At 61.5% G+C, this 113,139-nt stretch carries 114 protein-coding genes and 5 tRNA genes (1 of these 119 only partly in view); 40 read left to right on the plus strand and 79 right to left on the minus strand.

What is annotated here, in order from left to right; translation table 11 throughout:
* Positions 1-187: 187 nt before the first annotated feature.
* Positions 188-1,816, plus strand: a complete 1,629-nt coding sequence (locus J2858_RS00005) for a recombinase family protein (RefSeq protein ID WP_210102730.1) — start codon at positions 188-190, stop codon at positions 1,814-1,816.
* On the opposite strand, the gene J2858_RS00010 is transcribed toward J2858_RS00005, so the two are convergent.
* A tRNA-Leu gene (locus J2858_RS00010) sits at positions 1,785-1,869 on the minus strand. The two genes, J2858_RS00005 and J2858_RS00010, sit on opposite strands and share 32 nt — an antisense overlap.
* Before the next feature lie 239 nt (positions 1,870-2,108).
* Between J2858_RS00010 and J2858_RS00015 the strand changes: the two genes are divergently transcribed.
* Together J2858_RS00015 and J2858_RS00020 are read left to right on the plus strand one after the other, a co-directional pair.
* On the plus strand, positions 2,109-2,384 hold the full coding sequence (locus J2858_RS00015) for a hypothetical protein (RefSeq protein WP_210102731.1): 276 nt from the start codon (positions 2,109-2,111) through the stop codon (positions 2,382-2,384).
* Positions 2,385-2,446: 62 nt separating this feature from the next.
* Positions 2,447-2,929, plus strand: a complete 483-nt coding sequence (locus tag J2858_RS00020) for a response regulator (RefSeq protein WP_210102732.1) — start codon at positions 2,447-2,449, stop codon at positions 2,927-2,929.
* A 93-nt stretch (positions 2,930-3,022) separates the two neighbouring features.
* On the opposite strand, the gene wrbA is transcribed toward J2858_RS00020, so the two are convergent.
* Positions 3,023-3,622 carry an NAD(P)H:quinone oxidoreductase gene (gene wrbA, locus J2858_RS00025; RefSeq protein ID WP_210102733.1) on the minus strand — a complete coding sequence of 200 codons (600 nt, stop codon included), beginning with the start codon at positions 3,620-3,622 and terminating at the stop codon, positions 3,023-3,025.
* Positions 3,623-3,898: 276 nt separating this feature from the next.
* Between wrbA and J2858_RS00030 the strand changes: the two genes are divergently transcribed.
* From J2858_RS00030 to J2858_RS00055, 6 genes are all read left to right on the plus strand, one after another.
* Complete coding sequence (locus tag J2858_RS00030; protein ID WP_210102734.1) at positions 3,899-4,669, plus strand: competence/damage-inducible protein A; 771 nt, start codon at positions 3,899-3,901, stop codon at positions 4,667-4,669.
* Positions 4,670-4,820: 151 nt separating this feature from the next.
* Positions 4,821-5,663: a universal stress protein gene (locus J2858_RS00035; protein ID WP_210102735.1), complete on the plus strand. Its 843-nt coding sequence runs from the start codon at positions 4,821-4,823 to the stop codon at positions 5,661-5,663.
* 141 nt (positions 5,664-5,804) lie between these two features.
* A complete protein-coding gene (gene gpt / locus J2858_RS00040; protein WP_210102736.1) occupies positions 5,805-6,302 on the plus strand; it encodes a xanthine phosphoribosyltransferase in 498 nt (165 codons plus the stop codon).
* A gap of 280 nt (positions 6,303-6,582) precedes the next feature.
* Positions 6,583-8,367, plus strand: coding sequence for a methyl-accepting chemotaxis protein (locus J2858_RS00045; RefSeq protein WP_210102737.1), 1,785 nt, complete (start codon positions 6,583-6,585; stop codon positions 8,365-8,367).
* Between the two features lie 84 nt (positions 8,368-8,451).
* The gene (locus tag J2858_RS00050) at positions 8,452-9,030 is read left to right on the plus strand and encodes a hypothetical protein (RefSeq protein ID WP_210102738.1); all 579 of its coding nucleotides are present in this window, start codon (positions 8,452-8,454) and stop codon (positions 9,028-9,030) included.
* A gap of 330 nt (positions 9,031-9,360) precedes the next feature.
* The gene (locus J2858_RS00055; RefSeq protein WP_210102739.1) at positions 9,361-10,035 is read left to right on the plus strand and encodes a spermidine synthase; all 675 of its coding nucleotides are present in this window, start codon (positions 9,361-9,363) and stop codon (positions 10,033-10,035) included.
* A 74-nt stretch (positions 10,036-10,109) separates the two neighbouring features.
* Here the strand turns inward: J2858_RS00055 and J2858_RS00060 are convergent, their stop codons facing one another.
* A complete protein-coding gene (locus tag J2858_RS00060; RefSeq protein ID WP_210102740.1) occupies positions 10,110-12,017 on the minus strand; it encodes a methyl-accepting chemotaxis protein in 1,908 nt (635 codons plus the stop codon).
* A 679-nt stretch (positions 12,018-12,696) separates the two neighbouring features.
* Between J2858_RS00060 and J2858_RS00065 the strand changes: the two genes are divergently transcribed.
* On the plus strand, positions 12,697-16,512 hold the full coding sequence (locus J2858_RS00065; protein ID WP_210102741.1) for a vitamin B12-dependent ribonucleotide reductase: 3,816 nt from the start codon (positions 12,697-12,699) through the stop codon (positions 16,510-16,512).
* A gap of 828 nt (positions 16,513-17,340) precedes the next feature.
* Here the strand turns inward: J2858_RS00065 and J2858_RS00070 are convergent.
* The 4 genes from J2858_RS00070 to J2858_RS24060 form a co-directional block, all read right to left on the minus strand.
* A complete protein-coding gene (locus tag J2858_RS00070) occupies positions 17,341-18,153 on the minus strand; it encodes an SDR family oxidoreductase (protein ID WP_210102742.1) in 813 nt (270 codons plus the stop codon).
* A gap of 107 nt (positions 18,154-18,260) precedes the next feature.
* A complete protein-coding gene (ftsZ, locus tag J2858_RS00075; protein WP_210102743.1) occupies positions 18,261-19,226 on the minus strand; it encodes a cell division protein FtsZ in 966 nt (321 codons plus the stop codon).
* A gap of 334 nt (positions 19,227-19,560) precedes the next feature.
* The gene (locus J2858_RS00080) at positions 19,561-20,202 is read right to left on the minus strand and encodes an outer membrane protein (RefSeq protein ID WP_210102744.1); all 642 of its coding nucleotides are present in this window, start codon (positions 20,200-20,202) and stop codon (positions 19,561-19,563) included.
* 224 nt (positions 20,203-20,426) lie between these two features.
* Positions 20,427-21,350, minus strand: coding sequence for a c-type cytochrome (locus J2858_RS24060; RefSeq protein WP_245365496.1), 924 nt, complete (start codon positions 21,348-21,350; stop codon positions 20,427-20,429).
* Between the two features lie 275 nt (positions 21,351-21,625).
* On the opposite strand from J2858_RS24060, the gene J2858_RS00090 reads away from it, so the two are divergent.
* Entirely contained in the window at positions 21,626-21,946 is a 321-nt protein-coding gene (locus J2858_RS00090; protein ID WP_210102745.1) for a DUF1883 domain-containing protein, read from the plus strand.
* Positions 21,947-21,965: 19 nt separating this feature from the next.
* On the opposite strand, the gene J2858_RS00095 is transcribed toward J2858_RS00090, so the two are convergent.
* Together J2858_RS00095 and J2858_RS00100 are read right to left on the minus strand one after the other, a co-directional pair.
* The gene (locus J2858_RS00095) at positions 21,966-23,282 is read right to left on the minus strand and encodes a replication-associated recombination protein A (protein ID WP_210102746.1); all 1,317 of its coding nucleotides are present in this window, start codon (positions 23,280-23,282) and stop codon (positions 21,966-21,968) included.
* Positions 23,279-24,679, minus strand: a complete 1,401-nt coding sequence (locus J2858_RS00100) for a DegQ family serine endoprotease (protein ID WP_210102747.1) — start codon at positions 24,677-24,679, stop codon at positions 23,279-23,281. The genes J2858_RS00095 and J2858_RS00100 overlap by 4 nt, the downstream gene beginning before the upstream one ends.
* A gap of 286 nt (positions 24,680-24,965) precedes the next feature.
* On the opposite strand from J2858_RS00100, the gene J2858_RS00105 reads away from it, so the two are divergent.
* Positions 24,966-25,334 carry a lysozyme inhibitor LprI family protein gene (locus J2858_RS00105; RefSeq protein ID WP_432443218.1) on the plus strand — a complete coding sequence of 123 codons (369 nt, stop codon included), beginning with the start codon at positions 24,966-24,968 and terminating at the stop codon, positions 25,332-25,334.
* A gap of 20 nt (positions 25,335-25,354) precedes the next feature.
* On the opposite strand, the gene J2858_RS00110 is transcribed toward J2858_RS00105, so the two are convergent.
* On the minus strand, positions 25,355-25,807 hold the full coding sequence (locus J2858_RS00110; protein WP_210102748.1) for a DMT family transporter: 453 nt from the start codon (positions 25,805-25,807) through the stop codon (positions 25,355-25,357).
* Positions 25,804-26,238, minus strand: a complete 435-nt coding sequence (locus J2858_RS00115) for a DMT family transporter (protein WP_210102749.1) — start codon at positions 26,236-26,238, stop codon at positions 25,804-25,806. Before J2858_RS00115 ends, J2858_RS00110 begins: the two co-directional genes overlap by 4 nt.
* A gap of 91 nt (positions 26,239-26,329) precedes the next feature.
* On the opposite strand from J2858_RS00115, the gene J2858_RS00120 reads away from it, so the two are divergent.
* Entirely contained in the window at positions 26,330-27,280 is a 951-nt protein-coding gene (locus J2858_RS00120) for a LysR family transcriptional regulator (RefSeq protein ID WP_210102750.1), read from the plus strand.
* Between the two features lie 70 nt (positions 27,281-27,350).
* Here J2858_RS00120 and ilvD read toward each other — a convergent pair whose 3' ends face one another.
* Complete coding sequence (gene ilvD / locus J2858_RS00125) at positions 27,351-29,186, minus strand: dihydroxy-acid dehydratase (RefSeq protein WP_210102751.1); 1,836 nt, start codon at positions 29,184-29,186, stop codon at positions 27,351-27,353.
* Between the two features lie 258 nt (positions 29,187-29,444).
* On the opposite strand from ilvD, the gene msrP reads away from it, so the two are divergent.
* From msrP to J2858_RS00140, 3 genes are all read left to right on the plus strand, one after another.
* Entirely contained in the window at positions 29,445-30,392 is a 948-nt protein-coding gene (msrP, locus tag J2858_RS00130) for a protein-methionine-sulfoxide reductase catalytic subunit MsrP (RefSeq protein WP_210102752.1), read from the plus strand.
* Between the two features lie 2 nt (positions 30,393-30,394).
* The gene (msrQ, locus tag J2858_RS00135; protein WP_210102753.1) at positions 30,395-31,027 is read left to right on the plus strand and encodes a protein-methionine-sulfoxide reductase heme-binding subunit MsrQ; all 633 of its coding nucleotides are present in this window, start codon (positions 30,395-30,397) and stop codon (positions 31,025-31,027) included.
* A gap of 142 nt (positions 31,028-31,169) precedes the next feature.
* Positions 31,170-31,571: a YciI family protein gene (locus J2858_RS00140; protein ID WP_210102754.1), complete on the plus strand. Its 402-nt coding sequence runs from the start codon at positions 31,170-31,172 to the stop codon at positions 31,569-31,571.
* A gap of 167 nt (positions 31,572-31,738) precedes the next feature.
* On the opposite strand, the gene rplQ is transcribed toward J2858_RS00140, so the two are convergent.
* The 31 genes from rplQ to rpsL form a co-directional block, all read right to left on the minus strand.
* Positions 31,739-32,164 (minus strand): 50S ribosomal protein L17, encoded by a 426-nt coding sequence (gene rplQ / locus J2858_RS00145; protein ID WP_137131939.1) that lies wholly within the window; start codon positions 32,162-32,164, stop codon positions 31,739-31,741.
* A 101-nt stretch (positions 32,165-32,265) separates the two neighbouring features.
* Positions 32,266-33,276: a DNA-directed RNA polymerase subunit alpha gene (locus tag J2858_RS00150; RefSeq protein WP_210102755.1), complete on the minus strand. Its 1,011-nt coding sequence runs from the start codon at positions 33,274-33,276 to the stop codon at positions 32,266-32,268.
* A 179-nt stretch (positions 33,277-33,455) separates the two neighbouring features.
* Complete coding sequence (gene rpsK, locus J2858_RS00155; protein ID WP_015915761.1) at positions 33,456-33,845, minus strand: 30S ribosomal protein S11; 390 nt, start codon at positions 33,843-33,845, stop codon at positions 33,456-33,458.
* 130 nt (positions 33,846-33,975) lie between these two features.
* Positions 33,976-34,344, minus strand: coding sequence for a 30S ribosomal protein S13 (gene rpsM / locus J2858_RS00160; RefSeq protein WP_210102756.1), 369 nt, complete (start codon positions 34,342-34,344; stop codon positions 33,976-33,978).
* A 240-nt stretch (positions 34,345-34,584) separates the two neighbouring features.
* Entirely contained in the window at positions 34,585-35,235 is a 651-nt protein-coding gene (locus tag J2858_RS00165; RefSeq protein ID WP_210102757.1) for an adenylate kinase, read from the minus strand.
* Positions 35,232-36,572 (minus strand): preprotein translocase subunit SecY, encoded by a 1,341-nt coding sequence (secY, locus tag J2858_RS00170; protein ID WP_210102758.1) that lies wholly within the window; start codon positions 36,570-36,572, stop codon positions 35,232-35,234. Before secY ends, J2858_RS00165 begins: the two co-directional genes overlap by 4 nt.
* A gap of 233 nt (positions 36,573-36,805) precedes the next feature.
* Positions 36,806-37,279, minus strand: coding sequence for a 50S ribosomal protein L15 (gene rplO / locus J2858_RS00175; protein WP_210102759.1), 474 nt, complete (start codon positions 37,277-37,279; stop codon positions 36,806-36,808).
* Between the two features lie 16 nt (positions 37,280-37,295).
* Positions 37,296-37,490: a 50S ribosomal protein L30 gene (rpmD, locus tag J2858_RS00180; protein WP_210102760.1), complete on the minus strand. Its 195-nt coding sequence runs from the start codon at positions 37,488-37,490 to the stop codon at positions 37,296-37,298.
* 11 nt (positions 37,491-37,501) lie between these two features.
* Positions 37,502-38,071 carry a 30S ribosomal protein S5 gene (rpsE, locus tag J2858_RS00185; RefSeq protein WP_210102761.1) on the minus strand — a complete coding sequence of 190 codons (570 nt, stop codon included), beginning with the start codon at positions 38,069-38,071 and terminating at the stop codon, positions 37,502-37,504.
* A gap of 153 nt (positions 38,072-38,224) precedes the next feature.
* Positions 38,225-38,587 carry a 50S ribosomal protein L18 gene (gene rplR, locus J2858_RS00190; RefSeq protein ID WP_210102762.1) on the minus strand — a complete coding sequence of 121 codons (363 nt, stop codon included), beginning with the start codon at positions 38,585-38,587 and terminating at the stop codon, positions 38,225-38,227.
* A gap of 12 nt (positions 38,588-38,599) precedes the next feature.
* Positions 38,600-39,133, minus strand: coding sequence for a 50S ribosomal protein L6 (gene rplF / locus J2858_RS00195; RefSeq protein WP_210102763.1), 534 nt, complete (start codon positions 39,131-39,133; stop codon positions 38,600-38,602).
* Between the two features lie 41 nt (positions 39,134-39,174).
* Positions 39,175-39,573 carry a 30S ribosomal protein S8 gene (rpsH, locus tag J2858_RS00200; protein WP_210102764.1) on the minus strand — a complete coding sequence of 133 codons (399 nt, stop codon included), beginning with the start codon at positions 39,571-39,573 and terminating at the stop codon, positions 39,175-39,177.
* A 12-nt stretch (positions 39,574-39,585) separates the two neighbouring features.
* On the minus strand, positions 39,586-39,891 hold the full coding sequence (rpsN, locus tag J2858_RS00205) for a 30S ribosomal protein S14 (protein WP_210102765.1): 306 nt from the start codon (positions 39,889-39,891) through the stop codon (positions 39,586-39,588).
* A gap of 32 nt (positions 39,892-39,923) precedes the next feature.
* Complete coding sequence (gene rplE, locus J2858_RS00210) at positions 39,924-40,481, minus strand: 50S ribosomal protein L5 (RefSeq protein ID WP_210102766.1); 558 nt, start codon at positions 40,479-40,481, stop codon at positions 39,924-39,926.
* The gene (gene rplX / locus J2858_RS00215; protein WP_210102767.1) at positions 40,474-40,782 is read right to left on the minus strand and encodes a 50S ribosomal protein L24; all 309 of its coding nucleotides are present in this window, start codon (positions 40,780-40,782) and stop codon (positions 40,474-40,476) included. Before rplX ends, rplE begins: the two co-directional genes overlap by 8 nt.
* Before the next feature lie 14 nt (positions 40,783-40,796).
* Positions 40,797-41,165 carry a 50S ribosomal protein L14 gene (rplN, locus tag J2858_RS00220; protein ID WP_007770138.1) on the minus strand — a complete coding sequence of 123 codons (369 nt, stop codon included), beginning with the start codon at positions 41,163-41,165 and terminating at the stop codon, positions 40,797-40,799.
* A 234-nt stretch (positions 41,166-41,399) separates the two neighbouring features.
* Positions 41,400-41,636, minus strand: coding sequence for a 30S ribosomal protein S17 (gene rpsQ / locus J2858_RS00225; RefSeq protein ID WP_210102768.1), 237 nt, complete (start codon positions 41,634-41,636; stop codon positions 41,400-41,402).
* A gap of 12 nt (positions 41,637-41,648) precedes the next feature.
* Positions 41,649-41,849 carry a 50S ribosomal protein L29 gene (gene rpmC, locus J2858_RS00230; protein ID WP_016553554.1) on the minus strand — a complete coding sequence of 67 codons (201 nt, stop codon included), beginning with the start codon at positions 41,847-41,849 and terminating at the stop codon, positions 41,649-41,651.
* A gap of 12 nt (positions 41,850-41,861) precedes the next feature.
* Positions 41,862-42,275, minus strand: coding sequence for a 50S ribosomal protein L16 (rplP, locus tag J2858_RS00235; RefSeq protein ID WP_210102769.1), 414 nt, complete (start codon positions 42,273-42,275; stop codon positions 41,862-41,864).
* Between the two features lie 38 nt (positions 42,276-42,313).
* Positions 42,314-43,036, minus strand: coding sequence for a 30S ribosomal protein S3 (gene rpsC, locus J2858_RS00240; RefSeq protein WP_210102770.1), 723 nt, complete (start codon positions 43,034-43,036; stop codon positions 42,314-42,316).
* Positions 43,036-43,425: a 50S ribosomal protein L22 gene (gene rplV, locus J2858_RS00245; RefSeq protein WP_210102771.1), complete on the minus strand. Its 390-nt coding sequence runs from the start codon at positions 43,423-43,425 to the stop codon at positions 43,036-43,038. Before rplV ends, rpsC begins: the two co-directional genes overlap by 1 nt.
* Positions 43,426-43,427: 2 nt before the next feature.
* A complete protein-coding gene (rpsS, locus tag J2858_RS00250) occupies positions 43,428-43,706 on the minus strand; it encodes a 30S ribosomal protein S19 (RefSeq protein ID WP_028735901.1) in 279 nt (92 codons plus the stop codon).
* A 15-nt stretch (positions 43,707-43,721) separates the two neighbouring features.
* Positions 43,722-44,558 carry a 50S ribosomal protein L2 gene (rplB, locus tag J2858_RS00255; RefSeq protein ID WP_210102772.1) on the minus strand — a complete coding sequence of 279 codons (837 nt, stop codon included), beginning with the start codon at positions 44,556-44,558 and terminating at the stop codon, positions 43,722-43,724.
* Positions 44,559-44,575: 17 nt separating this feature from the next.
* Positions 44,576-44,869, minus strand: coding sequence for a 50S ribosomal protein L23 (locus J2858_RS00260; RefSeq protein WP_137131958.1), 294 nt, complete (start codon positions 44,867-44,869; stop codon positions 44,576-44,578).
* On the minus strand, positions 44,866-45,486 hold the full coding sequence (rplD, locus tag J2858_RS00265; protein ID WP_210102773.1) for a 50S ribosomal protein L4: 621 nt from the start codon (positions 45,484-45,486) through the stop codon (positions 44,866-44,868). Before rplD ends, J2858_RS00260 begins: the two co-directional genes overlap by 4 nt.
* A gap of 13 nt (positions 45,487-45,499) precedes the next feature.
* Positions 45,500-46,141, minus strand: a complete 642-nt coding sequence (gene rplC, locus J2858_RS00270; protein WP_210102774.1) for a 50S ribosomal protein L3 — start codon at positions 46,139-46,141, stop codon at positions 45,500-45,502.
* Between the two features lie 37 nt (positions 46,142-46,178).
* A complete protein-coding gene (rpsJ, locus tag J2858_RS00275; RefSeq protein WP_003547547.1) occupies positions 46,179-46,487 on the minus strand; it encodes a 30S ribosomal protein S10 in 309 nt (102 codons plus the stop codon).
* 330 nt (positions 46,488-46,817) lie between these two features.
* Positions 46,818-47,993 (minus strand): elongation factor Tu, encoded by a 1,176-nt coding sequence (gene tuf, locus J2858_RS00280; RefSeq protein ID WP_210102775.1) that lies wholly within the window; start codon positions 47,991-47,993, stop codon positions 46,818-46,820.
* A gap of 72 nt (positions 47,994-48,065) precedes the next feature.
* Complete coding sequence (gene fusA, locus J2858_RS00285) at positions 48,066-50,165, minus strand: elongation factor G (RefSeq protein WP_210102776.1); 2,100 nt, start codon at positions 50,163-50,165, stop codon at positions 48,066-48,068.
* A gap of 33 nt (positions 50,166-50,198) precedes the next feature.
* Entirely contained in the window at positions 50,199-50,669 is a 471-nt protein-coding gene (gene rpsG, locus J2858_RS00290) for a 30S ribosomal protein S7 (protein WP_210102777.1), read from the minus strand.
* 73 nt (positions 50,670-50,742) lie between these two features.
* A complete protein-coding gene (gene rpsL, locus J2858_RS00295; protein ID WP_003507760.1) occupies positions 50,743-51,114 on the minus strand; it encodes a 30S ribosomal protein S12 in 372 nt (123 codons plus the stop codon).
* A gap of 489 nt (positions 51,115-51,603) precedes the next feature.
* Between rpsL and J2858_RS00300 the strand changes: the two genes are divergently transcribed.
* On the plus strand, positions 51,604-51,897 hold the full coding sequence (locus tag J2858_RS00300) for a transcriptional regulator (RefSeq protein WP_210102778.1): 294 nt from the start codon (positions 51,604-51,606) through the stop codon (positions 51,895-51,897).
* A gap of 147 nt (positions 51,898-52,044) precedes the next feature.
* Here J2858_RS00300 and rpoC read toward each other — a convergent pair whose 3' ends face one another.
* The 12 genes from rpoC to J2858_RS00360 all read right to left on the minus strand — a co-directional run bounded on the left by rpoC (position 52,045) and on the right by J2858_RS00360 (position 66,506).
* The gene (gene rpoC, locus J2858_RS00305) at positions 52,045-56,256 is read right to left on the minus strand and encodes a DNA-directed RNA polymerase subunit beta' (protein WP_210102779.1); all 4,212 of its coding nucleotides are present in this window, start codon (positions 56,254-56,256) and stop codon (positions 52,045-52,047) included.
* A gap of 184 nt (positions 56,257-56,440) precedes the next feature.
* A complete protein-coding gene (gene rpoB, locus J2858_RS00310; RefSeq protein ID WP_210102780.1) occupies positions 56,441-60,580 on the minus strand; it encodes a DNA-directed RNA polymerase subunit beta in 4,140 nt (1,379 codons plus the stop codon).
* 255 nt (positions 60,581-60,835) lie between these two features.
* Positions 60,836-61,210 carry a 50S ribosomal protein L7/L12 gene (rplL, locus tag J2858_RS00315; RefSeq protein WP_210102781.1) on the minus strand — a complete coding sequence of 125 codons (375 nt, stop codon included), beginning with the start codon at positions 61,208-61,210 and terminating at the stop codon, positions 60,836-60,838.
* A 69-nt stretch (positions 61,211-61,279) separates the two neighbouring features.
* Positions 61,280-61,798, minus strand: a complete 519-nt coding sequence (gene rplJ, locus J2858_RS00320; protein WP_006728784.1) for a 50S ribosomal protein L10 — start codon at positions 61,796-61,798, stop codon at positions 61,280-61,282.
* A gap of 341 nt (positions 61,799-62,139) precedes the next feature.
* Positions 62,140-62,835: a 50S ribosomal protein L1 gene (gene rplA, locus J2858_RS00325; RefSeq protein WP_210102782.1), complete on the minus strand. Its 696-nt coding sequence runs from the start codon at positions 62,833-62,835 to the stop codon at positions 62,140-62,142.
* Positions 62,836-62,837: 2 nt separating this feature from the next.
* A complete protein-coding gene (gene rplK / locus J2858_RS00330; protein WP_210102783.1) occupies positions 62,838-63,269 on the minus strand; it encodes a 50S ribosomal protein L11 in 432 nt (143 codons plus the stop codon).
* A 148-nt stretch (positions 63,270-63,417) separates the two neighbouring features.
* Entirely contained in the window at positions 63,418-63,948 is a 531-nt protein-coding gene (gene nusG, locus J2858_RS00335) for a transcription termination/antitermination protein NusG (protein WP_210102784.1), read from the minus strand.
* A 16-nt stretch (positions 63,949-63,964) separates the two neighbouring features.
* Positions 63,965-64,165, minus strand: coding sequence for a preprotein translocase subunit SecE (gene secE / locus J2858_RS00340; RefSeq protein WP_210104061.1), 201 nt, complete (start codon positions 64,163-64,165; stop codon positions 63,965-63,967).
* Between the two features lie 194 nt (positions 64,166-64,359).
* Positions 64,360-64,435, minus strand: a tRNA-Trp gene (locus J2858_RS00345).
* 541 nt (positions 64,436-64,976) lie between these two features.
* Positions 64,977-66,152: an elongation factor Tu gene (gene tuf / locus J2858_RS00350; RefSeq protein ID WP_210102775.1), complete on the minus strand. Its 1,176-nt coding sequence runs from the start codon at positions 66,150-66,152 to the stop codon at positions 64,977-64,979.
* A gap of 167 nt (positions 66,153-66,319) precedes the next feature.
* Positions 66,320-66,393: transfer RNA gene (locus J2858_RS00355), tRNA-Gly, on the minus strand.
* 28 nt (positions 66,394-66,421) lie between these two features.
* Positions 66,422-66,506: transfer RNA gene (locus J2858_RS00360), tRNA-Tyr, on the minus strand.
* A 205-nt stretch (positions 66,507-66,711) separates the two neighbouring features.
* On the opposite strand from J2858_RS00360, the gene rlmB reads away from it, so the two are divergent.
* The gene (rlmB, locus tag J2858_RS00365; RefSeq protein WP_210102785.1) at positions 66,712-67,596 is read left to right on the plus strand and encodes a 23S rRNA (guanosine(2251)-2'-O)-methyltransferase RlmB; all 885 of its coding nucleotides are present in this window, start codon (positions 66,712-66,714) and stop codon (positions 67,594-67,596) included.
* A gap of 28 nt (positions 67,597-67,624) precedes the next feature.
* Here the strand turns inward: rlmB and J2858_RS00370 are convergent, their stop codons facing one another.
* The 5 genes from J2858_RS00370 to J2858_RS00390 all read right to left on the minus strand — a co-directional run bounded on the left by J2858_RS00370 (position 67,625) and on the right by J2858_RS00390 (position 72,510).
* Positions 67,625-68,056 (minus strand): response regulator, encoded by a 432-nt coding sequence (locus J2858_RS00370; RefSeq protein WP_281067707.1) that lies wholly within the window; start codon positions 68,054-68,056, stop codon positions 67,625-67,627.
* Positions 68,057-68,112: 56 nt separating this feature from the next.
* Positions 68,113-69,174, minus strand: coding sequence for an HD-GYP domain-containing protein (locus tag J2858_RS00375; RefSeq protein ID WP_210102787.1), 1,062 nt, complete (start codon positions 69,172-69,174; stop codon positions 68,113-68,115).
* A gap of 13 nt (positions 69,175-69,187) precedes the next feature.
* A complete protein-coding gene (locus J2858_RS00380; RefSeq protein ID WP_210102788.1) occupies positions 69,188-71,482 on the minus strand; it encodes an ATP-binding protein in 2,295 nt (764 codons plus the stop codon).
* Positions 71,482-71,988 carry a molybdopterin-dependent oxidoreductase gene (locus J2858_RS00385; protein ID WP_210102789.1) on the minus strand — a complete coding sequence of 169 codons (507 nt, stop codon included), beginning with the start codon at positions 71,986-71,988 and terminating at the stop codon, positions 71,482-71,484. The genes J2858_RS00380 and J2858_RS00385 overlap by 1 nt, the downstream gene beginning before the upstream one ends.
* 69 nt (positions 71,989-72,057) lie before the next feature.
* Entirely contained in the window at positions 72,058-72,510 is a 453-nt protein-coding gene (locus tag J2858_RS00390) for a chemotaxis protein CheW (protein ID WP_210102790.1), read from the minus strand.
* A gap of 431 nt (positions 72,511-72,941) precedes the next feature.
* Here J2858_RS00390 and J2858_RS00395 point away from each other — a divergent pair.
* Together J2858_RS00395 and J2858_RS00400 are read left to right on the plus strand one after the other, a co-directional pair.
* A tRNA-Thr gene (locus J2858_RS00395) sits at positions 72,942-73,017 on the plus strand.
* Between the two features lie 151 nt (positions 73,018-73,168).
* Complete coding sequence (locus J2858_RS00400) at positions 73,169-73,942, plus strand: NAD kinase (protein WP_210102791.1); 774 nt, start codon at positions 73,169-73,171, stop codon at positions 73,940-73,942.
* 75 nt (positions 73,943-74,017) lie between these two features.
* On the opposite strand, the gene prfB is transcribed toward J2858_RS00400, so the two are convergent.
* The 3 genes from prfB to J2858_RS00415 form a co-directional block, all read right to left on the minus strand.
* Positions 74,018-75,149 (minus strand): peptide chain release factor 2 gene (gene prfB / locus J2858_RS00405; protein WP_210102792.1). Its coding sequence is split into 2 segments (ribosomal slippage): positions 74,018-75,079 and positions 75,081-75,149, totalling 1,131 coding nucleotides; the frame shifts between segments, so codons are not numbered across the junction.
* Between the two features lie 112 nt (positions 75,150-75,261).
* The gene (locus J2858_RS00410; RefSeq protein ID WP_210102793.1) at positions 75,262-77,715 is read right to left on the minus strand and encodes a penicillin-binding protein 1A; all 2,454 of its coding nucleotides are present in this window, start codon (positions 77,713-77,715) and stop codon (positions 75,262-75,264) included.
* A 270-nt stretch (positions 77,716-77,985) separates the two neighbouring features.
* Positions 77,986-79,176: an N-acetylmuramoyl-L-alanine amidase gene (locus tag J2858_RS00415; protein ID WP_245365569.1), complete on the minus strand. Its 1,191-nt coding sequence runs from the start codon at positions 79,174-79,176 to the stop codon at positions 77,986-77,988.
* An 862-nt stretch (positions 79,177-80,038) separates the two neighbouring features.
* Here J2858_RS00415 and J2858_RS00420 point away from each other — a divergent pair.
* The 6 genes from J2858_RS00420 (at position 80,039) to aat (ending at position 87,146) form a co-directional block, all read left to right on the plus strand.
* Positions 80,039-83,071 carry an Rne/Rng family ribonuclease gene (locus J2858_RS00420; protein ID WP_210102795.1) on the plus strand — a complete coding sequence of 1,011 codons (3,033 nt, stop codon included), beginning with the start codon at positions 80,039-80,041 and terminating at the stop codon, positions 83,069-83,071.
* A gap of 279 nt (positions 83,072-83,350) precedes the next feature.
* On the plus strand, positions 83,351-84,115 hold the full coding sequence (locus tag J2858_RS00425; RefSeq protein WP_210102796.1) for a DsbA family protein: 765 nt from the start codon (positions 83,351-83,353) through the stop codon (positions 84,113-84,115).
* Positions 84,116-84,238: 123 nt separating this feature from the next.
* Positions 84,239-84,676 (plus strand): type II 3-dehydroquinate dehydratase, encoded by a 438-nt coding sequence (gene aroQ, locus J2858_RS00430; RefSeq protein ID WP_210102797.1) that lies wholly within the window; start codon positions 84,239-84,241, stop codon positions 84,674-84,676.
* Between the two features lie 25 nt (positions 84,677-84,701).
* Positions 84,702-85,166 (plus strand): acetyl-CoA carboxylase biotin carboxyl carrier protein, encoded by a 465-nt coding sequence (accB, locus tag J2858_RS00435; RefSeq protein ID WP_210102798.1) that lies wholly within the window; start codon positions 84,702-84,704, stop codon positions 85,164-85,166.
* A 9-nt stretch (positions 85,167-85,175) separates the two neighbouring features.
* Positions 85,176-86,525: an acetyl-CoA carboxylase biotin carboxylase subunit gene (accC, locus tag J2858_RS00440; protein WP_210102799.1), complete on the plus strand. Its 1,350-nt coding sequence runs from the start codon at positions 85,176-85,178 to the stop codon at positions 86,523-86,525.
* Positions 86,526-86,528: 3 nt separating this feature from the next.
* On the plus strand, positions 86,529-87,146 hold the full coding sequence (gene aat / locus J2858_RS00445; protein WP_210102800.1) for a leucyl/phenylalanyl-tRNA--protein transferase: 618 nt from the start codon (positions 86,529-86,531) through the stop codon (positions 87,144-87,146).
* Positions 87,147-87,176: 30 nt separating this feature from the next.
* Here aat and J2858_RS00450 read toward each other — a convergent pair whose 3' ends face one another.
* The 7 genes from J2858_RS00450 to J2858_RS00480 form a co-directional block, all read right to left on the minus strand.
* A complete protein-coding gene (locus J2858_RS00450) occupies positions 87,177-87,416 on the minus strand; it encodes a hypothetical protein (protein ID WP_210102801.1) in 240 nt (79 codons plus the stop codon).
* 83 nt (positions 87,417-87,499) lie between these two features.
* Complete coding sequence (locus J2858_RS00455; RefSeq protein WP_377296044.1) at positions 87,500-87,937, minus strand: DUF2155 domain-containing protein; 438 nt, start codon at positions 87,935-87,937, stop codon at positions 87,500-87,502.
* An 85-nt stretch (positions 87,938-88,022) separates the two neighbouring features.
* The gene (locus J2858_RS00460; protein WP_210102803.1) at positions 88,023-88,421 is read right to left on the minus strand and encodes an NADH:ubiquinone oxidoreductase subunit NDUFA12; all 399 of its coding nucleotides are present in this window, start codon (positions 88,419-88,421) and stop codon (positions 88,023-88,025) included.
* 101 nt (positions 88,422-88,522) lie between these two features.
* Positions 88,523-88,990, minus strand: a complete 468-nt coding sequence (locus J2858_RS00465; protein ID WP_210102804.1) for a GNAT family N-acetyltransferase — start codon at positions 88,988-88,990, stop codon at positions 88,523-88,525.
* 111 nt (positions 88,991-89,101) lie between these two features.
* Entirely contained in the window at positions 89,102-89,602 is a 501-nt protein-coding gene (locus tag J2858_RS00470; protein ID WP_210104062.1) for a GNAT family N-acetyltransferase, read from the minus strand.
* Between the two features lie 86 nt (positions 89,603-89,688).
* Complete coding sequence (gene gatB, locus J2858_RS00475; RefSeq protein ID WP_210102805.1) at positions 89,689-91,191, minus strand: Asp-tRNA(Asn)/Glu-tRNA(Gln) amidotransferase subunit GatB; 1,503 nt, start codon at positions 91,189-91,191, stop codon at positions 89,689-89,691.
* Positions 91,192-91,341: 150 nt separating this feature from the next.
* The gene (locus tag J2858_RS00480) at positions 91,342-91,851 is read right to left on the minus strand and encodes a GNAT family N-acetyltransferase (RefSeq protein WP_210102806.1); all 510 of its coding nucleotides are present in this window, start codon (positions 91,849-91,851) and stop codon (positions 91,342-91,344) included.
* Between the two features lie 272 nt (positions 91,852-92,123).
* On the opposite strand from J2858_RS00480, the gene J2858_RS00485 reads away from it, so the two are divergent.
* The 3 genes from J2858_RS00485 to J2858_RS00495 all read left to right on the plus strand — a co-directional run bounded on the left by J2858_RS00485 (position 92,124) and on the right by J2858_RS00495 (position 92,974).
* Positions 92,124-92,381, plus strand: a complete 258-nt coding sequence (locus tag J2858_RS00485; protein WP_210102807.1) for a YjhX family toxin — start codon at positions 92,124-92,126, stop codon at positions 92,379-92,381.
* A gap of 175 nt (positions 92,382-92,556) precedes the next feature.
* On the plus strand, positions 92,557-92,772 hold the full coding sequence (locus J2858_RS24065) for a BrnT family toxin (protein WP_348635428.1): 216 nt from the start codon (positions 92,557-92,559) through the stop codon (positions 92,770-92,772).
* On the plus strand, positions 92,723-92,974 hold the full coding sequence (locus tag J2858_RS00495; RefSeq protein ID WP_210102808.1) for a BrnA antitoxin family protein: 252 nt from the start codon (positions 92,723-92,725) through the stop codon (positions 92,972-92,974). The genes J2858_RS24065 and J2858_RS00495 overlap by 50 nt, the downstream gene beginning before the upstream one ends.
* 45 nt (positions 92,975-93,019) lie before the next feature.
* On the opposite strand, the gene J2858_RS00500 is transcribed toward J2858_RS00495, so the two are convergent.
* The 4 genes from J2858_RS00500 to J2858_RS00515 form a co-directional block, all read right to left on the minus strand.
* Positions 93,020-93,511 carry a GNAT family N-acetyltransferase gene (locus tag J2858_RS00500; RefSeq protein ID WP_348635429.1) on the minus strand — a complete coding sequence of 164 codons (492 nt, stop codon included), beginning with the start codon at positions 93,509-93,511 and terminating at the stop codon, positions 93,020-93,022.
* Entirely contained in the window at positions 93,505-94,986 is a 1,482-nt protein-coding gene (gene gatA / locus J2858_RS00505; protein ID WP_210102809.1) for an Asp-tRNA(Asn)/Glu-tRNA(Gln) amidotransferase subunit GatA, read from the minus strand. Before gatA ends, J2858_RS00500 begins: the two co-directional genes overlap by 7 nt.
* 61 nt (positions 94,987-95,047) lie before the next feature.
* Complete coding sequence (gene gatC / locus J2858_RS00510) at positions 95,048-95,335, minus strand: Asp-tRNA(Asn)/Glu-tRNA(Gln) amidotransferase subunit GatC (protein ID WP_210102810.1); 288 nt, start codon at positions 95,333-95,335, stop codon at positions 95,048-95,050.
* A 165-nt stretch (positions 95,336-95,500) separates the two neighbouring features.
* A complete protein-coding gene (locus J2858_RS00515) occupies positions 95,501-96,205 on the minus strand; it encodes a metal-dependent hydrolase (protein ID WP_210102811.1) in 705 nt (234 codons plus the stop codon).
* A 188-nt stretch (positions 96,206-96,393) separates the two neighbouring features.
* Here J2858_RS00515 and ruvX point away from each other — a divergent pair, with 188 nt between their 5' ends.
* Positions 96,394-96,879 carry a Holliday junction resolvase RuvX gene (gene ruvX / locus J2858_RS00520; RefSeq protein ID WP_210102812.1) on the plus strand — a complete coding sequence of 162 codons (486 nt, stop codon included), beginning with the start codon at positions 96,394-96,396 and terminating at the stop codon, positions 96,877-96,879.
* Here ruvX and J2858_RS00525 read toward each other — a convergent pair.
* From J2858_RS00525 to J2858_RS00535, 3 genes are all read right to left on the minus strand, one after another.
* On the minus strand, positions 96,825-97,148 hold the full coding sequence (locus J2858_RS00525; protein WP_210102813.1) for a DUF6105 family protein: 324 nt from the start codon (positions 97,146-97,148) through the stop codon (positions 96,825-96,827). The two genes, ruvX and J2858_RS00525, sit on opposite strands and share 55 nt — an antisense overlap.
* A complete protein-coding gene (locus tag J2858_RS00530) occupies positions 97,145-97,330 on the minus strand; it encodes a hypothetical protein (RefSeq protein WP_210104175.1) in 186 nt (61 codons plus the stop codon). Before J2858_RS00530 ends, J2858_RS00525 begins: the two co-directional genes overlap by 4 nt.
* 144 nt (positions 97,331-97,474) lie before the next feature.
* Positions 97,475-99,127, minus strand: a complete 1,653-nt coding sequence (locus tag J2858_RS00535) for an acyl-CoA dehydrogenase family protein (protein ID WP_210102814.1) — start codon at positions 99,125-99,127, stop codon at positions 97,475-97,477.
* A gap of 124 nt (positions 99,128-99,251) precedes the next feature.
* Here J2858_RS00535 and J2858_RS00540 point away from each other — a divergent pair, with 124 nt between their 5' ends.
* Genes J2858_RS00540 through dprA form a run of 4 tightly spaced genes read left to right on the plus strand, consistent with a single transcriptional unit; the run spans position 99,252 to position 103,296 of the window.
* A complete protein-coding gene (locus J2858_RS00540; protein WP_210102815.1) occupies positions 99,252-100,208 on the plus strand; it encodes an aspartate carbamoyltransferase catalytic subunit in 957 nt (318 codons plus the stop codon).
* Positions 100,205-101,497, plus strand: a complete 1,293-nt coding sequence (locus J2858_RS00545) for a dihydroorotase (protein ID WP_210102816.1) — start codon at positions 100,205-100,207, stop codon at positions 101,495-101,497. The genes J2858_RS00540 and J2858_RS00545 overlap by 4 nt, the downstream gene beginning before the upstream one ends.
* A gap of 11 nt (positions 101,498-101,508) precedes the next feature.
* Positions 101,509-102,138 (plus strand): glycerol-3-phosphate 1-O-acyltransferase PlsY, encoded by a 630-nt coding sequence (gene plsY, locus J2858_RS00550; protein ID WP_245365500.1) that lies wholly within the window; start codon positions 101,509-101,511, stop codon positions 102,136-102,138.
* Positions 102,139-102,144: 6 nt separating this feature from the next.
* The gene (gene dprA / locus J2858_RS00555; protein ID WP_210102817.1) at positions 102,145-103,296 is read left to right on the plus strand and encodes a DNA-processing protein DprA; all 1,152 of its coding nucleotides are present in this window, start codon (positions 102,145-102,147) and stop codon (positions 103,294-103,296) included.
* Here dprA and J2858_RS00560 read toward each other — a convergent pair.
* Positions 103,276-103,479 carry a hypothetical protein gene (locus tag J2858_RS00560; RefSeq protein WP_210102818.1) on the minus strand — a complete coding sequence of 68 codons (204 nt, stop codon included), beginning with the start codon at positions 103,477-103,479 and terminating at the stop codon, positions 103,276-103,278. The genes dprA and J2858_RS00560 overlap by 21 nt on opposite strands.
* A gap of 245 nt (positions 103,480-103,724) precedes the next feature.
* Between J2858_RS00560 and topA the strand changes: the two genes are divergently transcribed.
* The 6 genes from topA to rpmG all read left to right on the plus strand — a co-directional run bounded on the left by topA (position 103,725) and on the right by rpmG (position 111,538).
* Positions 103,725-106,430 (plus strand): type I DNA topoisomerase, encoded by a 2,706-nt coding sequence (gene topA / locus J2858_RS00565; protein WP_210102819.1) that lies wholly within the window; start codon positions 103,725-103,727, stop codon positions 106,428-106,430.
* Entirely contained in the window at positions 106,427-108,790 is a 2,364-nt protein-coding gene (rnr, locus tag J2858_RS00570) for a ribonuclease R (protein WP_348635430.1), read from the plus strand. The genes topA and rnr overlap by 4 nt, the downstream gene beginning before the upstream one ends.
* A gap of 107 nt (positions 108,791-108,897) precedes the next feature.
* Positions 108,898-109,368, plus strand: a complete 471-nt coding sequence (locus J2858_RS00575) for a DUF983 domain-containing protein (protein WP_210102820.1) — start codon at positions 108,898-108,900, stop codon at positions 109,366-109,368.
* Positions 109,365-110,060: an NUDIX hydrolase gene (locus J2858_RS00580; protein ID WP_210102821.1), complete on the plus strand. Its 696-nt coding sequence runs from the start codon at positions 109,365-109,367 to the stop codon at positions 110,058-110,060. Before J2858_RS00575 ends, J2858_RS00580 begins: the two co-directional genes overlap by 4 nt.
* A 32-nt stretch (positions 110,061-110,092) precedes the next feature.
* Positions 110,093-111,277 carry an MFS transporter gene (locus J2858_RS00585; RefSeq protein WP_210102822.1) on the plus strand — a complete coding sequence of 395 codons (1,185 nt, stop codon included), beginning with the start codon at positions 110,093-110,095 and terminating at the stop codon, positions 111,275-111,277.
* Positions 111,278-111,370: 93 nt separating this feature from the next.
* On the plus strand, positions 111,371-111,538 hold the full coding sequence (gene rpmG, locus J2858_RS00590) for a 50S ribosomal protein L33 (RefSeq protein WP_015915679.1): 168 nt from the start codon (positions 111,371-111,373) through the stop codon (positions 111,536-111,538).
* A gap of 1,000 nt (positions 111,539-112,538) precedes the next feature.
* Here rpmG and J2858_RS00595 read toward each other — a convergent pair.
* On the minus strand, positions 112,539-113,139 hold the 3' end of the coding sequence (locus J2858_RS00595) for a PleD family two-component system response regulator (protein ID WP_210102823.1). It continues 767 nt past the right edge of the window; only the last 601 of its 1,368 coding nucleotides appear in the window; the start codon falls outside the window, past its right edge; the stop codon is at positions 112,539-112,541.

Genomic DNA, 113,139 nt, shown 5'->3' on the forward strand with positions numbered 1-113,139 from the left:
TCGCGGACTTCAGGTGAAAACTTGTTCGTTGTCTTGCTCATATCGGCTCCACTTTCTCAGAAGTTGGAGCCTCCGGCAAACCCGGCGCGGTTCAGCTTTGTAGATCGCGCATTTGGCGTCGATTCCGTCCAGCAAGCGATGGATGCCCGCCCGATCAATACACCACAGCCACCGCGAGCGCCTTCTATTGGCGGTCGCCGACGACGTTCCGCAAAAAGACCGCGGAGACGCCCACTCCACACCGAACAACGAAAGCATCAAGCAAACGGAGAGCAAGGTAATGTCGGACCTAATTATCGTAGGCTACGGCCGGGTTTCAGGGAAGAAGCAGCTCAAGGAGGGGGACGGTCTCGGGTCGCAAGAAGCCCGAATAAAGGATTACGCGCGAAATCGCGGGTATCCCTCGCTGTCTGCCATGTTCGTGGATGACCGAACCGGGAGCACAGAACACCGCCCAGGTTTCGCGGACATGCTCAAGTTTTTGATTAAAAATCGTCGAGCTAGATGTGTGGTGATCATTGACGATATCACACGCTTGGCCCGCAGCGTTATCGTCCACCACAAACTTCGGGCTGCTATTGCAGCAACCGGAGCAAGACTTGAGTGTCCCTCCTTTGAGTTTGGTGAGAGTTCCGACGACATTCTCGTCGAGAATCTTCTTGCCAGCGTGTCTCAACACCAACGGCAGAAGAACGGCGAACAGGTACGGAATCGCATGAGAGGACGCTTGTTGAACGGCTACTGGTGCTTCTCCAAACCGCCCGGATACGAATACGCAAGAGTTGCAGGACAAAAAGTTCTGGTCCCCCGAGAGCCGGTCGCGTCGATTGCGACTGAAGCGCTCGAAGGATTTGCCAGCGGTCGATTTCAGACTAAGGCCGAGGTGCAGCGCTTTCTGGAAAACAGTCCGGGATATCCAAAGCAGCCCGATGGCACGGTGAAGGTTGATAGAGTGACCGAACTGCTAACTTCGCTGCTGTATGCAGGCTACATCGAGTATCTGCCGTGGGACGTTTCGATCAGGCGAGGACACCACCAAGCCCTGATCACCTTTGAAACTTATCAACGAATCCAAGAACGTTTAAGGGGAGCTGCTAAAACGCCGGGTCGCTCTGACTTGAGCGAGCATTTTCCGCTTCGTCAAGCCGTTCAATGCGCCCACTGCAATCGGCTTCTCGGAGGGGCTTATTCGGTTGGACGAAGCGCCGAGTATCCTTATTATTTTTGTCTCAACAAGAAATGCATCCGCTATAGGAAATCCTTTGGTCGTGACGAGATGCACAATCAATTTGAGGCGTTGCTCAAGAAGTTGACGCCCTCCGCCGAGATCATCGAAATCGCTACTGCAGTTTTTCGCAACACGTGGGAGAAGCGATCAGCCGGAGCAGCAGAGCGAACCGCGCTTCTTCGTCGCGAGCTGGCTACTACTGACAATTCAATCGGACGCCTGATTGATCTCATTACAGGTGCTGCCAATGCCGAGTTGATTGCGACCTATGAGGCGCGGCTCGTTGATCTTCAGAGGCAGAAGACTGCGCTTGCTGAAAAGATCGAAATTGGGGCGAAAACGATGCCGGATTTCGACGCGACCTTACGAACCGCCATCACGTTTCTTTCAAGCCCTTGGAAACTATGGGAAACTGGCAAGACCGAGGATCGAAGAGCTGTGCGGAAATTGGTATTCACTGAGAATCTTCAGTATGCACCTGAAGTGGGCTTTCGAACCGCCGAAACCACCTTACCATTCAGGGTGTTAGAAGGTCTCCAGGTGGATAATGTTGAAATGGTGCGGACGGCGGGGATCGAACCCGCATGACCAAGGCCGAGGGATTTTAAGTCCCTTGCGTCTACCAGTTTCGCCACGTCCGCATGCGAAGCCTTCTTCGAGGGCTTGCGACAAAAATGCAAGGGCATGTTTGGGCGGATTCGGTCTGCCCTTGCAAGAAGAAGACGACATATCATGTCACAATTGTTCCGGCTGCCTACGCCTGCAATGATCGGGCCTGCCGGCGCCCTTGACCCGCCATCGCCGGGATAAGCTCGGACGGCCACGGAACTTGCGCTTGCAGCCGGCAGTTGGACGCGCATCAGCAACAGGAATGCACCTGATGAAAATTTCCACCCTTGTCGTTTTTGGCGCCCTTGCCCTTTCGGCCTGCAGCACGGTCACCGATGGGCCGGGCTACGATCCCATCCCCGGCAGCATCACCTATACCGGGCAGCCGCGCACAAAGCTCACCAAGTCACCGATCGGCAGCACCTTCGCGCATGAATTTCCCGCCAATGGCGGGCAGTATGTCGAGACCTACCAGATCCAGCCGGATCGCAGCCTGAAGATCGTTCGGCGCATTTTCCAGCCCGATATCCTGAATTTCAACGATTAGTCGGCGACGGGCGGCCGAGCCCGCGGCGAACGGGACCGGAGCCGCAAAGCCACGGACGCCGGATGGCACGTGCCCCTTGCATCCGGCGCCTGCGGCCCTATGTCGTCACCGCATCGAAAGGAATTCTCGTGAAATATCGCTTTCTCATCGTCGAAGACGGCCTGCTGATTGCCATGGATCTGGAAGAAGCCATCGAGCGCAGCGGACATGAGGTGGTGGGCATTGCACCGGACATGAAGGTGGCGCTGAACTATGCCAAGGATGCCGATATCGCCTTTGTCGATGTGCGCCTGGCCGATGGCGAGACGGGTCCGCAACTGGCGCGCATTCTTGTCGAGCGCGGCATTCTTGTGGTCTTCGTCACCGGCAATCCGATGCTGGTGGAAGGTCGCGACGCCGGCGCGCTCGGCGTCATCGCCAAGCCGCTGACGCATCAGGCAGCGCTCGACGTCATCCAGTTTGCCGTCGACTGGAAAAACGGCGTCACCCGCAATCCGCCGGGACGCCTTCGCCTGTTCAAGCCGCTTGCCACTCCCGGAAACTGACTTTCGAAAAGGGCGTCAGGCCATTGAAAGTATGCGAAAAAGGCGCGGAAATGACCGCGCCTTTCCTGTGCGTGTGCTAAAAAAACGATCCGCTCAGCCGGCGAGCTTGTTGGCGATCTTGGCCACGTGGGCACCCTGGAAGCGGGCACCTTCCAGCTCGATTGCCGAAGGCTGGCGCGAACCGTCGCCATTGGTGATGGTGGAGGCGCCGTAAGGCGAACCGCCCTTGACTTCTTCCGTGCCCATCTGGCCCTGGAACGAATAGGGAAGACCGGCCACGACCATGCCGTGGTGCAGGAAGGTCGGAATGAAGGACAGGATGGTCGATTCCTGGCCGCCGTGCTGGGTGGCGGTCGAGGTGAAGACGGATCCGACCTTGCCGATCAGCTTGCCGGTAAACCACTGGCCACCGGTCTGGTCCCAGAAATTGCGCATCTGCGAGGCAACCGTACCGAAGCGCGTGCCGGCACCGACGATGATCGCGTCATAGGCTTCCAGATCAGCGGGCGTGGCAATCGCGGCCGGCTGGTCGAGCTTGTAGTGCGCGGCCTTGGCTACCTCTTCCGGCACCAGTTCCGGCACGCGCAGCACGGTCACGTCCGCGCCTTCGGACTTGGCGCCTTCGGCCACAGCGTAAGCCATGGTTTCGATATGCCCATAGGTGGAATGATAAAGTACGAGTACCTTTGCCATGTCGTTTTCTCCCTTCGTTGACAACGCCGGACTGGCGTTCGTGTTGGTGAGGAGATTACCCGCAATGGGGCTGGAATCTACCCCTAATCGAAGCACGCACTGTTCACCTATTGAAAACGACCACAACAGTTCGGTCACATTTCCGCAACAAATCGGCCGGATGTCCTTGGCTGCCACGTGGGCTCGCGCGCTGAATATGTCTTCATCTGCCGGCGCGTTTGGCCTAGGAAGAACAGACATGCCTTGCTTGATCATTCCCGCACCATGAGGACTGCCATGACGTCTCGGATCGTAACCGCTGCCATGCTCGCCATCGGCGATGAACTTCTGTCGGGCCGGACGAAGGACAAGAACATCGGCCATCTGGCCGACCTTTTCCTGCTGTCGGGGATAGACCTGAAGGAAGTCCGCATTGTCGCGGATGAGGAAGAGGCAATCGTCGAGGCGCTGAATGCGCTGAGCCGCCGCTACACCTACGTCTTCACCTCCGGCGGCATCGGCCCGACGCATGATGACATCACCGCCGATGCGGTCTCGAAGGCGTTCGGCCTGCCCTGCGAGCATGATGCGGCAGCCATGCAATTGCTGGCAGCCATGTACGAGCGGCGCGGCATGGAGTTTACCGACGCCCGAAAGCGGATGGCCCGCATGCCAAGGGGTGCCCGCCACATCGCCAACCCGGTTTCCACGGCACCGGGCTTCATTGTCGAGAATGTCTATGTGATGGCCGGCGTGCCGCAGGTCTTCCAGGCCATGGTCGACAATATCCTGCCGGAGCTCGAAACGGGGGCAAAGATGCTCACCCGCTCGCTTGCCTGTCCCTATGGCGAAGGCGATATCGGCACGCTGCTGGGCGCCATCCAGAAGGCCCATCCGGATACCAGCATCGGCTCCTACCCGAAATATGACGGCCAGCGCTTCTCCACCGAACTGGTGGTGCGCGCTCGCGACGCGGCAGCGCTTGACGCAGCGTCAGAGGCGATCAGCGCCATGATCCGCGATCTCGATACCGCGCGCGCCGCTGGCAATCCCGGCCCTGAAGCCTGAAGCGGAAAGGCGAGTTCGATCCCCCACATCCTCAGGTGACTCAGCGTGAGGCTGATGGAACACGCCAGCGCTTGACCCAGCGCAAGGCGCGTCCCATCTCCAAGGGCATGGTGGAAAAACAATCCGCCATGAGCGCAAAGGAGATATCGCCATGGGTTACAAGACCATCCTCGCCGTCCTCGACAGCCCGAAGAACACCGGGCCCATTTCCGAGTTCGCGATCGACCTGGCGCGCCAGTTTTCCGCGCATGTCGTGGGTCTTCGAGCCGAAATCCTGCCGACGGTGCCGGTGATTGCGCCGATGGAAATTCCTGACCCGACAGCCATGGAAATGCTGCAGCAGGCGGCGGAAGTGGAGACGGGCAAGATTGCCGCGGCGTTTCGCGAAAAGGCGGAGCACGAGGGCATATCCTTCGAATGGCGCTCCTTTGTCTCCTCGGCCGGCTACAGTTCCGAAAGCGTTCTGGAATGCGCGCGCGCCAGCGATCTGATCCTTGCGGCGCAGACCGACCCGGCCTTGAGCAATGACAACAGCGCGGATCTCGAAACGCTGCTGTTTGAAAGCGGCCGCCCGGTGCTGCTGGTGCCCTATATCCTTTCGGCTCCCAAGCCCGTTCGCCGCGTGCTCATCGGCTGGAATGGCTCGAAAGAGGCGGCCCGCGCCGCCTTTGACGCGCTGCCCTTCCTCACCCGGGCCGAAAGCGTCGAAATTCTCTCCATCGATCCGCCCGGCATGCCCCGCCAGGCGCCGGACCTTGCCGGTGCCGATCTGGCCGCAGCGCTTGCCCGCCACGGCGTCAACGTCACGCTGACCACGCTGGAAAAGGGCGAGCTTTCGGTGGAAGCCGTCATCGAGAACCGGCTCTCCGATAACAGCATCGATCTTCTGGTGATGGGGGGCTATGGTCATTCGCGCTGGTGGGAAATGCTGTTTGGCGGCGTCACCCGCAATGTCTTGAACAGCATGACGGCGCTGACGCTTCTGTCGCGTTGATCCGGCTTGCGCGCAGACGCGATTTACAGCTAATAGCAACGGCCAACGGGACGAGGACGACACGCCTTGGTCCCGCGGGCTGCTCCGGCGTCACGGCCAGCCCTGGACCTTTCTTCAAGCGCCGTTGCGGAGCCACCCCGAATGTCCCTACCCGATAAAGCCTTTCCCGTCTCCTGGGATCAGTTCCACCGCGATGCCCGTGCCCTTGCCTGGCGACTGGCAGGCCTTGGCCAGGAGTTTCGCGCCATTGTCTGCATCACCCGTGGCGGCCTCGTGCCGGCGGCCATCATCTCGCGCGAACTGAACATCCGCCTCATCGAAACCGTCTGCATCGCCTCCTACCACGACTATGTGAACCAGGGCGAAATGAACGTGCTGAAGGGTATTGCCGCCGACCTGACGACCGATGGCGGCCGCGACGTTCTGGTGGTGGATGACCTCACCGACACCGGCAAGACAGCATCGGAAGTGCGCGCCATGATGCCGCAAGCCCATTTCGCCTGCGTCTACGCCAAGCCGAAGGGCGTTCCGACAGTCGATACCTTCGTGACCGAGGTCTCGCAGGACACCTGGATCTACTTTCCCTGGGACATGGGCTTCACCTATCAGGAGCCGATCGCCAAGGGCACCAAGGGCTGAGCCCCCATCCAGCAGACAGGAGCGATTCGCACGGCTGCGGATCGCTCGGCCGCCTCTCTTTCTGAGGTGATACTAACTTTCATTTTTCTTCATAGGCTTAGCCGCTTCCTTTTGGGCGGACGTACGCCAAGGTTTAAGCCTTCCTTCACGTTCCTGCCCCATATTTTGGGCGTGTTCTCGTATCTGCGCGATACAACGCTGGTCATGATCGATCGAGCTTTTGAGCACACGGTGCGTTGCCAATGTTCCGGTTTTGCCGGCCACGACGCAGAGACGCCAGATGCAGCGATCGCCGAAATCTCTGACCCTGACGGCCAAACTGGCCGCCATCATTGTCGCCATCAACCTCGCAGGCATGCTGGGCCTCTCCTTCTACACCTGGCGCAGCGAAAGCGCGTCGATGCTGGAAGATGCCACGGAGAGTTGGAGCAAGGACAGCGCCCAGTTCGCAAGCCTTGCCGCTGGTGGCGTGAAATGGGGCAAGGCCGAGGCCGTGGCAGAAACCTATGCGCTCTACCGCGACGATGCCAATCTCAATCTGGTCCAGTTCGCGGCCTACGGCGCGGATCTGAAACCGGTCAACAGCTGGAGCCGATCCGGTCCGCAGAACCTGCCGACAGACGCTGACCTTGCCAAGGCAGCAGGTACCCGGCCGGAAAAGCCGCGCGTGGACATGAGCGCAGTCGGCAACGGCTATGTCACCGTGGTTGCGCCGCTTCCGCTCGACAAGGGCGGCAAGGTGAGTGGCTATGTCGTGACCACCTGGTCGGCTGAGAGCATTCTGGCAGAAGCGGCGCATAAGACATTGCTGGCGCTCTCCCTGCAGTTTGCCATCATTGCCATCGCCATTGCCGTCTTCATCCTCACCATGGGCCGCATCATCGGCCAGCCGCTGAAGGCCTTGAGCGGCCGCATCACCGGGCTTCAGGCCGGTGATCTCGAGACGCCCGTCCCCTACCGCGACCGGGGCGACGAAATCGGCTTTCTCGCCCGCGCTCTGGAAGGATTTCGCAACGATGCCGTGGCCACGCTCGAGCAGCGCCGGCTTGCCGAGGAACAGCAGCGAACGCTGAATGAAGAGCGCCTGCGCAATGCGGCGCAGACCCAGGCAACGGCTGCCACGCAGAACCACGTGATGCAGACGCTGGGCCTGGCGCTGGAGCGGGTGGCAAAGGGCAATCTCGACACGCGCCTCGACAATCTGGGACCGGAATTCGACAAGTTGCGGCTTGATTTCAACGCCATGGTGGCCTCGATCACCCGTGCCGTCGGCGACATCAAGACGGCCTCCTTTGCAGTGGAAACCGGCGCCAGTGGACTGGCAGGCCAGGCCGAACAGCTGGCGCAACGCACCGAGCGGCAGGCCGCCGCGCTTGAAGAAACCGCGGCCGCCCTTGGCCAGGTCACCAGCACCGTGCGCACGTCCTCGCACAATGCCGAAACCACCGGCGCGATGATTGCCGAAGCGAAGGCCGAGGCGCAGCATTCGGCCCACGTGGTGCGCAATGCGATCGGCGCCATGGACCGCATTCAACAGTCCTCCTCGCAGATCGGCCAGATCATTTCGGTGATCGACGAGATCGCCTTCCAGACCAACCTTCTGGCTCTCAATGCCGGGGTGGAAGCGGCGCGTGCCGGTGAAGCCGGCAAGGGCTTTGCCGTCGTTGCCCAGGAGGTGCGCGAACTCGCCCAGCGCTCGGCCAATGCCGCCAAGCAGATCAAGACGCTGATCGACGTTTCCAATTCTGAGGTCTCCGGCGGTGTCGAGCTCGTCAACCAGACGGGCGATGCACTCCTCAAGATCGAATCGCATATCGCCCGCATCAACGACGGCATTCTGGTCCTGGTCGATGCGTATCGCCAGCAGGCATCGGGCCTCCAGGAAATCAACGGCGCCCTCAACAACATGGACCAGACGACGCAGCAGAACGCAGCCATGGTGGAAGAAACCAGTGCTGCCTGCCACGAACTTCTGTCGCAGAGCCAGCTGATGCAGGACGCGGCAAACCGCTTCCAGCTGAGCCCCGGCGCCCCGTCCGCACACGCCGTGCGCCACGTTGCCTGAAACCATTCTTCCGCTTCGCAAGCAGCCCGGCACGCGACACGCGGGCTGCCCTTCAAAACCTCAACCGCAATAGAGGACCACCTGATGAGACGCACAGTCACAAGCCTTGCAGCCCTTGCCCTCCTTGCCTTCGGCGCTCAGCCGCTCCTGGCTGAAGATGCCCATGTCGCCCCGGTGACCGCCTTCTTGAAGACGGGGGTCAGCCCCTGGGTCAACGATCCCATCATCATCTCCGCGATCAAGGCACAGAACGCCCAGCATGCCGGCCTGACGGAAGCCGATATCATCAAGCTCGACAAGAAGTGGCGCGCCGAGGTGGAGGCTTCCGACAAGCCGCTGATCTCTGCGACACTCGGCAATGCCGTCTCCACCTTCCTGAAGAGCAAGCAGGCCGCCTCCAAGGGCGCAATCTCCGAAGTCTTCGTCATGGACAACAAGGGCCTGAATGTCGGCCAGAGCGATATCACCTCCGACTACTGGCAGGGTGACGAGGCAAAATTCCAGAAAAGCTTCGGCGTCGGCAAGGGCGCCATCTTCGTTGATGGCATCGAAAAGGACGAATCGACCCAGGCGCTGCAGTCGCAGGCCTCCATGACCATCATGGACGAAACCGGCACTCCGATCGGCGCCATCACGGTCGGCGTCAACATGGACGCCCTCTGATACGCAAGCCGGCAGGATCTCAATCGCGGCCGCCCTCCGGGGCGGCCTTTCTATTGAATTGATTACAGGACGTCGACGACGCTCACGCACACCGCGACGGTGCCTGGCTGTCCTCTTGACGCTTTCCTCACCGATGCCAGGCTCGATATACCCCTCCTCCAACCTGGCTTCCATCGACGACAGACACCTCTGCGCCACAGGCGGACTTGTCCTTACCCCTGCCCCATGCGATGAGGCGGCCTCATCGGTTCCCGTTGCTGATCACCGCCGGGGCCGGCAGAGACCAAGCGTCGGCCAGTGCCGGCCATGCACAGAAGGCGTCCCGGATCCATGCTTCCCTGGATACAGATCGACGAGGCAGACATTCCCGGCGATGGTGGCACGTTGCGGCTCAAGCAGCGCGGCAGCGAATTCTCCATCATGCTCGGTGCCAACGAGCTGATGAATAGTCGCCTCAGCGGATCGGAGGAGGCGCTCGCGGTCCTGTCTCAGGAAAAGATCGCCGGTCGAAAAAAGCCGCATATGCTGATCGGCGGCCTCGGCATGGGCTTTACCTTGCGCGCGGCGCTTGCCGTTCTGCCGCCGGACGCGAAGATCACCGTCGCGGAACTGGTGCCGGCCGTCGTTGCCTGGGCACGCGGCCCCATGGCAGAGGTGTTCAAGGGATGCCTCGACGATCCACGCGTCACCATCCACGAAGGCGATGTCGGTGGCCTGATCGCCGCCTCCCCGGCCACGTTCGACGCCATCCTGCTCGACGTCGACAACGGTCCCGACGGGCTGACGCGCCCCTCCAACGACCGGCTCTACGATCATGAGGGCCTGCGCGCGACGCGCGCGGCGCTCTGCCCCGGCGGCGTCTTGTCCGTCTGGTCCTCCGGCCCGGATGCCGCCTTCACGCGCCGCCTCAAGGACAGCGGATTTTTGGCCGAGGCAAAAACGGTGCGCGCCAGTACCAAACGCAGCGGCGCCCGCCATGTGATCTGGCTTGCCGTGAAGCGCTAGCGCATCCGACGCTCAAACGAAAAAGGCGCCGCATTGCTGCAGCGCCCCTGTTGCGTATGCGGTGCCTGTGAGGCTCAGGCAGCGCTGCGATAACCGTGGCTGGTGCCGCCATGGCCGTCCAGGCGGAACTTGGACAGGATCGCCGTCAGCTGGCGGCTTTCGGCGGCCAGCACCTGGCTTGCGGCGGTGGTTTCTTCCACCATGGCCGCATTCTGCTGCGTCATCTGGTCCATGTGGTTGACGGAGGTGTTGATCTCGCCGAGCGCTGCGGATTGTTCGCCGGCCGCCCGCGCAATCATCGCGACATGCTCGTTGACGCGGTTGACCTGCTCCTCGATTTCCTTCAGCGCCTCGCCGGTGGACAGAACCAGCGTCACGCCGCCCTTCACCTCGTCGGCCGATGCATTGATCAGCGTCTTGATTTCCTTGGCGGCGTTGGCCGAACGCTGCGCCAGTTCACGCACTTCCTGGGCAACCACCGCAAAACCGCGCCCCGCCTCGCCGGCACGCGCTGCCTCGACGCCGGCATTCAGCGCCAGGAGGTTGGTCTGGAAGGCAATCTCGTCGATGACGGAGATGATCTGGCTGATCTTCTGCGAGGACTGCTCGATGCGGCCCATGGCATCGATCGCGTCGCGCACGATGCCGCCCGAGCGGCCGGCGCTCACCTTGGTTTCCGAAACCATGCGGGTCGCCTCATTGGCGCGATCCGTGGAGGTGCGCACCGTCGTGGTGATTTCCTCAAGCGCTGCCGCCGTCTCTTCGAGCGAGGCAGCCTGCTGCTCGGTGCGGCGGGCAAGCTGGTTGGAAGCGGTCGACAGTTCTCCGGAATTGTCGGTGATGGTGCTGGCAGCGCTGCGCACGTTTTCCATCGTCGCCCGCAGCGTCGCCATGGTCGCGTTGACGTTTTCCTTCAGTTCGGCGAAGGCGCCCTGGAACTGGCCGCGCATGTCCTGCGTCAGATCCTGCTCGGCAAGGGCTGCAATCACGCGGCGCACTTCGGTGACGCCCTGATCGACATTTTCCACCAGTTCGTTGACGCTTGCGGCAAAGCGCTGCAGATCGGCATCGTCGTAAGACTTGGTGATGCGCTGGCTGAAATCCCCGGCCGCGGCCGAGGCCACGATACCGCTGATCGAAACCTGCAGATCCTTGCTCTGACGGTTGAGCGCGGCTTCCTGCGCTTCCATGGCACGCATCTGGATCTCGTTGGCACGAAACACTTCAAGGGCCCGCGCCATCTCGCCGATTTCGTCGAGGCGGTCGGTATCGGTGACCGGCTGGTCGGTGTTGCCCTTGGCCATGTTGCTCATGACCTGCGTCATCCGCCGGATCGGGCCGGCGATATCACGCCGCGCGATGATGAGGCTGAGGGCCACGCCGAGCGCGATGCAGACGGCGGCCGTGATGGCGAGGATCAGCACGGTCGTCTGGGAATCTTCAATGGCACGGCTGCGCGACTGCGACAGCGTGTTGGCGGAATAGGTGCTGTAGACCTTGACGGTCGCCGTCACGGCCTTCTGGCCGTCCAGCGCCTTGGCAAGCGCTGCGGCCATCACCTTGGGATCCTTGCCCGCATCGGTCCCGGCCACCTTCACCATCTCGCGGATGCTATCGAAATAGGCGCCAAGGCTCGCGCGGATATCGGCCAGCTGCTTCTGCTCGTTGGCATCGGCGGTGGCTGCGATCTTCGGAAGACGCTCCAGCATTTCCTTGGAGCGCTTTTCCGTTTCTGCGGCAAAGTCGGCTGATTTTTCCGGCGCCAGCGCCAGCTGATAGGTCATGCGGCTGATGGCGATGATATCGACGCGCAGATCCATCGCCTCGCGGGCAACCTCCTCGCGCTGGCCTGTGTCTTTGAGCGAGGAGCCAAGCAGGAAAAGGCCTTGCGTGCCGACGCCGGCAATGGCCGCGGCCGCAACGCCCATCAACACCACGACAAGGCCGATCTTCTTCAGGATGGACAGGTTCTTGATTTTCACGAGACGCATCTCCGGGCAGGGCAACAACATCAACTGTCCACGCGGGATCACGCAGACTGAGTATCTGCCGAAATCCTAAACTTCGAATATTAAATTTTTGCGCTGCAAACAGTGTGGATTATGGCACCCTCATGCGTAGATTTTGACGCCCTCAACACCGGTGACGGTCGTGTATGCGCAGCGACCCGCGCAGCTTCGACGTAAGGCCTCCTTACTCAAGCCGTTGAGTTTCCTTGGGGATTTTTTTCTCCCCGTTTTCCACAGCTTACAAACACAATATCTTGTGGTTAAAAAACGGTTGCAAACTACGCCTTGACGAATCTATCGGTTCGGCCGAGATTGAATTCCATGTTGCGGCGGCGACTGGACCGGAGCACGAGGCCGGTTCTCCAAGCGCAAAATCACCCCATCCGTCTGCAGGCGGCTTGCCATGAAGGCACGCACGCGGGGCGGTATTCGCGTGCCTTTTGCGCCACCGTCACGACAAAATTGGGCTGGTGGAAAACTGTCGTTTATACTATATTTAGTGTTTACAGCCACAGTGACCACCATATATCAGGTCACCACTCCAAGGATGGCTTGCCGCATTCGCATGACGGGCAACGGCCGCCGGTTGAAACGCAACCGCCGCGGATGAGATTTTCTGCGCCTTTCATGGCGCATAGCGAGGACGAAAAAGATGCGCATAGAACGTCGTTTCACCAAGCCGGGTCAGGGTGCCTACGCCGATATCGCCTTCCGCAAGGGGGTCAGCGAAATCCGCAATCCCGATGGCTCGATCGTCTTCCGGCTGGCCGATATCGATGTTCCCGCGCAGTTTTCGCAGGTCGCCACCGACGTGCTGGCGCAGAAGTATTTCCGCAAGGCCGGCGTGCCGAAGTTCTTGAAGAAGGTCGAGGAAAACGATGTTCCCTCGTTCCTCTGGCGCTCCGTGGCCGATGAAAAGAAGCTGAAGGATCTGCCGGAAGCCGAGCGCTACGGATCGGAAACCGATGCGCGCCAGGTGTTTTCGCGTCTCGCCGGCACCTGGACCTACTGGGGCTGGAAGGGTGGCTATTTCTCGTCCGAGGAAGACGCCTCCGCTTTCATGGACGAGCTGTCCTACATGCTCGCCACCCAGCGCGTTGCGCCGAACTCGCCGCAGTGGTTCAACACCGGCCTGCACTGGGCCTATGGCATTGACGGTCCGGGCCAGGGGCATTTCTACGTCGACCCCTTCACCGGCAAGCTGACGAAGTCGAAATCCTCTTACGAGCATCCGCAGCCGCATGCCTGCTTCATCCAGTCCGTCGAGGACGACCTCGTCAACGAGGGCGGCATCATGGACCTGTGGGTGCGTGAAGCGCGCCTGTTCAAGTACGGCTCCGGCACCGGCTCCAACTTCTCCTATCTGCGCGGCGAAGGCGAAAAGCTGTCGGGCGGCGGTCGCTCGTCCGGCCTCATGTCCTTCCTGAAGATCGGTGACCGCGCAGCCGGCGCCATCAAGTCCGGCGGCACCACGCGCCGTGCGGCCAAGATGGTCGTCGTTGACATCGACCATCCGGATATCGAAGCCTATATCGACTGGAAGGTGAAGGAAGAGCAGAAGGTTGCCGCTCTCGTCACCGGTTCCAAGGTGGTTGCCAAGCACCTCAAGGCCATCATGAAGGCCTGCGTCAACTGCGAAGCCGACAACGAAGCCTGCTACGATCCGAACCAGAACCCGGCCCTGAAGCGCGAAATCAAGGCCGCCAAGAAGGACCAGGTTCCGGAAAACTATGTCAAGCGCGTCATCCAGTTCGCCAAGCAGGGTTATAAGGATCTCGACTTCAAGACCTATGACACGGACTGGGATTCGGAAGCCTATCTGACGGTCTCCGGCCAGAACTCCAACAATTCCGTCTCGCTGAAGGACGATTTTTTGCGCGCTGTCGAGAATGACGGCGAGTGGAACCTGACCGCCCGCAAGGACGGCAAGGTGATGAAGACGCTGAAGGCCCGCGACCTCTGGGAAAAGATTTCCTATGCCGCCTGGGCATCGGCCGATCCGGGCCTGCACTTCAACACGACGATGAACGACTGGCACACCTGCCCGGCGGCAGGCCCGATCCGCGCATCGAACCCGTGCTCGGAATACATGTTCCTTGACGACACGGCCTGCAACCTTGCCTCGCTGAACCTTCTGCAGTTCAAGGACGCCAAGACCAAGAACATCGACATTGCCGATTACGAACACGCCGTTCGCCTCTGGACCGTCGTGCTCGAAGTCTCCGTCATGATGGCGCAGTTCCCGTCGCGCCAGATTGCCGAACTGTCCTACCAGTACCGCACGCTCGGCCTCGGCTATGCCAATATCGGCGGCCTCTTGATGTCCTCGGGCATCCCGTATGACTCTGCGGAAGGTCGCGCCATTGCCGGCTCGCTCACCGCCATCATGACGGGCGTGGCTTACGCAACGTCAGCGGAAATCGCCTCCGAGCTTGGCCCCTTCCCCGGCTTTGCGCCGAACCGCGACAACATGCTGCGCGTCATGCGCAACCATCGCCGCGCCGCCTACGGTGAAGCGACCGGCTATGAAGGCCTGTCGGTCAACCCGGTCCCGCTCGTCCATGCGGAAAACCCGGACCAGGATCTCGTCGCCCATGCCAAGGCTGCCTGGGACAAGGCGATCGCGCTTGGCGAACAGCACGGCTACCGCAATGCCCAGACGACGGTGATTGCGCCGACCGGCACGATCGGCCTCGTGATGGATTGCGACACGACCGGCATCGAGCCTGACTTCGCGCTGGTGAAGTTCAAGAAGCTCGCCGGCGGCGGCTACTTCAAGATCATCAACGGCGCCGTTCCGGAAGCGCTACGCACGCTCGGCTACACGGAAAGCCAGATTGCCGAGATCGAGGCCTATGCCGTCGGCCATGGCAACATCAACCAGGCGCCCGGCATCAACCCCGGCTCGCTGAAGACCAAGGGCTTTACCGACGAGAAGATCGACGCGATCAACGGCGCCACCAAGGCCGCCTTTGACATCAAGTTCGTCTTCAACCAGTGGACGCTCGGAGCCGACTTCCTCAAGGAAACCCTGAAAGTTTCCGACGAGCAGCTTGCCGACATGAGCTTCAACCTTCTGGAGCATATCGGCTTCTCGAAGAAGGACATCGAAGCCGCCAACATCCATGTCTGCGGTGCAATGACGCTGGAAGGCGCGCCTTTCCTGAAGAACGAGCACCTGCCCGTCTTCGATTGCGCCAACCCCTGCGGCAAGATCGGCAAGCGGTATCTGTCGGTCGAAAGCCATATCCGCATGATGGCGGCAGCCCAGCCGTTCATCTCTGGCGCGATCTCCAAGACGATCAACATGCCGAACGAGGCAACCGTGGAGGATTGCGGCGCCGCCTACATGCTCTCCTGGAAGCTGGCGCTGAAGGCCAACGCCCTCTATCGCGATGGCTCGAAGCTGTCGCAGCCGCTCAACGCCTCGCTCATCGAGGACGAGGAGGACGAGGATGCGGTGGAAGAGCTGATCCAGCAGCCGCAGGCCGCGCAGGCCGTGACGATCACCGAAAAGATCGTCGAGCGCGTGATCGAGCGTGTCACCCGCGAGCGGGAAAAGCTGCCGAACCGCCGCCAGGGCTATACCCAGAAGGCGAATGTCGGTGGTCACAAGGTCTATCTGCGCACCGGCGAATTCGGTGACGGCCGCATCGGCGAGATCTTCATCGACATGCACAAGGAAGGTGCTGCCTTCCGTGCGATGATGAACAACTTTGCCATCGCCATCTCGCTCGGCCTGCAATACGGCGTGCCGCTCGAGGAATATGTCGAGGCCTTCACCTTCACCAAGTTCGAGCCGGCCGGCATCGTGACGGGCAATGACGCGATCAAGAACGCCACGTCGATCCTCGACTACGTGTTCCGCGAACTCGCCGTCTCCTATCTCGGCCGCCACGATCTGGCCCATGTCGATACGTCTGACTTCTCGCAGACGGCACTCGGCAAGGGCATCCAGGAAGGCAAGACCAACCTCGTCTCCACCGGCTGGACGCGCGGCTACAAGCCGACGCTGGTCTCCAGCAGCGAGCGCGGCATGAGCGGTTCGGAAGCCAAGGGTTCGGCAACCGCCGCCCCTGCCAAGGCATCGGCTGGCGGCAATGTGACGGCCTTTGCAGGCTCTGCCGCCCGCAAGCTCGAAACGACGCTTGCCATTTCGACCTCGGAAGTCGTCTCCTTCAAGCGCGATTACGAAGAGCGCGCCAAGGAACTGGCCGAAGAGATCGCCGAAGAAGTGATCGCCGACGAAAGCCAGCAGGCAGCAACGGCACTCTTCTCCGACAAGGCCGAAGCCGACGCAGCCGCTGCCAAGGCTGACGCCAAGAAGGTGGAAGCCGAACGCCGCATGCGCTCCATCGCGCAAGGCTACACGGGCAACATGTGCTCCGAGTGCCAGAACTTCACGATGGTGCGCAATGGCACCTGCGAGAAGTGCGACACGTGCGGTGCGACGAGCGGGTGCAGCTGATTGCGCTGAGATTGAAGGAATGCGGCGGCCCGGGGGAAACCTCGGGCCTTTTGCTGCCGGAAGATGACTGCCGGTTCATGCGAGGCGATGGATCCTCGGGTCAAGCCCGAGGATGACGACCAAGTGGGGCCAACGCCCCATATTTTCGTATAGACAAGAGCCGGGCGACGTTATCCTTGCGCTTGACTCGAGGATCCATTGCCCCGCCTGCTGCCCGCAAGACCGCGCAATGTCCCCATCATAACCGATCAATTAAACAGGGCACGCCCTGTTGTTACCACCTGCCTTTGAGCCAGTTCGCCCCCCCCTCTGCCCTGCCGGGCATCTCCCCCACAGGTGGGGAGATCACCGTGCCGCAGCGTCGCCGTTCCCATTGCAGGTTGGCGGCAACTACCTCGACGCAAAATTTGTCTCCAGATTGACAGGCGGGAAGCCTCGTTGGCCCAGGGAGTGCGAGTCGCATGGCGAATCGCGCTCGCCTGTACCTTCATGGCTGGGCGAACCGGTGCCGTTCTGCCGATCTCCCCACCTGTGGGGGAGATGCCCGGCAGGGCAGAGGGGGCGCGCTTGCGCAGGCGGCTAGCCTCGGTTCCCAACAGCGCGCCGGCATCGCTGCCGATCGCCCTCGACTGTAGCTCCATGGCTGGGCGAGCCGGTGCCGCTCTCCTGATCTCCCCACCCGTGGGGGAGATGCCCGGCAGGGCAGAGGGGGGCGCGCTTGCGCAGACGGCAGCCTCGAGACGGGCGCGCTTGCGCATCGGGCTAATGCTTGGCTTGGGCGCAAAGGCACCATCCAGCGGAAGCCCCACCCCCCCCCGCAAAACAGCCCTACCCCTCCAGCCACCCCGCCGGCACCGGGGCGTCGTCGTAGCCGCCATAGACCGATTGATCGAAGGGGATGACCGCCCCCGTCATCATGCCGCTCTCGTCAGACGCCATCCAGAGCACCGTGCGGGCCACTTCCTTGGGATCAAGGATTCGGCCGAAGGGTTTTTCGGCGGCCTTGCGGTCGATGAAGTCGGGGTCACCGGTTTCAGACAGGATGAGCTTGCGCTCGTGGTCGGAATTCATCCAGCCGATATCCAGCTGGTTGACGTGGATGCGGTGGCGCATCAGCGAGAAGGCGGCGTTGCGCGTCAGCGTCGCCAGCGCCCCCTTCGACGCCGAATAGGGGGTGAGGAACGGCTGGCCGGCCAGGCTCGACATCGAGCCGATATTGACGATCCGCCCCTCGATGCCGTCGCGGATCATCAGTTTCACCGCATCCTGCATCAGGAAGAAGGGAGCGCGCGTATTGACCGCAAACATCCGGTCAAACAGCTCTGGCGTGGTGGTGAGAAGATTGCCACGGTCGGTGAGGCCGGCGGCACTCACCAGAATGTCGACACGGGAAAATTCCCGGTCGGCAGCGGCGATCACGGTGCGCACCGCGTCGATACGGCCAAGGTCTGCGGCGACCATTTTGACCGGCACGCCCGTATCGGCCGCAATGCGCTCTGCCACCGCCTCGCCCTTTCGAGCGTCGCGACCGACAAGCACAAGGCCGGCCGCACCCGCTTGCGCAAACTGTGTGGCAATGGCGGCACCCAGCCCCTGCGTGCCGCCCGTGATAACCGCGATCCTGCCTTCAATCCGGCTCATGGCCGCTCCTCCCCTTCCTCTGTCGCCACTCCGGCAGGCCGTTCAATCTGCCGGATCTCTTTGCGGACGGGCGCCTCCCCGCGCCCGCTCCGCTTGGCCTTAAAAACTCAGGCCTTGCCTTCCAGCCCGGTTGCCACCACCGAGACGCGGAAGCGGCCATCGAGATTGCGGTCGAAAATGGCGCCGACGACGATGTCGGCTTCGTCCTGCACCTCGTCGCGAATGCGGCTTGCGGCCTCGTCCACCTCAAACAGCGTCATGTCGGAGCCGCCGGAGATGGAGATGAGCACGCCCCGCGCGCCATGCACCGAGATATCGTCCAGGAGCGGATTGGCGATGGCGGCTTCCGCAGCCTTCATCGCCCGGCCCGTGCCTTCCGCCTCGCCGGTGCCCATCATCGCCCGGCCCATGCCGCGCATGACGGATTTCACGTCGGCGAAATCGAGGTTGATGAGGCCCTCCTTGACGATGAGATCGGTGATGCAGCCGACACCGGCGAACAGCACGCGGTCGGCGGTCATGAAGGCATCGGCAAAGGTGGTCTTGGCGTCGGCAATGCGGAACAGGTTCTGGTTCGGAATGACGATGACCGTGTCGGCCGCCAGCCGCAAGGCCTCGATGCCAGCTTCCGCCGTCCTCAGGCGCCGGTTGCCCTCGAAAGAAAACGGTTTGGTGACGACGCCGACCGTCAGGATGCCGGCGGCCCGCGCGGCAGCGGCAATCACCGGTGCGGCCCCCGTGCCTGTGCCGCCGCCCATGCCGGCGGTGACGAAGCACATGTGCGAACCGGCCAGATGATCCATGATCTCGTCGATGGATTCTTCAGCAGCCGCCCGCCCGACCTCGGGCAGCGAGCCGGCACCAAGCCCTTCCGTCACATGCGCCCCAAGCTGGATGCGGCGCGAGGCCTTGGAGGTGGCCAGCACCTGCGCATCGGTGTTGGCAGCGATGAATTCGACGCCTTCGAGATCTTCGGCGATCATGTTGTTGATCGCGTTGCCGCCGCCGCCGCCAACCCCGATGACGGTGATGTGGGGCCGCAATCCGGTAATGCCGCTCCTGGCATTGCTCATGGTATTCTCCTTTTATGCAGAGCCTGCAGCCCGGCGATCGCGCCGTCATGCAGCCTGTCGGATGCAAACGGACGCTTCAATTCTGTGATGAGACGCATCGTGCTTCCGACAACCGATCCCGATGAGGGGCCGATGCTTGCAGGCCGACGGCGAATCGGGGGCACATTAGCATGGCCAAGGCGGCAAAGCCGGGGCGAAGACGCGCTGAAGAGAGAGATGTTTTGGCAGGCCTTCTCGCGGGCATCGCCACCCGCATAAAGATGCCTGCCCCAACGAAAAATGGCTCCCCCGGACCTGGGGAAGCCATGACTTTTACGCCTCTTCGGCGTGTAGACTAGAACTTGTAGTTGATACCCGCCTTGACCGAATGATCGTGCAGGTCGCGCTCGGAGGGCGCACCGCTGTCGAAGCTGCGGACGTTCGGCGTGCCGGTGTAGTTGTATTCCACCTTGGCCGAAATGTTGGACGTCAGCTTCTGCTCGACGCCGGCGCCGATGATATAGCCGGGCTTCCAGCCATCCGGGCCGGACACGTTGCCATTGTCACGGAAACTGGTCATGGCAAGGCCGGCCGTGCCATAGATCAGCGTCTGGTCGAGCGGCATGCCGACCTTGCCCTTGGCGGCCAGGCGATGACGCTCCTTGAGCTCACCGCCGTTGACGCGCACTTCCGTGTCGCCCATGTAGGAGGCTTCGACTTCACCGCCGACGACGGCGCGGCCGACCGTGGTGTTGTAGCCTGCCTGCACGCCGGCTGCGACGCCGTTGTTGCTGGAGAACGGGTTCAGTTTCGGCATCCCAACGCCGGCATGCGCACCGACATAGGCGCCATCCCAGCCGGACGAGACCGACGGTTCGCTATAGACCGGCGGCTCCGAATAGGGCGCGGCAAGATCGGCGGCGCAAGCGGCCGAGGCAAAGGCAGCAGTGGCGGAAAGGGTGGCGAAAAGCGCCACGGCATAAGGCTTCGAGGTCATGATACTACTCCATACACAGCCTGCATGTGGCGAATGCGCAGGCGATACATTCGGCTGTCACCACGGGATCCTCTAAACGGCCAAGCCCCATACCGAGCGCCGATCCCGTACCAAAGATACCTTTCATTCGCATCAATTCATAAACATTCCATTAACCGAGCCCGGGCCGGTGCACCCGTCTGTGGCAGTCTGACACAAGACCTTTCGAAATGCCTTCGCGGTCGTCAGGGATTTTCCTTAAGATAGGCAATCACATCGTCGATCTGCGACTGAAACCAGAAGCCGTAAAAGCGCATTTTCGTGCCGGGAATTTTTTTCGACGGGCTTGCGAGAAATTCGCCAAGTGCGGCCTCGTCCCACACCAAGCCGGCCGCCCCCGCCTCTCGAAGCGCCGGTGAATAGGCATAGCCCGCCACGCTTGCGGCCCGCCGCCCGACCACGCCCTTCAGGTTCGGACCAAAGCCGTTGCTCTCGCTGTCTACCACATGGCAGGACGCGCATTGCTGGAAGGTGCGACGCCCCTTCTGCGCATCGGCGGCATCGGCCGGCGCAGTGGTGAAAGCCAACAAAGCAAAGAGCAGCGCCTGTCGCACACGCGCTCGCCGGGGAAATTTTCCCCCTGCGTGGTTTCGTTCGAAAAGAAAAAACGCTCTTCCTGTCACGTTACCCTGCCGCCCCCCCATTCGCCCTGTCTCACGATGGCGGCGCAACGCACGACTGCCGGCCATGACGCGCCCGAGAAACAGTAGGCCCGAAAGCAAGGTTGGCAAGAGAAGAGAGGCATAGGTATCGCTCCACATGTCCGACCACCGCAGCGGGTTGCCGTCGGCGAGATCATCGAAGAGATCGAGCACTTCGTTTGTCATCTGGAGGGCAGCGACCAGAAGCAGGCTGAACGCGATACGGCGCGAGACGAGCAGACACATGAGAAACGTGCCGAGCGCCACCAGGACATGGAGGCTCTCAGGTCCAAGACGGGTCACGTCGAGCACTATCTGCTTCATCTCGCCATACATGACATCGTCCCCGCAAGCGCTGGAACGCGTCCTACCATCGATCATCGACCCGAGGCCAGACCTTGCTGTCTCCGGAAAAAGGATCGGGCTTTCACAGATTGAATCAACGCCTTGCCGGATCGATTCATCCAAGCACCGTAAGGTGCTGATAGAACGTCGCTTTTTGACTGGTTTCAGCCAAAGAAAAGGCCTTGTCCGGCAGGGGAAACGGGACAAGGCCTGAAACAGACTGGAGATAAAAGTCTTGTTCTTGTCGGGCTGTGGTGGATCACAGCCGGGTCGCCGCATCTGGGAGGTCTGCAGCGACCATCTTGTTCGCTCTGTTAACGGATTTCTCGCATTCTGGTTCCACCAAGCATTAACTTCCTCGCCCTACCGTCTCTCCCTCACAGAGCATGGAGACAAGAATGGCGGCCCCTTCTTTTCGCTTCACCCATTTCGACCTGAAGGCACAGCGCGCCGGCACGATCATTGAGGTCACGCTGTCGGCCGTCAACAATGTGCGGCTGATGTCGGCGGTCAATTACCAGCGCTTTACGGAAAAGCTGGATTTCAAATTCATCGGCGGCGTTGCGAAAAAATCGCCCATCCGGCTGGTCATTCCCGAAGGCGGCCACTGGCATCTGGTGGTGGATGGCGATGGCCATCATGGCTTGGCTGATTCAGCGGTGAAGATGGTGAGCGCCCCGTCCGCCGGCACCGCTCCGCCGGCGCGCAAACAGGCCTGATGGCCCGTAGCGATAGATTTCAGGCCCCGCCCCTCTCGCGGCGCAGCTTTGCCCACCAGTCCAGGCGCTTGCGGATCTCGCGCTCGAACCCGCGCTCCGGCGGATCGTAGAACACCTGCCGGCCAAGCTTGTCGGGGAAATAGTCCTGTCCCGAAAACGCATCCGGCTCGTCGTGGTCGTAACGGTAGCCGTCGCCATAGCCCTCGCCCTTCATCAGCTTGGTCGGGGCGTTCAGAATGCGCTTTGGCGGCAGAAGCGAGCCGTTTTCCTTGGCCGTGCGCATCGCCGCCTTGAAGGCGACGTAGACGGCATTGGATTTGGGCGCGGTGGCGAGATAGACGCAGGCCTGAGCCAGCGCCAGCTCCCCCTCCGGCGAGCCCAGATAATCATAGGCATCCTTGGCGGCATTGCAGATGACCAGAGCCTGCGGATCGGCAAGGCCGATATCCTCGACCGCCATGCGCACCAGCCGGCGGCCGATATAGAGCGGATCCTCTCCGGCATCGAACATGCGCGCCAGATAGTAGAGCGCCGCATCGGGATCGGAACCGCGCACCGATTTGTGCAGCGCAGAGATGAGATTGTAATGGCCGTCCTGCGCCTTGTCATAGACCGGCGCGCGGCGCTGCACGATGCGCGACAGGCCTTCTGTGTCGAACCGCTCGCCCTCGCGGGCCGCCCGCCACACCTCTTCGGCAAGCGTCAGCACGGCCCGGCCGTCACCATCGGCCATCCGAACAAGCGCCGCGCGCGCCTCCTCATCGAGCGGAAGCGGCTTACCCTCCACCGTCTCGGCGCGTGACAGGAGTTCGGCAAGGCTTTCTTCGTCATGGGCACGAAAGGTCAGCACCCGCGCCCGCGACAGAAGAGCGGCGTTCAGCTCGAAACTCGGGTTTTCGGTGGTTGCGCCGACAAGGATGACGGTCCCGTCTTCCATCACGGGCAGAAAACTGTCCTGCTGGGCGCGGTTGAAGCGATGGATCTCGTCCACGAAGAGCAGGGTCTGGCGCCCATCCATACGGCGAAGCCGCGCGGCATCGAACACTTTCTTCAGATCCGCCACGCCGGAAAAGATCGCCGAAATCTGTTCGAAGGCAAGCCCCGTCTCGCCGGACAGGAGCCGTGCCACCGTGGTCTTTCCCGTGCCCGGCGGCCCCCAGAAGATCATCGATCCGAGCGAGCCCGAGGCGATCATGCGGCGGAGAACGCCGTCCTCGCCCGTCAGGTGTGGCTGGCCCGTCACCTCGGCAAGCGAAGTCGGCCGCAGGCGATCGGCAAGCGGTCGCTTGGATGCGACCGCCTCCGGCAGGCTTTTGCGGAACAGATCCTCGCTCATCGGAAGAATTGGCGGATGCGCTGTCCGTCGCGCTCGATCTCGACGCGCCACAGCGAGGGATTGCTGGCCGCGAGCGTCTGCAGCACCTTGGTGGACGACACGGCATCTCCGTTCAGCGACACAACAATATCGCCGGCCTGAAAGCCCAGCCGTGCCGCCGGCGAACCACGCACCACCTCGGAGACGACGACACCGGTCTTGTCGGTGGGAAGGCGCAGCTCGGTTGCAAGCTTCGGCGACAGATTGGCGACGCGCAGGCCCGCAAACGGGTTGCGTCCCTCGATCAGTCGTTCATCGCGCGGCACCGTTTCGGGCGCGGTGCCCAGCACCATGGTCAACTGGCGTTCACCACCATTCTGCGACACGGTCAGATGCACCGGCTTGCCAAGACCTGCCGTCGTCAGGCGATACCAGAGCGCATCCGGATGCTCGACGGCAATGCCGTTGGCCGCGGTAATCACTTCGCCGGGCTTCAGCCCCGCCTTGTCGGCCGGTCCGCCTTCGGTGACGCTCACCACGATGGCGCCGCGCGCGGTCTTGAGGCCCAGTGCCTCGGCCACTTCCGATGTCACCGGCTGGAAGGTCGCCCCGACATAGGGCTTTTCAAAGCTCGTCTTGCCCTCCTCCGCTGCGGCCACGAAGACTTTGACGAGATTGGCCGGAATGGCAAAGCCGATGCCGTTCGAGCCACCGCCACGCGAAAAGATCGCCGTATTGATGCCGATCAGTTCGCCCCTCATGTTCATCAGCGCACCGCCGGAATTGCCGGGATTGATCGAGGCATCGGTCTGGATGAAGAATCCGACATCACCGCTCGAGACCTGGTTGCGGGCAAGCGCCGACACAATGCCGCTGGTCACCGTCTGCCCGACGCCGAAGGGATTGCCGATGGCGAGCACCAGGTCGCCCACCTCGACCGCATCGGAATTGCCAATGGCAAGAACCGGAAACTCTTCCTTGGCCTTGATCTTCAGGACGGCAAGATCGATGTTTTCGTCCTTCAGCAGCACCTCGCAGGGAAACTCGCGGCCGTCGGGCAGCGCGATCTTGATGTCGTCCGCCCCCTGGATGACGTGGTTGTTGGTCACCACGAGGCCATTGTGCGAGACGATGACGCCAGAGCCCAGCGACGACTGCTTTTCCGAACGGTTCGGCATGCGCTGGCCGAAAAACTGCTCGAAGAAGGGGTCGCCGGCAAACGGGTTCTGTCGCTGCACGACGCGCTCGGCATAGACGTTCACCACGGCGCCCGATGTCTGCTTGACCAGCGGCGCAAAGGACAATTGCATCTCCGGGCGGCTCTGCGGCACGGTCTTGTCCTGCGCAAAACCCTGCGACGGCAGGATCAGCGACAGGGCCAGAAGGCAGAGGGAGATGCTTTTCGGCATGCTCAGCATGTGATTCCTCACTTTGACGGGTAGATGATTTCTATCTGCAAACGCTAGAAATGAAAGGTGGCCGAAAATGGGGATGCAGGGACGGCGAATGCTGCCCGCGCATTAAACTATGTTCATGTGATGAAGACATAGATCCAGGCGTGGAAAAGGCGAGCCTTCTCCCTCATTGCCTGGCGCAGCAGCCCCTTCGTCTCCGCACGCGCATATCAGTGAAGCGGGATGCACGGCTTTTGGTGGGAACCATTTGGCCCGCGCTTCGTAGTGGGGGTTCATGGAGAGCAAATTGATGAAGACGAACCGCCTCGCCCACACCCTTGCCGCCGGCGCCGTTGCGCTCATGGGCTTTGCTGCCCTTCCCGCCGCCCCGGCGTTTGCCGCAAGCTTTGATTGCCAGAAGGCCGATCTTTCGGGCGGCGAGAAGGTGATCTGCGAGGACCGGTCGCTGAACGATCTCGATGTGAAGATGGCAACCACCTTCGACATCCTGACCTCGCTGATGGCGATGGGTAACCGAGACCAGTTGAAGGAAACGCAACTGGCCTGGCTGAAGAAGCGCCAGGAGTGCGGGGCCGATGCGGCCTGCATTCGTGCAGCCTATGAGGAGCGTATGACGCAGCTGAACGAGGCGACAAAGACGCTGATCCGCCCGCTCTGACGGACGGATCCGCGTGCTCGTCAGGCCTTGCGGCTGTTGCCGATATAGATGAGCGCAAGCGCCCCGGCGAGAAGCGCGATTGCCAGATACCGTCCCCCGTCGAGCGGAATGACGGCATTGCCGAACCAGCCGAAGTGATCGATCAGCAGGCTCATCGCCAGCTGGCCGGTGATGACGGCAACGGTTGCCGCTGCAATCCCGACGCGCGGCACGGCCACCACGTTGACGAGAATATAGACCACGCCGAACAGGGCACCGATCAGCTGCCATTTCGGTGCTGTGAACAGCGTCTGCGCGTGGGCCGGCTCGAAGAAGAAGAACAGCAGGAAGGAAATGGCAGCCCCCAGCACGAAGGTGAGCCACGCCGTTTCCATCACGCCCGCCGCACGGCCGAGACGCCCGTTGATGGAGGATTGCGCAGCAAGCGAAATACCGCCGGCCAGCGCCAGAAGAGTGACAAGCACGAAGATCATCGATTGAGAATCCCAAGAGCCAGAAGAATGAGCAGGAGTGCACCGACGCGATAACGGTCCATGGCGCGGCGCGGCGTGCCGAAGAAACCGAAATGGTCGATCGCGAGGCTTGCCGCGACCTGACCGCACAGAATGCCGACCATGGTGGTTCCGACACCGATGACCGGCGTCGCAAGCGTGAGCACGATGACATAGACCGGGCCAAGAACGCCGCCGACCAGAAGCCAGCGCGGTTGGGCAAACAGGCCCGGCAGGCTGCGCTTCGGCGCAAAGACAAGCGCCACCGACATCAGCAAGCCGCCGACCAGAAAGATCGACAGGGTGGCCGCCATATGCCCCACCTCCTCGCCGAGAGGCCCGAGCAGCCCCGCCTCGACGGACAGCCCCATGCCGGAAGCGACGACCAGCAGAAGAATGACAATGTGCCCCATGCGACGGCTCTCCCTTCTTGTTGAAGGAAGCGGAGGTAGGCTAGTGTCCGGAAAACAACAATGATGCCTCAGAGCAAATGAAGTTTGTCCCATGAGCAATGATCTGACGCTTCTGTCGCTGCGACTGTTCGTAGATCTCGCAGCGACCGCCAGTTTCAGCGCGACAGCGCGGCGCCACAGCCTGCCGCCCTCCTCCGTCTCCCGCCACATCAGCGGCCTCGAAGAGCTGCTCGGCCAGCGCCTGCTGTTTCGCAACACGCGCGCAGTGACGTTGACGGATGCCGGATCGGCCTATCTGCGCGAGGTGCGCGAGGCCTTGTCGCAGATCGACCTTGCAAGCGAACAGGCCCGCGGGGCAGCCGGCGAGGCACGCGGCCTCCTGCGCATCAATGCGCCCGTTGCGTTCGGACGGCGCCATATCGCGCCGCTGCTTTCCGCCTATCAGGCACTGCACCCACGGGTGGAGGTGGACCTCACGCTTTCCGATACCTTCATCGATCCCGTGGCCGAGGGCGCCGACATCACCATCCGCATCGGGCAGATGAAGGATTCAAGCCTCAGCGGGCGCAAGCTGACGCCGCAGCGCTACGTCGTCTGCGCCTCTCCCGCATATCTTGCCCGCCACGGCGCGCCGCAGGGTCAGGACGCGCTCTCCGACCACAATTGCCTGCTCTACAAGGGCATCAACGGGGCGCAGAAATGGTATTTTCGAACGGCAACAGGCGGTGGAGAATTGCGCCCCTGTCTCGTGCGCGGCAATCTGACCAGCAACAATGCCGACAGCCTTGTGGAGGCCGCTCTCCAGCATCAGGGGCTCGTGCTGTTTCCCACCTGGCTCGTGCATGAGCATCTGGCAAGCGGCAGGCTGGTGCCGGTGATGACCGATGTCGAGGCGGCCGTCGATACCAGCATTCACGACATTCACTTGATCTACCCGGAAAACCGCCTGCGCTCCTTCAAGGTGCTGTCCTTCCGCGATTATCTGCTTGGCCGGATCGGGACGCCGCCCTACTGGGATCACCCGGTCGCGCCCGCACCATAAGCGCCCACAAACTGAAAGGGCCTGCCGGATTGCGCCGGCAGGCCTTTTCGTCATGGTTGCGGTTCAGCCCTTAGTCCGGCAGGATGCGCACGGCGCCCTTGTCGGCGCTGGAGGCGAAGGCGGCATAGGCCTTGAGCGCCGTCGTGACATTGCGCTTGCGCGGCGCGGCCGGCTTCCAGCCGAGCTTGTCCTGTTCGGCCCGGCGGCTGGCCAGTTCGCTGTCCTGAACCAGAAGGTTGATCGTGCGGTTGGGAATATCGATCTCGATCATGTCGCCTTCGCGTACGAGACCGATCGCACCGCCATTGGCCGCTTCCGGCGAGGCATGGCCGATGGAGAGGCCGGAGGTTCCGCCGGAAAAGCGGCCGTCGGTGATCAGCGCGCAGGCCTTGCCGAGCCCCTTCGACTTCAGATAGCTCGTCGGATAGAGCATTTCCTGCATGCCGGGGCCGCCCTTCGGGCCTTCGTAACGGATGACGACGACATCGCCGGCCTTCACCTCGTTGTTGAGGATGGACTTCACCGACGCATCCTGGCTCTCGAAGACGCGCGCCGGACCGGTGAATTTCAGGATCGATTCGTCAACGCCCGCCGTCTTCACGATGCAGCCGTCGAGCGCGATATTGCCGTAGAGCACCGCAAGACCGCCATCCTTGGAAAACGGCTTTTCGACCGAGCGGATGACACCCGTTTCGCCATCGGTATCCAGATCATCCCAGCGCGAGGACTGCGAGAAGGCAACCTGCGTCGGCACGCCGCCGGGGGCAGCCTTGAAGAAGGTGCGCACGCTTTCCGAATTGGTGCGAGTGATATCCCAGCGGTTGATGGCGTCGCCGAGCGTTGCCTCATGCACCGTCTTGCAGTCGGTGTGGATGAGGCCGCCGCGCTCCAGTTCGCCGAGAATGCGCATGATGCCGCCGGCGCGGTGGACGTCTTCCATGTGAACGTCCTGTTTGGCCGGCGCCACCTTCGACAGGCAGGGCACGCGGCGCGACAGGCGGTCGATATCGTCCATGGTGAAATCGACGCCGCCCTCATAGGCCGCCGCCAGGATATGCAGAACCGTATTGGTCGATCCGCCCATGGCGATATCGAGCGTCATGGCGTTCTCAAACGCTTCCTTGGAGGCGATGGTGCGCGGCAGGACGCTCTCGTCCTCCTGCTCGTAGTAGCGGCGGGCGAGATCGACGATCAGGTGGCCGGCCTCGACGAACAGGCGCTTGCGGTCGGAATGGGTGGCAAGCGTCGAACCGTTGCCGGGCAGCGACAGGCCGAGCGCTTCGGTGAGGCAGTTCATGGAATTGGCGGTGAACATGCCCGAGCACGAGCCGCAGGTGGGACAGGCCGAGCGTTCGATTGCCTGCACATCCGCGTCGGAATATTTTTCGTCGGCCGCCGCCACCATGGCATCAACAAGGTCGAGCGCGACGGTCTTGCCATGCATGACCACCTTGCCGGCCTCCATCGGACCACCGGACACGAAGACGGCGGGAATGTTGAGGCGCATCGCGGCATTCAGCATGCCGGGCGTGATCTTGTCGCAGTTGGAGATGCAGACCATGGCGTCAGCGCAATGCGCATTGACCATGTACTCGACCGAGTCGGCGATGATCTCGCGCGACGGCAGCGAATAGAGCATGCCGTCATGGCCCATGGCGATGCCGTCGTCGACGGCAATCGTGTTGAATTCCTTGGCAACGCCGCCCGCCGCCTCGATCTCGCGCGCCACCAGCTGACCGAGATCCTTGAGGTGCACATGGCCCGGCACGAACTGCGTGAAGGAATTGACCACGGCAATGATCGGCTTGCCGAAATCGCTGTCCTTCATGCCCGTGGCGCGCCAGAGACCGCGGGCGCCCGCCATGTTGCGGCCATGGGTCGTCGTTCTCGAACGGTATGCAGGCATGGTATTATCCTCAGGTCTTGAACGTGGGAGGGGCATGACCGCTGCTTTGCTGGCCATAATGCCCTGCTTTTGGGCTTTTCCTAGCGGAAACGGCCTGCGGTGTCACTATCACGACAGGCCAAAGCGGTACGCCTCGCCCCGTCTTCAGCATCACGAGAACGTGGCTGCCGCACTTTCTACACCCTCTGTGAAACCGGCTTCCTTGCCGTTACGTATAGAGATGATCATAAACACCCGCCGCTCTGCAGGAGACTGTCCATGCCGGCCTATCGTCCGCCCCGCATCCCCGCTTCCGAGATCACGCCGCAGTCGCTCTATCTGTCGCGGCGCGGCTTTATCGCCGGCGCTGCCGCCGGCATGGCGCTAACCGGTGCTAGCGGTGCTCTCGCAGCCCCCATCGCCACGACGCCGAGCACCTACAAGGTGAACGACAAGCTGACGCCGAAAAAGGACGTCACCACCTACAACAATTTCTACGAGTTCGGCGTCAACAAGGCCGATCCCGCCCAGAATTCCGGCGACTTCAAGCCGACCCCCTGGGCGATTACCGTCGGCGGCATGGTGGCAAAACCGCAGGTGATCGACATGGAAAAGATCATGGCGGAAATCCCGATGGAAGAGCGCGTCTACCGTATGCGCTGCGTCGAGGCCTGGTCCATGGTCATCCCCTGGGTCGGCTTTCCGATCTCCGCCATCCTCGACCGGGTCGAGCCGCTCGGCAGCGCCAAATATGTCGCCTTCGAAACCGTCGTGCGCCCCGAGCAGATGCCCGGCCAGCGCGGCTTCTTCCAGGCCCTGCCCTGGCCCTATGTCGAAGGCCTGCGGCTTGACGAGGCCCGCCATCCGCTGGCAATCCTCGCCACCGGCGTTTATGGCGAAACCCTGCCCAACCAGAACGGCGCGCCGATCCGCCTCGTCACCCCTTGGAAATACGGCTTCAAGGGCATCAAGTCGATCGTCAAGATCACGCTCACCGACAAGCAACCGCCGTCGACCTGGAATATTTCAGCGCCGAACGAATACGGCTTTTATGCCAATGTGAACCCGAAGGTCGACCATCCCCGCTGGAGCCAGGCGACCGAACGGCGCATCGGCGAAGGCAGCGGCCTGTTTGGCGGACGTACCGTCGACACACTTCCCTTCAACGGTTACGGCGACGAGGTGGCCAGCCTCTATGCCGGCATGGACCTGAAGAAGTTCTACTGACCATGGCAAGCCTTGCCCTGCCCGCGCGCTATCGCTCCAGTTCCGTCTGGGTGCTTTATGCACTCGGACTGCTGCCCGGCCTCTATGCCTTTTATCAGGGCGTGTTCGGCGACCTTGGGGCCGACCCGGTGCGCACATTCGAACACCTGCTTGGGCTGTGGACTCTGCGCTTTCTCTGTCTCGGCCTCGCCGTCACGCCGATCCGCGATCTTTTCGGTGTCAACCTGATCGCCTATCGGCGGGCGCTTGGCCTCATCGCCTTCTACTATGTGCTGGCGCATTTTGCCGTCTACCTGACGCTCGACCGGGCGCTCGTCTTTTCCTCGATCCTCGGCGATCTTCTGAAGCGGCCGTATATCATGCTCGGCATGGCGGGACTTGTGATGCTGACGCCGCTCGCGCTCACCTCGAACCGCTGGTCGATCAGAAAACTTGGCAGCCGCTGGAATACGCTGCACAAACTCGCCTATCCCATCCTGCTCGTTGCCATTCTGCATTTCGTGCTGTCGCGCAAGAGCCTGACGCTGGAGCCGGCCTTCTACATCGCCGTGGTGACGGTTCTCCTGGGCTACCGTCTGGTGCGGCCAAAGCTGATGGAGCGCAGGCGGAGCCGGCGCGCGGCCGCCTCCCGGTAATGCTCCATCTCGCGGCGACAAGGTATATCCCCAGTCGCCGCGGCAGCCGGCGCCGCAAATAGTGTTGCCGCATGCGACCCTGCCCGTTCATTATGCTGCCGGCAGGGGCAAGGCGCCCTCAAAGCCTCTGGGGAGACGAGACATGCGTGTCATGGTGATAGTCAAGGCGACGAAAGACAGCGAAGACGGTATACTGCCAACAGCCTCTGCGCTGAAGGCCATGGGAGAGTTCAACGAAGAACTGGTCCGAGCGGGCATCATGCTGACCGGCGATGGATTGAAACCCTCCAGACTGGGAAAACGGATTGCCTTCAACGGACCGGACCGGGAAGTCATTGACGGTCCCTTTGCGCAGACGCGGGAACTGGTCGCCGGCTTCTGGATCTGGGAGGTCAAGACCATGGACGAAGCTGTTGCATGGGTGAAGCGCTGCCCCAATCCAATGCCAGGTCCGAGCGAAATCGAGATCCGCCCCTTCTACGAGATGGACGATTTCGCCGAGGTGATATCGCCCCGCGACGAGACAAGCCACGATCCGGCCTGATAAAGCCGGGCGCGATCCGGTGGATCGCTCTGCCGGATGTTCTTGAGCGGGAGGAGAGCATCCAATCGTCGCCGGCACTGAAGGCGTGCAGCAGAACATAACGCAAAAGGCCGGGTGATCGCTCACCCGGCCTTTTTTCCGTATCTGCCCCTTGTCAGGGCAAAACCTTATGCGGCTTCGGCAGCTTCTGCTTCAGCGGCAACGCGGGCCTTATCGGCGGCGCCCTTGGCGTTCACATCGCGTTCGACGAACTCGATGACGGCCATGGCAGCATTGTCGCCCTGGCGGAAGCCAGCCTTCATGATACGCAGGTAGCCGCCGTTGCGGGTTGCGTAGCGCGAAGCGATGGCATCGAACAGCTTCTTCACAGCGTCCTGGTCCTGGATCTGCGAAATGGCCTGACGACGAGCGTGCAGGTCGCCGCGCTTGCCGAGCGTGACCAGCTTTTCGACGATCGGACGGATTTCCTTGGCCTTCGGAAGCGTCGTTACGATCTGCTCATGGGTGATGAGCGAAGCCGCCATGTTGGCAAACATTGCCTTGCGATGGCTGGCGGTACGGTTGAGCTTGCGGCCGGCTTTCTGGTGGCGCATCTCTGGTCTCCTTTACTTGCAGGCATCCGCCTGCAGTTTAAACATGCTTTCCAATTCGCGAAGCGGGCCACCTTGCGGGCCCGCCCGGAACGGTTGGGCGGTTAATACTGGTCTTCGTAGCGCTTGGCGAGATCTTCGATGTTTTCCGGCGGCCAGGCAGGAACTTCCATACCCAGATGCAGGCCCATGGAAGCCAAGACTTCCTTGATCTCGTTCAGCGACTTGCGACCGAAGTTCGGCGTGCGCAGCATTTCCGCCTCGGTCTTCTGGATGAGGTCGCCGATGTAGACGATGTTGTCGTTCTTCAGGCAGTTGGCCGAACGGACAGAGAGTTCCAGTTCGTCGACCTTCTTGAGGAGAGCCGGGTTGAACGCCAGTTCAGTGACCGATTCTTCTTCTGCTTCCTTCTGCGGCTCGTCGAAGTTGACGAAGACCGACAGCTGGTCCTGAAGAATGCGAGCGGCAAACGCCACGGCATCCTCGCCCGTGACCGAACCATCGGTTTCGATGGTCATGGTCAGCTTGTCATAGTCGAGAACCTGGCCTTCGCGGGTGTTTTCCACCTTGTAGGACACTTTCTTGACCGGGGAGTAGAGGCTGTCGACCGGAATGAGGCCGATCGGCGCATCTTCGGCACGGTTGCGATCGGCAGGCACATAGCCCTTGCCGTTGTTCACCGTGAATTCCATGCGGATTTCCGCACCCTCGTCGAGCGTGCAGATGACATGGTTCGGATTGAGGATCTCGATGTCGCCAACCGTCTGGATATCGCCGGCAAGCACCGCACCCGGGCCCTGCTTGCGCACGACCATCCGCTTTGCATCGTCGCCATCCATCTTGATGGCGATTTCCTTGATGTTGAGCACGATGTCCGTCACATCTTCCCGCACGCCGGGGATGGAGGAGAATTCGTGCAGAACGCCGTCGATCTGCACAGCAGTGACGGCGGCACCACGCAGCGACGACAAGAGAACGCGGCGCAGCGCGTTGCCGAGCGTCAGACCAAAACCGCGTTCCAGCGGCTCCGCGACGAGCGTGGCCTTGGTGCGACCGGACGAGGTGAACTCCACCTTGTTCGGCTTGATCAGTTCCTGCCAGTTCTTCTGGATCATGATTAAAACCTTCCGTTCGCTGCCACTATCCAATCGTGGCAACCGAGCATGAGAAGCGCCAAGGAGAAACACTCTTCTTGGGCGTTACGGCAAAGCCGCCATACCCCGATTGACGAAGTAAGGCGGCATCACACGAATTCGAACCGAGGCCGCCGCCAAGAGCAGCCTCCGAAGGCGAATTAGACGCGGCGCTTCTTGCGCGGACGGCAACCATTGTGCGGGATCGGCGTCACGTCACGGATGGAGGTGATCATGAAACCCGCAGCCTGGAGGGCGCGCAGAGCCGATTCACGACCGGAACCCGGGCCGCAGACTTCGACTTCGAGAGACTTCATGCCGTGTTCCTGAGCCTTCTTAGCGCAGTCTTCAGCAGCGATCTGGGCAGCAAACGGCGTCGACTTACGCGAACCCTTGAAACCCTTTGCACCAGCCGACGACCAGGCAATCGCATTGCCCTGCGCATCGGTGATGGTGATCATGGTGTTGTTGAACGTCGAGTTGACGTGCGCAACGCCCGACGAAATGTTCTTACGTTCGCGACGGCGGACGCGTGTGGCTTCCTTGGCCATGGTCTTCCTTTCGTTGATATCGTCACCGCCGTAGCACCAGCGGCTCCACCTTTTCAGACAATAGAAACGAGGCAGCAGCCAATAGCTTTCTCCGCTACCGCCTACTGCCTATCGCCTCGCGCCTGAAAAATTACTTCTTCTTACCGGCGATCGCCTTTGCCGGACCCTTGCGGGTGCGGGCATTGGTGTGCGTGCGCTGACCGCGGACCGGCAGGCCACGACGATGGCGCAGGCCGCGGTAGCAGCCGAGATCCATCAGACGCTTGATGTTCATCGCGGTTTCGCGACGCAGGTCACCTTCAACCTGGTAATCGCGGTCGATGGTTTCGCGGATCGAGAGGACTTCTGCGTCCGTCAGCTGATGAACGCGACGTTCAGCCGGAATACCGACCTTCTCGACGATTTCCTGTGCGAATTTAGGGCCGATCCCGTGAATATAGGTCAGCGCGATAACGACGCGCTTCGCAGTCGGGATGTTGACGCCAGCGATACGTGCCACGCCTATTCTCCTTGCGTTCCAGTTGCCATCCGGCAAGTGGTGCTTCTTCCATGAGAGCAGCCATAGAGGGCCGCCAGTTCAAATCTCATCCGTGACAAGTCAAAACGACCGGACCGGACATCCTTGCGGATGTTCCGCGCCGATCGCAGCAATGTCGCGAGTTGGCGCGGTCTTTAGCGGAATCAGTCGAAAATAGCAACCGGCCCCGCCAAGATTCTTGGGGTAACGCCCGGGCAAACCTTAAAGGTCTGCCAGGATCGCCTCAATCTGCGACGTCACGACGTCCATTTCTGCCATGCCATCGACGCTCTTCAGCTTGCCCTTGGCATAGTAGTAGCCGATGAGCGGCGAGGTTTCCTTGTAGTAAACCTCGAGTCGCTGCGTCATCGTCTCGGCATTGTCGTCCGGACGGCGCTTGAAGTGGGTCGAACCACACTTGTCGCAAACCCCTTCGACGCCCGGCTTGTGGTCCGTGTCGTGGTAGACGGATCCGCAGCTTGCGCAGCTGTAGCGACCCGAAACACGGCGCACCAGCTCCTTATCGTTGACCCGCAGCTCGATCACCACCGAAAGATCGATGCCCTTGGCCGCAAGCATGGCCTCGGTCGCATCGGCCTGCACCAGCGTGCGCGGAAAGCCATCGAGAATAAAGCCGTTGGCACAGTCCGGCTGGTCGATCCGCTCCGAGACGATCGCAATCACGATGTCGTCGGAGACGAGCTTGCCCGAATCGAGCACCGCCTTGACGCGCTTGCCCACTTCGGTTTCCGCCAGGATCGCTGCACGCAGCATGTCACCCGTCGACAATTGCGGAAGGCCGTGCTTTTCAACGATCCGCTGGGCTTGGGTCCCCTTACCCGCCCCCGGCGGCCCCAAAAGAATCAATCTCATCGTCCCCTCTTTCCTCCACGCAGCTTGGACTTCTTGATCAGACCTTCATATTGCTGTGCAATCAGATGGCCCTGGATCTGTGCTACCGTATCAAGGGTAACACTGACAACGATCAAAAGCGAAGTACCACCAAGGGCTAATGGGATACCCGTCCTTGCGATCAGCGTTTCGGGAAGAATGCAGACGAACACGAGGTAGATGGCGCCGATGACGGTGATGCGCGTCAGGACGTAGTCGATGTATTCTGCGGTGCGCTCGCCCGGACGAATGCCCGGAATGAAGCCGCCATGCTTCTTCAGATTGTCGGCCGTATCCTTCGGATTGAAGACGATGGCCGTGTAGAAGAACGAGAAGAAGGCAATCAGCGCGCCATAGAACAGCATGAACAGCGGCTGGCCGTGCTGCAGCGAGCCGATGACGGCCGTTGCCCAGGACGGCAGGTTCGTATTGCCGGCAAAACCCGCAGCCGTTGCCGGCAGAAGCAGAAGCGACGAGGCAAAGATCGCCGGAATGACGCCCGCGGTGTTCAGCTTCAGCGGCAGGTGCGACGTATCGCCCTGGAACATCCGGTTGCCGACCTGGCGCTTCGGATACTGGATCAGCAGCCGGCGCTGCGCGCGTTCGACAAACACGATGAGCGCGATGACGCCGATGGCAACGACGACGACCGTCAGGATGAGCGCGGTCGACAGCGCACCCGTGCGGCCGAGTTCCAGCGTTCCAGCCAGCGCCTTCGGCAGGCCTGCGGCAATGCCGGCGAAGATGATCAGCGAAATACCGTTGCCGATGCCACGCGAGGTGATCTGTTCGCCGAGCCACATCAGGAACATGGTGCCGCCGAGCAGCGTCACGACCGTCGAGATGCGGAAGAACCAGCCCGGATCAATCACCAGCCCCTGCCCGCTCTCAAGGCCGGCGGCAATGCCATAGGCCTGCAGCGTGCCGAGAAGCACCGTGCCGTAACGGGTATACTGGTTGATGATCTTGCGGCCCTGTTCGCCTTCCTTCTTCAGGTTTTCCAGAGAAGGCACGACAGAGGTCATCAGCTGCACGATGATCGACGCGGAGATATACGGCATGATGCCGAGCGCGAAGATCGCCATGCGCTCGACAGCGCCGCCGGCAAACATGTTGAAGAGGCCTAGAATGCCGCCCGCCTGGCCGCGGAAGGCCTGCGCATAGGCTTCAGGGTTGAGACCCGGCAGCGGAATATGCGTCCCGAGACGATAGACAAGCAGAGCCGCCAGTGTGAACCACAGGCGCTTCTTGAGATCCGTCGCTTTGGAAAAAGTTGAAAAATTAAGATTGGAGGCCAGTTGTTCAGCTGCAGAAGCCATGCATTTCTCCGCCTGACCAATTCCGGCGGCGCGCCCGTGCGGCCAGATCCGGAAAGCAGTCCATATTCAGGTTCATAAAACCGGGAGACGGAAGGGCTGCCATGCAACCTTATGCCTCACCCCGTTTTCCGCGATGTCCCGGACGTGCCCGCAAATCGGGTCCGGAATCGTGAGGCTCACATATGGGAGCAAAATCGCCCGGTGTGAAGCACCCCGGGCGATTCTTCAGTTCATTATTCGGCGGAAGCAACTTCCGGCAGCTTGATCGAGCCACCGGCCTTTTCGATCTTCTCGACGGCAGCCTTGGAGGCGCCGGCGGCTTCGATCGAAACCTTGGCCGTCAGTTCGCCATCCGACAGAATGCGGATGCCGTCCTTCAGGCGACGGATGACACCGGCGGCCTTGAGGGCTGCCGCATCGATCGGTGCAGAAGCGTCGAGCTTCTTGGCGTCGATGGCAGTCTGGATGCGGCCGAGCGACACGACAACAAATTCGGAAGCGAAGATGTTGTTGAAGCCGCGCTTCGGCAGACGACGGTAGATGGGCATCTGACCGCCTTCGAAGCCGTTGACGGCAACGCCGGAACGGGCCTTCTGACCCTTGACGCCGCGACCACCGGTCTTGCCCTTGCCAGAACCGATACCGCGACCAACGCGGATACGGTCCTTGGTGGAGCCTTCGTTGTCCTTGATTTCATTCAGTTTCATGATGTCTTCCTCCGTCTCACTTCTCGTCGACGACGCGAACGAGATGCTGGACAGACCGGATCATGCCACGCACGGACGGGGTGTCTTCCAGCGTGCGAACCCGGTGCATCTTGTTGAGGCCGAGGCCGATCAGCGTCTGGCGCTGTACGGCGGGCCGGCGAATGGGGCTTCCGATCTGTTCGACCGTTACCGTCTTGGTTTCATTGGCCATCGACGAACTCCTTATTCTTCCTGAGCATTGCCGGAAGCGGCACGGCGAGCCTGAAGCGTTGCATACTTGATGCCGCGCTGTGCTGCCACGTCCTTCGGATGCACCTGGTGCTTCAGGGCGTCGAACGTTGCGCGAACCATGTTGTACGGGTTCGACGAACCGGTCGACTTTGCAACGACGTCATGAACGCCGAGCGTTTCGAAAACGGCGCGCATCGGACCACCGGCGATGATACCGGTACCGGCCTTGGCGGCACGCAGCAGAACCTTGCCGGCGCCATGGCGACCGTTGACGTCGTGGTGAAGCGTACGGCCGTCACGCAGCGGTACGAAAATCAGATCGCGCTTGGCAGCTTCGGTTGCCTTGCGGATTGCTTCCGGCACTTCGCGTGCCTTGCCGTGGCCAAAGCCAACGCGGCCCTTCTGGTCGCCAACGACGACGAGAGCGGCAAAGCCGAAACGACGGCCACCCTTTACAACCTTTGCGACGCGGTTGATCGCAACCAGCTTGTCGACGAATTCGCTATCGCGCTCTTCGCGGTTCGAGCGATCGTCGCGCGAGCCTCTCTTTTCCTGTGCCATTGTCCTTTTCCTTTTTCTTTTCCGGTTCGAACGGCAACATTCGAATAGCCGACGGATCCCTTAGTGAAGAGATATCCACCGGCCGGTGATGGGCGAGCGGGGCCAGAGCCCCGGACACCGAAACGTCCGGCCCCGAAGGACCGGACGAATAGATCAGAAGCTCAGACCACCTTCGCGGGCAGCATCGGCAAGTGCCTTGATGCGGCCGTGGAAAATGAAGGCGCCGCGGTCGAAGACCACTTCCTTCACGCCAGCCGTGACGGCGCGCTCTGCAACGAGCTTGCCGACTGCGGCAGCAGCAGCGATGTCGGCACCCGTCTTTAAGGACGTGCGCAGACCGCCATCGAGCGTGGAAGCGGCCGCAAGCGTGCGACCAGCCACGTCATCGATGACCTGGGCATAGATGTTCTTCGACGAGCGATGAACCGACAGACGCGGGCGACCGTTCGCAACCGCCTTGATCTGGCGGCGCACGCGGCTCGCGCGCTTTGCAAGTGCTTGTTTCCTGCTAGCCATTTCGCGTCAACCTTACTTCTTCTTGCCTTCCTTGCGGACGATACGTTCCTCGGCGTACTTGACGCCTTTGCCCTTGTAGGGCTCTGGACCGCGGTATTCGCGGATTTCCGCTGCTACCTGACCGACCTGCTGCTTATTGATGCCGGTGACGACGATTTCCGTCGGCTTCGGCACGGCAATGGTGATGCCCTGCGGGGGCTCATAGACGACGTCATGGCTGAAACCGAGCGACAGCTGCAGGTTCTTGCCCTGCATGGCCGCGCGGTAACCGACGCCGTTGATTTCGAGCTTGCGCTCAAAACCGTCCTTCACGCCCTTGAAGATGTTTTCGATCATCGTGCGGGACATGCCCCACTTGGACCGAGCATCCTTGCTGTCGTTGGCCGGAACCACCGATACGGCGTTATTGTCGAAGGTAACCTTCACTTCGTCGTTTGCAACGAAGACGAGTTCGCCTTTCGGGCCTTTTGCAGTCACTGTCTGGCCTTCAACCGAGGCCGTGATCCCTGCAGGTACCTGAACGGGCTTCTTACCGATACGAGACATTGTTCAACCTGTCTGTTTCGCTGGAGAACGTTGCGTCAGTCTTAGAAGACCGAGCAAAGTACCTCGCCACCAACATTCTGTTCGCGAGCCTGGTGATCGGCCATCACACCCTTCGGAGTCGAAAGGATGGTGATGCCGAGGCCGTTCGCGACCTGCGGAATGGACTTAACCGAGACATAAACTCGGCGGCCCGGCTTGGACACGCGGCCAATCTCACGAATGACAGACGCGCCTTCATAGTACTTCAGTTCGATTTCGATCTCGGACTTGCCGTTACCGTAATCGGTCTGGGTGTAACCGCGGATGTAGCCTTCCGCCTGCAGCACGTCGAGCACGCGAACGCGCAGCTTGGAGGCCGGCGTGGTCACGGAAGACTTGCGACGGGCAGCGCCGTTGCGGATGCGGGTGAGCATATCGCCCAGAGGATCAGTCATGGTCATTGAACCGTCTCCTTACCAGCTGGACTTAACGATGCCGGGAACCTTGCCCAGGTTGCCCAGTTCGCGAAGCGCGATACGGGACATCTTGAGCTTGCGGTAGAAGGCGCGCGGGCGACCGGTGACTTCGCAACGGTTGCGGATGCGCGTCTTCGAACCGTCACGCGGCAGCGAAGCGAGCTTCAGAGTAGCCTGGAACCGCTCTTCGATGGGCAGGTCCTGGTTCATGACGGTTGCCTTCAGGGCTGCGCGCTTGGCAGCCTGTTCGGAAACCGTCTTGCGGCGGCGCTTGTTCTTTTCGATTGCGCTTGTTTTCGCCATATCGAGTTCCTTTTCTACGCTCGTCGTTACGGTTACTGACGGAACGGGAAGTTGAACTCTTTCAGAAGAGCCCGCGCTTCGTCGTCCTTGGTGGCCGTCGTGCAAACGATGATGTCCATGCCCCACATCTGATCAACCTTGTCGTAGTTGATCTCCGGGAACACAATGTGTTCCTTGATGCCCATGGCGAAGTTGCCACGGCCGTCAAAGCTCTTCGGATTCAGGCCGCGGAAGTCGCGAACGCGCGGCAGCGCGATGTTGACCAGGCGATCCAGGAATTCATACATGCGAGCGCCGCGCAGCGTCACCTTGGCGCCGATTGGCATGCCTTCGCGGACCTTGAAGCCGGCGATGGAGTTGCGGGCGCGGGTGATGACCGGCTTCTGGCCGGCAATCGCTGCGAGGTCGGCGGCAGCAACGGAAGGCTTCTTCGAATCAGCCGTAGCTTCACCGACGCCCATGTTGATGACGATCTTCTCGAGCCGCGGAATCTGCATCTCGTTGGCGTAGGAAAACTGCTCCTGCATCGCCTTGCGAATGCGGGATACGTATTCTGCCTTGAGACGCGGCGTGTACTTTGCCTCAGCCATCGATCACATCTCCCGTACGCTTGGCCACACGGACCTTCTTGCCATCGACCACGGAGAAGCCAACGCGGGTCGGCTTGCCGTCCTTCGCGACGAGCGCGATATTGGACAGATGGATGGAGGCTTCCTTGTTGATGATGCCGGCTTCCTGCGTCTGGGTCTGGCGCTGGTGGCGCTTGACCATGTTGACGCCACGCACGACGGCGCGGTCTTCCTGCGGCATCACTTGAACGACTTCACCGGTACGGCCCTTGTCCTTGCCGGTGAGTACGACGACGTTGTCGCCCTTACGAATTTTCTGCATGGCTATCCGCCCCCTTAGAGTACTTCCGGAGCCAGCGAGATGATCTTCATATGGTTCTTGGCGCGAAGTTCGCGCGGAACCGGTCCGAAGATACGGGTGCCGATCGGCTCTTTTTTATTGTCGATGAGGACCGCTGCGTTGTTATCGAAGCGGATGACGCTGCCGTCGGGGCGGCGGATGTCCTTGGCGGTGCGAACAACGACGGCTTTCATAACGTCGCCCTTCTTGACGCGGCCGCGCGGGATGGCTTCCTTGATCGACACCACGATGATGTCGCCGATGGAAGCGTACTTGCGCTTGGAGCCGCCCAGCACCTTGATGCACATGACACGACGCGCGCCGGAATTATCGGCAACGTCGAGGTTTGTTTGCATCTGAATCATGTCAGGTCGCCTTCTCGTAATGACTGGAACGGTTGGGCCTTGGCCCCCTCTTCCAGCTCATGGACATATTTGTTTTTCGCGCGGGATGGATCTTGCCAAGGTGGTTTCTCGTCAAGAGACCTTCCCTGCGCTGCAAAGCAAAAGAACGCCCGTGACCGGGCGTTCTGCGCCAATGCGCTGCTTCATACAGATTTCTACGCCGAACACAAGGCCCGGAACGCATCGAGCTGTAAATTAAGCCTGGGCGGAGATGACCGTCCAGCACTTGTCTTTCGAGATCGGTGCGCATTCCTGAATGGAAACCACATCACCGGTCTTGTACTGATTGTTTTCGTCGTGAGCCTTGTACTTCTTGGAACGACGAACCGTCTTCTGGAGCAGCGGGTGAGCGAAACGACGCTCAACCCGAACCACTACCGTCTTGTCGTTCTTGTCGCTGACCACGACGCCCTGCAGAATGCGCTTCGGCATATTGTTCTTCCCTTAGGCCTTTGCTTCTGCCGCCTTCTGGCGGGCAATGGTTTTCACGCGAGCGATATCCTTGCGGACTTCGTTGACGCGCGAGGACTTTTCGAGCTGACCGGTTGCCTTCTGGAAGCGCAGGTTGAACTGCTCCTTCTTCAGGTCCGCAAGCTTGTCCTTGAGCTGGTCGGCCGTCAGGCCGCGTACTTCTTCGGCTTTCATGTGCCTTACCCCTTACTCTGCGATGCGCTGAACGAAGCGCGTCTTGACCGAGAGCTTGGCGGAGCCGAGACGCAGGGCCTCGCGCGCCGTTTCCTCGGACACACCGTCGATTTCAAACATCATACGGCCGGGCTTGACCTTGCAAGCCCAGTATTCAACCGAACCCTTGCCCTTACCCATACGCACTTCGGTCGGCTTTGCCGTGACCGGAACGTCCGGGAAGACGCGGATCCATACGCGACCGGCGCGCTTCATGTAACGCGTGATCGCGCGGCGGGCCGCTTCGATCTCGCGTGCATTGACGCGGTTCGGTTCGAGTGCCTTCAGGCCGAATTCACCGAATGCCAGGTCGAAGCCACCCTTGGCGACGCCCTTGATGCGGCCCTTGAACTGCTTGCGGTACTTGGTACGCTTTGGCTGCAACATTTTCTTACTTCTCCGAGCTTATCTTTCGCCAGCGCTAATCAAGCGTTCTCGCGACGACGATCACCACGGTCGCGGCTTGCCGGACCCTGTGCGTCACCTTCGAGAGCGCGGCGTTCAGAAGCCATCGGATCATGCTCAAGGATTTCGCCCTTGAAGATCCAGACCTTGATGCCGCAGATACCGAATGCGGTTTCGGCTTCCGCCGTCCCGTAATCGATGTCGGCGCGCAGCGTGTGAAGCGGCACGCGGCCTTCGCGGTACCATTCGGTACGGGCGATTTCCGCACCGCCGAGACGACCTGCGCAGGTGATCTTGATGCCTTCGGCGCCAAGACGCATCGCCGACTGAACGGCACGCTTCATGGCACGACGGAACGCCACGCGGCGTTCCAGCTGCTGGGCGATCGACTGAGCGACCAGCGTGGCATCCACTTCCGGCTTGCGCACTTCAACAATGTTGAGGTGCGTTTCGGAATTGGTCATCGTGGAGATCTTCTTGCGAAGCTTCTCGATGTCCGCACCCTTCTTGCCGATGATCAGACCCGGGCGAGCCGAGTGGATCGTGACGCGGCACTTCTTGTGCGGACGCTCGATGATCACCTTAGCAATGCCGGCCTGCTTCAGCTCGGACATAAGGTATGCGCGGATCTTCAGGTCTTCATGGAGCAGCTGGCCGTATTCGGCGTTGTCGGCGAACCAACGGCTGTCCCAGGTACGGTTAATGCCGAGGCGGAAACCGATCGGATTGATTTTCTGACCCATTATGCGGCCTCCCCTTTTTCCTCGACTTCGCGCACGACGATCGTGAGATGCGCGAACGGCTTTTCGATGCGGGATGCACGACCACGGCCACGAGCGTGGAAACGCTTCATGGTGATGGACTTGCCGACATAGGCTTCGGCGACGACAAGGCTGTCGACGTCTAGGTCATGGTTGTTTTCGGCGTTGGCGATTGCAGACTCAAGGGTCTTCTTCACCTGGCCGGAAATGCGCTTGTGGGAGAACTCGAGTTCTGCGAGCGCGCGCTCAACCTTCTTGCCGCGGATCATGGCGGCAACCAGATTCAGCTTCTGCGGGCTGACGCGAAGCGTGCGGGCAACAGCCTGCGCTTCATTGTCCTTCAGCCGGCGTTCGGTCTTTGCCTTCGCCATGATTACTTCCTCTTTGCCTTCTTGTCCGCACCGTGACCGTAGTAGGTCCGGGTCGGAGAGAATTCACCGAACTTGTGGCCGACCATGTCTTCGTTGACGCTGACCGGAACATGCTTGCTGCCGTTGTAGACACCAAAGGTGAGACCGACGAACTGCGGCAGGATCGTGGAGCGACGGCTCCAGATCTTGATCACTTCGCTACGACCGCCTTCACGAACCTTCTCAGCCTTCTTGAGAAGATAGCCGTCAACGAACGGACCTTTCCATACTGAACGAGCCATTTCTGACTACCTCTCTTACTTCTTCTTCAGGTGGCGCGAGCGCATGATGAACTTGTCGGTCGACTTGTTCGAGCGAGTCCGCTTGCCCTTGGTCGGCTTGCCCCACGGGGAAACCGGGTGGCGACCACCGGACGTGCGGCCTTCACCACCGCCGTGCGGGTGGTCGACCGGGTTCATGACGACACCGCGGTTATGCGGGGTCTTGCCGCGCCAGCGGGTGCGACCGGCCTTGCCGTCGTTGGTGTTGCCGTGGTCCGGGTTGGACACGGCGCCAACGGTTGCCAGGCACGAGCCCGGAACCAGACGCTGTTCACCCGAATTGAGGCGCAGGATCGCCATGCCGGCATCGCGGCCGACGAGCTGGACATAGGTGCCAGCCGAACGTGCGATCTGACCGCCCTTGCCGGGCTTCATTTCGACGTTGTGGACGATCGAACCGACCGGGATGTACTGCAGCGGCATGGCGTTGCCGGGCTTGACGTCCACAGCCTTGTCGGAGGCAATCACCTTGTCGCCGGCAGCCAGACGCTGCGGAGCCAGGATGTAGGCCTGTTCGCCATCGGCGTAGTTGATGAGCGCGATGAAGGCCGAACGGTTCGGGTCGTATTCCAGACGCTCGACCGTGCCTTCGACTTCAAACTTGCGACGCTTGAAATCGACGAGACGGTAGGTGCGCTTGTGACCGCCGCCGATGAAGCGAGCGGTGATGCGACCGAGGTTGTTACGACCGCCGCTCTTGGAGAGACCTTCCGTCAGCGCCTTGACCGGCTTGCCCTTCCAGAGGCCAGAGCGGTCGACGATGACCAGCTGACGCTGGCTGGGGGTCGTCGGGTTAAAGCTTTTCAATGCCATTGTTCTTGTTCCCTACCTCAGACGCCGGTCGATACGTCGATCGACTGGCCTTCAGCAAGCGTCACGATCGCCTTCTTGACGTCCTTCTGCTTGCCGATGAAGCCGCGGAAACGCTTGGTCTTGCCCAGACGGACGAGCGTGTTGACGGCCTTGACCTTGACGCCGAACAGAGCTTCCACGGCAGCCTTGATTTCAGGCTTGGAAGCGTCCTTGGCGACGTTGAAGACGACCTGGTTCTGCTCAGACAGAAGCGTCGACTTTTCGGTGATCGAAGGAGAGACGATCACATCATAGTGGCGAAGATCGGTCACTTGAAACGCTCCTCTAGAGCTTCCACTGCAGCCTTCGACAGGACGAGCTTGCCGCGACGCAGGATGTCGTAAACATTGATGCCCTGAACCGGCAGAACATCGACGTTCGGGATGTTCTGGGCAGCGAGCTTGAAGTTGCTGTCGAGTTCGGCGCCGCCGATCACGAGAGCATTGGTGAGGCCGAGCGTCTCGAACGTGCCGGCCAGTGCCTTGGTCTTGACTTCGGCAGCAACCAGCTGATCGACGATGATCAGGTCTTCAGCCTTCAGCTTTGCCGAGAGCGCGTGACGCAGAGCAAGTGCACGAACCTTCTTGGGCAGGTCATGCTCGTGGCTGCGAACAACCGGACCATGAGCCTTGCCGCCGCCGCGGAACTGCGGAGCGCGTGCCGAATGGTGACGAGCGCGGCCCGTACCCTTCTGCTTGTACATCTTGGCGCCCGTGCGCGAAACTTCGGCGCGGGTCTTGGTCTTGTGCGTGCCCTGCTGCTTCTTGGCAAGCTGCCAGCGCACCATGCGGGCCAGGATGTCCTGGCGGGGGTCGAGGCCGAAGATCTCGTCCGACAGGGAGACCTTGCCGGCGTCTTTACCCTCGAGGGTCTTGACGTTGAATTCCATGTTCTGGGCTCCCTTACTTCGCGGCCGACTTGACGGCGTCGCGGACGATGATCCAGGAACCCTTCGAACCGGGGACGGCGCCCTTGACGAGGATCAGGCCACGGTCGTCATCCAGCGAAACCACTTCGAGGTTCTGGGTGGTGATGCGCGTCTGGCCCATGTGACCAGCCATGCGCTTGCCCTTCCAGACGCGACCCGGATCCTGGTTGGAACCGGTCGAACCATGGGAGCGGTGCGAAACGGACACACCGTGCGTGGCGCGAAGACCGCCGAAGTTATGGCGCTTCATGGCACCGGCAAAACCCTTACCGATCGAGGTACCCGTCACGTCGACCAGCTGGCCAGCCGTGAAGTGGCTCGGGGTGATGGCAGAACCAACATCGACGAGATTGTCGGCATCGACGCGGAATTCCACGACCTTTGCCTTCGGCTCGACCTGAGCCACGGCAAAGTGACCACGCAGGGCCTTCGTCGTGTTCTTGACCTTGGCAACGCCAGCGCCAAGCTGAACAGCCGTGTAGCCGTTCTTTTCATCTGTGCGGTGCGCGACAACCTGGCAGTTCTCAACGCGCAAAACCGTCACCGGGACATGCTCGCCAGCGTCGTTATAGACGCGGGTCATTCCCACTTTCTGTGCAATTACACCTGAACGCATCGGTTCAATCCTTCTCACTCAGCTCAAGACGCGGGTCTCAGAGCTTGATTTCCACGTCGACGCCGGCGGCGAGATCGAGCTTCATCAGCGCGTCTACCGTCTGCGGGGTGGGATCGACGATGTCGAGCAGACGCTTATGCGTGCGCATTTCGAACTGCTCGCGGCTCTTCTTATCGATGTGAGGGGACCGGTTAACCGTAAACTTCTCGATGCGAGTCGGAAGCGGAACGGGGCCCCGGACGCTAGCTCCGGTGCGCTTCGCCGTCGACACAATCTCGCGCGTGGAAGCATCGAGAATTCGGTGATCGAACGCCTTCAGGCGAATGCGGATATTTTGGCCGTTCATTCGACGTTATCCTTGTTATCTTGTTCTCCCCGGTGCCAACAGCACGGCAGGGGGTGTTCTTTATCTGAAAAGGCGGGACCACCGGTGTCAAAGATCGAGGAGAACGCCGCGATGCGACATCCTCATCCAGTCTTCGGGCCCAAAAGCCCACCTTTTGGATTGTTTTACCCGCTTCGCAAAAGCGAAGCAGGCCGCAAATCTTGCTCGCGCGCCATTTGCAACATTTTCATGTCATACGCAAGCGCCAACCGGCGCTGCGCATGAAATTTCGTCGATCATCGGTTAAAAAGCACCGGGCGAAAGAAAACCTTTCGCCCGGCAGGCTTTGAATTACTCGATGATCGAAGCGACGATGCCGGCGCCGACGGTGCGGCCGCCTTCGCGGATTGCGAAGCGCAGCTTTTCTTCCATCGCGATCGGAACGATCAGTTCAACGGCAACCGTGACGTTGTCGCCCGGCATGACCATTTCCGTGCCTTCCGGAAGCGACACGATGCCGGTCACGTCCGTCGTGCGGAAGTAGAACTGCGGACGGTAGTTGGTGAAGAACGGCGTATGACGGCCGCCTTCTTCCTTCGTCAGGATGTAGGCTTCAGCCATGAACTTCTTGTGCGGCTTGACAGAGCCCGGCTTGCACAGGATCTGGCCACGCTCGACGCCGTCACGCTGAACGCCACGGATCAGAGCGCCGATGTTGTCGCCGGCCTGGCCCTGGTCGAGCAGCTTGCGGAACATTTCAACGCCGGTCACCGTCGTCTTGGTCGTGGCGCGGATGCCGACGATTTCGACTTCTTCGCCAACCTTGACGATACCACGCTCGACGCGGCCCGTCACAACCGTACCACGGCCCGAGATCGAGAACACGTCTTCGATCGGCAGCAGGAAGGGCTGGTCGATCGGACGCTCAGGCGTCGGGATGTAGGCGTCGACCTGAGCCATCAGCTCGCGGATCGCGTCTTCGCCGATCTTCTTGTCGCTGTCTTCAAGAGCAGCCAGAGCCGAACCCTTGACGATCGGGATATCGTCGCCCGGGAAGTCGTAGGACGACAGAAGTTCACGAACTTCCAGCTCAACGAGCTCGAGAAGCTCGGCGTCGTCAACCTGGTCGACCTTGTTCAAGAACACGACGATGGCCGGAACGCCAACCTGACGGGCAAGCAGGATGTGCTCGCGGGTCTGCGGCATCGGGCCGTCGGCTGCCGAGCAAACCAGGATCGCGCCGTCCATCTGCGCAGCACCGGTGATCATGTTCTTGACGTAGTCGGCGTGGCCGGGGCAGTCAACGTGCGCATAGTGACGGTTGGCCGTCTCATACTCGACGTGCGCCGTCGAGATGGTGATGCCGCGTGCCTTTTCTTCCGGAGCAGCGTCGATCTGGTCGTACGCCTTGAACTCGCCGAAATACTTCGTGATCGCTGCCGTCAGAGACGTCTTGCCGTGGTCAACGTGGCCAATCGTGCCGATGTTAACATGCGGCTTGTTGCGCTCAAACTTGCTCTTTGCCATTTCAGGCTCTCCATCTTCTTGCCCGCAAACGCAGGCGAATTCTAACTTGTTATGGGTTCAAGGGAACTCCGGTCACTTCTGACCGGAGTACTTCGCCTGAATTTCCTGAGCGACGTTGGACGGAACCGGCGAGTAATGGTCGAAGACCATCGAGTACTGCGCGCGGCCCTGCGACATCGAACGCAGGTTATCGACATACTTGAACATGTTCGCGAGCGGAACATGGGCATTGATGACCACGGCAATGCCGCGGCTTTCCTGGCCCTGGATCTGACCACGGCGGGAGTTGAGGTCGCCGATCACGTCACCGACGTAATCTTCCGGCGTCACCACTTCGACCTTCATCATCGGCTCGAGCAGCTGGGCACCAGCCTTCTTGGCCGCTTCACGGAAGCAGGCACGCGAGGCGATTTCGAAGGCGAGAACCGACGAGTCGACGTCGTGGAAGGCGCCGTCTACGAGGGTTGCCTTGACACCGAGCATCGGGAAGCCGGCGAGCGGACCCGAAGACAGAACGCTTTCGATACCCTTCTGAACGCCCGGAATGTATTCCTTCGGAACAGCACCGCCGACGATCTTCGATTCGAACTTGAAATCGTCGCCTTCGGGGTTGGGTTCGAAGATGATCTTGACGCGTGCGAACTGCCCGGTACCACCGGACTGCTTCTTGTGCGTGTAGTCTTCTTCGTGCTGGCGCGTGATGGTTTCGCGGTAGGCAACCTGCGGAGCACCGACGGTGGCTTCAACCTTGAACTCGCGACGCATGCGGTCGACGATGATGTCGAGGTGAAGTTCGCCCATGCCGGCGATGATCGTCTGGCCGGATTCCTGGTCTGTCTTGACGCGGAAGGACGGATCTTCGGCAGCAAGACGGTTGAGCGCGAGGCCCATCTTTTCCTGGTCGCCCTTGGTCTTCGGCTCGATGGCGATCTGGATGACCGGCTCGGGGAATTCCATGCGCTCCAGGATAACCTGGTTCAGGGGATCGCAGAGCGTGTCGCCCGTCGTCGATTCCTTGAGGCCTGCGAGAGCAACGATATCGCCTGCAAAGGCTTCTTCGATGTCTTCGCGCGAGTTGGAGTGCATCTGCAGCATGCGGCCGACGCGCTCGCGCTTGTCCTTGACCGTGTTGATGACAGACGTACCCTTTTCGAGCTTGCCCGAATAGATGCGGCAGAAGGTGAGCGAACCGACGAAGGGGTCGTTCATGATCTTGAAGGCCAGCATGGCGAGCGGCTCGGCATCATCAGCGTGACGCTCGATTTCGCCTTCGGTCTTCACGTCGATGCCCTTGATCGCCGGAATGTCGAGCGGCGACGGCAGGTAGTCGACAACGGCGTCGAGGAGCGGCTGAACGCCCTTGTTCTTGAAGGCCGTGCCGCAGAACATCGGGTGGAACTTGACGTCGATCGTGCCGCGACGAACGAGTTCGCGGATCTTGTCGTTGTCCGGCATGATGCCGTTCAGGTAGTCTTCCATCGCCTGTTCGTCGATCTCGACAACCGTCTCGATCAGCTTTTCGCGATATTCGTCGGCCTTGTCCTTCAGGTCGTCCGGGATTTCGACAACATCCCAGGCAGCGCCCAGCGATTCGTCGCGCCAGACGAGAGCGTTCATCTCGATGAGGTCGACAACGCCCTTGAATTCGGTTTCTGCACCGATCGGGAGCTGCATGACAACAGCGGTGGCGCCGAGACGGGTCTTGATCATCTCTACCGAGCGGTAGAAGTCAGCACCGGTCTTGTCCATCTTGTTGCAGAAGATCATCCGCGGGACGTTGTACTTTTCAGCCTGACGCCAGACGGTTTCGGTCTGCGGCTCAACGCCGGCATTGGCGTCGAGAAGAGCGATGGCACCGTCGAGAACGCGCAGGCTGCGCTCGACTTCGATGGTGAAGTCGACGTGGCCGGGGGTGTCGATGATGTTGAAGCGACGCATCTTGCCGTCGCGACCCTTCCAGAAGGTGGTCGTCGCAGCGGAGGTGATGGTGATGCCACGCTCCTGCTCCTGCTCCATCCAGTCCATGGTGGCCGCGCCGTCGTGCACTTCACCGATCTTGTGCGACTTGCCGGTGTAGTAAAGAATACGTTCCGTCGTCGTCGTCTTGCCGGCGTCGATGTGCGCCATGATACCGAAATTACGGTAGTCTTCGATTTTATATTCGCGAGCCATAGGACTGCCTTTCGAAATTCGATCGGATGAAGATTACCAGCGGTAATGCGAGAATGCGCGGTTCGCGTCGGCCATCTTGTGCGTGTCTTCACGCTTCTTGACGGCGCTGCCACGGTTGTTTGCTGCATCCATCAGTTCGCCGGAGAGGCGGTCGACCATGGTGGTTTCGTTGCGCTTGCGGGCAGCTGCAATCAACCAACGGATCGCCAGGGCCTGGCGGCGCTCGGGACGGACGTCGACCGGAACCTGATAGGTTGCACCACCCACGCGGCGCGAACGCACTTCAACGTGCGGCGCCACATTTTCGAGCGCCTGATGGAAGGTCTGCAACGGGTCGGACTTGGCCTTGCCCTGAACCACATCGAACGCACCGTAAACGATGGTTTCTGCAACCGACTTCTTGCCGTGCAGCATGATGGCATTCATGAACTTCGTGACAACCAGATCACCGAACTTCGGATCCGGGTTGATCTCGCGCTTTTCTGCTTTATGACGTCTGGACATACGTTCCGTCTCTCAAAACTGGTGTTGGCGCCTTAACACGCGGAGAACCTCGCGCGGCGCCGGATCTTGTGGATTACTTCGGACGCTTTGCGCCGTACTTCGAGCGGCGCTGCTTGCGGTTCTTGACACCCTGGGTATCAAGAACACCACGGATGATGTGGTAGCGAACGCCCGGCAAGTCCTTCACGCGGCCGCCACGGATCATGACGACAGAGTGTTCCTGAAGGTTGTGACCTTCGCCCGGAATGTAGCCGATGACTTCGAAGCCATTGGTCAGGCGGATCTTGGCGACCTTACGCAGAGCCGAGTTCGGCTTCTTCGGGGTCGTCGTGTAAACGCGGGTGCAGACGCCGCGCTTCTGCGGGTTTTCCTGCAGAGCAGGCACCTTGTTGCGCTTGACCTGTGCCTGGCGCGGCTTGCGGATCAGCTGGTTTACGGTAGGCATATACCCATCCCTTGCAAAATCTTGTCTCAAGACCCTTTTGGGGCCCGTGTGGTCGCCGTCTCCGGCCTCGGCACACATATCAACATGCGCAAAACATGGCCCGTTCCGAACTGGAAAGGACCACATAAAGCAGAGGACGCATTCCGATGCGTCATGCGTGCAGCATACCTGTCTTCAACGTGCGTTTGGAACCTTGTTTGAGGCCAAGTCAGGAACGAGTCGATCCAAACGGGCAAGCCTCACATCGCTTCCGATGAGGGGCCGTTTACTGTTTTACCCCTCGCGCGTCAAGGCCGAATCCGGAATTAGCCCCCGCATGCCCCGCATCTGCGGCCTTTCGGCGGCTTTTCTGCTCACACAGCCGTGCAAAAGCGGCGCTCAAAATCATTAACCACTGGGATTTGCATGGCAAGCCGCTAAGTAAAGTTCAACAGCCGCCGGCTAAACCTTGAGTCGGTTCCACCCCTCCCACCAGGAGACGATGTCGTCATGATCACCGACCCGGACAACGACAACAAGCACGAAGCCCCGATGGTCTTCATCATCATCGGCAAGGGCTATGAGGCCAAGGACAGCGAAGGCATCGAATTGCACATTCTCCTGCGCGCGCCCGATGACGACAGCGCGGTGCGCGAGGCGCTGAACGCGCTGTCCGAAGAAGGCTTCATCGAGGCGGATCTCGACCAGATCGGCATCATGACCGAGGAGCCCGTCGAGGAGCCGCATGCCGCAGCCTATCAGGGTGCGCTTGAAGGCGAGGTCTCGATCATCCGCTTCCAGTAGGCGCCCTCACCCGCCGCACACCCGAAACCAGACAGCAAAAAAGCGCCCGGATCTCTCCAGGCGCTTTTTTTATTTCTTGAACTTTCTGCCGAAACCGACCGGCAGACAAACATCCGGCGCGAAAAAAACCGCGCCGGATGGATGATGTCATTCGCCCGCCGGAACGTCGCTGGCCGACAGTTCCTGCAGCATCGGCGTTGCGATGCCGGCGCCGGTGCCCTTGCGGCGCTCGTCGAGGATCATCTCGTCGCGCGAGGTCGCAATGCGGCGGATCTGCGTCATGGTCCCGCCGGTACCGGCCGGGATGAGACGGCCGACGATGACGTTTTCCTTCAGGCCCTGCAGCGTGTCGGTCTTGCCGGCGATCGCTGCTTCCGTCAGCACCTTGGTGGTTTCCTGGAAGGAAGCCGCCGAGATGAAGGACGGGGTCTGCAGCGAAGCCTTGGTGATGCCGAGCAGGACAGGTTCGCCGTATGCCGGCTTCTTGCCTTCCTCGATCAGGCGCTCGTTGTTGTCATCCAGTTCGATACGGTCGACATTGTCACCGACGATGTACTGGCTGTCACCACTGTCGGTGATCTCGACCTTCTGCAGCATCTGGCGAACGATCACCTCGATGTGCTTGTCGTTGATCACCACGCCCTGCAGACGGTAGACTTCCTGGATTTCGTTCACGAGATACGAAGCCAGAGCCTCGACGCCCTTGATCGCCAGGATGTCGTGCGGTGCCGGGTTACCGTCGAGGATGTAGTCACCCTTTTCGATATAGTCGCCGTCCTGAAGATGGAAGGGCTTGCCCTTCAGGATCAGGTACTCGACCGGCTCGACACCGTCTTCCGCCGGCTCGATCAGCACGCGACGCTTGTTCTTGTAGTCGCGGCCCAGCCGGATCGTGCCATCGATCTCAGCGATGATGGCGTGATCCTTCGGACGACGGGCTTCGAACAGTTCGGCAACGCGCGGCAGACCACCGGTGATGTCCTTGGTCTTGGCGCTTTCCATCGGAACACGCGCAAGAACGTCACCCTGGCTGACCTTGTGACCGGGCTCGACCGACAGGATGGCATCGACCGACAGCATGAAGCGGGCTTCGCCACCACGGGCAAGCTTCAGGATGTTGCCGCTGGCGTCCTTGATGACGATCGCAGGCTTCAGGTCCGTGCCACGCGGGGTCGAACGCCAGTCGATAACCTGACGCTTGGTGATGCCCGTGGATTCGTCGGTCGATTCCGTCACGGAGATCGAGTCGACGACGTCCTCGAAGTGCACGATACCTTCGACTTCCGTCAGCATCGGACGCGTGTAGGGGTCCCACTCGGCCAGACGCTGGCCGCGCTTGACCTTGTCGCCATCGTCCACGAACACCTTCGAACCGTAGGCAACGCGCTGCGAGGAGCGTTCCACGCCGCGCTCGTCCAGGATCGTCACAGCCAAGTTGCGACCCATGGCAATCAGATTGCCTTCGGAATTGCGCAACAGGTTGCGGTTCTTGATCTGGATCGTGCCCTCGTAGGAGGCTTCCAGGAACGACTGGTCGACCACGTTTGCCGTACCGCCCAGGTGGAAGGTACGCATGGTCAGCTGTGTGCCCGGCTCACCGATCGACTGCGCGGCAATGACGCCGACCGCTTCACCCATGTTGACCGGGGTACCGCGGGCAAGGTCGCGACCGTAGCAGACCGAGCAGACACCCGTCTGGACTTCGCAGGTGAGTGCGGAGCGAATACGGATCGACTGGATGCCAGCCTTTTCGATCTCGATGACATCGGGCTCGAGGATCATCTTGCCGGCATCGACGATACGCTCGCCAGTGACCGGATGATCGATGTCATCCAGTGCCGTACGACCGAGAACACGCGCGCCGATGGAGGCAACGACCTGACCGGCATCGACGATGGCGGTCATGGTGAGGCCCTTTTCGGTGCCGCAATCCACGAGGTTGACGATGCAATCCTGCGCGACGTCGACGAGACGACGGGTGAGGTAACCCGAGTTCGCGGTCTTCAGGGCGGTGTCTGCGAGACCCTTACGGGCACCGTGCGTCGAGTTGAAGTACTCGTTCACGGTCAGGCCTTCCTTGAAGTTCGAGATGATCGGCGTCTCGATGATTTCACCCGACGGCTTTGCCATCAGGCCGCGCATGCCGCCCAGCTGACGCATCTGATTCGGAGAACCGCGGGCGCCGGAGTGGGACATCATGTAGATCGCGTTCATCGGCTTCTGGCGACCGGTTTCCGGATCGAACTCGACGGCCTTGATGCGGGCCATCATGTCTTCGGCAACCTTTTCGGTCGCCTTGCCCCAGGCATCGACGACCTTGTTGTACTTTTCGCCCTGAGTGATCAGGCCGTCATTGTACTGCTGCTCGTATTCTTTGACGAGCGTTTCGGTGTCGCCAACGATCTTCGCCTTGGTTTCCGGGATGATCATGTCGTCCTTGCCGAACGAAATGCCGGCGCGGCAGGCATGCGTGAAGCCGAGCTGCATGATCCGGTCGCAGAAAATGACCGTGTCCTTCTGGCCGCAGTGACGGTAGACCGTGTCGATCATCTTGGAGATGTTCTTCTTGGTCATTTCCTGGTTGCAGATGTCAAAGGGAACCTTGCCGTTCTTCGGCAGGAGTTCGCCCATGATCATGCGGCCAGGCGTCGTTTCGAAGATCTTCGTGTAGGGCTTGCCCTCTTCGTCGATCGACTTGAAACGGCCACGGATCTTGGCGTGCAGGGTGACGACCTTGTTTTCCAGCGCATGGTGCAATTCGCCCATGTCGGAGAAAACCATGCCTTCGCCCGGCTCGTTCTGGTTCATGATCGACAGGTAGTAGAGGCCGAGAACCATGTCCTGCGACGGAACGATGATCGGCGCGCCATTTGCCGGGTGAAGGATGTTGTTCGTCGACATCATCAGCACGCGGGCCTCGAGCTGGGCTTCCAGCGACAGCGGCACGTGGACGGCCATCTGGTCACCGTCGAAGTCGGCGTTGAAGGCCGTGCAGACGAGCGGATGCAGCTGGATGGCCTTGCCCTCGACCAGCGTGGGTTCGAAGGCCTGGATGCCCAGACGGTGCAGCGTCGGTGCGCGGTTCAACAGAACCGGATGCTCGCGGATGACCTCGTCGAGGATATCCCAAACTTCCGGCTTTTCCTTTTCAACCAGCTTCTTGGCCTGCTTGACGGTCGAGGAGTAACCCTTGGCGTCGAGGCGGGCGTAGATGAACGGCTTGAACAGTTCGAGCGCCATCTTCTTCGGCAGGCCGCACTGGTGCAGCTTCAGTTCCGGACCGGTCACGATGACCGAACGGCCGGAATAGTCGACGCGCTTGCCGAGAAGGTTCTGGCGGAAGCGGCCCTGCTTGCCCTTCAGCATGTCGGACAGCGACTTCAGCGGACGCTTGTTGGCACCGGTGATGACGCGGCCACGACGACCGTTGTCGAACAGCGCGTCCACAGATTCCTGCAGCATGCGCTTTTCGTTGCGGATGATGATGCCCGGAGCGCGCAGTTCGATCAGGCGCTTCAGACGGTTGTTACGGTTGATGACGCGACGATAGAGGTCGTTGAGGTCGGACGTCGCGAAACGGCCGCCGTCCAGCGGAACCAGCGGACGCAGGTCCGGCGGGATCACGGGAACGACCTTCATGATCATCCATTCCGGCTTGTTGCCGGATTCGATGAAGTTCTCGACGATCTTCAGACGCTTCATCAGCTTCTTCTGCTTCAGATCCGACGTCGTGTCGGCCAGATCCGAGCGCAGGTCGCCTGCGAGCTTCTCAAGGTTCATCGACGCCAGCATCTCGAAGATGGCTTCCGCGCCGATCATGGCGGTGAACTGGTCTTCGCCGTACTCGTCGATCGCCAGCATGTAGTCCTCTTCGGACAGAAGCTGGTTTTCCTTGAGCGCGGTGAGACCCGGTTCCGTCACGATGTAGTTTTCGAAGTAGAGCACGCGCTCCACATCCTTCAGCGTCATATCGAGCAGCGTCGAGATGCGCGAAGGCAGCGACTTCAGGAACCAGATATGGGCAACGGGGGCTGCCAGTTCGATATGGCCCATGCGCTCACGGCGAACGCGCGACAGCGTCACTTCCACGCCGCACTTTTCGCAGATGATGCCCTTGTACTTCATGCGCTTGTACTTGCCGCACAAGCATTCGTAGTCCTTGATCGGTCCAAAGATGCGCGCGCAGAACAGGCCGTCGCGTTCCGGCTTGAACGTGCGGTAGTTGATGGTCTCCGGCTTTTTGATTTCGCCGTAGGACCAGGAGAGAATCTTCTCAGGGCTGGCGATCGAAATCCGGATGGAATCGAAATGCTGCGCAGGCACCTGCGGATTGAAAAGATTCATGACCTCTTGGTTCATGCCTGTCTCCTTATGGGGCTATCGCCCTCGCTTGCGAGCGTCATCGGTCCGTTTGACCCGGGAGGACCGATGCGTCGCCTAAAACGGTCATAGCCGCGAAATGCGGCGAAATTCCCCTGCCCTGCAATCGGAAGCCGCAGGTGGGGACGGCGCGCGCTCATGAAAGCGCGCGCCCTTTTCCGATTTATTCTGCCGCGTCGGGCAGCTGGCCAGATGCGTCGGCCGCGTCGAGCTTGGAATTCTCCAGCTCGACAGAGAGGCCGAGCGAGCGCATTTCCTTGACGAGAACGTTGAAGCTCTCCGGAATGCCCGCCTCGAACGTGTCGTCGCCGCGCACGATCGCCTCGTAGACCTTGGTACGGCCGGCCACGTCGTCCGACTTCACCGTCAGCATTTCCTGCAGGGTGTAGGCAGCACCATAGGCTTCCAGAGCCCAGACTTCCATTTCCCCGAAGCGCTGACCGCCGAACTGTGCCTTACCGCCGAGCGGCTGCTGCGTGACGAGCGAGTACGGACCGATCGAGCGTGCATGGATCTTGTCATCGACCAAGTGGTTGAGCTTGATCATGTACATGTAGCCCACGGTGACCTTGCGGTCGAACGCTTCGCCGGTACGGCCATCATAGAGAACCGACTGGCCGGACGAATGCAGGCCTGCCTTTTCGAGCATGGCCGAGACGTCTTCCTCATGCGCACCATCAAAGACCGGCGTGGCGATGGAAACGCCGCGCTTTGCCTCTTCAGCCAGACGCACGAGCGACTCGTCGTCGAAACGCTTCACCTCGTCATGCGATTCCGACGCGTAGATCTCGGTCAGTTCGGTGCGCAGCTCGCTGATGTCCATCGTCTTGCGATAGTCTTCCAGCATCTGGCCGATCTTCTTGCCCATGCCGGCGCAAGCCCAGGCCAGATGGGTTTCGAGGATCTGACCGACGTTCATGCGCGAAGGCACGCCGAGCGGGTTCAGGCAGATGTCCACATGCGTGCCATCTTCCAGGAACGGCATGTCTTCGACAGGAACGATGCGCGACACAACGCCCTTGTTGCCGTGACGGCCGGCCATCTTGTCGCCTGGCTGGATCTTGCGCTTCACAGCGACAAAAACCTTGACCATCTTCATGACGCCCGGAGGCATTTCGTCGCCGCGCTGGACCTTCTCGACCTTGTCCATGAAGCGCTGTTCAAGGCGCGATTTGGATTCGTCGTACTGGCCACGCAGGGCTTCGATCTCGCCTTGGACCTTTTCGTCCTCGACGGCAAACATCCACCACTGCGACCGCGGATATTCGGAAACGACCGCGTTGGACAGCTCAACGCCCTTCTTGAAGCCCTTCGGGCCGGCAACCGAAACCTGGCCGCGCAGCATGTCGACCAGACGGCCGTAGACGTTGCGGTCAAGGATTGCCTGTTCGTCGTCACGGTCCTTGGCAAGACGCTCGATCTCTTCACGCTCGATGGCCATCGCGCGCTCGTCCTTTTCCACCCCGTGGCGGTTGAAGACGCGCACTTCGACGATCGTGCCGAAGGTGCCGGGCGGCATGCGCATGGACGTGTCACGCACGTCGGATGCCTTTTCACCGAAGATGGCGCGCAGAAGCTTTTCTTCCGGCGTCATCGGGCTTTCGCCCTTCGGCGTGATCTTGCCGACGAGAATGTCGCCGGGGGCCACTTCCGCACCGATGTAGACGATACCGGCTTCGTCGAGGTTCTTCAGCGCTTCTTCCGAAACGTTCGGAATGTCGCGCGTGATTTCTTCCGGACCAAGCTTGGTGTCACGCGCCATCACTTCGAATTCTTCGATGTGGATGGAGGTGAACACGTCGTCGGAGACGATGCGTTCCGACATCAGGATCGAGTCTTCGTAGTTATAGCCGTTCCACGGCATGAACGCGACGAGCGCGTTGCGGCCGAGCGCCAGGTCGCCGAGGTCGGTCGAGGGACCGTCCGCGATGATGTCGCCCTTGTTCAGGATGTCACCGACAGCCACCAGCGGACGCTGGTTGATGCAGGTGTTCTGGTTGGAACGCTGGAACTTCTGCAGGCGGTAGATATCGACGCCGGACTTGCCGGCATCCAGATCTTCCGTGGCGCGGATAACGATACGCGTCGCGTCGACCTGGTCGACCACGCCGCCACGACGGGCAGCGATGGCAGCACCGGAGTCACGGGCGACGACCGGTTCCATGCCGGTGCCGACGAACGGCGCTTCGGCGCGCACCAGCGGCACGGCCTGACGCTGCATGTTGGAACCCATGAGGGCGCGGTTGGCGTCGTCGTTTTCCAGGAACGGGATGAGAGCTGCGGCAACAGAGACCAGCTGCTTCGGCGAAACGTCCATCAGGTTGATGGTGTCGCGCGGCGACAGCATGACTTCGCCGGCATGACGGCAAACGACGAACTCTTCGACGAACGAACCGTTCTTGTCGAGTTCGGCATTGGCCTGCGCCACGTAGTATTTTGCCTCTTCCATGGCGGAGAGGTAAATCACTTCCTTGGTGACAACGCCGTCGATGATCTTGCGATACGGGCTTTCGATAAAGCCGTACTTGTTGACGCGGGCAAAGGTGGCCAGCGAGTTGATCAGACCGATGTTCGGGCCTTCCGGCGTTTCAATCGGGCAGATACGGCCGTAGTGGGTCGGGTGAACGTCGCGGACTTCAAAGCCTGCGCGCTCGCGGGTCAGACCGCCCGGTCCAAGAGCCGAGAGACGGCGCTTGTGGGTGATTTCCGACAGCGGGTTCACCTGGTCCATGAACTGCGACAGCTGCGAGGAGCCGAAGAATTCACGCACCGCAGCGGCAGCCGGCTTGGCGTTGATCAGGTCCTGCGGCATGACAGTGTCGATTTCGATCGACGACATGCGTTCCTTGATGGCGCGCTCCATGCGCAGAAGACCCAGGCGATACTGGTTCTCCATCAATTCACCAACCGAGCGAACACGACGGTTGCCGAGGTTGTCGATGTCGTCGATTTCGCCCTTGCCGTCGCGCAGTTCGACCAGCATCTTGACCACGGCCAGGATGTCGTCCTTGCGCAGCGTCCGCACGGTGTCGGCCACGTCGAGGTCGAGACGCATGTTCATCTTGACGCGGCCAACGGCCGACAGGTCATAGCGTTCGCTGTCGAAGAACAGCGAATTGAACATGGCTTCGGCCGATTCCATGGTCGGCGGTTCACCCGGACGCATGACGCGGTAGATGTCGAACAGAGCGTCCTGACGGTTCTCGTTCTTGTCCACAGACAGCGTGTTGCGGATATAGGCGCCGACATTGATGTGGTCGATGCCCAGAATCGGGATCTCGTCGAAGCCGACTTCGAGAATCTTCGGCAGGTTCTTCTCGTCGATTTCTTCGCCGGCTTCCATATAGATTTCGCCGGTTTCCATGTTGACCAGATCTTCGGCGAGGAAGTTGCCGTAGAGGTCTTCGTTGGAAGCCTTCAGGGCCTTCAGGCCCTTATCGACGAGCTGGCGCAGCAGGCGCGGGGTGAGCTTCTTGCCGGATTCGACAACCACTTCGCCGGTATCGGCGTCGACCATTTCCGACAGCGTCTTGGCGCCCTTCAGCGTCTCGGGCTGGAACGGAACGCGCCAGCCATTGCCGTCGCGCACGTAGACAGCCTTCGAATAGAAGGTCGACAGGATTTCTTCGCCGTCCATGCCAAGCGCCATCAGCAGCGAAGTGGCCGGGATCTTGCGGCGACGGTCGATACGCGCATAGACGATGTCCTTGGCGTCGAATTCGATATCAAGCCAGGAACCGCGATAGGGGATGACGCGGGCAGCAAACAGAAGCTTGCCCGAGGAATGGCTCTTGCCCTTGTCATGGTCGAAGAAGACGCCCGGGGACCGGTGCATCTGCGAGACGATGACGCGCTCGGTGCCGTTGACGATGAACGTGCCATTGTCGGTCATGAGCGGCATGTCGCCCATGTAGACGGACTGTTCCTTGATGTCCTTGATGGACTTTGCGCCCGTATCCTCGTCGATATCGAACACGATGAGGCGCAGCGTCACCTTCAGCGGCGCAGCATAGGTCAGATCGCGCTGACGGCATTCCTCGACGTCGAACTTCGGCGGCTCGAATTCGTAGGACACGAATTCCAGCATCGAAGCGCCGGAGAAATCCGTGATCGGGAACACGGAACGGAAAACGGCGTTAAGCCCCTCATCGGGGCGACCGCCGGCGGGTTCTTCGACCATGAGGAACTGGTCGTAAGATGCCTTCTGAACCTCGATGAGGTTCGGCATTTCTGTGACTTCTGGAATTTTGCCGAAAAACTTGCGTACGCGCCTACGACCATTGAACGAAAGGGTCTGAGCCATCGTCGCTCCTTCAAAAATTGCATCCGGGCCTGCAACGGACGGTGTGCGATGGCCAGTCGACCCCGTCGATCATGAGTTGTTCAATCTCGTTTCCGCTCTCGAAGCACCGGCCGGATTGCCGTCTGCGTCGAGGAGAAACCATCCTCTTGAAGAACCCATTACCCAAAAGCCGTTTCACGGGCTTTTGGGTAATCAGTTCCGGTGAAATGGACAACGGGAGAGGGCTGACAAGCCCTCCCCCATCGCATTTCGATATTACTTGACGTCGACCTTGGCGCCGGCGTCTTCGAGCTTCTTCTTGAGGTCAGCAGCTTCAGCCTTGGAAACAGCTTCCTTGACAGCCTTCGGAGCGCCTTCGACGAGGTCCTTGGCTTCCTTGAGGCCGAGACCGGTGATGGCGCGGACTTCCTTGATGACGTTGATCTTGTTGGCGCCAGCGTCAACCAGGATCACGTCGAATTCGGTCTTTTCTTCTTCGACCGGTGCAGCAGCAGCGCCGCCAGCAGCAGCAACGGCTACCGGTGCAGCAGCCGAAACGCCCCACTTTTCTTCGAGCAGCTTGGAAAGCTCAGCAGCTTCCAGAACCGTCAGAGCGGAGAGGTCTTCAACGATCTTTGCGAGATCAGCCATTTTACAACTTCCTTAATAGATGTTCGGTTCGAAACGAACGGGTTAGGGTATGAACAGCGAAAAACCGCCTTACGCGGCTTCGTCCTTCTTTGCATAGGCCGCAAACACGCGGGCAAGCTGAGCTGCCGGTGCTGCCACAACGCCTGCGATGCGGGTTGCCGGGGTCTGAATCATGCCCAGCAGCTTTGCACGCAGTTCGTCCAGCGAAGGCAGGGTCGCAAGCGACTTGACTGCATCGGCGGACAACGTGGTTGTTCCCATGGCGCCGCCGAGGACAACGATCTTGTCGTTGGTCTTGGCGAAATCCATGACGACCTTCGGAGCCACAATCGGATCATTGCTGAATGCAATCAGCGTCTGACCCTTGAAGAGATCGGTGATCCCTTCGGCTTCCGTGCCCTGAAGAGCGATCTTGGCCAGGCGGTTCTTCGCGACTTTGACGGTGCCGCCAGCAGCGCGCATTTTCGAACGGAAGTCGTTCATCTGCGCAACTGTGACACCAGCATAGTGGGCCACGACAACCGAACCGGAAGCCTTGAAGACTTCGTTCAGCTCCGTGACGAATTCGCGTTTTTCCGCTCTTTCCACTGTCTGTCTCCAGTTGATGGGACCGCAATCCTGCAGGCCCCACCGGGTTTGCCTTTGCCTCAAGGGATCCCTGTTACAGATCCCAAGCGACGCTTGAGGATCCTGTCCCCTCCGGATGGACCAAAAATCCAACCGCAAGGCGAATAAGGCTCGAACCGAACTTCAAGACGTCATCAGACGTTTAAATACCGGATCTTACCCGTCTCATGCAGGCGACTATTAAGGCCGTGAGGCCGCCCGCAATCTCGGACAGGAGTGCCAGGTTTTGACACCGGGCATTTCCGGCCCCGAAAGGCCGGAAACTGTTCGGAGCAGAGCCAGATGCCCTGCTCAATTCAAAATCAGGCCGTTACCGTCGAAGGCTCGACGCGCACACCCGGACCCATGGTCGAGGAGAGTGCGACGCGCTTCAGGTAGTTGCCCTTGGCACCGGCCGGCTTCGCCTTGATGACGGCGTCGGCAAATGCCTTGATGTTTTCTTCCAGAGCCTTGGCGTCGAAGGAAGCCTTGCCGATACCGGCATGGATGATACCAGCCTTCTCGACGCGGAACTCGACAGCACCGCCCTTGGATGCCTTGACGGCGCCGGCGACGTCCATGGTCACGGTGCCGACCTTCGGGTTCGGCATCATGCCACGCGGACCGAGAACCTTACCGAGACGACCGACGAGCGGCATCATGTCCGGGGTCGCGATGCAGCGATCGAAGTCGATCTTGCCGCCCTGGACGATTTCCAAAAGGTCTTCGGCGCCGACGATGTCTGCACCGGCAGCCTTGGCTTCGTCAGCCTTGGCGCCACGGGCGAAGACGGCGACGCGAACGTCACGGCCGGTGCCGTTCGGCAGGTTGACCACGCCGCGAACCATCTGGTCTGCGTGACGCGGATCGACGCCGAGGTTCATGGCGATTTCGACGGTTTCGTCGAACTTGGCCGTTGCACGGTCCTTGACCAGCGCGATTGCGTCGGAAAGAGCAATCAGCTTGGTGGGATCGATGCCTTCACGGCCCTTCTGAATACGCTTTGCAAGCTTTGCCATGATCAAGCCACCACTTCCAGGCCCATGGAGCGGGCGGAGCCCTCAACCATCAGCATTGCGCCTTCGATGTCGGCAGCGTTGAGATCCTTCATCTTGGCTTCGGCGATCGTGCGCACCTGAGCCTTGGTGATGGAGCCGGCCTTGCCGCCCTTGCCGGGGGTCTTGGAACCGGAGGTGATCTTCGCTTCCTTCTTCAGCCAGTAGGTAACCGGCGGCTGCTTCATCGCAAACGTGAAGGACTTGTCCTGGTAATAGGTAATGACGACCGGGATCGGCATACCCTTTTCCATTTCCTGCGTGGCGGCGTTGAACGCCTTGCAGAATTCCATGATGTTGATGCCGCGCTGACCAAGGGCCGGGCCGATCGGCGGGGACGGGTTGGCCGATCCTGCCTTGACCTGGAGCTTGAGCTGGCCTGCTACTTTTTTAGCCATTTCTCTGCCTTTCAGTGAGAACCGGTTGCCCGGTCCAGATATGCCGGACGAGGCCGGCGGCTGCGGTTGCGTGGTGCGTCTGGTCGGTCCGGCTTAAAAGACCGTCATCCTCCCACGCGGGGTCGGGAAGTCACCTTCCCGCGTCGTCTCAGACCTTCTCGACCTGAGCGTATTCCAGTTCGACCGGCGTTGCGCGACCGAAGATCGACACTTCCACCTTGAGGCGCGAACGCTCCTCGTCGACATCCTGAACAATGCCGTTGAACGAGGCGAACGGCCCGTCGGACACGCGAACCTGCTCGCCGATCTCGAACGAGATCGAGGACTTCGGCCGCTCGACACCTTCCTGGACCTGGCCCAGGATGCGGTCGGCTTCGAAATCCGGGATCGGAACCGGCTTGTTGTCGGATCCGAGGAACCCGGTCACCTTCGGCGTATTCTTGATGAGGTGATAGGCCTCATCCGTCAGGTTGGCGCGCACCAGCACGTAGCCCGGGAAAAACTTGCGCTCGGCATCGACCTTGCGGCCGCGGCGAACTTCGACAACCTTTTCCGTCGGCACCAGGATCTTTTCGAACAGATGCTCAAGCCCCTTCTGGCGAGCCTTATGTTCGATATCCTCGGCAACCTTCTTCTCGAAATTCGAATATGCGTGGACGATGTACCAACGTGCCGCCATCTTCATCTCCACAAATTTAAACGCTGATGCTCAGAACGAGCCGGATGATCCAGCCGATCAGCTGGTCCGCCGCAAAAAAGAACAGCGCGGCAAAAACCACCATCACAAGCACCATGGCCGTGGAGATCATCGTCTCACGACGGGAAGGCCAGGTAACTTTTGCCGTTTCAGCGCGAACCTGCTGCAGAAACGCGAATGGATTCGTTTTGGATGCCATGACTGCCCACGCAATTACGGCGCGCAAGCTGAACTTCTTCAGCCCCACGCACCGCGTGTCTGTTTGTACCCTACATAAACACAGCTCTCCCCTTTCACAAGGGTAAAAACGGCATCCATGCAATTTGCCGATATGGGCCGGCCTGCCCTCCTGCCCTGCGCCAATGAAAGATCATGTCGCCGCGCGGAAATGAATGGCAGGGGCAGCCGGGCTTGAACCGACGACCTGCGGTTTTGGAGACCGCCGCTCTACCAACTGAGCTATACCCCTATTCGTCGCAAGAGAACCTGCCGGTGCCGGCCGCCCCTTTCGAAGACATGGCGCTCTTTAAGATGGGACTGCCGGCTTGGCAAGGGGCTTTGTTAAATTTGCTGCACTTTCTGTACAGCCGGAATGTGGTGTTCAACGGCTTCGGGCAGCCGCTGCCGGTGGCTCCGGAGCATTCACGGTTAAGACCGGCTCCCGGCGCATTCTCGAAGCGGCACAGGGCGTGTGGCGCGGGGCCACAGACCTTGTCGATATCCTTGAAACCGACGCAGCGACCGTCCGACCCGCGGTGACCAGGGCCACCCTTGCACCCGCATCCGCGGCAGGCCGCTCCGGACACGCCGCCTCAGCGTCCGGCGCAACCGCAAGGCTCAGACTGACGAGAATCACCGCGCAGGCGATTCGTCCGATTCGCTCCTGCCAGACTTTCATCATTTGAGCCGCCCTCATCGAATCAGTCTTCGCCAGACATATAAAGAGAGCCTCGCCGTTGCCGGCGAGGCTCCTTCATATTCCCTTGCGGGAAGACAGGGTGCGATATCGATTACTCGATGATCGAGGCGACGATGCCGGCGCCGACGGTGCGGCCGCCTTCGCGGATTGCGAAGCGCAGCTTTTCTTCCATCGCGATCGGAACGATCAGCTCAACGGCAACGGTGACGTTGTCGCCAGGCATAACCATTTCCGTGCCTTCCGGAAGCGACACGATGCCGGTCACGTCCGTCGTGCGGAAGTAGAACTGCGGACGGTAGTTGGTGAAGAACGGCGTATGACGGCCGCCTTCTTCCTTCGTCAGGATGTAGGCTTCAGCCATGAACTTCTTGTGCGGCTTGACAGAGCCCGGCTTGCACAGGATCTGGCCACGCTCGACGCCGTCACGCTGAACGCCACGGATCAGAGCGCCGATGTTGTCGCCGGCCTGGCCCTGGTCGAGCAGCTTGCGGAACATTTCAACGCCGGTCACCGTCGTCTTGGTCGTGGCGCGGATGCCGACGATTTCGACTTCTTCGCCAACCTTGACGATACCACGCTCGACGCGGCCCGTCACAACCGTACCACGGCCAGAGATCGAGAACACGTCTTCGATCGGCAGCAGGAAGGGCTGGTCGATCGGGCGCTCAGGCGTCGGGATGTAGGCGTCGACCTGAGCCATCAGCTCGCGGATCGCGTCTTCACCGATCTTCTTGTCCGAATCTTCAAGAGCAGCAAGAGCCGAACCCTTGACGATCGGGATATCGTCGCCCGGGAAGTCGTAGGACGACAGAAGTTCACGAACTTCCAGCTCGACGAGCTCGAGAAGCTCGGCGTCGTCAACTTGGTCGACCTTGTTGAGGAATACGACGATGGCCGGAACGCCAACCTGACGGGCAAGCAGGATGTGCTCGCGGGTCTGCGGCATCGGGCCGTCGGCTGCCGAGCAAACCAGGATCGCGCCGTCCATCTGCGCTGCACCGGTGATCATGTTCTTGACGTAGTCGGCGTGGCCGGGGCAGTCAACGTGCGCATAGTGACGGTTGGCCGTCTCATACTCGACGTGCGCCGTCGAGATGGTGATGCCGCGCGCCTTTTCTTCCGGAGCAGCGTCGATCTGGTCGTACGCCTTGAACTCGCCGAAATACTTCGTGATCGCTGCCGTCAGAGACGTCTTGCCGTGGTCAACGTGGCCAATCGTGCCGATGTTCACATGCGGCTTGTTGCGCTCAAACTTGCTCTTTGCCATTGATGCTTCCTGTGATCAAAAAGAATGATGGACCCGCGCGTGCGGATTTGGTGTCGCCGTGTACGGCTTTCCCGTTCGATGCGCAAGATATAATTACGGTGTCGCCGTCTACAAGGCCCGGCGCTTCCGGCGCATCGTCAGAGTGGGTCTGTGGTGCCTGGGGAACTTGGAGCGGGTAGCGGGAATCGAACCCGCGTATTCAGCTTGGAAGGCTGCTGCTCTACCATTGAGCTATACCCGCGGGGTGGCTTGTCGGTCGAAGATCAGAATGGTGGAGGGAGTTGGATTTGAACCAACGTAGGCTGAGCCAACGGATTTACAGTCCGTCCCCTTTAACCACTCGGGCATCCCTCCAGTATTCTGTCTGGACCGAAGACCAAGCTCGTCTGTGTCTGCGGCGAAGTCGTTTGCCTCAGTCACGGCGGCGTATATGACTGCCCCGTTCGCCTCTGTCAACACGACTGGAAACGAAAAATGACAGAAAATTTAAATCTCTCCAGCGGCCTGTGGACAGAGGCCGGGACTATGCCGGATGGCGGCGCATCTGTATAAGGCGGCCATGAGCAAGGAAGATCGCCCCGACAAATCCGCCCGCGACACCCATTACGCGACGCTGCGCCGACAGGTGCGCGACGCCAAGCGTGAGCGTGGCGAAATCCCGACCCCGCAGCAGGACCGCCGCAGTCGCCGCAAGGAAGACTGGACGCCGCCGCAACTGGCGCCCGACGTCGTCTATCTCTATGGCCTTCACACGGTGCGTGCCGCCCTCGACAACCGCGCGCGCAAGCTGATCAAGCTGTCGGTGACCCAGAACGCCTTTGCGCGCCTCGATATCGGGCAGCCTGAAAGCCTGCCCTACCCCGTCGAGTTCGTGTCGCCGCAGGATCTGGACAAGGTTCTGGGTCCCGATGCCATTCACCAGGGCGTCATGCTGGAAACCCGGCCGCTTCCGATGCGCCGGCTGGAGGCGCTGAAGGAAAGCCCGCTGCTGCTCGTGCTGGATCAGGTGACCGATCCGCACAATGTCGGCGCCATCATGCGCTCGGCTGTCGCCTTCGAGGCAGGCGCCATCATCACCACGCAGCGCCACAGCCCGACGGAATCCGGCGTGCTGGCAAAATCCGCCTCCGGCGCTCTTGAAATGATCCCCTATATCCAGGTGACGAATCTTGCCGATGCGCTCGGCGAACTGCATCGGCTCGGCTTCCAGACCATCGGTCTCGATTCGGAAGGACCGCAGCCGCTCGAGGGCACCTTTGCCGGATCGAAGGTGGCGCTGGTGCTGGGTTCCGAAGGCAAGGGACTTCGCCAGAAGACCCGCGAGACCTGCACTGCGCTTGCGCGTCTTGACATGCCCGGCGCTATCAAGTCGCTCAATGTCTCCAATGCCGCCGCAATTGCGCTCTATGCATCACGCCGGCATCTTGCCCAACCCACGGATTGATCGGCGCAGGCGCGCGCTCGGCTGTCCGTCACGCCGAAAAACGACGCATCCGCTCCGGCGGCAGCGCGTCGTTTCCGGCGCGCACCTCTGCGGCATACTGGATGGAGCCGATCAGCTCCAGATCGAACAGGGGTTTGGAAATGACGCCAAGCGCGCCGGGCACGCCGCCCGAAAGCGCTTCCGGGTTGGCCGTCATGAACACGACGGTCGCGCCCTTGGCGGCGAGGCTCCGACCGATGTCAGGGCCGGTCGGACCATCCTGCAGCTGCACGTCGACAAAGGCGATATCGCAGGCATCGGAGTAGCGCAGCGCATCGGCGCGATTGGCCGCAATCCCGGCCACCTCGTGGCCGAGTGCAAGGACCGCTTCCTCAATGTGAAGCGCAATCAGCAGCTGGTCCTCTACGACCAGAATTCGAAACGCCATGGCCCCCTCGTTTTGCCTTATTTGTACGCGCAACGCGTGATCCCGGCAATGGTTCCCGCAACGGTTTGACCGTGGGCCGGCTTGGCCGGCTAGCCTGCCTCCGCCAGATCCTCGGACGCTTGATCCGGGTGGACGGCCATGATCTGGCGGATTGCCGGCAGGCTCTTGATGAAGGCGGCCACGCAGAGCGGATCATATTGCGATCCGGCGCGCTCCTGGATGTGCTGGACGGCGCGCTCCAGCGTCCAGGCTGCCTTGTAGGGCCGCGCAATGGTCAGCGCATCAAAACTGTCGGCGATCGCAACGATGCGCCCGGCAAGCGGGATCTCGTCTCCGGCCAGCCGCTCCGGATAGCCCTGGCCGTCATAGCGCTCGTGATGGGCGCTGGCGATATCGGCGGCAAGCTGCAGCAGGCTGATGCGTGACTGACCCAGGATATGGCCGCCGATGGCGCTGTTGCTTTTCAGATAGGTCACTTCCGGATCGACATAGGTGCCGCGCTTCAGCAGCATGGCATCGGGAATGCCGACCTTGCCGATATCATGCATCGGGGCGGCAATGCGGATATCGCTGCAGATGGCGGCCGGCAGACCATAGGCCTTGGCGATCGCCTCCGCATAGGCGCCGACGCGCAGCGTATGCAGGGCCGAATCGGTATCCTTGTAGGTGGCGGCAAGCGTCAGGCGATAGATGATTTCCTGCTCGCGCTCACGCAGTTCGTCGACCGCCTTTTCCACCTCGGTCTTGATCCAGATCGCCTTCTCCGCCAGCTGGTTGCGCGCCTGAACAAGCGCCACCAGATTGCGGATGCGCGCCTGGAATTCCGCTGGATTGATCGGCTTGGTCAGGAAATCGATCGCGCCGGCATTGATCGCCGTCATGCGGGTTTCCGTATCGCCATCGGCGGTCACCACGACGAAGGGCTTGTCGCGGTATTTTTCGAACCGGCGGATTTCGACAAGCAGATCGACGCCGTTATAGACCGGCATCTGGAAGTCGATGACGCCGATGTCGAAATCGAGATCCGGCATGGCGCCGAGCGCCTCTTCCGGGCCTGAAAAAGCGATAGCCGTGCAGCCGGACACTGTGCTGGCGAGCTTCTTCAGAAGGATGAGGTTGGTTTTGTTGTCGTCGACCACGAGAATTTTCATCGTCTCTCTGTCCTTAAGCAGCAACGGTCTGGTCTTGGGCGGCAAGGGACTGGCGCGCGGCGTTCACCATCTGCGCCAGCAAGTCGATATCGGCAGGCGACGGATCCGAATGGCGCAGCGCCTGCGACAGGTCGGAAATGTCCATCAGCCCGATATTGGAGGCGGAGCCCTTCAGATTGTGCAGCAGGGGATCGAGCTTGTGCCGCTCGCCGCTTGCAAGCATCGCATGAAGACCGGCCAGAATGTCCACGGCATCCTCGAAGAACGCATCCAGCAGTTCCTGGAACCCGTCCTCGCCGAGGATCTCGGCGATCTCCTGCCGGCGCGCCGAGACGGTGGCTGCGACAGAAGGCGTGGTTACCGGCGCAGCGGACACCACGGGCGTAGCGGGCGGCGCAGCGACCTGCGGTCTTGATACCGCGGCAGGCGGCGCAGCGGACACAAGTCCCGCATCATCGCCCAGTTCACGTTCCACCTCGCGGATCAGCCGGTGCAGAACGGCAATGCCGATCGGCTTTGCCTGAAAGCCGGTCATGCCCGCCTCCAGGCACAGGCGACGGTCTTCCTCCGAGGCATTGGCGGTGAGCGCCACCACCGGCACATCGCGGCATGGTCCACCGCCGGCGCGCACCTGCCGCGTCGCCTCGATGCCGTCCATGACGGGCATCTGCATGTCCATGAGGATGAGGTCGAAAGGTTCGGCCGCGGCCCGCTCCACGGCCAGCGCGCCATTTTCCGCAAGCGTCGCGTCTTGGCCGAGATGATCGAGGTAACCCAGAATCACCTGCTGGTTGACCTTGTTGTCTTCCGCCACGAGGATTCTCAGGCGCCTCAGCGCCACAAGCGGTGCATTGCCCTTTTCGCCCTGCTGTGAGGTGACGGCCTCGGTGGCCTCGATCGGCATGTCGAACCAGAACGTACTGCCCTCGCCCACCGTACTGTCGACGCCGACCGACCCGCCGAAGCGATCGATGATCTCCTTGCAGATGATGAGGCCAAGCCCGGTTCCGCCATAGCGGCGGCTGATGCTGGCATCGACCTGCGAGAAGGGCTGGAAGAGTTTTGCCTTGCCCTCCTCATCGATGCCGATGCCCGTGTCCTGGACCTCGACGCGCAGCCAGAGCCCGCCCTTGCGCCGTGTCTGGGACATGCGCAGGGTCACCCGGCCGCCCTGGGTGAATTTCACCCCGTTGCTGATGAAGTTGAGAATGACCTGGCGCAGCCGCGTCGGATCGGACAGCACCGTGCGGGCATGCCACTCTCCGGCAATTTCCAGCGTCACGGTGTTTCCCGCTTCCGCCGCACGGCCGCGCATCATGTCGGTGCAGGTTTCGGCGAGCGCCTGCAAATCGACCGGGCGTCGTTCGAGTTCCAGCTTGCCATGCTCGATCTTGGCGTAGTCGAGGATCTCGTTGATGATGTCGAGCAGTGCCTCGCCGGAGCGGCGGATGGTGCGGATATGGGCCGACGTTTCTGCCGAAAGCCGGCCGAGTTCCAGAAGCTCCACCATGCCGAGGATGGCGTTGAGCGGGGTCCGGATCTCATGCCCCATGGTGGCCATGAACTGCGATTTTGCCCGGTTGCCGGCCTCGGCTGCCTGGTAGGATACGCTGAGCTGCTCGGCCATGGCCTCGAGACTCACGCCGGCGGCCTGGACACTGCGCAACTGGCGTTGCAGCGTCAGAATGAGGAAGGCGACCGACAGCACCAGCAGGCCAATCAGCACGATCGACTTGCGCTGCAGGCCCTCCAGCTCAATGCGGGCTTTTGCCCGTTCGCTCGAGACGAATGTATTGGTATAGACGAGAAGTTCGCTGGTGGAATCGACAAGCCGCGACCACTGGCCGTCCAGACCCTGCAGTTCCTCCAGCGACACCGGCTGGCCGGCTGCGATGGCATCGAAGACCGGCTGGCTTTCAAATATGATCTTCTGGATCTGGTTGAGGTGCTTGCCCACCTGGACATCGATGGCGAAATTCTTCTCGAACTGCGCCTTCTTCAGCATGTCCATGCGGGAAAACACAACGTCATAGCGCAAGGACAGTCCCTGCAGCCGATCCTCGCCCAGATTTCCGCTGGACAGCATCAGCTGCAGGTCGTGAACGAGTTCGCCGCTTTCCCGATTCAGCTGGTAGACGGACCACATGGCGTTTTCCCGCACCGCATCGCGCATGTCGCGCTGGCGGGTGGAAATATCCACATAGACCGAGACGAGGATCGCCAGCAGGACGACTGCGAATATCTGCAGTATCGCCGTGATCCGGCTCGCCTTGCGGATCACGTCACCGCTGAAAAGGGTCTGCGCCATCACGGTTTTACCTCGATCTCCTTGATCTGCCAGACGGAGCGCGAGAAATAGGCTTCGTTGTAGAGGCCCGGCTCCAGATCGAAGGGATAGATGAGGAAGAGCGGCCCCTTGTCGCGCACCGACATCAGCTTGCCATTGGCGCGGGTGGCGAGAATCGTCTCATGCTTCAGCGCGTCCTCGGCCGGGACGGTGGCGAAATAGTCGTTGATGGCGCGCACCAGCAAGGTATTGCCCTGTGCGCCGGCAGCCGTCAGCACCGAGCGCACCAGAGGTCCGGAAAACTCCGTTTCGCCTTCCGTCCACGGTGTCTTCATCTTGCCGGTGCGCCCGGCAAGCTTTTCCAGCATGGCAAGATCGAACTGGGCCGTTTCGCCGACATTGGGCGTGGCAAGTTTCCCCTTCACGGTGAGGATGACCGGCCCGGTCGGCTTGTCGAGCGACCAGGCGGCAGGGGCAGACACGGACAGGGCGGCAAGGAGAACGGCAAGATGTGCAAGGATACGCATGAGTCACTCGCTCGGGTCGATGGTTCGGGGAACAGGGTCAGGACAACCGCCATCCTGGCGGCAGCAGCGTCAGGCAGCGTCCGACAGGCCGTCGACGCCAAACAGGCGCTGGACATTGATGAAGCAGATCATTCCGTCTGCATGGGTGATGATGCCGTCGCAAAAGCGGCTGTCGAAGGAGGAGACGACATCGGGCACCGGCTGCAACTGGTCTTGCGAAACCGACAGCATGTCCGTGACGTGATCGACGAGCAGGCCGATGATCTCGCTTCCGGCCTCCACCACCACGATGGCGCTGCGTTCGCTGCGCTCGGCGGGCGACATGCCGAGACGATAGGCCAGATCGATGGTCGGGATGACGGTGCCGCGCAGGTTCATCACGCCCAGAACATGCCCGGGCGCATTGGGGATCGGCATGGAGGGCGCCCATCCGCGGATCTCGCGCACGCTGGTGGTGCGAATGCAGAAGTTTTGCTCCCCGAGCCGAAAGGCAATGATCTCGAATATGTCGGATGACGCCATGGCGGACAGTCCCTCTCGTGTCGTTCGCGAACCGGTGCCGCCGCAAGGCGGGCAGATCGGCGCAGGCGGCCACCGCTCACCGTCCGCAGAAGCGCCTGCGAAAACTGTTGAAAAGCGAATGATCTGGGCGGCGCTCCACTCTCCCGCCGGCCCGCAGTAAAAAGGCAGGCTCGTGCAGAGCATTCTCCAGGCCGGGTCCGCATTCATCTCGGAAGGGACGCAAGACCGCATCACCCGGCTTTCCAAATCTAGGGCAAGGTCTCTAACCAAGAGTGAAGGAAAAGCCTCAAACGCTTCTTTTTCTCAGTATTTCCTAATATGATACAGTCTGCGACATCGTCCCGGCACAGCCCCCTTCGCCGCTTCCGGGCCGGACCGGTGCACTTTCCTCTTTACACACACGCAGAATATGGTAACTCGCACCTCGGAATGCCCTTGTAGCTCAGTTGGTAGAGCACCTGATTTGTAATCAGGGGGTCACGAGTTCGAACCTTGTCGGGGGCACCATTCCACTTCCCAGTCCGGCGCCTCACCCTTTTACGCCCCTTCCGCTACCGCGTTTCAGGCGCGCACCGGCAAGCGGTTGCATTCCCCTGCCCAAGCACTTGTTTCCACCGCCGTTTTTCCTGTACCAAGGTGCACCAGAAGAGGTGCGCCAATGTCATCGAATTCCAAACGTCTTTGCTTCATGGCATCGTCGGCGCCCGAAGCGCAGATTGCGCTGTCGGAACTGACCGGTCTTTACGGCAATGCCAGCGTCGAAGACGCCGATGTCATCATTGCCCTTGGCGGCGATGGCTTCATGCTGCAGACGCTTCACCAGACGATCAACAGCGGCAAGCGGATCTACGGCATGAACTGCGGGTCGGTCGGTTTCCTGATGAACGATTACCGCGTCGACCTTTTGCAGGAGCGCATCGACAACGCACTGGAAAACGATTTTCATCCGCTGCAGATGACGACAGTGAATGCCGACGGCACAAGCTCGGTGGCGCTTGCCATCAACGAGGTCTACCTGTTTCGCCAGTCCTACCAGGCGGCGAAGCTCCGGGTCACCATCGACGGCCATGTGCGGCTGTCCGAACTGATCTGCGACGGGCTGATGATTGCCACGCCCGCCGGATCCACCGCCTACAACCTCTCCGCCCACGGACCGATCCTGCCGCTCGAAGCACCGCTTCTGGCCATGACGCCGGTGTCGGCCTTTCGCCCGCGCCGCTGGCGCGGTGCACTTCTGCCCAACAAGGTCTGCGTGGAAATCGATGTGCTGGAGCCGGAAAAGCGGCCCACCAATGCGGTGGCCGACAATACCGAGGTCAAGGACGTGCTGCATGTGCGCATCGCCCAGTCAAATGCGCGCACGGCCCGCATCCTGTCCGACCCCGACCATTCCTGGTCGGAACGCATCCTGGCCGAGCAGTTTTCCGACTGAGCAAGGCGCGCATGAAAAAATGGCGCGTCGCCCTTTCAGGAGACGCGCCACCTTGATGGATCAGGTCGAAGACCCTCAGTCGATATCGGCCACTTCGGCGCCGGCGCCGCCGCTGATGCGGTGGGCAAGGGCTGCCTCCATGAAATCGTTCAACTCGCCGTTCAGCACGCTGTCCGGATCGGTGCTTTCGACGCCGGTGCGCAGGTCCTTGACCAGCTGGTAGGGCTGCAGCACGTAGGAGCGGATCTGGTGGCCCCAGCCGATATCCGTCTTCGATGCGGCTTCGGCGTTTGCGGCCTCTTCGCGCTTCTTCAGCTCGGCTTCGTACATGCGCGCACGCAGCATGTCCCAGGCCTTGGCCTTGTTCTTGTGCTGCGAGCGTTCCTGCTGGCAGGCCACGACAATGCCCGTCGGAATATGCGTGATGCGCACGGCCGAATCGGTGGTGTTGACGTGCTGGCCGCCGGCGCCCGACGAGCGGAACGTATCGATGCGGCAATCGCTCTCGTTGATCTCGATATTGATCGAATCGTCGACCACCGGATAGACCCAGATGGATGAGAACGAGGTGTGGCGGCGCGCATTGCTGTCATAGGGCGAGATGCGCACCAGGCGATGCACGCCCGATTCGGTCTTCATCCAGCCATAGGCATTGTGGCCCTTGACCAGAATGGTCGCGGACTTGATGCCGGCCTCGTCGCCGTCATGCACTTCGAGCAGTTCCACCTTGAAGCCCGAACGCTCGGCCCAGCGGGTGTACATGCGCAACAGCATGTTCGCCCAATCCTGGCTTTCGGTGCCGCCGGCGCCCGAATGCACTTCCACATAGGTATCGTTGCCGTCGGCTTCGCCCGACAGCATGGCTTCCACCTGCCGGCGCGCCGCTTCGGACCGCAGCGCCTTCAGCGCATCCTCGGCCTCGCCGACGATGCCGTCGTCGCCTTCTTCCTCGCCAAGCTCGATCAGCTCGACATTGTCCTTCAGGCGCAGTTCGAGCGCCTTGACGCCGGCAATCGCATCATCCAGCTGCTGGCGCTCGCGCATCAGCTTCTGGGCTTCGGCCGCATCGTTCCAGAGGCTCGGATCCTCTGCCTTGTTGTTCAACCAGTCCAGTCGTCTTACCGCCTGATCCCAGTCAAAGATGCCTCCTCAGCAGGCTTATGGCCTGCTTGATTTCGTCGACAATATTCAGGGTTTCATTGCGCATCTGTGTATGCTTCGTCCTTTCGGGGGAAATTGCGCCGTCAATAGTGGCAGGCGCGGGCGAAGTAAACCCCGCACGAGCCCGTGAGGCCAGCGCGGGGATTGTCCGGTCAGGCTCAGAAAAGCCCGCCTGCCCCGGATGTCACCGCCTGCTGGGCCTGCGGCGACGTCTTCAGGATCTCTTCCGGCGGCAGCTGGTCGCCCATGCCGATGACCGACAGCGAATCGGCCGGCCCGGTGCCGGGCTTGAAGGCCTCGATGATCGAATCCGGCTCGCCTTCATAGGCGAACATGCCGGTCTTGCGGTTGACCGGGATGAGTTGCATGCCGGCCGGCACGATGAACTTGCTCGGCGCCGTCACCTTGGCGGCCTGCGCGAGGAAATCGCCAAAAATCGGCGCAGCAAGGCCACTGCCGGTGCCGGCACGGCCAAGCGGTGCGGGCGTGTCGAAACCGACGTAAAGGCCCGCCACGAGATCCGGCGTGAAGCCGACGAACCAGGCGTCCTTCTCGTCATTGGTCGTGCCGGTCTTGCCGGCGACGTCACGGTCCTTGACCGGGATCTTGCCGGCGGCGGTCCCGCGGGTCACGACACCTTCCATCATGGAGGTGATCTGGTAGGCGGTCATGGGGTCGAGAACGCGTTCGCGGTTGTCCACCAGCGTCGGCTCGTCCTGATTGGCCCACTGGCTGAAATTGCAGCCATCGCAGCCACGCTCCTCATGCCGGAAGATGGTCTTGCCGTAGCGGTCCTGGATGCGGTCGACGAGCGTCGGCTTGATCTGCTTGCCGCCATTGGCAATGACCGAATAGGCCGAGACCATGCGCAGCACGGTGGTTTCACCGGAACCCAGCGACATCGCCAGCACCGGCAGCATCTTGTCGTAGATGCCGAAGCGCTCGGCATATTCGGCCACGAGATCCATGCCCATGTCCTGCGCCAGGCGCACGGTCATCTGGTTGCGGGATTTTTCGATACCGGTGCGCAGCGTCGAGGGACCGGCGCTGTCACCGCCATAGTTTTCCGGACGCCACACCTGGCCGCCCGACACCATTTCGATCGGCGCATCGAGAATGACGGAGGCCGGCGTATAGCCATTGTCGAGGGCTGCCGAATAGACGAAGGGCTTGAACGACGAACCCGGCTGGCGCATGGCCTGCGTGGCGCGGTTGAATTCCGACTGGGCGTAGGAGAAGCCGCCGACCATGGCAAGTACACGGCCCGTATGCGGATCCATCACCACCATGCCGCCCTGCACCTTGGGCGGCTGACGCAGCCGGAAGCTGCCGGTCTTGCCGGCAATCGGCTCCACATAGACCACATCACCGGCCTTCAGCACGCCGTCCGGCGACCGGGCGGTTTTGCGCTCGCCCTTGGAATCGCGATAGGCCCACTTCATTTCGTCGGCGGGGATCTGGCCGCGCACGCGCTCGTCGGCCACCTTGCCGGCCACGGTTTCCGGCTGCAGGCCGATGTCGACGCTGTTTGCCGAAACGGCGGTCACCACCGCCAGCTGCCATTCCGGCACGTCGCGCAGCGGCTGCAGCTTTGCAATTTCCACGCCCCAGTCGCCGGTAACGGCGATCGTCGCAATGGGACCATGGAAGCCGCGGCGCTGATCGTATTCCACCAGTCCGTGCTGCAGGGCGGCGCGCGCCATGATCTGCATCTGCGGGTCAAGCGAGGTGCGCACCGAAAGGCCGCCTTCGTAGAGAGCCTTTTCGCCATATTTGCCGATGATCTGGCGGCGGACTTCCTCGGAGAAGTAATCCGAGGCAAACAGCGAGGTGCCGCCGCGACGCAGTTTTACGCCGAGCGGCTGGGCCTTGGCGTCGGTCGCATCGCCAACCGTAATGTAGCCGTTCTCGGCCATGCGATCGATGACCCAGTTGCGGCGCTCAAGCGCTGCCTTTTCATGGCGGAACGGATGGTAATTGGCCGGGCCCTTGGGCAGCGAGGCAAGATAGGCGGTTTCGGCAATCGTCAGTTCCGTCACCGACTTGTCGAAATAGGTGAGCGCTGCACCGGCAATGCCGTAGGCGTTGAGGCCGAAGAAGATTTCGTTGAGATAAAGCTCGAGGATCTTGTCCTTCGAATAGGTCTGCTCGATGCGGAAGGAGAGAATCGCTTCCTTCACCTTGCGGTCGATTGTCTGGTCGGCCGAGAGAAGGAAGTTCTTGGCCACCTGCTGGGTGATGGTGGAGGCGCCCTCCGGACGGCGGCCGGACCCGATATTCTGCACGTTGTTAAGGACGGCGCGGGCCAGGCCCCAGAAGTCGACGCCCGGATGATTGTAGAAATTCTTGTCTTCCGCCGACAGAAAGGCTGCCTTCACCCGGTCGGGAATGGCCTGGATCGGCAGGAAGAGGCGCTTCTCACGGGCATATTCCGACATCAGCGCGCCGTTTCCGGCATGCACGCGGGTCGCCACCGGTGGCTCGTAGGAGGCAAGCACCTCGTAATTGGGCAAGTCCCTGGATACGCCGCCGAGATAAACGGCAGCGACGGCGGCCACCACGAGGAACCCCGCGCAGGCCAGTCCGAACAAGTATCCAAGCAATCTGATCATCAGCAGCTACCGCTTTAATATCGTCTGGCGCACAACAGCACCATCTCATGTTTCGAGGCGTTTTGCACGGGCGGCCGGACAAGCGCAAGCCTGAAGCCTTGAAAACCGGGCCATCATCCGTGACGGTTAAGATCCGAGTAACCTTTCGAATGTGAGTAAAATAGGGCTCCCGCGCGCCTTTCACAGATCGTGACCGACACGCGGCGGTTTTAAAGGCCAATTTAACGGCTCGCTGTAGCAGCGGAAGCACGGTGCATGCGCTGCCCTTTGTCAGCCGCCGCCGGCCACCGTCTCGGCGCGGTAGCGTCCCACCGCATCGGCCATCCGGTCGGCCACCTTCTGGCGCCAGGCCGGATCGAGCAGCAGCGCCTCATCGGCCGGGTTGGACAGGAAGCCGAGTTCCAGAAGGATGGACGGCATGTCCGGGGCGCGCAGAACCTGAAAACCCGCCTGGCGATGCGGATTGTTGATGAGACCGATCTGGCCGTCGAAGGATTTCACCACCCGTTCGGCCAGCGAGATCGAAAAGGCCTGGGTTTCCCGCCGCGCCAGATCAAGCAGGATATCGGCGATTTCCGGCGGCCCGCTTTCGATCGAATAGCCGGCGAGCTGGTCGGACAGGTTTTCGCGCGCGGCAAGCGCTGCCGCCATCCGGTCGGACGCGGTGTCGGAGAGCGTATAGACGGTGGCGCCGCGGATGTTCTTCTGGCCGAGCGTGTCGGCATGCAGCGAGATGAACAGGTCGGCGCCGCCCTGGCGCGCCAGCGTCACGCGCTCCGAAAGCGACAGGAAGGTGTCGCTGTCGCGGGTCAGAAACGCCTTCACGCCCTTTTCCTGGTTGAGCCGGGCGGCCAGCGTTTCGGCAAAGGCCAGCGTGATCTCCTTCTCCGGCGTCTTCGACGTCGCCCCCATCGCGCCGGTATCGATGCCGCCATGGCCCGCATCGACGGCAATGGTGAACACGCCATCCGTTGCCGGATCGCGGGCGCTGGCGCCGAGCCCCTCGATGGCGGATCCCGATTGCGGCTGCACCCATTTCTGCTGCGCCACCAGATCGGCAAAAGCCTTCGGCGTGGTCATCTCCGCATCCAGCACCAGCCGGTAGCCGTGCCCCTCGTTCTTCTGCACTTCGGCCAGAACGAGCCGCACCGGGCGAATGCCGGTGAAAACGATGCGTGCGCTGCCCTGCCCCATCGTGCCGTAGCGGATGTCCTTGAACAGGCCGCGCGCGGAAAGGTCGGCGGCGGGAAAGCCGAAGGCGGTGGCCGGAAGATCGATGACGATGCGCTCGGGCGAGGCGACGTAATGCGCGCTGAATTCCGGCTTTCCGTCAAAATCGATCACGACACGCGTGCGGGCGTCGTCGCCGGCAATGCGGGCGCTGAAGGCAAGAAGCTTTTCGCCCTCGCCTGTCGCCGGCTCCGTCTCCGTGGCATGGGCGCGGGCGACGAAGGAGACCATCATGAGCGACGCCAGAAGCAGCGCACACAGCCGGGTGAAACGAAGCGATCCGCGAGCGGAACCGTGCCAAGCGCCCAAGAGGCCCGCCTGCCCGACTGGAAGTGCCGTCGAAAGCCGTTTCATCCGCGCGTCCGCTCCCCGTATCCGCCTGTCCATGCGCAGCAATGCTGCGCGCCTGCTGTCAAGAACGCCTGCCCGAAGCGTTCCCTTCCGGCTTTTTCAAGGCCATTGCCATGCCTGGCGAAAGGCCGGCCGAAGCCCAACCATGAGGCGCGATTCGCCTGGCTCCTGCCCGTCCCGGCCCGACAGCCGGGCGTCAGAGGCACAGCATGCGGCGCCACCGCCCGTTTGACCTCTGGCTTAAGGCGCGCAAATTGATCCATAGTAAGGCAGAACCGGCTTTCCCCTTGCTATTGTTATCGAGAAAACATACAAGGCTTATGAGGGTTTAAGTGTCGACGGGATAGTATGTTGATAGGCTGCCAGCAAGTCAGTTCTGGCGCCAAAGACCGACAGACATCCGCCGTCTCTACATTTGGCCTGAAACTCTATCCGAACCGGCGGTGGCCGGAGACAGTACCGGATGGCTCGCCATCCACGCTCATCGGGAGCAAATTCATCGGACCCCTGGTCGGGTCTATTGTATCGTCTTTCTCGTCTGGTCTTTGATGTCGCGGCACGGATTGCATAAACTGGAACAGCGGAGGGAGCCCATGGCTCCGGTCTGCGTCCGGTTGATCCCCTCGCCGAGACGGCCGACGGGAATATTCTTATCCGGCGCCCCGTACGCGACGCATGATCGGCCTGTCCCTGCGACACGCCCCTCTGCCTCTGCGCGTCCGCGCCGAGGAGCAGAACTTTCATGGCAGACAAAATGCTTATCGATGCGTCTCACGAAGAGGAGACGCGCGTAGTCGTCGTTCGGGGAAACCGGATCGAGGAATTCGACTTCGAGTCGCAGCACAAGAAGCAGATACGCGGCAACATCTACCTGGCAAAAGTGACCCGCGTCGAGCCGTCACTGCAGGCCGCGTTCGTTGATTACGGCGGCAACCGCCACGGCTTTCTCGCCTTTGCGGAAATCCACCCCGATTACTATCAGATCCCGCTGGCCGATCGTCAGGCACTGATGCAGGCGGAAGCCGAAGACCAGCGCCGCCACCCGGATTTCGATGCGGCCGATCCGGTCGTCGACCTTTCGAAGGAAGAGCAGCCGGATGTCGGCATCGTGGCTCAGGTGGATGCCGCCCTCGGCTCCGAGACGCCTGAGCCCGCTGTTGCCGACGAGGCCGCCGTTGAAGCCGTCTCCGAAGTTTCCGAACCGTCTGCCGAAGAAAAGCCGAAGGCCAAGCCGCGCCGCAGCCGTTCGCGCAAGAAGCCGACCGCCGAGGAACTGGCCGAAGCCGGCAGCGCTGCCGCAGACGCAGCCGACGAACAGATCGCAGCCGTCGGCCAGGACGACGACACCACGCCCGATACCATGGCGGCCATGGTGGAAACCGACGCCATTTCCGAAGACGTCTCCGACCGTCGCGGCCGCGACGACGATGATGACGACGACGATGACAACCAGGAAAAGGAAGTCATCGAATCGGTCGGCGCCGAAGATGCGATGGAAGAGGTTCCGGACCGCGTCTACCGCAAGCCCCGCAAGCAGTACCGCATCCAGGAAGTCATCAAGCGCCGGCAGATCCTGCTCGTGCAGGTGGCCAAGGAAGAACGCGGCAACAAGGGCGCAGCCCTCACCACCTATCTGTCGCTTGCCGGCCGCTACTCGGTCCTGATGCCGAACACCGCGCGTGGTGGCGGCATTTCGCGCAAGATCACCCAGCCGACCGACCGCAAGCGCCTGAAGGAAATTGCTCGCGAGCTGGAAGTTCCGCAGGGCATGGGCGTCATCCTGCGTACCGCCGGTGCCAACCGCACCCGCGTCGAGATCAAGCGCGACTTCGAATATCTGATGCGCCTTTGGGAAAACGTGCGCACGCTGACGCTGAATTCGATTGCGCCGTGCCTCGTCTATGAAGAAGGCTCGCTGATCAAGCGTTCGATCCGTGACCTCTACAACAAGGACATTTCCGAGATCGTCGTCTCGGGCGAAGAAGGCTATCGTGAAGCGAAAGACTTCATGAAGATGCTGATGCCGAGCCATGCCAAGGTGGTTCAGCCCTATCGCGACCTGCATCCGATCTTTGCCCGCTCCGGTATCGAGGCGCAGCTTGACCGCATGCTGCAACCGCAGGTGACGCTGAAGTCGGGCGGCTACCTGATCATCAACCAGACCGAAGCGCTGGTCGCCATCGACGTCAACTCGGGTCGCTCGACCCGTGAGCACTCGATCGAGGAAACCGCGCTGCAGACCAATCTCGAGGCCGCCGATGAGGTTGCCCGCCAGCTGCGCCTGCGCGACCTTGCCGGCCTCGTCGTGGTCGACTTCATCGACATGGAAGAAAAGCGCAACAACCGCGCCGTCGAGAAGCGCCTGAAGGACTGCCTGAAGAACGACCGCGCCCGCATCCAGGTCGGCCGCATCTCGCATTTCGGCCTTCTGGAAATGTCGCGCCAGCGCATCCGCGCCAGCGTGCTGGAATCGACCACGCAGATCTGCTCGCATTGCGGCGGAACGGGCCACGTCCGCTCGCAGTCGTCGGTCGCCCTGCATGTGCTGCGCGGCGTGGAAGAGTATCTGCTGAAGAACACCACGCACGACATCACCGTGCGCACCACGCCTGATATCGCGCTCTATCTGTTGAACCAGAAGCGCGGCTCGGTGGTGGATTATGAGCGCCGCTTCGGCGTGTCCATCTTCATCGAATCGGATGCCGGCGTGGGCGCTGCCCACTTCGCCATCGATCGCGGCGAGCCGGTCGAAAACCCGGTCCGCATCGAAAGCCTCATGCAGTTTGCCGCCTTGCCCGTCGAGGACGAGGATGACGACTACGTGCCGGAGGTGGACGAAGACGAGGAAGAGGAGGCTGTTGCCGCAGCGCCTGCTGCTGCACAGGCGTCTGCATCCACGTCCCAGGAAGCCCGTGGCGATGACGACCAGAACGGCCGCAAGCGCAAGCGTCGCCGTCGCCGTCGCAACCGCGATCGCAATGGCGCCGACCTTTCGCAGTCAGCCCGCAGCGATGCAGAGGGTGACGAGGACGACACGGACGAGGACGATGCGGCCGACGTCGGCGATGCATCCTCCGAACGCGCCGAGGCAGGCGAAACCAGCCTCAACGACACCGAGGAAGGCCAGCGCCGCAAGCGCCGCCGTCGCGGCAAGCGCGGTGGTCGCCGCAATCGCAGCGAAGACGAGGAAAACGGCCTCTCTGCAGAGGGTCAGGACACGACCGGTGACGAGGGTGGCGAAGACAGCGGCGACGACGCCGATGACGCACCTGCCTCTCTCGAAACCTCGGCGGCTGCCGCCGTTGTCGTCGACGCCGAAGCATCGTCCGTTGACGAAGCGGTTGCCGACGCGGACGTTGCAGCACCGGAAGCAAAGGCCCCACGGCCGCGCCGCAGCCGCAAGGCGAAGGTCGCCGAGGCTGCCCCGACGGACGTTGCCGTCGCTGAAGACGTTGCCGTGACAGAAACGGCAGCTTCGGAAACGACGGAAGCCGCACCGGTCGAAGCACCGGCCGCCGTTGAAGCACAGGCCGCGCCTGTCGCAGAACCTGCCGCTGTTGAAACGGCCCCGGCCGAAGACACCGAGCAGCAGGCCGAGACGCCAGCCGACACGGCATCGTCAGACGATGGCGAGTCCAAGCCCGCCCGCGCCAATCGCGCCTCCACCATCACCGCATCCGAACCGGTGATCAAATCCGCCGCCGCCCCCGAAGGCGATGGCGATCCGTCAAAGCCGAAGAAGGCCGGCTGGTGGCAGCGCCGCGGTTTCCTCTGAGAGACCGGATAGAGTGAGACGACAAGACGGCCGCGCACCCCGCGGCCGTTTTGCTTGAAAGCGGCTTCGCAGCCGCTGTCGCACAAGGGCTTTGCGCCCGTCTTTGCCGGCGCGTGTTTGCGAAATTCGCGCCTTCTGCCTGCCATACACAGATGTGAGTTTATTTCGGGCGTTTTGTGCCTTTATGGTGGCCCGATTGGCGGTAGAACAGGACTTCCGGCCCGATTCGTCCTGGCGCACGCCAGGCGGTCCGGACGACGATGACAGACGAGGACAAAGATGAAGCCCTTTTCCAAAACCCTTTCGGCCCTTCTGATTGCCGGCACCGCCATGGTCCCCTTCGCGGGTGCAGCCTTGGCGCTGGACGACCAGCAGAAGAAGGAAATGGGTGCCTTCATCCGCGAATATCTGATCGCGAACCCGGAAGTCATGCTGGAAGTGCAGGATGCGCTGGAGAAGAAGCAGCAGGAGGCACGCGTCTCGCAGGCCACCAGCGGCATCGAGGCCAATCGCGAGGCGATCTATGCCTCGGCGAGCGACATCACGCTTGGCAATCCGAAGGGCGACGTGACGGTGGTCGAGTTCTTCGATTACAATTGCGGCTACTGCAAGCGGGCTTTGTCCGACATGGAAGACATTCTGTCGGAGGACAAGAAGGTCCGCTTCATCCTCAAGGAATTTCCCATTCTCGGGCCCGATTCGATGGCGGCGCACCGGGTTGCCAATGCCGTGCGCCTGACCGCGCCGGAAAAATATCCCGAGTTCCACCGGGCCCTGCTCGGCGGTCAGACGCGCGCCACGGAAGCGTCGGCCATTGCAGTTGCCGGTTCGCTCGGCATTTCGGAAAAGGCCTTGCGCGCCTCGATGGTGCAGAACCCCAATGACGCGCAGGTTCGCGCCACCTATGAACTCGCCAACAATCTGGGCATTACCGGCACCCCCTTCTATGTGGTCGGAAACGAGGCGGTGTTTGGCGCGGTCGGCCATCAGGAACTGTCGGAAAAGATCGCCAATATCCGCGCCTGCGGCAAAGCCTCCTGCTGAACGTCGCGCTCCCCCTGTCAGAAACCGCCGCTCCCCCCGGTTATCAACGGCTTTCGTGGCCGGGGGCTTTCCCTTGGCGGCTGGCCGGTCTATAGGTGGCGCTGATTTTCTGACGGGTATTCCATGAGCAAAACGATCTTTGTCCTCAACGGACCGAACCTCAACATGCTGGGCAAGCGCGAGCCCGGCATTTATGGCGGCAAGACTTTGAAGGACATCGAAGAGGATTGCATCACGGCAGGCCAGGCACTCGGCTTTACCGTCGAGTGTTTCCAGAGCAATCACGAAGGCGCGCTGGTCGACCGGCTGCATGAGGCTGATGAGCGCGCCGTGGGCGTGATCATCAATCCCGGCGCCTACGGCCATACCTCCATTGCGCTGCATGATGCGATCCGCGCCATTTCCGTGCCGGTCGTGGAAGTCCATATTTCCAACATCCATGCGCGCGAGGAATTCCGTCATAAATCCATGATCGCGGCGGCCACCAAGGGCATGATCTGCGGATTGGGTCCGGGCGGCTACGTGTTGGCCTTGCAGGCCCTGCGCGACATCACCAGCTAAGAACAACAGAACATATAGGTTGACCATGTCTGAGAAGAAAACCGGTATCGACAAGGGGTTGATCCGCGATCTGGCGAACATCCTCAAGGATACCGATCTCACCGAAATCGAAGTGCAGCAGGACGAGCTGCGCATCCGCGTGTCGCGCAACATTCCGGCAGCACAGTATGTGCAGGCCGCCGTGCCGCAATACGCAGCGCCTGCCGCTGCAGCACCCGCTGCTGCCGCTGCACCGGTCGAAGCCGTCAAGGACCGCAGCAATGCCGTGACGGCCCCGATGGTCGGAACGGTCTACCTGTCGCCGGCGCCCGGCTCGCGCCCCTTCGTCGAAGTCGGCGCGATGGTCAAGGAAGGCCAGACGCTGCTGATCATCGAAGCCATGAAGACCATGAACCAGATCCCCGCGCCCCGTTCGGGCAAGGTAACGGAAATCATCGTCAATGATGCGCAGCCCGTCGAGTATGGCGAACCGCTCATCGTGATCGAATAAGGCGGATCCATGATCTCCAAGATCCTCATTGCCAATCGTGGCGAAATCGCCCTTCGCGTGCTGCGCGCCTGCAAGGAACTCGGCATTGCAACCGTCGCCGTCCATTCGACGGCCGACGCCAATGCCATGCATGTCCGCCTTGCCGACGAAAGCGTGTGCATCGGCCCGCCGCCCTCGCGTGACAGCTATCTGAACATTCACCAGATCGTTGCCGCCTGCGAAATCACCGGCGCCGATGCCGTTCATCCGGGCTACGGCTTCCTGTCGGAAAACGCCAAGTTCGCCGATATTCTCGACGCCCACGGCATCACCTTCATCGGACCGACCGCGGAGCATATCCGCCTGATGGGCGACAAGATCACCGCCAAGAAGACGGCGGTCGAGCTTGGCATTCCGGTCGTTCCGGGCTCCGATGGCGAAGTGCTGCCGGAAAACGCGCTCGAGATTGCCCGCCAGATCGGCTTCCCGGTCCTGATCAAGGCCACCGCCGGCGGCGGCGGACGCGGCATGAAAGTGGCGCGCACCGAAGCCGAGCTGGAAGAGGCCGTGTCGACTGCCCGTTCCGAGGCGCTCGCCGCCTTCGGCAACGACGCCGTCTACATGGAAAAATATCTCGGCAAGCCGCGCCATATCGAAGTGCAGGTCGTCGGTGACGGCGCCGGCAATGCGATCCATCTCGGTGAGCGCGATTGCTCGCTGCAGCGACGTCACCAGAAGGTCTGGGAAGAGGCGAACTCCCCTGCCCTCAATGTTGAGCAGCGGATGAAGATCGGCGAGATCTGCGCCGCCGCCATGCGCAAGATGAAATATCGCGGCGCCGGCACGATCGAGTTCCTCTATGAAAACGGCGAGTTCTATTTCATCGAAATGAACACCCGCCTGCAGGTGGAGCACCCGATCACCGAGGCGATCACCAATATCGACCTCGTGCACGAACAGATCCGCGTCGCCTCCGGCGCCGGCCTCTCCGTCACGCAGGACGAGATCGTCTTTTCCGGTCACGCCATCGAATGCCGCATCAATGCCGAGGATCCGCGCACCTTCGTGCCGTCTCCGGGCACGATCACGCATTTCCATGCGCCGGGTGGTCTGGGCGTTCGCGTCGATTCAGGCGCCTATGCCGGCTACAAGATCCCGCCTTACTACGACAGCCTGATCGGCAAGCTGATCGTGCATGGACGCACCCGCGTCGAATGCATGATGCGCCTGCGCCGCGTGCTGGACGAGTTCGTCGTGGACGGCATCAAGACAACGCTTCCGCTGTTCCAGGACCTCGTTTCCAACCAGGATATCGCCAATGGCGACTATGATATTCACTGGCTGGAAAAGTACCTGGCGGGCGACAAGCCCGAAGCTTGACGCATGGCAGGGCGGCGCGGCAGATACTATCCAGCCATCAGCCCGGATGTTCTGCTGCGCGCCTATTCCATCGGCCTTTTCCCGATGGCCGAATCGGCGGACGACCCGGAAATCTTCTGGGTCGAGCCGGAAATACGCGGCATCCTGCCGCTCGACGCTTTCCACGTCTCCCGCAGCCTGCAAAAGGCGATCAAACGCTCCCCCTTCACCATTCGCGCCGATACCGCCTTCGAAGCCGTCATGGCGGGCTGCGCGGCCGAGGCGCCCGACAGGCCGAGCACCTGGATCAACAGCACCATCCGCACGCTCTACACGGAACTGCACCGCATGGGCCATGCCCATAGCGTCGAAGCCTTCGACGGCGAGGAACTGGTGGGCGGGCTTTACGGCGTGTCGCTTGGCGCGGCCTTCTTCGGCGAAAGCATGTTCTCGCGCCGCACCAACGCATCCAAGATCTGCCTTGTCCATCTTGTCGAGCGGTTGCGCGCCAAGGGCTTTCGCCTTCTCGACACGCAGTTCACCACCGAGCATCTGAAGACATTCGGCGCAATCGATGTGCCGAAGGCTGACTATCTGAAGCTTCTGGCAAGCGCGATGGAAGGCGAGCAGCGGCAGTTCTGATGGCGGCCGCCCAGGGAGAAGTGTGAGCCTTCAATTGCCCGTCAGATCCGCCGTCTCGCCAAAACCGATGATCAGCTTGGGGCTCGACATGTCGCCGCTTTCCTCGTCCACCTGAACGGAATAGGCGGCAACACCGATATGGCGGGCGGACATCGCCGTTGCGATCTTTTCCGCCGACGCTGCACTGGAGGCCTGGCGCATTTCGCCGGGGACGATCTGGCCGCGAGTCTTCTTGAACGGCAGCACGATGAATTTTTCGGCGAGTGGCATGGAAAGGCTCCTTGGTGTCCCGATCGTCTTGCGCATCGCAATGACGAAATGACGACGCGCGGCGAGTAACGGGATCCGGGGCCTTACTTGCGGGCGGCAGCCGGTGGCGGAACGTCGGACTTCTGCTTGCAGCCGGTCAGCCACACGTCATAGATCGGATGTTCCAGGGCATTGAGGCCGGGGCTGTCGGCAAACATCCAGCCGGTGAAGATGCGGCGGATCTTACGGTCGAGCGTGATCTCATCGACCTCGACAAACCCGTCGATGCGCTGCGCCTCGCTGTCGTCGCGCGAATAGCAGACTTTCGGCGTCACCTGCAGCGCGCCATACTGCACCGTCTCGTTCACATAGACATCGAATTGGGTGATGCGGCCTGTGATCTTGTCGATGCCGGAAAATTCGGCCACCGGGTTTTCAATCCGCGCGGCAGAGGCCGGGGCAAGGCTGGACAGCAATGTCGCCCCCACCGTCAGGCCCAGAAACAGCGGTCGAAGGAAAGTCTGTCGCATCGGCGATCTCACCACGATTAAACACCCATCCCGATCGAGAACCGGGACAGGCAGGGGTTATGCCGCAAATGTGGCGCGAAGGCGGAGAAAGAAAAGGTCAGCCGCCGGGTGTCCAGGCGTCATAGTCGCCGGTCACGCGCGGACGCTCGCCGGTGGCTTCGAGCGAGCCTTTGGGACGGTAGGCAAGCGACGAGCCGGTGAGGTTCGGCACATGCGGCTTCTGCCATTCGCGGGCAACGTAGTTTTCCTTGCTCGGCGGCACATCCGTGCGGTGATGCATCCAGCCATGCCAGCCGGGCGGAATGGCGGAGGCTTCCGCGTAACCCTTGTAGATCACCCAGCGCTTCTGCACGCCGTAAGACGCCATCGGGCCTTCGTAATAGACATTGCCGAACTCGTCTTCGCCAACGCGGGTGCCCTTGCGCCAGGTAAAGAAGCGGGTGCCCATGGTCTGGCCATTCCACCAGGTAAAGATTTGCAGGAGGAGATTTTTCATGCTGTTTTCCAACGTCCTCGCGAGAGACAAGGAATGTTTCCTTACCTCCGCTTATGCAATCTCGGGCCGGCGATGTCCAGTGGTTCGGCGGCCGCGCACTCTTATTTGAGCTTCATCTTGAAGCCTGCATGGGTGCGGGAAAAGCCTGCCCGCTCGTAGAAGCGATGGGCATCCGTGCGCGCCATGTTGGAGGTCAGCTGCAACAGCCGGCAGCCGCGTCGGCGTGCCTCCTGCTCGGCGTGGACCATCAGGGCCGCGCCGATGCCCTTGCCGCGCCAGTCGGAGCGCGTATGAACCGCCTCCACCTGCGCATCCACAGCGCCGCGTCCGCGCAAGGTGCGCAGAAACGTCATCTGGTAGGTGGCAACGATTTCGCCATTCTGCTCGGCGACGAAGAGCTGCTCCTGCGGCGCCTGATCGATCGCGTGAAAGGCACGCAGATAATCCTCGAAGGCCTCCGGCTCCGCCGTATCGCCGTGCGAGCCGACCGTATCTTCCGCCAGAAGATGGATCAGCTGGGCAAGATCGTCTTCCCGCGCCTTGCGGATCACCAAGGTCTCGGCCGTCATTCGTCCACTCCTCCAGTTGCGAACACTGCTCAGCTTTTACCCTGTGCGCCGCCACACCTCCACCCTTGATTGCCGCAGGCAGCATTTAAAAGTGTTGGCCTGCCGGTCGGCTCAGCCGGCGAGCGGCTTTTCCATGATCACCGCCTCGATGCCGCTATCGGCGCTGCCACAGTTTTGCGTGCGATCCACCTCGACGAAGCCGAGGCGCGTGTAGAACGAGATGGCGCGCGCATTGCGCGGCTCGACTTCCAGCCGCATGATCTCGGCATCGGGAAAGCAGGTTTCCAGTTCGGCAAAGAGATCGCGGCCGATGCCCTCGTTCTGGCAGGAGGGGCGCACGTAAAGCTGATGCAGGACGGCGGTCTTCGTCATCTTGGGCGACATGGCGGCATAGCCGACACCGCCGAGCTTGCGCCCGTCATCGGCCACCAGAAATTCGCCGTCGCGCCTGCCAATCTGCGCCTTGATGGCAGCAGCAGTGTGCCAGGCGGCGGTCAGTTCGCGCACCTTGTCGGCGCCGTAGAAGCCGTCATAGGTCGCATGCCAGGTTTCCTTGAGGAGCGCGCGGATGGCCTCCACATCCTCGTCTCCGGCGGTGCGTACGAAAAACACCATATCCGTCATCCTTCTTCCTGAAACGACGGCACCGGCCCCGCGGCAGGCGCGGACCGGTGCCAGAGCAGTCCATAGAGGCCTGATCAGTCTTCGAGGCCGAGCTTTGCCTTCACCAGCGCCTGCACCGCCTGCGGGTTTGCCTTGCCGCCCGTTGCCTTCATCACCTGGCCGACGAACCAGCCGGCAAGCGTGGGCTTGGCCAGAACCTTGGCGACCTGATCCGGGTTGGCGGCGATGATCTCGTCCACGGCCTTTTCGATGGCGCCGGTATCGGTCACCTGGCGCATGCCGCGGGCTTCGACGATCTCGGCGGGGTCGCCGCCTTCGGCAAAGACGATCTCGAAGAGGTCCTTGGCGATCTTGCCGGAGATGGTTTCCGACTTGATGAGATCGATGATGCCACCGAGCTGGGCCGGTGATACGGGAGTCTCTTCAATGCCTTTGCCGGCTTTGTTCAAGGCGCCGAGCAAGTCGTTGATAACCCAGTTTGCCGCCGTCTTGCCGTCGCGATCGGATGCCACGGCTTCGAAATAGACGGCAATTGCCTTTTCCGAGACAAGCACCGAGGCATCGTAGACCGACAGACCGAGTTCGGACACGAAGCGGGCCTTCTTGTCGTCCGGCAGTTCCGGCAGATCCTTTCTCAGCGCCTCAACAAACGAATCATCGAATTCAAGCGGAAGCAGATCAGGATCGGGGAAGTATCTGTAATCATGCGCATCTTCCTTGGAGCGCATCGAGCGCGTCTCGCCCTTGCCCGGATCGAACAGGCGTGTTTCCTGGTCGATGGAGCCTCCCTCCTCGAGGATTGCGATCTGCCGGCGTGCCTCGTATTCTATGGCCTGGCCGATGAAGCGGATCGAGTTGACGTTCTTGATCTCGCAGCGCGTGCCAAAGCCTTCGCCCGGACGGCGCACGGAGACGTTGACGTCGGCGCGCATCGAGCCTTCGTCCATGTTTCCATCGCAGGTGCCGAGATAGCGCACGATGGAGCGCAGCTTCGTCATATAGGCCTTGGCCTCGTCCGAGGAGCGCATGTCGGGCTTCGACACGATTTCCATCAGCGCCACGCCGGAGCGGTTGAGATCCACATAGGACATGGTCGGATGCTGGTCGTGCATCAGCTTGCCGGCGTCCTGCTCCAGGTGAAGGCGCTCGATGCCGATCTCGATATCCTCGAAATTGCCCTGACGGTCGGGGCCAAGCGAAATCACGATCTTGCCTTCACCGACGATCGGGTCCTTGAACTGCGAGATCTGGTAGCCCTGCGGCAGGTCGGGATAGAAATAGTTCTTGCGGTCGAAGATCGAGCGCTTGTTGATCTTGGCCTTCAGGCCAAGACCGGTGCGCACCGCCTGCGCCACGCATTCCTCGTTGATCACGGGCAGCATGCCGGGCATGGCCGCATCGACCAGCGATACATTGGCGTTCGGCGCCTTGCCGAATTCCGTCGAGGCGCCGGAAAACAGCTTGGAATTCGACAGCACCTGTGCATGCACTTCCATGCCGATGATGACTTCCCAGTCGCCGGTGGCGCCGGGAATGAAGCGTTTCGGATCGGGCGTGCGAACATCGACAAGGGTCATGGAAAAAGCTCTTCATGCGGACGGATTGACGTCCCTGTCAGGTAGAGCAAATGGCGAAGGCGTGCAAGCTTTCCGGGCCGCCACTCCGCCCCATCCCGCCAGCCCCTTGTGCTTCTGACGTCTCCGGCCAGAGCGTCCGCGCTTGGTGGCTCAAAATTCCTGCCCGTAGGCCCGGGCCTGCGGCTCGACCAGTTGCTTCGACATGCCGACCGACTGCACATCCTGATCCAGCTTCGGCGCATAGGCGACCGACAGCCAGTTGACGGCATAACCGCTCTTTTCGAAGAAGCTGACGGCATCGGTATTGTGGGCATGCGTTTCGAGCCGTGCCGTCTCAAATCCCTGGTGGACGATCTCCTTTTCCACCTCGCCGATGAGGGCGGCGCCCAGCCCGCGCCGCTGGTGATCGGGATCGATCCAGAAGTCGCTGATCGTCTCGTCCAGCCCCTCGCGCGCCGCCCAGCCGGCGACGACACCATTGTCCTCGATGACGGTGATGGTCAGCCAGGAGGACTGGACGAAATTGGAAAAGGCGGACAGGGCACTCTCCTGCAACGCATCGCTGCCACCGATCGCGCCCATGGCCTGCGCCCAGGCGCGCAGCCCGATCTGCGTCAATAAGCCAGCTTCGTCTTCCCGAGCGTTGCGAATGGTCAGCATGACAGCCTCTGTGCGACGTCACGATTAGACCATCCGGGCTACGCTATCTCAAGAGGCTCGGCGCGCCGACCGCTTGATGGCCGGCAGCTTTCCCGGTAAATCTTAACAGTCAGCAGGAGTTTTGATGTTCAATTCGTCCGAGTCCCGGCACGGGGCAGCCTGAGAAGCCCTCTTCTCACGGCCGCCCGATGAAAACACCACGCCCCGGCGCAAGCCTTGCGTCCGGACCTGTTTTCTTGCGTCCCTAAGGGGACCTGTCGGACTTCACGACCATGGATATTTCCCGCGCCGAACAGCGCATTCTCCACCTGCTCGCCCAGGGCGGCAGGATCGACCTCATCCGCAATGACAACCGGAAGATCGAGGCGCTGCGGCTGATCACCCGCGAAGGCTGGGTCTTCTCCGGGCTCGACCTCGAAACCTTCCGCAAGCTGAAGCACAAGAAGGCCGTCTCATCGCGCAACGGCCAGCCCTACCGCATCACCGAGCGCGGTCTGTTTCTGGTGCGCGCGCAGCAGGACAATTGCTGAACCGGAGGCCGGCGCCGGACACGTCCGCGCGCCGGTCTTCACCCGCCTTGCGAACAAGCCGCCGTGTCGTTACATTTGACAATGCATTTTGAATGGGACGAGGCCAAGAACGCGGCAAACCTGCGCAAGCACGGGCTTTCCTTCGAGGAGGCGCGGCTGATTTTGGACGGGGCCCGTGCTCACGGTCCAAGATCGTCGCCAGGACTACGGCGAAGATCGTTTCATAACGCTTGGTGCGATCGCCGGATTGATCGTCGTCGTCGCCGTCCACACGGATCGCCACGGCATCACGCGGCTCATCTCGGCCAGACTTGCAAACAGGAAGGAACGGATACGCTACCATGTCCATATCACCGCAGAGACTGAAAGCCTTGGCGGACCGGACCGATGACCGGATCGACTACAGCGACATTCCCGAACTGGACGATGCCTTCTTCGAAACGGCACGCCTGGTGCAGCCATCGCAGAAGACACAGATCACGATGCGGCTGGATGCCGAGGTGCTGGACTGGTTTCGGGCGCAGGGAAAGGGATACCAGACTCGCATGAACGCGGTGCTGAAGGCCTATATGCTGACGCACGGAAAGCGCTGAAGCGCGGTTAACAGGTACCCCGGTTTTAACGACCAGACGCCAGCCCTACCCCAGCCCCTTCTCCATATGCACCTTCTCGAGCTCCGTCCCGGCGCTTTTGGAAAATTCCATGCCGCGCCAGACGATGCGAAAGCCCAGCCGCTCATAAAGCCGAATCGCGCCGGAATTGCTGGCATGGGTGTGGATGGTGACGCGGGAAATGCCTTGCCGGATCATCCGCTGCAGCAGGGTGTCGATCAGCGCCCGGCCAATCCCCTTGCTCTGATGCTGCGGATGCACCCACAGGTCGGAAATGTGGTTCTTATCGCCGTTCAACGCCGCCCAGCCGACGATCTGTCCGTCGAAGGCGGCGACCGTAATCCGGTCCGGCGCCTCCGCCGGAAGGGCATCGAAGGCGCATTTCACATGGGCAATGAGGGTCTCGTCCGGCCGGCCGGCATGCCAGGCGTCGCTGCTCATCCACGCGGCAAAGCCGATCTCTGCGACCGCCTGATGGTCGGCGGTCGCCATGTCACGAATGGTGAGGCCCGTTACCACCACACCTTCGGCGAAAACGTGCCCGCCGCCTGTTCGATGACATGCGCCGTCTTGAACAGCGTTTCCTCTTCGAACGGCTTACCGATCAGTTGCAGGCCAAGCGGCAGTCCCTTGTGGTCAAGGCCTGCCGGAACCGACAGCCCGGGAAGGCCCGCCATGTTGACGGTGATGGTAAAGACGTCCTGCAGGTACATTTTCACCGGATCGGCGGCCAGTTCCTTGTCGCCGATGGCAAAGGCCGAAGACGGCGTGATCGGCGCGAGGATGGCATCGACGCCGGCATGGAACACGGTTTCGAAGTCGCGCTTGATCAGCGTGCGCACCTTCTGCGCCTTCAGGTAATAGGCGTCGTAATAGCCGGCCGACAGCACATAGGTGCCGATCATGATGCGGCGCTTCACTTCCCTGCCGAAGCCGGCTGCACGCGTCTGTTCGTACATGTCGGCAATATCGCGGCCCTCGACGCGAAGGCCGTAACGCACGCCATCATAACGGGCAAGGTTGGACGAGGCTTCGGCCGGTGCCACGATGTAATAGGCCGGCAGCGCGTATTTGGTGTGCGGCAGAGAGATGTCGACGATTTCGGCGCCGGCATCCTTCAGCCAGGCCATCCCCTGCGCCCACAGCTTTTCGATCTCTTCCGGCATACCCTCGACGCGGTACTCCTTCGGAATGCCGATCTTCATGCCCTTCAGCGACTGGCCGAGCGCTGCCTCATAGTCCGGCACCGGCAGATCGACGCTGGTGGAATCCTTGAGATCGACGCTCGCCATGGATTTCAGCAGGATGGCCGCGTCGCGCACGTCGCGGGCGATCGGGCCTGCCTGGTCGAGCGAGGAGGCAAAGGCGGCAATGCCCCAGCGCGAGCAGCGGCCATAGGTCGGCTTGATGCCGACGGTGGCGGTAAAGGCGGCCGGCTGGCGAATGGAGCCGCCGGTATCGGTGGCGGTCGCGCCGGCGCAGAGGCGGGCGGCAACGGCTGCGGCCGATCCGCCGGACGAACCGCCCGGCACCAGCTTCTCGTCGGAGCCTTCGGCCTTCCACGGATTGACCACCGGACCGTAATAGGAGCTTTCGTTGGACGAGCCCATGGCGAACTCGTCCATGTTGAGCTTGCCGAGCAGCACGGCACCGGCGTTCCACAGGTTCTGCGTCACGGTCGATTCGTATTTCGGCTTGAAGCCATCGAGAATGTGGCTGGCAGCCTGCGTGTGGATACCTTCGGTGGCAAAGAGGTCCTTCACGCCAAGCGGAATGCCCTCCAGCGCACCGCCCTTGCCGGCTGCAAGGCGCTCGTCCGAAGCCTTGGCCATGGCAAGCGCCGTGTCGGGCGTCACGGCCACATAGGCGTTCAACGCGCCATTGGCCGCATCGATGGCGGACAGATAGCTCTCGGTCAGCTCGACGGCGGAAATGGCGCGGCTCTTCAGTCTGTCGCGGGCATCGGCAATGGTAAGGCTGGTCAGGTCGGTCATGATGTTCTCAAGGCTCGTTCGGGTGCGGATCGGGGCTGGAGCGTCGCTTCAAAGAGAGCGCTTACTCGACAACCTTGGGCACGAGGAAGAAATTCTGGTCGGTCGCCGGCGCATTTGCCACCACGGCAGCGGCCTTGTCGCCATCGGTCACCGCATCGCTGCGCTCTCTCATGCGGATCGGCGTTACCGACGTCATCGGTTCGACATCGGACACATCCACTTCCGACAGCTGTTCGACGAAACCGAGAATGCCGTTCAGTTCCCCCATCATGCGCTCGGCCTCCTCTTCGGTGACGGCGATGCGGGAGAGGCGCGCGACGCGCTTGACGGTTGCTAGGTCGACGGACATGCATTTTCTCCGGATGGAATTTCACTCCCGCTATAATGGCCCGCTCCGGCCTTCGCAACGGGTTTGGCCGCATCACGACCATTCGGACACGCAGAAACGGAAAAGCGGCCGCAGGCCCTCGACCCGCAACCGCCTTCTACAGTCTTCAGTCTTCTTCCGAAAAAATCAGAACGACAGCGTCGTGCCGACCTTCGGCGCTTCGACGCGGGTCTTCAGGCCTTCCATGCCCTTCACGAACTTTTCCGGCGTCTGGTCGATGATCGGGAAGGTGCCGTAATGGCAGGGAATGGCGTGCTTGAAATCGAAGAACCGCTGGCAGGCAAGGGCTGCCACGGCCCCGCCCATGGTGAAGCGATCACCGATCGGCACGAGGCCGATATCCGGCTGGTGCAGCTCGTTGATCAGGCCCATGTCGGTGAAGATGTCGGTATCGCCCATGTGGAGCAGCGAGGGCTCGCCCTCGAAATGCAGCATCAGGCCATTGGCATTGCCAAGCGCATGCGACACGCCGTCTTCGGTAATCTGCGCCGAGGAATGCAGTGCCTGGGTAAAGGTCGCGGTGAAACCGCCAAAACCGACGGTGCCGCCGGTATTGCCCATCTCGATCTTCTGGACGCCCCTGGAGCCGAGCCAGGCGGCAAGATCCGCATTGGCGAGCACCACGGCACCGGTCTCACTGGCAAGCGCGATCGTGTCGCCGACATGGTCGCCGTGGCCGTGGGTGAGAAGAATATGGGTTACGCCGTCGGCGACATCCTTGCGGTCAAGGTCCGCGAAGGAGGCATTGCCAGTGAGGAAGGGATCGATGAGGATTTTTGCATCCTGGATTTCGATCTTGAAGGCGGAATGGCCAAGCCAGGTGATCTTCATGAAAAACTCCTCTTTCTGCTAAAATGAAACTTGGGCCGGGAAAGCCGGACTTTACGACAGGGGACGCTGCGGTTACGCATCGCGCCGGCGATCGGATCTCAACGAACACGCCCAAGGGTTAGCACATAGGGTTCCCCGGTGTTAATGGAAAGCAGCGCCCGGCATTTCCGGCACGCGAAGGAGACACCATGGCGGCAATGACCATCGAGGAACTGGCAGAGATCCTGCAGCCGGGACAGGCCGTGGCCGGTCTCGACCTCGGCACCAAGACCATCGGCCTTGCCATGTCGGATCTCGGCCGGCGCTTTGCCTCGCCGCGTCCGGTCCTCAAGCGGGTGAAGTTCACGCAGGATGCGTTGACCCTTCTTGCCTTTGCCGAAAAGGAAAAGGTCGCGGCCTTCATCATCGGCCTGCCGACCAATATGGACGGATCGTCAGGCCCGCGCGTCCAGGCCACGCGCGCCTTCGTGCGCGCCATGGGAGAAAAGACCGAAATTCCCTTCGTCTACTGGGACGAACGTTTATCGACCGTTGCCGCCGAACGGGCGCTCCTGGAAATGGATGTGTCGCGGGCCAAGCGCAAGGAGCGCATCGATTCGGCGGCCGCAAGCTTCATTCTTCAGGGGGCTCTCGACAGGCTGTCGTCGCTCGCCACGGCTGCGACCGAGAGCTGACGCGCCCGCCACCAGGCGGCAATCTGCTTACGCTTGCGGAAGGCAACGATCGACAGCACGACGAGGCTGTCGAAGGCAATGGCGCGCGCCACGAGCGGCGGCAGGTCTTGCGGCGGGATGCCGAGCACGTTGCCATAGATCTGGAACACCAGGTCATGGGTCTGGCGCGTCAGCATGAAGAAGCCAAAACTCATGTCGTAGTAGGACAGGCCGTACCAGCTGGCGAGCAGCAGCACGGGGCCGGCCCAGAGGATGAGAAACCACTTCATGCGGCCTGCCCTTTCATCGGGAAATCATGCGGTGCGAGGTTTTCGGCAATGACCAGCGCCCAGCGCATCGCCGCCATCAGCGTCAGCACCAGCGCCGGAACGGCAATGTCGAGCGCCAGCGTGGCAAAAAATGCCAGCGACACCAGAAGCAGGCAGGCATTGTAGAGACGGTTGGCGGCCAAGGGCGTTACGCTCGCGGATGGTTAACAATCTGTTAACGGCCAATGTAGGCCTTGCCGCGGCCCACGCAACGCAAACCCCGCGACATGGTTAATCGCGAGGCGAAGACTGTGGACAACAGGGGTTTCGTCTGGCCGCTAAAACGGTCAGCTGGCGGCGGGATACAACAGATCGACGATGTAGGACGCGTCAAAGCGCGAATCGAGCATGCCATAGGTGGCGCGCCAGCCGCCGGCGAGCCGGGTTTCGAGAAACGCATCGGCAATCTTGCCGGCACCGAGGCGAAACAGTTCGGCAGCACCGGCTGCAAGCGCCAGCTGCTCGACGAGAAGCCGTGAGGCGCCCTCATCCCGTTCGGCAAGCGCCATGGCGGCGCGCAGCACGTCGGTGGTCTTTCGTCCGCTCGGCCCCAGATCCCGCTCGATGCCGGCGAGAACCAGATCGAACAGATCCTTGCCGCGCCCGAGAACCCGCAGCACGTCGAGTGCCATCACATTTCCGGAGCCTTCCCAGATCGCATTGACGGGCGCCTCGCGATAGTGGCGTGCCAGCGGGCGTTCTTCCACATACCCGTTGCCGCCGAGGCATTCCATCGCCTCGTAGATCAGCGAAGGGGCGATCTTGCAGGTCCAGTATTTGATGACGGGCGTCATCACGCGGGCATAAGCCGCGTCGGTCGGGTTGCTGCCGGCCTTATCGAAGGCTTCCGCCAGCCGATAGGACAGCGCCGTTGCGGCCGCCACGTCGAGCGCCATGTCGGCGAGCACCCGCGTCATCAGCGGCTGGTCGATGAGGTTCTTGCCGAACACCGAGCGGCCCCGGCAGTGATGCACGGCTTCCGCGAGAGACGCACGCATGATGCCGGACGAGGCCAGCGCGCAATCGAGGCGCGTCAGCGTCACCATGTCGAGAATAGTGCGCACGCCGCCGCCCGCCTCGCCGAGCAGATAGCCGAAGGCATCGGTGAACTCGACTTCCGACGAGGCATTCGAGCGGTTGCCGAGCTTGTCCTTCAGCCGCTGGAACTGCAGGCCATTGGCGGTGCCGTCTTCCAGAAGGCGCGGCACGAGGAAGCAGCCGATCCCCTCATTGGTCTTTGCGAGCATGATGAAACCGTCGCTCATCGGCGCCGACATGAACCATTTGTGGCCGGAGAGGCGATAGACGCCCTCGCCCACCCGCTCGGCGGTGGAGCGGTTGGCGCGTACATCGGTGCCGCCCTGCTTCTCCGTCATGCCCATGCCGATGGTAATGGCATTCTTCTGCATGGCCGGGCGGTTGGACGAATCATACTTGCGCGACAGGATGCGCGGCGCCCATTCCTTGTGAACGCGCGGCGAAGCCATCATGGCAGCCACGGAGGCGCTCGTCATGGTCAGAGGGCACAGATGCCCGCATTCGAGCTGCGCGGTCAGGTAGAAGCGGGCGGCGCGTGCGCGGTGCTGGGCATTGCGCGATTCGGGTGCGTTTTCCCAGATCGAGGAATTCAGCCCGCTCGCCATGGAGCGACGCATCAGCGCGTGCCAGGCCGGATGGTATTCCACCATGTCCAGCCGCTCGCCGCGCGGGCCGTGCGTCTTGAGCTTCGGCGGGCTTTCATTGGCCATGCGGGCCAGTTCCTGCGCCTCCGGCGAGGTGACGTAACGGCCGAGCACGTCGAACTCTTCGCGCACAGCGCGGTGCAACCCGGCCGTCAGATCCACCATCAGCGGATCCGTGCGATAGGCATTGATACCGGACCAGAGGCTCGGCTGGTTCAGCTCGGATAAGGTGTCGTCGGTCCGGGTCATCTGATTCATGAGGGTGCTTCTAATCGAATTTTCGGCAAATTGCATGGGGATCGGAATTTCTGGTCGCCTGCTCCGCTTGCTCCCCGTGCACTCGTTCTCTATAGACCGCGGGAAACCAGCGGAGGACAATTTCGTGGTCTTCTTTCCCCACCGCCATCTCCTCGGGATCAAGGGCCTGACCGAGCAGGACATTACGTTCCTTCTCGACAAGGCAGACGAGGCGGTCAAGATCAGCCGGCAAAGAGAAAAGAAAACCTCGACGCTGCGCGGTCTGACCCAGATCAATCTCTTCTTCGAAGCCTCAACCCGCACACAATCGTCTTTTGAACTGGCAGGCAAGCGTCTTGGCGCCGATGTGATGAACATGTCGGTCGGAAACTCGTCGGTCAAGAAGGGCGAGACGCTGATCGATACGGCCATGACGCTGAACGCCATGCGCCCGGATGTGCTGGTCGTGCGCCATTCCTCGGCGGGCGCCGCAGCGCTTCTTGCGCAAAAGGTCGCCTGTTCGGTGGTGAATGCCGGCGACGGCCAGCACGAGCACCCGACGCAGGCGCTGCTCGATGCGCTCACCATTCGCCGCGCCAAGGGCAAGCTGTCGCGCATCATCGTCGCCATCTGCGGCGACGTGCTGCATTCGCGCGTTGCCCGCTCCAACATCCTGCTTTTGAACGCCATGGGTGCCCGCGTCCGCGTCGTTGCGCCGTCCACGCTTCTGCCGTCGGGCATTGCGCAGATGGGCGTCGAAGTCTTCCATTCGATGGAAGAGGGGTTGAAGGATGCGGACGTCGTTATGATGCTGCGCCTGCAGCGCGAGCGCATGTCCGGCTCCTTCGTGCCATCGGTGCGCGAATATTTCCACTTCTACGGGCTTGATGCCGAAAAGCTGAAGGCCGCCAAGGAGGATGCGCTCGTGATGCATCCGGGTCCGATGAACCGCGGCGTCGAAATCGCCTCGGAAGTCGCCGATGGTCCGCAGAGCGTCATCGAAAGCCAGGTCGAAATGGGCGTTGCCGTGCGCATGGCCGTGATGGAAACGCTGCTTGTCTCTGAAAACGAGGGCCCGCGCAGCGAGGGATGGAGCGCATGACTACTCCGCTTGTCTTGAAGAACGCCCGCATCGTCGATCCCTCCAGAAATCTCGATGAGACCGGCACCATCATCGTCGGTGCCGATGGCGTGATCCTTGCCGCCGGTCGCGATGCGCAGAACCAGGGCGTGCCGGACGGTGCTGCCGTTCGCGAATGCAACGGCCTGTTGGCCGTGCCCGGCCTTATCGATGCCCGCGTCTTTGTCGGCGAACCCGGCGCCGAGCACCGCGAAACCATCGAATCGGCCAGCCGCGCGGCAGCCGCCGGCGGCGTCACCAGCTTCATCATGATGCCGGATACAGATCCGGTGCTGGATGACATTGCCCTCATCGAATTCGTCAAGAAGACGGCGCGTGACAAGGCGCTGGTCAATGTTCACCCGGCAGCCGCCCTCACCCGCGGTCTGAAGGGCGAGGAAATGACGGAAATCGGCCTTCTGTCGCAAGCCGGTGCCGTTGCCTTCACCAATGGCCGCCATTGCCTTGCCGATACGCAGGTGCTGCGCCGCGCCATGACCTATGCCCGCGAATTCGGTGCCGTTGTGGCGCTTGAGGCCCGCGATCCGTATCTCGCTGTCAACGGCGTGATGAACGAGGGCCTGTTTGCCAGCTGGCTCGGCCTGTCCGGCGCTCCGAAGGAGGCGGAGCTTCTGCCGCTCGAACGGGATCTGCGCATCGCGCAGCTCACCGGCGCCAACTATCATGCGGCAAAGATTTCCGTGCCCGAATCGGCAGAGGCCATGCGGCTTGCCCGCCAGCGTGGCGCAAACGCCACCTGCGCCATCTCGATCAACCATCTGTCGCTGAATGAAAACGACGTCGGCGAATATCGCAGCTTCTTCAAGTTGTCGCCGCCGCTGCGCACCGAAGATGACCGCCAGGCCATGGTCGATGCACTGGCCGATGGCACGATCGATATCATCGTCTCCTCGCATGACCCGCAGGATGTCGATACCAAGCGCCTACCCTTCGCCGATGCCGCCGATGGCGCAATCGGGCTCGAAACCATGCTGGCGGCTGCCCTTCGGCTCCACCATGCCGGCCGCGTGCCGTTGATGCGGCTCATTGATGCCCTGTCGACGCGGCCCGCTGAGATTTTCGGCCTGCCCGCCGGCACGCTGAAGCCGGGCGCCAAAGCCGATATCGCGCTGATCGACCTCGACGAGCCCTGGCTGATGTCGAAGGATACGATCGTGTCGCGGTCGAAGAACACGCCGTTCGAGGATGCGCGCTTCAGCGGCCGGGCGGTGGCAACCTACGTGGCCGGCCGCCTCGTCCACCAGCTTTAAGGAGCGCCATCATGACAGACCTTCTGACCTGGCAGATCACGGCGCCGATTGCGCTGGCAGCCCTTGCCTTCGGCTACCTGCTCGGCTCCATTCCGTTCGGCCTGATCCTCACTAAGGCGGCCGGCCTTGGCGATATCCGCTCAATCGGCTCGGGCAATATCGGTGCAACCAATGTGCTGCGCACCGGCAACAAGAAGCTGGCCGCCGCAACGCTTCTGCTCGATGCCTTGAAGGCAACGGCGGCCGCCTTGATCGTCTCGGCCTATTTCGGGCCGGAGCTTGGCCGGGAATCAGGCGTCCTTGCCGGCTTTGCCGCTTTCCTCGGCCACCTCTTCCCCGTCTGGCTCGGCTTCAAGGGCGGCAAGGGCGTTGCGACCTATATTGGCACGCTGCTCGGCGTGGCGCCTGCCATGGTGCTGGTCTTTGCCTTCGTCTGGCTGACGATCGCGAAACTCAGCCGCTATTCGTCGCTTGCCGCACTGGTTGCAACGCTTGTCATTCCGGTTGCATTGTGGATAGTGGGCGAACAGAAGATTGCCGTGATCATGGCCGTGATGACGCTGATTTCCTACTGGAAGCACAAGGCCAATATCGAGCGTCTGATCAACGGCACCGAGAGCAAGATTGGCCAGAAGGGATAGACATTCATGCCATCCGACAGCGCAAAACGAAATGGAGTTGCGCTATCGGACAAGCAGAGGATCGCCTGGCTGAGGCTGATCCGCAGCGACAATGTCGGCCCGTCCACCTTCCGCGACCTGATCAACCATTTCGGTTCGGCGGAAGCAGCCCTTGCGGCACTGCCGGAGCTTTCAAGGCGCGGTGGTGCCGCCCGCGCCATCCGCATTGCCTCGGTGGAAGACGCCGAGCGTGAACTGGACCGCGCCCGCACCTTCGGCGCCCGCCTGGTGGGCATCGGCGAGCCGGATTATCCGGCAGCACTTCGCCAGATCGATGGCGCCCCGCCGCTTCTCGCCATGAAAGGCAACCGGACGGCCGCCTCTCCGCCCTCCGTCGGCATTGTCGGCTCGCGCAACGCCTCGATCAACGGAGTGAAGTTTGCAAGCCTGATTGCCCGCGATTGCGGCCGCGCCGGCTATGTCATCACCTCCGGTCTTGCCCGCGGCATCGATACGGCAGCGCACCGCGCAAGCCTGGAGACGGGCACGATTGCCGTCCTCGCCGGCGGGCTCGACAAACCCTATCCACCGGAAAATGTTGGCCTGCTGGATGAGATCACCTCCGGCAACGGCCTGGCGATCAGCGAAATGCCCTTCGGCTGGGAACCCCGCGCGCGCGATTTCCCCCGCCGCAACCGTCTCATTGCCGGCGTTTCGCTGGGTGTGGTCGTAATTGAAGCGGCGGAGCGTTCCGGCTCGCTGATCACCGCGCGCCTTGCCGGCGATTTCGGTCGCCTTGTCTTTGCCGTACCCGGCTCGCCGCTCGATCCGCGCTGCCATGGCACCAACGGGTTGCTGAAACAGGGCGCCATCGTCACCACCGGGTCCGCCGACGTCATCGATGCGCTGGCGCCGCTGTCGCAACTGGATCTACTCGACCAGCCGGTGATCGAGGAACCGGGCGGCGAGCGCCCGCCCGGCGACATGCTGCCCCCTGATGACAGCGACCGCGAGCGTATCGCCTCGGCACTCGGGCCGACGCCGGTGGAAATCGATGATATCATCCGACACACGGGACTTGCCCCGGCCACCGTCTATCTGGTTCTCCTGGAACTGGATCTCGCCGGTCGCCTGCACCGGCATGTCGGGGGGCTCGTCTCACTGGCCATGATGGATTGACAGACGACGGCGGCCCTGCTGCAGGTCCCCCGCCTCCACATAGGCCATCTCGATCAGGTAGCAGAGCATATCGGCGCCTTCTTCATGGGCGACGCGGTGCAACTCGCCCAGCATCTGGCGAATATATGCGATCTTGGCGCGGCTCTGATCATTGCTGCTGAAATCGCCTCTCTCTGAAACCATCGTCCCACCCACGCTTCGGGCAAAGATTTCCATCTTTGCGTGTATTTAACAAACAACACCCGCAAATCTACATTGTTTATTCTTGATTGCAATACTGATTATAGCTTGCAATGGTTGCAATGCCGCAGTGCATAAAATAAGGCCACCCTCTTGACCGCGAGGCAAACGCCCTCCATGTCGGGAGGTCAGTTACCCGGCGAAGGCGTTGAGTGACACCGCCGTTTTGCCCGCTTCAGAGAACAAAGATGAATGTTGTAGTTGTAGAATCTCCGGCCAAGGCCAAGACGATCAACAAGTATCTTGGCCCCGGCTACAAGGTTCTCGCTTCGTTTGGCCACGTGCGCGATCTGCCCGCCAAGGACGGATCGGTGCTTCCCGACCAGGATTTTGAAATGTCCTGGGAGGTCGATGCCGCGTCGGCCAAGCGCATGAAGGATATTGCCGATGCCGTGAAAGGCTCCGACGGCCTCTTTCTCGCAACCGACCCGGATCGCGAAGGGGAAGCCATTTCCTGGCATGTGCTGGATCTGTTGAAGAAGAAGAAGGTGATCGGCGACAAGCCGGTCAAGCGCGTCGTCTTCAACGCCATCACCAAGAAGGCCGTGCTGGACGCCATGGCCAACCCACGCGACATTGACACGCCGCTGGTCGACGCCTATCTCGCCCGCCGCGCTCTGGATTATCTCGTCGGCTTCAACCTGTCGCCGGTTCTGTGGCGCAAGCTGCCGGGCGCCCGTTCGGCCGGCCGCGTGCAATCGGTGGCGCTGCGCCTCGTCTGCGACCGCGAAAGCGAGATCGAGCGCTTCGTGCCGGAAGAATACTGGAACATCTCCGCTCTCCTGAAGACCCCGCGCGGCGACCAGTTCGAAGCCCGCCTCGTCTCGGCCGACGGAAAGCGCGTGCAGGCCCGCGGCATCAAGAACGGTGAGGACGCCGGTCGCATCAAGGCCATGCTCGAGGGTGCCGCCTATACGGTCGATACCGTCGAGGCAAAGCCGGTCAAGCGCAATCCCGGCCCGCCCTTCACCACCTCGACGCTGCAGCAGGCGGCCTCCTCCAATCTCGGCTTCTCCGCCTCGCGCACCATGCAGGTGGCGCAGCGTCTTTATGAAGGCGTCGATATCGGCGGCGAAACCGTCGGTCTCATCACCTATATGCGTACCGACGGCGTGCAGATGGCGCCGGAAGCGATCGATGCGGCGCGCCGCGCCATTGACGACCAGTTCGGCGCGCGCTACCTGCCGGAAAAGGCCCGCTTCTATTCCACCAAGGCCAAGAACGCCCAGGAAGCCCACGAAGCCATCCGCCCGACCGATTTCAACCGCTCGCCGGACAAGGTGCGCCGCTATCTCGACTCCGACCAACTGCGCCTTTACGAACTGGTGTGGAAGCGCGGCATTGCGAGCCAGATGGCGTCGGCCGAAATCGAACGCACCACCGTCGAGATCCTGGCCGCCAATGGCGCAGATCGCGCCGGCCTTCGCGCCGTCGGCTCCGTCGTGCGTTTCGATGGTTTTCTGGCCGCCTATGTCGACCAGCGCGAGGAAGGCGAAGGCGGCGATGACGATGAGGACGGCCGTCTGCCGGAAATCAACGCCCGCGAAAAGCTCGACAAGAACAAGGTGAATTCCAGCCAGCACTTTACCGAACCGCCGCCGCGCTATTCGGAAGCCTCGCTGATCAAGAAGATGGAAGAGCTCGGCATCGGCCGCCCGTCCACCTATGCCGCCACGCTGAAGACGCTGAGCGACCGCGAATATATTGTCATCGACAAGCGCAAGCTGGTGCCGCATTCCAAGGGCCGGCTGGTGACGGCCTTCCTCGAGAACTTCTTCACAAAGTATGTGGAATATGATTTCACCGCCGACCTCGAAGCCAAACTCGACCAGATTTCGGCCGGCGAGCTGAACTGGAAACAGGTTCTACGCGAATTCTGGAACGACTTCTTCGCCCAGATCGAGGACACCAAGGAGTTGCGCGTCACCAATGTGCTTGATGCGTTGAACGAGGCTCTGGCGCCGCTGGTGTTTCCGAAGCGCGACGACGGGTCCGATCCGCGCATCTGCCAGGTCTGCGGCACCGGAAACCTGTCGCTGAAGCTTGGCAAATACGGCGCGTTCGTCGGCTGCTCGAACTACCCCGAGTGCAATTTCACCCGCCAGCTTTCCTCCGATGGCAACGAGGCAGAAGCATCGGGCCTCAACGAGCCGAAGGCATTGGGTGCCGATCCGATGACCGGCGAGGAGCTGACACTGCGCTCCGGCCGATTCGGTCCCTATATCCAGCGCGGTGACGGCAAGGAGGCCAAGCGCTCATCGCTGCCGCGCGGCTGGAAGCCGGAGGATATCGATCACGAAAAGGCACTTGCCCTCATCAACCTGCCGCGTGACGTCGGCCAGCATCCGGAAACGGCCAAGATGATTTCCGCAGGCCTTGGCCGCTATGGGCCGTTCCTGCTGCATGACGGCGCTTACGCCAATCTCGAAAGCATCGAGGACGTGTTTTCGATCGGGCTTAATCGCGCCGTCACCGTCATTGCCGAAAAGCAGTCGAAGGGCGGCGGCCGTGGCCGGACGGCCGCAGCGCTGAAGGAACTGGGCGAGCATCCGAGCGGCGGCGCCATCACCGTGCGCGAGGGCAAATACGGCCCTTACGTCAACTGGGGCAAGGTCAACGCGACCCTTCCCAAGGGCAAGGATCCGCAGGCCGTCACCGTTGAAGATGCGCTGGCCCTGATCACCGAAAAGGCCGGCAAGGCGCCGGCAGCCAAGGGCAAGGCGAAGAAGCCCTCCGCCAAGGCCGCCGCCTCTGCCGAGGGTGCCGAGAGCGCGCCCAAGGCCCGCAAGCCGGCCGCCAAGGCTGCAACGAAGACGGCGACCAAGGCCGCACCGAAGACGAAAGCAGCCGCCAAACCGAAGGCGGCCCCCAAGGCAAAGAAGACAGGCACGTGACAAAAGAACCGCGCGAAGGCAAACGCATCAAGGCCGGTGGCCGAACCCTTTCCCTTCGTGCGCCAAAATCCGCACCGGCAGAACGGGCGACCATCATCCAGGGCGTCGTGCCGCCGCGCGAAGTACTTCTGGAATTCATCGCCGATAATCCGGACCGCGCCTCCAAGCGCGAGATCGCCAAGGCCTTTGGCCTGAAGGGTGAAACACGCGTCGAGCTGAAGGACGTGCTGCGTGACCTGGAGGAGGAAGGCCTTCTGCAGAAGAGCCGCAAGACGCTGACGCGCCCCGGCGCCCTGCCGCCGATGACCGTGCTCGACATCACCACCCGCGACAAGGATGGCGATCTCATCGCCCGCCCCACCGAATGGCCGGAAGAGGCAGGCGTTGCACCTGCCGTGCTGATCCGCCAGTCCTCGGACGCCCGCAGTAAAAGCAAGGCACCGGCCGCTGGTTTGGGCGACCGGGTGCTTGCCAAAATCTTCCCGAACAAGGACCGCGCTGGCCCCGCCTACACCGCCCGGGTCGTCAAAGTCATCGACAAGCGCCGCAATGCCGGCCTCGGCGTCATCCGCCTGATGCCGGAAGGTGGCGCCCGCCTGATGCCGATCGACCGGCGCGGCGAGGAAATGCAGATTGCCGCCAGTGACCTCGGCGATGCGAAAGACGGTGACCTGATCGAAGCCGATGTGCTGACCGGCGCCCGCTTCGGCCTGCCGCGGGCCAAGGTGCTTTCGGTCGTCGGTTCGGTGGCGAGCGAAAAGGCGATCTCGATGATCGCCATCTATTCGCACGGCATTCCCCACATCTTTCCGCAGGCGGTGATGGACGAGGCGGAAGCCGCAGAGCCCGCCAGTATGAAGAATCGTGAGGACTGGCGCCATGTGCCGCTCGTCACCATCGACCCCGCCGATGCCAAGGACCATGACGACGCCGTTTACGCCGAGCCGGACCCATCGCCCGACAATGACGGCGGCGTCATCGTCACGGTCGCCATTGCCGATGTCGCCTATTATATCCGCACCGGCTCGCCCATCGACCGCGAGGCGCTGAAGCGCGGCAATTCGGTCTATTTCCCCGACCGCGTTGTGCCCATGCTGCCGGAGCGTATCTCCAACGATCTCTGCTCGCTGCGCGAAGGCGAGGACCGCCCCGCACTTGCCGTGCGCATGGTGTTTTCCAAGGATGGCCGCAAGGCAAGCCACACGTTTCACCGCGTGATGATGAAGAGCGCCGCAAAGCTCTCCTACCAGCAGGCACAGGCCGCCATCGACGGCAAGCCCGACGACAAGAGCGGCCCGCTTCTGGACCCCATCCTGAAGCCGCTGTGGAGCGCCTACGAGATCATGAAGCGCGGCCGCGACCGCCGCCAGCCGCTCGAGTTTGATATGCCCGAGCGCAAGATCAAGCTGAAGCCGGATGGCACCGTCGACACCGTCATCATTCCCGAACGCCTCGATGCCCACAAGCTGATCGAGGAAATGATGATCCAGGCCAATGTCTGCGCCGCCGAAACGCTGGAGAAGAAGCGCCAGCCGCTCGTCTACCGCATCCACGACGCCCCGACCCTCTCCAAACAGGAAGTGCTGCGCGAGTTTCTGGCAACGCTTGGCATTCCCATGGCCAAGGGCGGCCAGATGCGCTCCAACTCGTTTAACGGCATCTTGGCGAAAGCACAGGATACGCCGCACCAGATCATGGTCAACGAGATGGTTCTGCGCAGCCAGAGCCAGGCCGTCTACAGCCCCGACAATATCGGCCATTTCGGCCTCAACCTGATGAAATACGCCCATTTCACCTCGCCGATCCGCCGTTACGCCGACCTTATCGTGCATCGGGCACTGGTCGGTTCGCTCGGCCTCGGCGAAGGCGGCATCACGCCGGAACAGGAAGCCCAGCTCGAGGATATCGCCGCTGAAATTTCCACCTTCGAACGCCGCGCCATGGCCGCCGAGCGCGACACCATCAACCGGCTGATCGCACATCACCTGGCAGAACGCGTCGGCCAGTCCTTCGAGGGCCGCGTCTCGGGTGTCACCAAGGCGGGACTGTTTGTCGCACTGCCCACCTATGGCGCCGATGGTTTCGTGCCCATATCTACGCTGGGCACCGATTACTTCCATTATGACGAAAGCCGTCAGGCGCTGATCGGTGAGCGAACGGCCCTCGGGTTCCAGCTGGGTGATGCGGTGGACGTGAAGCTGGTGGAAGCCATTCCGCTCGCCGGTGCGCTGCGCTTCGAGATGCTGAGCGAGGGCCAGAAGATGGGCATTGCCACGCGGTCCTTCCACAAGTCGGGCCGCAGGGCCGGCCAGCGAAGCGGCAAGATGCCGGGTACGCGTCCGCCACGCCGCGGACGTTAAGGCATTTCGAAGTTGCCTGTGGCACTCTGCCGGCGCCGGAATGCGAAAAGCACATCAAGGACAGGGCGAGCGCCGCACGTCGGCGCCTTGGCCCGGGAGAACGCGACATGACAGGTCACCAGGCATCCGCACATCAGGCGCAAAAGCCGATCCTGCACTATGGCGAGGCCGAACGCCCCGAGCGTCCGCTCGGCCGCTCGATCTGGCGCGGCCTCTGCTGCACCTGCCCGGCCTGCGGCGAGGGAAAACTGTTTCGCGGCTTCGTCAAGCCGGTGGATCGCTGCGCTGCCTGTGGCGAGGATCTGCACCATCAGCGCTCCGACGACCTGCCGCCCTATCTCGTCATCTTCCTCATCGGCCACGTCACCATCGGCGGCTTCATGATGACGGACATGGTCTGGCAATTGTCGATGTGGACGCATCTTGCCATCTGGACGCCGATCACCATCGCGACAGCGCTTTTATCCATGCAGCCGATCAAGGGCGGCGTCATTGGCCTGCAATGGGCCTTGCGCATGCACGGCTTCGGCAACGAGGACGAGACCTTTGATCCCGGCCGCGGTGGCCCTCTCGAATGAGCCAGACGCATGGGCCTGGAACGACGGCGTCCGGGCCAAAACCCCGGCCGGGCCTTCGCCCGCGTCCCTCCGCCTCGCTGATCCTGATCGACCGTGCGGCGTCAACCCCGCGCATTCTGGTCGGGCGGCGCGGCAGCGGCCACGCCTTCATGCCGGATGTGTACGTCTTTCCCGGCGGGCGGCGTGATCCACGCGATTTCATCCTGCCCTTTTGCCGCGATCTTGCGCCGGCGGTTCTTCAGAAACTGCAGGCGGGACCGTCCGCTCCCCAATCAACGGCTGGCGCTCGTGCGCTCGCCCTTGCCGCCGCACGCGAGCTTCACGAGGAAACCGGACTGACGCTCGGCCACCCGGATACCGTGGCAGAACGCGGCGTCGATCTCTCCAGCCTGCGCTACCTTGCCCGGGCCGTCACGCCACCCGGTGCCGTCAGGCGTTTCGACAACCGGTTCTTTGCCACATTTATCGACGAAGCTGAGATTGATCTTTCCCGATTGCGGGAAAGCGACGAGCTCAGCGACTTCCGCTGGCTCGATCTTTGCGACCTCCGGGCGGTGAAACTTCCGGAAATCGTTCTCGCCGTAGCCGATGACTTAAAAAAATCACTTGAGTCCGGCCGCTGTTTGCCGTTTGGAAGCGATGTGCAGGTATACACCAGTCGCAACGGCGAATTTCTCCGGAGTCGGTTGTAAGAACAATGGATATTCATACGAAGGATCGTCAGATGTCCCAGGCGGCAGGTGGCCGAGATGACCACCCCGAAGAGATCCACTGGCCGTCCCTCGTCGCTGCCATTTCCGCTATCAGTGCGGTCGGCATCGCGATTGGCCTCGGGCTTCCGCTCCTCAGCATCATTCTCGAAAAGCGCGGCATCTCGTCGACGCTGATCGGGCTAAACTCGGCCATGGCCGGTGTTGCGGCCATGATTGCAGCCCCCATTACCACCCGCCTTGCCCATGAGTTCGGCGTGGCCCGCACCATGCTGTGGGCCGTGGTGCTGTCGGCCATCAGTGCGCTCGGCTTCTATTATGCCAGCGCCTTCTGGATGTGGTTTCCGCTGCGCCTCGTCTTCCACGGCGCCACCACGACGCTGTTCATCCTGTCGGAATTCTGGATCAATGCGGCGGCACCGCCAAGGCGGCGCGGCCTGGTGCTGGGCATCTATGCGACCGTGCTTGCCATCGGCTTTGCCATGGGGCCGCTGATCTTTTCCGCCATCGGCAGCGAGGGCGTGCTTCCCTTCATCATCGGCGCCTGCGCCATCCTGCTCGCCTTCATTCCGATCTATATCGCGCGGGCCGAAAGCCCGGTTCTCGACGAGAAGCCGCAGAGGCATTTCCTGCGCTATGTCTATCTGGTGCCGATGGCAACCGCTGCCGTCTTCGTCTTCGGGGCCGTCGAAGCGGGTGGCCTGTCGCTGTTTCCGATCTATGCCAGCCGCATGGGTCTTCCCGAATCCAGCGCTGCCCTTCTCCTGACGGTGATGGGCATTGGCAACATGGTCTTCCAGATCCCCTTCGGCATGATTTCCGACCGCCTGAAGGACCGCCGCCCCATGCTCTTTCTGATGGCGCTTGCCGGCCTTGCCGGCGCGCTGGCGCTGCCATCGCTCATGGGCAACTGGTGGCTGATGGCGGGCGTGCTGCTGGTCTGGGGCGGTTGCGTCTCCGGTCTTTATACGGTCGGCCTTGCCCATCTCGGCTCCCGACTCACGGGTGCCGACCTTGCAGCCGCCAATGCGGCCTTCGTTTTCTGCTATGCCATCGGCACGGTTGCCGGCCCGCAGGCGATCGGCGCAGCCATTGATATCAGTGGAAACGACGGCTTTGCCTGGGCCCTGGCGGGCTTCTTCGGTCTTTATGTGCTGATATCCGTCGGCCGGATGGCTTTCGGACGAGATGAGGCTTGACTTTTCGGGCGCGATTTGTAGTTTCGCGCCAGATTTGGCCGGGGACCGCGTGAGGCGTCCGCGGCATGATTTTTATTTAGAGGCAGGAAGACCATGGCGAAAGCTACGACCATCAAGATCAAGCTGCTGTCGACGGCCGATACCGGTTTCTTCTACGTCACGACGAAGAACAGCCGTACGATGACCGACAAGATGACCAAGACCAAGTACGACCCGATCGCACGCAAGCATGTCGAGTTCAAGGAAACCAAGATCAAGTAAGCCTGATCTTTTTCCTTTCTTCAAAAAGGCGTGGGTGCCACCGGCTCCCGCGCCTTTTTCGTTTTGATGCCTCTGCGATCACGCCCGCCTCGGCAGTTGATGGAGGTGCGTCCAGCCAGCACGGATCAGCCGCGCACACGCCAATGGCCGCCACTACCGCCCGTCTTGCTTAAGCACCCGCCATAGACCGCAAAGCCCCAGTGGCGCGCGACAGATGGCAGTTGGTGCAAACTGCCTCTCCGAGCCGCCTTACCCTGTGCCGGGCCCCTCCGAAGCCGCCGCGACGGCTTCGTCACGGCAGCGTCCATTCCTGCGGCCTTTTCCGATCCGGTTCCCTATGGAGGCAAGCAGCGCACCCGCCGCCCCTCATCGCGCCGCACTGCCTCTCCAATCATCAGGTTTGAACTGCGGCGCCCGTTTTCGTCAGAAAATGTCGACAGCAAGTGGCGCGTATAAAGCGGCTTAATTTTTATCAGTCTGAGGGAAAAAGCCTTAGGGGGTCGGTCGGCGCGCAAAGCGGCACGAGGAACCGCGTGACATGCGAACCGACCGACCGACCCCACGACCCAGGAGATGCGGCGGACCTGAGCATCATGGGGTATTTGAGTTTCCGCACCCCCGAAAGAGGCAGAAACAATCTGGCTTGTCCTAGACTTGCCTAATTCAGATTTAAAATCAACCTATTCTTAACCAGCCAACACTTTTCCCCACGACATGGTTAAAAAGATCACGGCCATTGCTATATTCAATCTGAATATTGGTAAGTATTATCTTGCCGGTCCTTGCCATCGCAGAGCGGTTCAAAGATCACTGCAGGCTGTAGAAAGCGCTAAAAAGCAAGCAGGGCGGGTTTGGCAACATCAGGAAAAGGTATTCAGAAAATAGAATATCGCTCGACATTCCGCAAACCTGTCTACCCGACGGTTTTTAGTTGTCAAAACCTGATGCACAATAATTTCGCCTGCCCGCCGACAGCGCTGCATTAATTTGAGGCGAATCGCTATGCTGCTGCGGCCACCACGCGATTGCGCCCGCCCGTCTTGGCGGCATAAAGGGCGCGGTCGGCCTGTTTCAGCAATTGCTCGGGTGTCTCGATGCCCTGCAGATTGGTGGCGATGCCGAGCGAGGCAGTGATGGCAAGGCGAAGCCCGGAGCGCTCGAGCACGAAGGGCGCGTTTTCAATGGTCGCGCGCAGGCGCTCGGCAATCGCTGCGGCCGTGATGGCATCGGTGTCCGGCATCACCACGACGAACTCCTCGCCGCCATAGCGACAAGCAAGATCGGCCCCCCGCACCGTGGAGCGGATGCGGCGGGCAAACTCGCGCAGAACCTCGTCCCCCACATCATGGCCGTAAGTGTCATTCACCTGCTTGAAGCGATCGATATCGGTCATGCAAAGCGAGAGAGCCCGGCTGCGGGCGGCGGCACGGGTAAACATCACCTTCAGCTGGTTGTCGAGGTAGCGGCGGTTGTTGAGGCCGGTGAGCCCGTCGGTGACTGCGAGTTCGATTGTCTGGCGCACATTGGTGCGCAGCCGGTCATTGTAGCGCTTGCGCTTGATCTGAGTCAGCGTGCGGGCCACCAGTTCGTTCGGATCGATC

This window comes from Neorhizobium galegae (assembly GCF_017877135.1).
Classification (GTDB): domain Bacteria; phylum Pseudomonadota; class Alphaproteobacteria; order Rhizobiales; family Rhizobiaceae; genus Neorhizobium; species Neorhizobium galegae_A.

Bases quoted from the DNA above. Each gene is read 5' to 3' on its own strand.
- J2858_RS00015 (WP_210102731.1), top strand. From the start codon at position 2,109: ATGAAAATTTCCACCCTTGTCGTTTTTGGCGCCCTTGCCCTTTCGGCC.
- J2858_RS00020 (WP_210102732.1), top strand. From the start codon at position 2,447: ATGGCACGTGCCCCTTGCATCCGGCGCCTGCGGCCCTATGTCGTCACC.
- wrbA (WP_210102733.1), bottom strand. From the start codon at position 3,622: ATGGCAAAGGTACTCGTACTTTATCATTCCACCTATGGGCATATCGAA.
- J2858_RS00030 (WP_210102734.1), top strand. From the start codon at position 3,899: ATGACGTCTCGGATCGTAACCGCTGCCATGCTCGCCATCGGCGATGAA.
- J2858_RS00035 (WP_210102735.1), top strand. From the start codon at position 4,821: ATGGGTTACAAGACCATCCTCGCCGTCCTCGACAGCCCGAAGAACACC.
- gpt (WP_210102736.1), top strand. From the start codon at position 5,805: ATGTCCCTACCCGATAAAGCCTTTCCCGTCTCCTGGGATCAGTTCCAC.
- J2858_RS00045 (WP_210102737.1), top strand. From the start codon at position 6,583: ATGCAGCGATCGCCGAAATCTCTGACCCTGACGGCCAAACTGGCCGCC.
- J2858_RS00050 (WP_210102738.1), top strand. From the start codon at position 8,452: ATGAGACGCACAGTCACAAGCCTTGCAGCCCTTGCCCTCCTTGCCTTC.
- J2858_RS00055 (WP_210102739.1), top strand. From the start codon at position 9,361: ATGCTTCCCTGGATACAGATCGACGAGGCAGACATTCCCGGCGATGGT.
- J2858_RS00065 (WP_210102741.1), top strand. From the start codon at position 12,697: ATGCGCATAGAACGTCGTTTCACCAAGCCGGGTCAGGGTGCCTACGCC.
- J2858_RS00070 (WP_210102742.1), bottom strand. From the start codon at position 18,153: ATGAGCCGGATTGAAGGCAGGATCGCGGTTATCACGGGCGGCACGCAG.
- ftsZ (WP_210102743.1), bottom strand. From the start codon at position 19,226: ATGAGCAATGCCAGGAGCGGCATTACCGGATTGCGGCCCCACATCACC.
- J2858_RS00080 (WP_210102744.1), bottom strand. From the start codon at position 20,202: ATGACCTCGAAGCCTTATGCCGTGGCGCTTTTCGCCACCCTTTCCGCC.
- J2858_RS00090 (WP_210102745.1), top strand. From the start codon at position 21,626: ATGGCGGCCCCTTCTTTTCGCTTCACCCATTTCGACCTGAAGGCACAG.
- J2858_RS00095 (WP_210102746.1), bottom strand. From the start codon at position 23,282: ATGAGCGAGGATCTGTTCCGCAAAAGCCTGCCGGAGGCGGTCGCATCC.
- J2858_RS00100 (WP_210102747.1), bottom strand. From the start codon at position 24,679: ATGCTGAGCATGCCGAAAAGCATCTCCCTCTGCCTTCTGGCCCTGTCG.
- J2858_RS00105 (WP_432443218.1), top strand. From the start codon at position 24,966: ATGAAGACGAACCGCCTCGCCCACACCCTTGCCGCCGGCGCCGTTGCG.
- J2858_RS00110 (WP_210102748.1), bottom strand. From the start codon at position 25,807: ATGATCTTCGTGCTTGTCACTCTTCTGGCGCTGGCCGGCGGTATTTCG.
- J2858_RS00115 (WP_210102749.1), bottom strand. From the start codon at position 26,238: ATGGGGCACATTGTCATTCTTCTGCTGGTCGTCGCTTCCGGCATGGGG.
- J2858_RS00120 (WP_210102750.1), top strand. From the start codon at position 26,330: ATGAGCAATGATCTGACGCTTCTGTCGCTGCGACTGTTCGTAGATCTC.
- ilvD (WP_210102751.1), bottom strand. From the start codon at position 29,186: ATGCCTGCATACCGTTCGAGAACGACGACCCATGGCCGCAACATGGCG.
- msrP (WP_210102752.1), top strand. From the start codon at position 29,445: ATGCCGGCCTATCGTCCGCCCCGCATCCCCGCTTCCGAGATCACGCCG.
- msrQ (WP_210102753.1), top strand. From the start codon at position 30,395: ATGGCAAGCCTTGCCCTGCCCGCGCGCTATCGCTCCAGTTCCGTCTGG.
- J2858_RS00140 (WP_210102754.1), top strand. From the start codon at position 31,170: ATGCGTGTCATGGTGATAGTCAAGGCGACGAAAGACAGCGAAGACGGT.
- rplQ (WP_137131939.1), bottom strand. From the start codon at position 32,164: ATGCGCCACCAGAAAGCCGGCCGCAAGCTCAACCGTACCGCCAGCCAT.
- J2858_RS00150 (WP_210102755.1), bottom strand. From the start codon at position 33,276: ATGATCCAGAAGAACTGGCAGGAACTGATCAAGCCGAACAAGGTGGAG.
- rpsK (WP_015915761.1), bottom strand. From the start codon at position 33,845: ATGGCCAAGGAAGCCACACGCGTCCGCCGTCGCGAACGTAAGAACATT.
- J2858_RS00165 (WP_210102757.1), bottom strand. From the start codon at position 35,235: ATGAGATTGATTCTTTTGGGGCCGCCGGGGGCGGGTAAGGGGACCCAA.
- secY (WP_210102758.1), bottom strand. From the start codon at position 36,572: ATGGCTTCTGCAGCTGAACAACTGGCCTCCAATCTTAATTTTTCAACT.
- rplO (WP_210102759.1), bottom strand. From the start codon at position 37,279: ATGAAACTGAATGAAATCAAGGACAACGAAGGCTCCACCAAGGACCGT.
- rpmD (WP_210102760.1), bottom strand. From the start codon at position 37,490: ATGGCCAATGAAACCAAGACGGTAACGGTCGAACAGATCGGAAGCCCC.
- rpsE (WP_210102761.1), bottom strand. From the start codon at position 38,071: ATGGCACAGGAAAAGAGAGGCTCGCGCGACGATCGCTCGAACCGCGAA.
- rplR (WP_210102762.1), bottom strand. From the start codon at position 38,587: ATGGCTAGCAGGAAACAAGCACTTGCAAAGCGCGCGAGCCGCGTGCGC.
- rplF (WP_210102763.1), bottom strand. From the start codon at position 39,133: ATGTCTCGTATCGGTAAGAAGCCCGTTCAGGTACCTGCAGGGATCACG.
- rpsH (WP_210102764.1), bottom strand. From the start codon at position 39,573: ATGACCATGACTGATCCTCTGGGCGATATGCTCACCCGCATCCGCAAC.
- rpsN (WP_210102765.1), bottom strand. From the start codon at position 39,891: ATGGCGAAAACAAGCGCAATCGAAAAGAACAAGCGCCGCCGCAAGACG.
- rplE (WP_210102766.1), bottom strand. From the start codon at position 40,481: ATGGCTGAGGCAAAGTACACGCCGCGTCTCAAGGCAGAATACGTATCC.
- rplX (WP_210102767.1), bottom strand. From the start codon at position 40,782: ATGCAGAAAATTCGTAAGGGCGACAACGTCGTCGTACTCACCGGCAAG.
- rplN (WP_007770138.1), bottom strand. From the start codon at position 41,165: ATGATTCAGATGCAAACAAACCTCGACGTTGCCGATAATTCCGGCGCG.
- rpsQ (WP_210102768.1), bottom strand. From the start codon at position 41,636: ATGCCGAAGCGCATTCTGCAGGGCGTCGTGGTCAGCGACAAGAACGAC.
- rpmC (WP_016553554.1), bottom strand. From the start codon at position 41,849: ATGAAAGCCGAAGAAGTACGCGGCCTGACGGCCGACCAGCTCAAGGAC.
- rplP (WP_210102769.1), bottom strand. From the start codon at position 42,275: ATGTTGCAGCCAAAGCGTACCAAGTACCGCAAGCAGTTCAAGGGCCGC.
- rpsC (WP_210102770.1), bottom strand. From the start codon at position 43,036: ATGGGTCAGAAAATCAATCCGATCGGTTTCCGCCTCGGCATTAACCGT.
- rplV (WP_210102771.1), bottom strand. From the start codon at position 43,425: ATGGCGAAGGCAAAGACCGAACGCCGGCTGAAGGACAATGAAGCGCAG.
- rpsS (WP_028735901.1), bottom strand. From the start codon at position 43,706: ATGGCTCGTTCAGTATGGAAAGGTCCGTTCGTTGACGGCTATCTTCTC.
- rplB (WP_210102772.1), bottom strand. From the start codon at position 44,558: ATGGCATTGAAAAGCTTTAACCCGACGACCCCCAGCCAGCGTCAGCTG.
- rplD (WP_210102773.1), bottom strand. From the start codon at position 45,486: ATGGAATTCAACGTCAAGACCCTCGAGGGTAAAGACGCCGGCAAGGTC.
- rplC (WP_210102774.1), bottom strand. From the start codon at position 46,141: ATGCGTTCAGGTGTAATTGCACAGAAAGTGGGAATGACCCGCGTCTAT.
- rpsJ (WP_003547547.1), bottom strand. From the start codon at position 46,487: ATGAACGGCCAAAATATCCGCATTCGCCTGAAGGCGTTCGATCACCGA.
- tuf (WP_210102775.1), bottom strand. From the start codon at position 47,993: ATGGCAAAGAGCAAGTTTGAGCGCAACAAGCCGCATGTTAACATCGGC.
- fusA (WP_210102776.1), bottom strand. From the start codon at position 50,165: ATGGCTCGCGAATATAAAATCGAAGACTACCGTAATTTCGGTATCATG.
- rpsG (WP_210102777.1), bottom strand. From the start codon at position 50,669: ATGTCCAGACGTCATAAAGCAGAAAAGCGCGAGATCAACCCGGATCCG.
- rpsL (WP_003507760.1), bottom strand. From the start codon at position 51,114: ATGCCTACCGTAAACCAGCTGATCCGCAAGCCGCGCCAGGCACAGGTC.
- J2858_RS00300 (WP_210102778.1), top strand. From the start codon at position 51,604: ATGATCACCGACCCGGACAACGACAACAAGCACGAAGCCCCGATGGTC.
- rpoC (WP_210102779.1), bottom strand. From the start codon at position 56,256: ATGAACCAAGAGGTCATGAATCTTTTCAATCCGCAGGTGCCTGCGCAG.
- rpoB (WP_210102780.1), bottom strand. From the start codon at position 60,580: ATGGCTCAGACCCTTTCGTTCAATGGTCGTAGGCGCGTACGCAAGTTT.
- rplL (WP_210102781.1), bottom strand. From the start codon at position 61,210: ATGGCTGATCTCGCAAAGATCGTTGAAGACCTCTCCGCTCTGACGGTT.
- rplA (WP_210102782.1), bottom strand. From the start codon at position 62,835: ATGGCAAAGCTTGCAAAGCGTATTCAGAAGGGCCGTGAAGGCATCGAT.
- rplK (WP_210102783.1), bottom strand. From the start codon at position 63,269: ATGGCTAAAAAAGTAGCAGGCCAGCTCAAGCTCCAGGTCAAGGCAGGA.
- nusG (WP_210102784.1), bottom strand. From the start codon at position 63,948: ATGGCGGCACGTTGGTACATCGTCCACGCATATTCGAATTTCGAGAAG.
- secE (WP_210104061.1), bottom strand. From the start codon at position 64,165: ATGGCATCCAAAACGAATCCATTCGCGTTTCTGCAGCAGGTTCGCGCT.
- tuf (WP_210102775.1), bottom strand. From the start codon at position 66,152: ATGGCAAAGAGCAAGTTTGAGCGCAACAAGCCGCATGTGAACATCGGC.
- rlmB (WP_210102785.1), top strand. From the start codon at position 66,712: ATGAGCAAGGAAGATCGCCCCGACAAATCCGCCCGCGACACCCATTAC.
- J2858_RS00375 (WP_210102787.1), bottom strand. From the start codon at position 69,174: ATGAAAATTCTCGTGGTCGACGACAACAAAACCAACCTCATCCTTCTG.
- J2858_RS00380 (WP_210102788.1), bottom strand. From the start codon at position 71,482: ATGGCGCAGACCCTTTTCAGCGGTGACGTGATCCGCAAGGCGAGCCGG.
- J2858_RS00385 (WP_210102789.1), bottom strand. From the start codon at position 71,988: ATGCGTATCCTTGCACATCTTGCCGTTCTCCTTGCCGCCCTGTCCGTG.
- J2858_RS00390 (WP_210102790.1), bottom strand. From the start codon at position 72,510: ATGGCGTCATCCGACATATTCGAGATCATTGCCTTTCGGCTCGGGGAG.
- J2858_RS00400 (WP_210102791.1), top strand. From the start codon at position 73,169: ATGTCATCGAATTCCAAACGTCTTTGCTTCATGGCATCGTCGGCGCCC.
- J2858_RS00410 (WP_210102793.1), bottom strand. From the start codon at position 77,715: ATGATCAGATTGCTTGGATACTTGTTCGGACTGGCCTGCGCGGGGTTC.
- J2858_RS00415 (WP_245365569.1), bottom strand. From the start codon at position 79,176: ATGGTCTCCTTCGTCGCCCGCGCCCATGCCACGGAGACGGAGCCGGCG.
- J2858_RS00420 (WP_210102795.1), top strand. From the start codon at position 80,039: ATGGCAGACAAAATGCTTATCGATGCGTCTCACGAAGAGGAGACGCGC.
- J2858_RS00425 (WP_210102796.1), top strand. From the start codon at position 83,351: ATGAAGCCCTTTTCCAAAACCCTTTCGGCCCTTCTGATTGCCGGCACC.
- aroQ (WP_210102797.1), top strand. From the start codon at position 84,239: ATGAGCAAAACGATCTTTGTCCTCAACGGACCGAACCTCAACATGCTG.
- accB (WP_210102798.1), top strand. From the start codon at position 84,702: ATGTCTGAGAAGAAAACCGGTATCGACAAGGGGTTGATCCGCGATCTG.
- accC (WP_210102799.1), top strand. From the start codon at position 85,176: ATGATCTCCAAGATCCTCATTGCCAATCGTGGCGAAATCGCCCTTCGC.
- aat (WP_210102800.1), top strand. From the start codon at position 86,529: ATGGCAGGGCGGCGCGGCAGATACTATCCAGCCATCAGCCCGGATGTT.
- J2858_RS00450 (WP_210102801.1), bottom strand. From the start codon at position 87,416: ATGCCACTCGCCGAAAAATTCATCGTGCTGCCGTTCAAGAAGACTCGC.
- J2858_RS00460 (WP_210102803.1), bottom strand. From the start codon at position 88,421: ATGAAAAATCTCCTCCTGCAAATCTTTACCTGGTGGAATGGCCAGACC.
- J2858_RS00465 (WP_210102804.1), bottom strand. From the start codon at position 88,990: ATGACGGCCGAGACCTTGGTGATCCGCAAGGCGCGGGAAGACGATCTT.
- gatB (WP_210102805.1), bottom strand. From the start codon at position 91,191: ATGACCCTTGTCGATGTTCGCACGCCCGATCCGAAACGCTTCATTCCC.
- J2858_RS00480 (WP_210102806.1), bottom strand. From the start codon at position 91,851: ATGCTGACCATTCGCAACGCTCGGGAAGACGAAGCTGGCTTATTGACG.
- J2858_RS00485 (WP_210102807.1), top strand. From the start codon at position 92,124: ATGGATATTTCCCGCGCCGAACAGCGCATTCTCCACCTGCTCGCCCAG.
- J2858_RS00495 (WP_210102808.1), top strand. From the start codon at position 92,723: ATGTCCATATCACCGCAGAGACTGAAAGCCTTGGCGGACCGGACCGAT.
- gatA (WP_210102809.1), bottom strand. From the start codon at position 94,986: ATGACCGACCTGACCAGCCTTACCATTGCCGATGCCCGCGACAGACTG.
- gatC (WP_210102810.1), bottom strand. From the start codon at position 95,335: ATGTCCGTCGACCTAGCAACCGTCAAGCGCGTCGCGCGCCTCTCCCGC.
- J2858_RS00515 (WP_210102811.1), bottom strand. From the start codon at position 96,205: ATGAAGATCACCTGGCTTGGCCATTCCGCCTTCAAGATCGAAATCCAG.
- ruvX (WP_210102812.1), top strand. From the start codon at position 96,394: ATGGCGGCAATGACCATCGAGGAACTGGCAGAGATCCTGCAGCCGGGA.
- J2858_RS00525 (WP_210102813.1), bottom strand. From the start codon at position 97,148: ATGAAGTGGTTTCTCATCCTCTGGGCCGGCCCCGTGCTGCTGCTCGCC.
- J2858_RS00535 (WP_210102814.1), bottom strand. From the start codon at position 99,127: ATGAATCAGATGACCCGGACCGACGACACCTTATCCGAGCTGAACCAG.
- J2858_RS00545 (WP_210102816.1), top strand. From the start codon at position 100,205: ATGACTACTCCGCTTGTCTTGAAGAACGCCCGCATCGTCGATCCCTCC.
- plsY (WP_245365500.1), top strand. From the start codon at position 101,509: ATGACAGACCTTCTGACCTGGCAGATCACGGCGCCGATTGCGCTGGCA.
- dprA (WP_210102817.1), top strand. From the start codon at position 102,145: ATGCCATCCGACAGCGCAAAACGAAATGGAGTTGCGCTATCGGACAAG.
- J2858_RS00560 (WP_210102818.1), bottom strand. From the start codon at position 103,479: ATGGTTTCAGAGAGAGGCGATTTCAGCAGCAATGATCAGAGCCGCGCC.
- topA (WP_210102819.1), top strand. From the start codon at position 103,725: ATGAATGTTGTAGTTGTAGAATCTCCGGCCAAGGCCAAGACGATCAAC.
- J2858_RS00575 (WP_210102820.1), top strand. From the start codon at position 108,898: ATGACAGGTCACCAGGCATCCGCACATCAGGCGCAAAAGCCGATCCTG.
- J2858_RS00580 (WP_210102821.1), top strand. From the start codon at position 109,365: ATGAGCCAGACGCATGGGCCTGGAACGACGGCGTCCGGGCCAAAACCC.
- J2858_RS00585 (WP_210102822.1), top strand. From the start codon at position 110,093: ATGTCCCAGGCGGCAGGTGGCCGAGATGACCACCCCGAAGAGATCCAC.
- rpmG (WP_015915679.1), top strand. From the start codon at position 111,371: ATGGCGAAAGCTACGACCATCAAGATCAAGCTGCTGTCGACGGCCGAT.